Annotated in this window: 92 protein-coding genes, 4 tRNA genes, 1 pseudogene and 1 riboswitch (2 of these 98 only partly in view); of the genes and pseudogenes, 65 read left to right on the forward strand and 32 right to left on the reverse strand. The window is 72.2% G+C overall.

Going from position 1 to position 115,343, the window contains the following annotated elements; all coding sequences use genetic code 11:
• A protein-coding gene (locus HF995_RS09995) for a glycosyltransferase family 2 protein (RefSeq protein WP_168447674.1) crosses the window boundary here: on the reverse strand, positions 1 to 574 show its 5' end (the start). Its footprint begins 980 nt before the window's first position; only the first 574 of its 1,554 coding nucleotides appear in the window; the start codon lies at positions 572 to 574; its stop codon lies beyond the left edge, outside the window.
• A 125-nt stretch (positions 575 to 699) separates the two neighbouring features.
• On the opposite strand from HF995_RS09995, the gene HF995_RS10000 reads away from it, so the two are divergent.
• Entirely contained in the window at positions 700 to 2,472 is a 1,773-nt protein-coding gene (locus HF995_RS10000) for a glycosyltransferase family 2 protein (protein WP_168447675.1), read from the forward strand.
• A 45-nt stretch (positions 2,473 to 2,517) separates the two neighbouring features.
• Here HF995_RS10000 and serC read toward each other — a convergent pair whose 3' ends face one another.
• On the reverse strand, positions 2,518 to 3,636 hold the full coding sequence (gene serC, locus HF995_RS10005) for a phosphoserine transaminase (protein ID WP_350308835.1): 1,119 nt from the start codon (positions 3,634 to 3,636) through the stop codon (positions 2,518 to 2,520).
• Positions 3,637 to 3,720: 84 nt separating this feature from the next.
• Here serC and HF995_RS10010 point away from each other — a divergent pair, with 84 nt between their 5' ends.
• From HF995_RS10010 to HF995_RS10020, 3 genes are all read left to right on the forward strand, one after another.
• The gene (locus HF995_RS10010; RefSeq protein WP_168447676.1) at positions 3,721 to 4,422 is read left to right on the forward strand and encodes an iron-dependent transcriptional repressor DtxR; all 702 of its coding nucleotides are present in this window, start codon (positions 3,721 to 3,723) and stop codon (positions 4,420 to 4,422) included.
• A gap of 104 nt (positions 4,423 to 4,526) precedes the next feature.
• Positions 4,527 to 4,713: riboswitch (cyclic di-AMP (ydaO/yuaA leader) on the forward strand.
• Positions 4,701 to 5,513 carry a C40 family peptidase gene (locus HF995_RS10015; protein ID WP_168447677.1) on the forward strand — a complete coding sequence of 271 codons (813 nt, stop codon included), beginning with the start codon at positions 4,701 to 4,703 and terminating at the stop codon, positions 5,511 to 5,513. (Overlaps the previous riboswitch by 13 nt.)
• Before the next feature lie 212 nt (positions 5,514 to 5,725).
• A complete protein-coding gene (locus HF995_RS10020) occupies positions 5,726 to 6,715 on the forward strand; it encodes a universal stress protein (RefSeq protein ID WP_168447678.1) in 990 nt (329 codons plus the stop codon).
• A 10-nt stretch (positions 6,716 to 6,725) separates the two neighbouring features.
• Here the strand turns inward: HF995_RS10020 and ddaH are convergent, their stop codons facing one another.
• The 4 genes from ddaH to HF995_RS10040 form a co-directional block, all read right to left on the reverse strand.
• Positions 6,726 to 7,535, reverse strand: a complete 810-nt coding sequence (gene ddaH, locus HF995_RS10025) for a dimethylargininase (RefSeq protein ID WP_434060859.1) — start codon at positions 7,533 to 7,535, stop codon at positions 6,726 to 6,728.
• A 2-nt stretch (positions 7,536 to 7,537) separates the two neighbouring features.
• Positions 7,538 to 8,278 carry a hypothetical protein gene (locus HF995_RS10030; protein ID WP_168447679.1) on the reverse strand — a complete coding sequence of 247 codons (741 nt, stop codon included), beginning with the start codon at positions 8,276 to 8,278 and terminating at the stop codon, positions 7,538 to 7,540.
• Positions 8,279 to 8,280: 2 nt separating this feature from the next.
• Positions 8,281 to 8,790, reverse strand: coding sequence for an OsmC family protein (locus HF995_RS10035; RefSeq protein ID WP_168447680.1), 510 nt, complete (start codon positions 8,788 to 8,790; stop codon positions 8,281 to 8,283).
• A 78-nt stretch (positions 8,791 to 8,868) separates the two neighbouring features.
• Entirely contained in the window at positions 8,869 to 9,357 is a 489-nt protein-coding gene (locus tag HF995_RS10040) for a MarR family winged helix-turn-helix transcriptional regulator (protein ID WP_168447681.1), read from the reverse strand.
• A 38-nt stretch (positions 9,358 to 9,395) separates the two neighbouring features.
• Here HF995_RS10040 and HF995_RS10045 point away from each other — a divergent pair.
• Positions 9,396 to 10,211: pseudogene (locus HF995_RS10045) on the forward strand (EamA family transporter); the annotation flags it as partial.
• Between the two features lie 55 nt (positions 10,212 to 10,266).
• Here HF995_RS10045 and HF995_RS10050 read toward each other — a convergent pair.
• Positions 10,267 to 10,339, reverse strand: a tRNA-Arg gene (locus tag HF995_RS10050).
• Between the two features lie 422 nt (positions 10,340 to 10,761).
• Here HF995_RS10050 and HF995_RS10055 point away from each other — a divergent pair.
• Complete coding sequence (locus tag HF995_RS10055) at positions 10,762 to 15,651, forward strand: hypothetical protein (protein ID WP_210727390.1); 4,890 nt, start codon at positions 10,762 to 10,764, stop codon at positions 15,649 to 15,651.
• Positions 15,652 to 16,007: 356 nt separating this feature from the next.
• Here HF995_RS10055 and mscL read toward each other — a convergent pair whose 3' ends face one another.
• The 3 genes from mscL to HF995_RS10070 all read right to left on the reverse strand — a co-directional run bounded on the left by mscL (position 16,008) and on the right by HF995_RS10070 (position 17,548).
• Positions 16,008 to 16,445: a large conductance mechanosensitive channel protein MscL gene (gene mscL / locus HF995_RS10060; RefSeq protein ID WP_168447682.1), complete on the reverse strand. Its 438-nt coding sequence runs from the start codon at positions 16,443 to 16,445 to the stop codon at positions 16,008 to 16,010.
• 65 nt (positions 16,446 to 16,510) lie between these two features.
• Positions 16,511 to 17,200 carry a CpaB family protein gene (locus HF995_RS10065; RefSeq protein WP_168447683.1) on the reverse strand — a complete coding sequence of 230 codons (690 nt, stop codon included), beginning with the start codon at positions 17,198 to 17,200 and terminating at the stop codon, positions 16,511 to 16,513.
• Between the two features lie 96 nt (positions 17,201 to 17,296).
• Positions 17,297 to 17,548: an FmdB family zinc ribbon protein gene (locus tag HF995_RS10070; protein WP_168447684.1), complete on the reverse strand. Its 252-nt coding sequence runs from the start codon at positions 17,546 to 17,548 to the stop codon at positions 17,297 to 17,299.
• Between the two features lie 192 nt (positions 17,549 to 17,740).
• Between HF995_RS10070 and HF995_RS10075 the strand changes: the two genes are divergently transcribed.
• Positions 17,741 to 20,398: a penicillin acylase family protein gene (locus tag HF995_RS10075; protein WP_168447685.1), complete on the forward strand. Its 2,658-nt coding sequence runs from the start codon at positions 17,741 to 17,743 to the stop codon at positions 20,396 to 20,398.
• A 104-nt stretch (positions 20,399 to 20,502) separates the two neighbouring features.
• On the opposite strand, the gene HF995_RS10080 is transcribed toward HF995_RS10075, so the two are convergent.
• Positions 20,503 to 21,150, reverse strand: coding sequence for a 5-formyltetrahydrofolate cyclo-ligase (locus HF995_RS10080; protein ID WP_168447686.1), 648 nt, complete (start codon positions 21,148 to 21,150; stop codon positions 20,503 to 20,505).
• Positions 21,151 to 21,223: 73 nt separating this feature from the next.
• Between HF995_RS10080 and HF995_RS10085 the strand changes: the two genes are divergently transcribed.
• The 5 genes from HF995_RS10085 (at position 21,224) to HF995_RS10105 (ending at position 25,347) form a co-directional block, all read left to right on the forward strand.
• Complete coding sequence (locus HF995_RS10085) at positions 21,224 to 22,144, forward strand: UTP--glucose-1-phosphate uridylyltransferase (RefSeq protein ID WP_168447687.1); 921 nt, start codon at positions 21,224 to 21,226, stop codon at positions 22,142 to 22,144.
• Between the two features lie 7 nt (positions 22,145 to 22,151).
• Positions 22,152 to 23,378: a molybdopterin molybdotransferase MoeA gene (locus HF995_RS10090; protein WP_168447688.1), complete on the forward strand. Its 1,227-nt coding sequence runs from the start codon at positions 22,152 to 22,154 to the stop codon at positions 23,376 to 23,378.
• Entirely contained in the window at positions 23,375 to 23,989 is a 615-nt protein-coding gene (locus HF995_RS10095; RefSeq protein WP_168447689.1) for a GNAT family N-acetyltransferase, read from the forward strand. The genes HF995_RS10090 and HF995_RS10095 overlap by 4 nt, the downstream gene beginning before the upstream one ends.
• 69 nt (positions 23,990 to 24,058) lie before the next feature.
• On the forward strand, positions 24,059 to 25,186 hold the full coding sequence (locus HF995_RS10100) for a hypothetical protein (protein ID WP_168447690.1): 1,128 nt from the start codon (positions 24,059 to 24,061) through the stop codon (positions 25,184 to 25,186).
• Positions 25,187 to 25,274: 88 nt separating this feature from the next.
• A tRNA-Ala gene (locus tag HF995_RS10105) sits at positions 25,275 to 25,347 on the forward strand.
• A 77-nt stretch (positions 25,348 to 25,424) separates the two neighbouring features.
• On the opposite strand, the gene ald is transcribed toward HF995_RS10105, so the two are convergent.
• From ald to HF995_RS10125, 4 genes are all read right to left on the reverse strand, one after another.
• Positions 25,425 to 26,546: an alanine dehydrogenase gene (ald, locus tag HF995_RS10110; RefSeq protein ID WP_168447691.1), complete on the reverse strand. Its 1,122-nt coding sequence runs from the start codon at positions 26,544 to 26,546 to the stop codon at positions 25,425 to 25,427.
• A gap of 112 nt (positions 26,547 to 26,658) precedes the next feature.
• The gene (locus tag HF995_RS10115; RefSeq protein ID WP_286189520.1) at positions 26,659 to 28,653 is read right to left on the reverse strand and encodes an ABC transporter ATP-binding protein; all 1,995 of its coding nucleotides are present in this window, start codon (positions 28,651 to 28,653) and stop codon (positions 26,659 to 26,661) included.
• Positions 28,653 to 30,386, reverse strand: coding sequence for an ABC transporter ATP-binding protein (locus HF995_RS10120; RefSeq protein WP_168447692.1), 1,734 nt, complete (start codon positions 30,384 to 30,386; stop codon positions 28,653 to 28,655). The genes HF995_RS10115 and HF995_RS10120 overlap by 1 nt, the downstream gene beginning before the upstream one ends.
• Positions 30,387 to 30,548: 162 nt before the next feature.
• Positions 30,549 to 32,204 carry a dolichyl-phosphate-mannose--protein mannosyltransferase gene (locus tag HF995_RS10125; protein WP_286189544.1) on the reverse strand — a complete coding sequence of 552 codons (1,656 nt, stop codon included), beginning with the start codon at positions 32,202 to 32,204 and terminating at the stop codon, positions 30,549 to 30,551.
• 37 nt (positions 32,205 to 32,241) lie between these two features.
• Between HF995_RS10125 and rsmI the strand changes: the two genes are divergently transcribed.
• The 10 genes from rsmI (at position 32,242) to HF995_RS10175 (ending at position 43,420) form a co-directional block, all read left to right on the forward strand.
• Positions 32,242 to 33,081: a 16S rRNA (cytidine(1402)-2'-O)-methyltransferase gene (gene rsmI / locus HF995_RS10130; protein ID WP_168447694.1), complete on the forward strand. Its 840-nt coding sequence runs from the start codon at positions 32,242 to 32,244 to the stop codon at positions 33,079 to 33,081.
• Positions 33,082 to 33,178: 97 nt separating this feature from the next.
• On the forward strand, positions 33,179 to 33,664 hold the full coding sequence (locus HF995_RS10135; RefSeq protein ID WP_168447695.1) for a MarR family transcriptional regulator: 486 nt from the start codon (positions 33,179 to 33,181) through the stop codon (positions 33,662 to 33,664).
• Positions 33,661 to 34,914 (forward strand): PQQ-dependent sugar dehydrogenase, encoded by a 1,254-nt coding sequence (locus tag HF995_RS10140; protein WP_168447696.1) that lies wholly within the window; start codon positions 33,661 to 33,663, stop codon positions 34,912 to 34,914. The genes HF995_RS10135 and HF995_RS10140 overlap by 4 nt, the downstream gene beginning before the upstream one ends.
• A gap of 84 nt (positions 34,915 to 34,998) precedes the next feature.
• Positions 34,999 to 36,603, forward strand: coding sequence for a methionine--tRNA ligase (metG, locus tag HF995_RS10145; protein ID WP_168447697.1), 1,605 nt, complete (start codon positions 34,999 to 35,001; stop codon positions 36,601 to 36,603).
• Positions 36,604 to 37,518, forward strand: a complete 915-nt coding sequence (locus HF995_RS10150) for a TatD family hydrolase (RefSeq protein WP_168447698.1) — start codon at positions 36,604 to 36,606, stop codon at positions 37,516 to 37,518. It begins immediately after the preceding gene.
• Positions 37,519 to 37,685: 167 nt separating this feature from the next.
• Positions 37,686 to 38,651: a resuscitation-promoting factor gene (locus HF995_RS14145; RefSeq protein ID WP_168447699.1), complete on the forward strand. Its 966-nt coding sequence runs from the start codon at positions 37,686 to 37,688 to the stop codon at positions 38,649 to 38,651.
• A gap of 3 nt (positions 38,652 to 38,654) precedes the next feature.
• On the forward strand, positions 38,655 to 39,815 hold the full coding sequence (locus HF995_RS10160; RefSeq protein ID WP_168447700.1) for a resuscitation-promoting factor: 1,161 nt from the start codon (positions 38,655 to 38,657) through the stop codon (positions 39,813 to 39,815).
• Between the two features lie 382 nt (positions 39,816 to 40,197).
• On the forward strand, positions 40,198 to 41,457 hold the full coding sequence (locus HF995_RS10165) for a resuscitation-promoting factor (protein ID WP_168447701.1): 1,260 nt from the start codon (positions 40,198 to 40,200) through the stop codon (positions 41,455 to 41,457).
• A gap of 89 nt (positions 41,458 to 41,546) precedes the next feature.
• Positions 41,547 to 42,443, forward strand: a complete 897-nt coding sequence (rsmA, locus tag HF995_RS10170; protein ID WP_168447702.1) for a 16S rRNA (adenine(1518)-N(6)/adenine(1519)-N(6))-dimethyltransferase RsmA — start codon at positions 41,547 to 41,549, stop codon at positions 42,441 to 42,443.
• On the forward strand, positions 42,440 to 43,420 hold the full coding sequence (locus HF995_RS10175) for a 4-(cytidine 5'-diphospho)-2-C-methyl-D-erythritol kinase (RefSeq protein WP_434060854.1): 981 nt from the start codon (positions 42,440 to 42,442) through the stop codon (positions 43,418 to 43,420). Before rsmA ends, HF995_RS10175 begins: the two co-directional genes overlap by 4 nt.
• Here the strand turns inward: HF995_RS10175 and HF995_RS10180 are convergent, their stop codons facing one another.
• Positions 43,421 to 45,208: an ABC-F family ATP-binding cassette domain-containing protein gene (locus HF995_RS10180; RefSeq protein WP_168447703.1), complete on the reverse strand. Its 1,788-nt coding sequence runs from the start codon at positions 45,206 to 45,208 to the stop codon at positions 43,421 to 43,423.
• A 9-nt stretch (positions 45,209 to 45,217) separates the two neighbouring features.
• Entirely contained in the window at positions 45,218 to 45,805 is a 588-nt protein-coding gene (locus HF995_RS10185) for a MarR family winged helix-turn-helix transcriptional regulator (RefSeq protein WP_168447704.1), read from the reverse strand.
• Between the two features lie 231 nt (positions 45,806 to 46,036).
• Between HF995_RS10185 and HF995_RS10190 the strand changes: the two genes are divergently transcribed.
• Positions 46,037 to 47,941, forward strand: coding sequence for a DUF4914 family protein (locus tag HF995_RS10190; RefSeq protein WP_168447705.1), 1,905 nt, complete (start codon positions 46,037 to 46,039; stop codon positions 47,939 to 47,941).
• Positions 47,942 to 48,072: 131 nt separating this feature from the next.
• Here the strand turns inward: HF995_RS10190 and HF995_RS10195 are convergent, their stop codons facing one another.
• The gene (locus HF995_RS10195) at positions 48,073 to 48,678 is read right to left on the reverse strand and encodes a TetR/AcrR family transcriptional regulator (RefSeq protein WP_168447913.1); all 606 of its coding nucleotides are present in this window, start codon (positions 48,676 to 48,678) and stop codon (positions 48,073 to 48,075) included.
• Positions 48,679 to 48,796: 118 nt separating this feature from the next.
• Between HF995_RS10195 and HF995_RS10200 the strand changes: the two genes are divergently transcribed.
• The 9 genes from HF995_RS10200 to HF995_RS13635 all read left to right on the forward strand — a co-directional run bounded on the left by HF995_RS10200 (position 48,797) and on the right by HF995_RS13635 (position 58,756).
• A tRNA-Gln gene (locus HF995_RS10200) sits at positions 48,797 to 48,868 on the forward strand.
• A 113-nt stretch (positions 48,869 to 48,981) separates the two neighbouring features.
• On the forward strand, positions 48,982 to 50,592 hold the full coding sequence (glmU, locus tag HF995_RS10205; RefSeq protein ID WP_168447706.1) for a bifunctional UDP-N-acetylglucosamine diphosphorylase/glucosamine-1-phosphate N-acetyltransferase GlmU: 1,611 nt from the start codon (positions 48,982 to 48,984) through the stop codon (positions 50,590 to 50,592).
• Complete coding sequence (locus HF995_RS10210) at positions 50,589 to 51,572, forward strand: ribose-phosphate diphosphokinase (RefSeq protein WP_168447707.1); 984 nt, start codon at positions 50,589 to 50,591, stop codon at positions 51,570 to 51,572. Before glmU ends, HF995_RS10210 begins: the two co-directional genes overlap by 4 nt.
• A 284-nt stretch (positions 51,573 to 51,856) precedes the next feature.
• Entirely contained in the window at positions 51,857 to 52,423 is a 567-nt protein-coding gene (locus tag HF995_RS10215) for a 50S ribosomal protein L25/general stress protein Ctc (protein ID WP_168447708.1), read from the forward strand.
• 85 nt (positions 52,424 to 52,508) lie between these two features.
• Complete coding sequence (gene pth / locus HF995_RS10220; protein ID WP_168447709.1) at positions 52,509 to 53,108, forward strand: aminoacyl-tRNA hydrolase; 600 nt, start codon at positions 52,509 to 52,511, stop codon at positions 53,106 to 53,108.
• A 142-nt stretch (positions 53,109 to 53,250) separates the two neighbouring features.
• Positions 53,251 to 54,309 (forward strand): NAD-dependent epimerase/dehydratase family protein, encoded by a 1,059-nt coding sequence (locus HF995_RS10225; protein WP_168447710.1) that lies wholly within the window; start codon positions 53,251 to 53,253, stop codon positions 54,307 to 54,309.
• 100 nt (positions 54,310 to 54,409) lie between these two features.
• A complete protein-coding gene (locus HF995_RS10230; protein WP_168447711.1) occupies positions 54,410 to 55,633 on the forward strand; it encodes a DUF1972 domain-containing protein in 1,224 nt (407 codons plus the stop codon).
• Positions 55,630 to 56,376, forward strand: a complete 747-nt coding sequence (locus HF995_RS10235; protein ID WP_168447712.1) for a CDP-alcohol phosphatidyltransferase family protein — start codon at positions 55,630 to 55,632, stop codon at positions 56,374 to 56,376. Before HF995_RS10230 ends, HF995_RS10235 begins: the two co-directional genes overlap by 4 nt.
• 556 nt (positions 56,377 to 56,932) lie before the next feature.
• Entirely contained in the window at positions 56,933 to 58,756 is a 1,824-nt protein-coding gene (locus HF995_RS13635) for a right-handed parallel beta-helix repeat-containing protein (RefSeq protein ID WP_210727391.1), read from the forward strand.
• 83 nt (positions 58,757 to 58,839) lie between these two features.
• Here the strand turns inward: HF995_RS13635 and HF995_RS10245 are convergent, their stop codons facing one another.
• The gene (locus HF995_RS10245; RefSeq protein WP_168447713.1) at positions 58,840 to 61,008 is read right to left on the reverse strand and encodes a glycosyltransferase; all 2,169 of its coding nucleotides are present in this window, start codon (positions 61,006 to 61,008) and stop codon (positions 58,840 to 58,842) included.
• A gap of 258 nt (positions 61,009 to 61,266) precedes the next feature.
• Here HF995_RS10245 and HF995_RS10250 point away from each other — a divergent pair, with 258 nt between their 5' ends.
• On the forward strand, positions 61,267 to 62,721 hold the full coding sequence (locus HF995_RS10250; protein WP_168447714.1) for a lipopolysaccharide biosynthesis protein: 1,455 nt from the start codon (positions 61,267 to 61,269) through the stop codon (positions 62,719 to 62,721).
• 24 nt (positions 62,722 to 62,745) lie between these two features.
• Here the strand turns inward: HF995_RS10250 and HF995_RS10255 are convergent, their stop codons facing one another.
• Positions 62,746 to 64,194 carry a tyrosine-protein kinase domain-containing protein gene (locus HF995_RS10255; RefSeq protein WP_168447715.1) on the reverse strand — a complete coding sequence of 483 codons (1,449 nt, stop codon included), beginning with the start codon at positions 64,192 to 64,194 and terminating at the stop codon, positions 62,746 to 62,748.
• A gap of 160 nt (positions 64,195 to 64,354) precedes the next feature.
• Positions 64,355 to 65,290, reverse strand: a complete 936-nt coding sequence (locus HF995_RS10260; protein ID WP_168447716.1) for a glycosyltransferase family 2 protein — start codon at positions 65,288 to 65,290, stop codon at positions 64,355 to 64,357.
• Between the two features lie 206 nt (positions 65,291 to 65,496).
• Between HF995_RS10260 and HF995_RS10265 the strand changes: the two genes are divergently transcribed.
• The 20 genes from HF995_RS10265 to HF995_RS10360 all read left to right on the forward strand — a co-directional run bounded on the left by HF995_RS10265 (position 65,497) and on the right by HF995_RS10360 (position 93,104).
• The gene (locus HF995_RS10265; protein ID WP_168447717.1) at positions 65,497 to 66,165 is read left to right on the forward strand and encodes a hypothetical protein; all 669 of its coding nucleotides are present in this window, start codon (positions 65,497 to 65,499) and stop codon (positions 66,163 to 66,165) included.
• Between the two features lie 77 nt (positions 66,166 to 66,242).
• Entirely contained in the window at positions 66,243 to 71,399 is a 5,157-nt protein-coding gene (locus HF995_RS10270) for a PKD domain-containing protein (protein ID WP_168447718.1), read from the forward strand.
• 23 nt (positions 71,400 to 71,422) lie between these two features.
• Positions 71,423 to 72,328, forward strand: coding sequence for a glycosyltransferase family 2 protein (locus tag HF995_RS10275; RefSeq protein ID WP_350308837.1), 906 nt, complete (start codon positions 71,423 to 71,425; stop codon positions 72,326 to 72,328).
• Between the two features lie 46 nt (positions 72,329 to 72,374).
• Complete coding sequence (locus HF995_RS10280; RefSeq protein WP_168447720.1) at positions 72,375 to 73,715, forward strand: hypothetical protein; 1,341 nt, start codon at positions 72,375 to 72,377, stop codon at positions 73,713 to 73,715.
• A 42-nt stretch (positions 73,716 to 73,757) separates the two neighbouring features.
• Entirely contained in the window at positions 73,758 to 77,381 is a 3,624-nt protein-coding gene (mfd, locus tag HF995_RS10285; protein WP_168447721.1) for a transcription-repair coupling factor, read from the forward strand.
• Positions 77,382 to 77,484: 103 nt separating this feature from the next.
• Positions 77,485 to 77,988, forward strand: coding sequence for an FAD synthase family protein (locus tag HF995_RS10290; RefSeq protein ID WP_168447722.1), 504 nt, complete (start codon positions 77,485 to 77,487; stop codon positions 77,986 to 77,988).
• A 355-nt stretch (positions 77,989 to 78,343) separates the two neighbouring features.
• On the forward strand, positions 78,344 to 79,873 hold the full coding sequence (locus tag HF995_RS10295; protein ID WP_168447723.1) for a sugar transferase: 1,530 nt from the start codon (positions 78,344 to 78,346) through the stop codon (positions 79,871 to 79,873).
• 374 nt (positions 79,874 to 80,247) lie between these two features.
• Entirely contained in the window at positions 80,248 to 82,326 is a 2,079-nt protein-coding gene (locus HF995_RS10300) for a carbohydrate binding domain-containing protein (protein WP_168447724.1), read from the forward strand.
• Positions 82,327 to 82,490: 164 nt separating this feature from the next.
• Positions 82,491 to 83,771: a phosphopyruvate hydratase gene (gene eno / locus HF995_RS10305; protein WP_168447725.1), complete on the forward strand. Its 1,281-nt coding sequence runs from the start codon at positions 82,491 to 82,493 to the stop codon at positions 83,769 to 83,771.
• 261 nt (positions 83,772 to 84,032) lie between these two features.
• Positions 84,033 to 84,635 carry an FtsB family cell division protein gene (locus tag HF995_RS10310; protein WP_168447726.1) on the forward strand — a complete coding sequence of 201 codons (603 nt, stop codon included), beginning with the start codon at positions 84,033 to 84,035 and terminating at the stop codon, positions 84,633 to 84,635.
• Positions 84,636 to 84,657: 22 nt separating this feature from the next.
• A complete protein-coding gene (locus tag HF995_RS10315; RefSeq protein WP_168447727.1) occupies positions 84,658 to 85,239 on the forward strand; it encodes a DUF501 domain-containing protein in 582 nt (193 codons plus the stop codon).
• A 70-nt stretch (positions 85,240 to 85,309) separates the two neighbouring features.
• Positions 85,310 to 86,263 carry a Ppx/GppA phosphatase family protein gene (locus HF995_RS10320; RefSeq protein ID WP_350308838.1) on the forward strand — a complete coding sequence of 318 codons (954 nt, stop codon included), beginning with the start codon at positions 85,310 to 85,312 and terminating at the stop codon, positions 86,261 to 86,263.
• Between the two features lie 52 nt (positions 86,264 to 86,315).
• A complete protein-coding gene (locus HF995_RS10325) occupies positions 86,316 to 87,473 on the forward strand; it encodes an acyltransferase family protein (protein ID WP_168447729.1) in 1,158 nt (385 codons plus the stop codon).
• 75 nt (positions 87,474 to 87,548) lie between these two features.
• Positions 87,549 to 88,985: an NAD(P)/FAD-dependent oxidoreductase gene (locus tag HF995_RS10330; RefSeq protein ID WP_168447730.1), complete on the forward strand. Its 1,437-nt coding sequence runs from the start codon at positions 87,549 to 87,551 to the stop codon at positions 88,983 to 88,985.
• 77 nt (positions 88,986 to 89,062) lie between these two features.
• Positions 89,063 to 89,136, forward strand: a tRNA-Leu gene (locus HF995_RS10335).
• A 90-nt stretch (positions 89,137 to 89,226) separates the two neighbouring features.
• A complete protein-coding gene (locus tag HF995_RS10340; RefSeq protein ID WP_168447731.1) occupies positions 89,227 to 90,216 on the forward strand; it encodes an aldo/keto reductase in 990 nt (329 codons plus the stop codon).
• A 28-nt stretch (positions 90,217 to 90,244) separates the two neighbouring features.
• Positions 90,245 to 90,652: a MerR family transcriptional regulator gene (locus HF995_RS10345; protein ID WP_168447732.1), complete on the forward strand. Its 408-nt coding sequence runs from the start codon at positions 90,245 to 90,247 to the stop codon at positions 90,650 to 90,652.
• 131 nt (positions 90,653 to 90,783) lie between these two features.
• Positions 90,784 to 91,593 carry a Bax inhibitor-1/YccA family protein gene (locus HF995_RS10350; RefSeq protein ID WP_168447733.1) on the forward strand — a complete coding sequence of 270 codons (810 nt, stop codon included), beginning with the start codon at positions 90,784 to 90,786 and terminating at the stop codon, positions 91,591 to 91,593.
• 86 nt (positions 91,594 to 91,679) lie between these two features.
• A complete protein-coding gene (locus HF995_RS10355) occupies positions 91,680 to 92,081 on the forward strand; it encodes an FKBP-type peptidyl-prolyl cis-trans isomerase (protein WP_168447734.1) in 402 nt (133 codons plus the stop codon).
• 105 nt (positions 92,082 to 92,186) lie between these two features.
• Positions 92,187 to 93,104, forward strand: a complete 918-nt coding sequence (locus HF995_RS10360) for an LLM class flavin-dependent oxidoreductase (RefSeq protein ID WP_168447735.1) — start codon at positions 92,187 to 92,189, stop codon at positions 93,102 to 93,104.
• Between the two features lie 15 nt (positions 93,105 to 93,119).
• Here HF995_RS10360 and HF995_RS10365 read toward each other — a convergent pair whose 3' ends face one another.
• Complete coding sequence (locus HF995_RS10365) at positions 93,120 to 94,295, reverse strand: class I SAM-dependent methyltransferase (RefSeq protein ID WP_168447736.1); 1,176 nt, start codon at positions 94,293 to 94,295, stop codon at positions 93,120 to 93,122.
• Between the two features lie 76 nt (positions 94,296 to 94,371).
• Between HF995_RS10365 and HF995_RS10370 the strand changes: the two genes are divergently transcribed.
• The 4 genes from HF995_RS10370 to HF995_RS10385 all read left to right on the forward strand — a co-directional run bounded on the left by HF995_RS10370 (position 94,372) and on the right by HF995_RS10385 (position 97,884).
• On the forward strand, positions 94,372 to 95,778 hold the full coding sequence (locus HF995_RS10370; protein ID WP_168447737.1) for a cystathionine beta-synthase: 1,407 nt from the start codon (positions 94,372 to 94,374) through the stop codon (positions 95,776 to 95,778).
• Between the two features lie 77 nt (positions 95,779 to 95,855).
• Positions 95,856 to 97,052, forward strand: coding sequence for a cystathionine gamma-synthase (locus HF995_RS10375; RefSeq protein WP_168447738.1), 1,197 nt, complete (start codon positions 95,856 to 95,858; stop codon positions 97,050 to 97,052).
• Entirely contained in the window at positions 97,049 to 97,474 is a 426-nt protein-coding gene (locus tag HF995_RS14150; protein ID WP_350308839.1) for an Rdx family protein, read from the forward strand. Before HF995_RS10375 ends, HF995_RS14150 begins: the two co-directional genes overlap by 4 nt.
• Entirely contained in the window at positions 97,471 to 97,884 is a 414-nt protein-coding gene (locus HF995_RS10385) for a VOC family protein (RefSeq protein ID WP_168447739.1), read from the forward strand. Before HF995_RS14150 ends, HF995_RS10385 begins: the two co-directional genes overlap by 4 nt.
• Before the next feature lie 74 nt (positions 97,885 to 97,958).
• Here the strand turns inward: HF995_RS10385 and HF995_RS10390 are convergent, their stop codons facing one another.
• On the reverse strand, positions 97,959 to 98,369 hold the full coding sequence (locus HF995_RS10390) for a DUF5997 family protein (protein ID WP_168447740.1): 411 nt from the start codon (positions 98,367 to 98,369) through the stop codon (positions 97,959 to 97,961).
• Positions 98,370 to 98,436: 67 nt separating this feature from the next.
• On the opposite strand from HF995_RS10390, the gene HF995_RS10395 reads away from it, so the two are divergent.
• Positions 98,437 to 99,396: a LysR substrate-binding domain-containing protein gene (locus tag HF995_RS10395; protein ID WP_350308840.1), complete on the forward strand. Its 960-nt coding sequence runs from the start codon at positions 98,437 to 98,439 to the stop codon at positions 99,394 to 99,396.
• Positions 99,397 to 99,609: 213 nt separating this feature from the next.
• Here the strand turns inward: HF995_RS10395 and HF995_RS10400 are convergent, their stop codons facing one another.
• Together HF995_RS10400 and msrA are read right to left on the reverse strand one after the other, a co-directional pair.
• Entirely contained in the window at positions 99,610 to 100,827 is a 1,218-nt protein-coding gene (locus HF995_RS10400) for a pyridoxal phosphate-dependent aminotransferase (protein ID WP_168447741.1), read from the reverse strand.
• 71 nt (positions 100,828 to 100,898) lie between these two features.
• Positions 100,899 to 101,555, reverse strand: coding sequence for a peptide-methionine (S)-S-oxide reductase MsrA (msrA, locus tag HF995_RS10405; protein WP_286189523.1), 657 nt, complete (start codon positions 101,553 to 101,555; stop codon positions 100,899 to 100,901).
• Positions 101,556 to 101,707: 152 nt separating this feature from the next.
• On the opposite strand from msrA, the gene HF995_RS10410 reads away from it, so the two are divergent.
• Together HF995_RS10410 and ilvA are read left to right on the forward strand one after the other, a co-directional pair.
• Positions 101,708 to 103,030, forward strand: a complete 1,323-nt coding sequence (locus HF995_RS10410; protein ID WP_350308841.1) for an AI-2E family transporter — start codon at positions 101,708 to 101,710, stop codon at positions 103,028 to 103,030.
• A 47-nt stretch (positions 103,031 to 103,077) separates the two neighbouring features.
• The gene (ilvA, locus tag HF995_RS10415; protein ID WP_168447917.1) at positions 103,078 to 104,247 is read left to right on the forward strand and encodes a threonine ammonia-lyase; all 1,170 of its coding nucleotides are present in this window, start codon (positions 103,078 to 103,080) and stop codon (positions 104,245 to 104,247) included.
• A gap of 62 nt (positions 104,248 to 104,309) precedes the next feature.
• On the opposite strand, the gene greA is transcribed toward ilvA, so the two are convergent.
• Positions 104,310 to 104,795 (reverse strand): transcription elongation factor GreA, encoded by a 486-nt coding sequence (gene greA, locus HF995_RS10420; protein WP_168447742.1) that lies wholly within the window; start codon positions 104,793 to 104,795, stop codon positions 104,310 to 104,312.
• Positions 104,796 to 104,966: 171 nt separating this feature from the next.
• A complete protein-coding gene (locus HF995_RS10425; RefSeq protein WP_168447743.1) occupies positions 104,967 to 105,401 on the reverse strand; it encodes a DUF4307 domain-containing protein in 435 nt (144 codons plus the stop codon).
• A 36-nt stretch (positions 105,402 to 105,437) separates the two neighbouring features.
• Between HF995_RS10425 and mca the strand changes: the two genes are divergently transcribed.
• Genes mca through HF995_RS10440 form a run of 3 tightly spaced genes read left to right on the forward strand, consistent with a single transcriptional unit; the run spans position 105,438 to position 107,457 of the window.
• Positions 105,438 to 106,322, forward strand: a complete 885-nt coding sequence (gene mca, locus HF995_RS10430) for a mycothiol conjugate amidase Mca (protein ID WP_168447744.1) — start codon at positions 105,438 to 105,440, stop codon at positions 106,320 to 106,322.
• Entirely contained in the window at positions 106,319 to 106,651 is a 333-nt protein-coding gene (locus tag HF995_RS10435; RefSeq protein ID WP_168447745.1) for a hypothetical protein, read from the forward strand. The genes mca and HF995_RS10435 overlap by 4 nt, the downstream gene beginning before the upstream one ends.
• 2 nt (positions 106,652 to 106,653) lie before the next feature.
• Complete coding sequence (locus HF995_RS10440) at positions 106,654 to 107,457, forward strand: carbon-nitrogen hydrolase family protein (RefSeq protein ID WP_350308842.1); 804 nt, start codon at positions 106,654 to 106,656, stop codon at positions 107,455 to 107,457.
• 36 nt (positions 107,458 to 107,493) lie between these two features.
• Here HF995_RS10440 and trhA read toward each other — a convergent pair whose 3' ends face one another.
• Positions 107,494 to 108,204: a PAQR family membrane homeostasis protein TrhA gene (gene trhA / locus HF995_RS10445; protein WP_168447746.1), complete on the reverse strand. Its 711-nt coding sequence runs from the start codon at positions 108,202 to 108,204 to the stop codon at positions 107,494 to 107,496.
• A gap of 170 nt (positions 108,205 to 108,374) precedes the next feature.
• Here trhA and HF995_RS10450 point away from each other — a divergent pair, with 170 nt between their 5' ends.
• A complete protein-coding gene (locus tag HF995_RS10450) occupies positions 108,375 to 109,136 on the forward strand; it encodes an isoprenyl transferase (RefSeq protein ID WP_168447747.1) in 762 nt (253 codons plus the stop codon).
• A gap of 3 nt (positions 109,137 to 109,139) precedes the next feature.
• On the opposite strand, the gene HF995_RS10455 is transcribed toward HF995_RS10450, so the two are convergent.
• The 3 genes from HF995_RS10455 to HF995_RS10465 are packed head-to-tail and all read right to left on the reverse strand — an operon-like array spanning position 109,140 to position 113,805.
• A complete protein-coding gene (locus HF995_RS10455; RefSeq protein WP_168447748.1) occupies positions 109,140 to 111,794 on the reverse strand; it encodes a multicopper oxidase domain-containing protein in 2,655 nt (884 codons plus the stop codon).
• Positions 111,791 to 112,945 carry a DUF8744 domain-containing protein gene (locus HF995_RS10460; RefSeq protein ID WP_210727392.1) on the reverse strand — a complete coding sequence of 385 codons (1,155 nt, stop codon included), beginning with the start codon at positions 112,943 to 112,945 and terminating at the stop codon, positions 111,791 to 111,793. Before HF995_RS10460 ends, HF995_RS10455 begins: the two co-directional genes overlap by 4 nt.
• Positions 112,942 to 113,805: a helix-turn-helix transcriptional regulator gene (locus HF995_RS10465; protein ID WP_210727393.1), complete on the reverse strand. Its 864-nt coding sequence runs from the start codon at positions 113,803 to 113,805 to the stop codon at positions 112,942 to 112,944. Before HF995_RS10465 ends, HF995_RS10460 begins: the two co-directional genes overlap by 4 nt.
• Positions 113,806 to 113,885: 80 nt before the next feature.
• Here HF995_RS10465 and HF995_RS10470 point away from each other — a divergent pair, with 80 nt between their 5' ends.
• Complete coding sequence (locus HF995_RS10470; RefSeq protein ID WP_168447749.1) at positions 113,886 to 114,224, forward strand: DUF2249 domain-containing protein; 339 nt, start codon at positions 113,886 to 113,888, stop codon at positions 114,222 to 114,224.
• A 3-nt stretch (positions 114,225 to 114,227) separates the two neighbouring features.
• Here the strand turns inward: HF995_RS10470 and HF995_RS10475 are convergent, their stop codons facing one another.
• Positions 114,228 to 115,343, reverse strand: the 3' portion of a protein-coding gene (locus HF995_RS10475; protein WP_168447750.1) for a DNA glycosylase AlkZ-like family protein. The gene runs 51 nt beyond the window's last position; only the last 1,116 of its 1,167 coding nucleotides appear in the window; its start codon lies beyond the right edge, outside the window — the gene reads right to left on this strand; the stop codon is at positions 114,228 to 114,230.

Consider the following 115,343-nt stretch of genomic DNA (forward strand, 5'->3'; position numbering starts at 1 on the left):
AGACCGAGCCGGCCGCGCCGGTGAAGGTGGAGAAGACATACGGGCTGTCGGTGTTCAGGTCGTCGGTGCGGGCGTAGACGTCCTCGACCCACTGGCTCCTCGTGCCGTCCACCTCGAGCTGCCGGGCCAGGTCCTCGTCGCTCTGCGCCCCGGCGATGTCCGACGGCGCGACGTCCCACGAGTCGACAAAGCGGATGTCGCCCTTCGTCGCGACGTCCTTCAGCCGATCGTGCCATCGCAGGTGGGCAGTGAGGTGGTCCGCCGGGACGACGATGTCCGAGTCGAGCCAGACGAGGATCTCGCCTGTCGTCGCGAGCACGCCCTCGTGGCACGCATTTGCCCGGCCCCAGCCCTTCTCGGGGCGGACGATGCGCGTGTTCTTGTGGTGGACCTCGGGAAGCACGTAAGGCTCGGGAGAGCCGTCGTCCACCACGACTACCTCGACGAGGTCCTCTGGGTAGTCCTGACGGGCCAGCGAGGCCATCGTGAGGTCGAGCGTGTCGGCTGAGCCGAATGCGGGGACGATCACGGCCACCGTGCGGTGCGGGCGCCAGTCGTGCGGCAGGTCGATCATCGCGTCACGCCACCTGTTCCGGCGAGCGACGCCCGGAACTCCTGACGTGCGGACCCCAGTCTGTTCCCCTTGTGACACCGCTGTAGAGTAACAGCCGATTATCGGCGACCGAGGAGGGGTGGGGCGTGGCAGGTTCTGAGCCGATGGTCGCCGACAGCAGCGTCTCTCTCGGCGACCTGCTCGACGTGCTCGAGCGGCTTCCCTCTGGTGAGCCGGTGGAACTGACGCTCGCCGACCTCGACGACCTGCGCGCCCTGACCGTCCTCGCTATCGACCGGTTGCCGGCCACCACGGTGCGGATCACCGTCAAGCGCTACCGTCCCCCGCTCGCACGCTGGCGCGGGTCGCTGGGCTACCTCCCGGGCCTGGCGTCGTCTCGAGTCTCCTGGCCGGCGGCTCGGACCGGCCCGGTCGAGGTGGAGGTCGTGCTCCGCGAGCCGCTCGACCTCTCCACCGTTGCGGCGGCGGTCTGCGACATGCTTGTCCCTACCAACGTCGCGGCCTTCTGGGGCTCGCCCCAGCTCGCCGTCGCCCCGGGGACCGGCGCTGACGTCCTCGCGCTGCTGCCGCAGCCATGGGCGCTGCGACCGCAGGTCGAACCCGAGCCTGACGTGCTTCTCGCCACCGACATCCTCCTGGCTCCGCCAGGCTTTGACGCCTCCGGCATCCAGCATCGGAGCCGTGTCGACGTCGCGCCAGGGCCCGCGCTCGGCGGGACGGCCGGTCCGCTCATCGACCTCAGGAAGCACAATCCGATCGGGCGGCTCGGCAAGGTTGGCGGCGAGTGGCCGGCTCGCAGGGCGCAGATCTCCACCACGGGCGTCGACCGGTGGGGCCTGTCTGTCGAGGGCGAGCCGGTCGTGGTTCTTGACAGCCGGGCTGAGATTCCGTCGTCGGTCGTCGAGCTGCTCAGGCCGTGCTCGACGCTCGACCTCAGCGGCATCGACGAACCCATCGACCCCGCGACGGCGGGCGCCCTCGCCACGAGGCTCGCCGAACTCGCCGCTACCGGGGTCGTCCTGCACAGCGGAGCACACCTCGTCCAGCACGTCCCGACGCTCGCGTCGACGGTCCGCGACATCATGGGACGCGCAGCAGCGCCCGTGTCTGGTTTCGCCAACCTTGCGCTCTCGGTCGAGCAGCGTCGCGCGTCGATGCGCGAGCACGCGGGCGTTCTCGCGCTGGGGCGTGCGGCGGAAGGGCTCGGAGCGGCGCGCATGCTCCCGCACGTCACCGCGCTGCTCGTGACGAACAGGCCCGAGCTGGTCGAACACGCTGTCGGGTTGATGGTCGCGCAGACCTACCCGTACCTCGACGTCCTGGTCGTCACGCACGGGAGAAGTGCGCCGGACACGAACGCATGGTCTGACGAGGCGCGAGCGAAGCTCTCGGGGTGCATCGAGCTCCCGGCTTCGGTGCCGTTCGGCGATGCGCTCGCGCTGGCGACCGAGAGGGCGGCGGGGCCGCTCGTGCTGAAGATCGACGACGACGACCACTACGGGCCGGAGTTCGTGTGGGACCTCGTCCTCGCGAGGCTCTTCTCGGGAGCCCAGGTCGTCGGCAAGCAGGCGGAGTTCACGTACCTCGAGCCGTTCGACGTGACGGTCAGGCGCGGCTTCGGGGTGGAGACATACTCTGAGCAGGTGGCGGGCGGCACGATGCTCATGTCGGTCGCGGACATCGCGCAGGTCGGAGGATGGCGAGGTGTGCCGCGCGCGGTCGACCGTGCTCTGATGCAGCGGTTCGTCAAGGCCGGCGGGGTGACATATGTCGACCGAGGCATCGGTTTCGTCTACGTGCGGCACGGCCGTGGGCACACGTGGAGGGCTGACGCGGGGCACTTCCTGCGCAACGCCAGGGAACAGTGGTCCGGACTCTTCCTGCCCGCGCTCGGCTGACCTGAGAGGACCTGCGCCGCAGGCTTCCCCCGGGGAGCGGCTGGCTCAGCCGAGCCGTTCGACGACGTAGTCCACGGCCTGCGTGAGCCGTGAGACGTCGTCGGGATCGACGGCGGGGAACACGCCGACGCGCAGCTGGTTGCGTCCGAGCTTGCGGTAGGGGAAGACGTCGACGACGCCGTTGTCGCGCAGCGCCGCGACGACGGCGGTCGCGTCGATCGTGTCGTCGAGGTCGATCGTCGCGACGACGTTCGAGCGGGCGGCCGGGTCGGTGACGAACGGCGTCGCCCAGCCGCGGGCGTCTGCCCAGTCGTAGAGAGTCGCGGCGGACCGTGCGCACCGCTCGGCCGACCAGGCGAGACCGCCCTGGCTGTTCAGCCACTCGACCTGCTCGGCGAGCATGACGAGGGTCGCGACGGCGGGGGTGTTGAGGGTCTGGTCGAGGCGCGAGTTGTCGACCGCGATCTTGAGCGACAGGATCTCCGGGATCCATCGCTCGCTGGCGAGGCGCTCGGCGCGCGCGACGGCGTCGGGGGAAAGGACCGCGAGCCACAGCCCGCCGTCGGAGGCGAAGACCTTCTGCGGTGCGAAGTAGTAGACGTCGGTCTGCGACACGTCGACGGCGAGGCCACCGGCCCCCGACGTCGCGTCGATCGCGACGAGCGATCCTTCGGAGCCTGCGGGGCGCACGACGGGCGCCATCGCCCCTGTCGACGTCTCGTTGTGCGGCCAGGCGTACAGGTCGACGTCGTCGCGGAGCTCGGGCAGGACGACGGTGCCGGGCTCGGCTGTCCGGACGAGCGAGTCGGCGAGGAACGGGGCTGCCGACGTGGTCTTGGCGAACTTGGCGGAGAACTCGCCGAACGCGGCGTGCGAGGCGCGGTCCTCGACGAGGGAGAACGTCGCGACGTCCCAGAACGCTGTCGCGCCACCGTTGCCGAGCGCGATCTCGTACCCGTCGGGGAGGTCGAAGAGGTCGGCGAGCCCGGTGCGGACGCGGCGCACGACGTCGCGCACGGGTGCCTGACGGTGGGAGGTGCCGAGGAGGGAGCGGCCGGCCGCGGCGAGCGCTGCGACCTGAGCGTCGCGGACCTTCGAGGGGCCTGAGCCGAAGCGGCCGTCAGCGGGGAGGAGGTCGGTGGGGATCTGGATCGTCTCGGGCACTCTCAGAGGATAGCGGCGCCGCCCGTGCTGACACCGTGTTCGCCTAAACTGTCCCAGGACACCGACAACAGGAGGCTGGGTAGCGTGAGCGACCTCATCGACACCACCGAGATGTATCTCCGGACGATCTACGAGCTGGCCGAGGAGGGCATCGTCCCGCTCCGTGCCCGCATCGCCGAGAGGCTGGGGCACTCGGGGCCGACGGTCTCCCAGACGGTGGCCCGCATGGAGCGTGACGGCCTCGTGGTCGTGTCGGGGGACCGCCATCTCGAGCTGACGCCAGACGGTCACGCGAAGGCGATGCGGGTCATGCGCAAGCACCGCCTGGCGGAGCGTCTCCTGACCGATGTCATCGGTCTCGAGTGGGAGTACGTCCACGACGAGGCGTGCCGCTGGGAGCACGTCATGAGCGACCGCGTCGAGAAGCGGCTCCTCGATCTGCTGGACCGTCCTACGCACTCTCCGTACGGCAACCCGATCCCGGGACTCGGCGAGCTCGGGGACGAACGTCCCGAGCAAGGGTTCCTCGAGGGAGTGGTGTCCCTCTCGGTCGTCAGCGGCCTCTTGGCCGACGGCGAGAGCCGCACGGCGCAGGTGGCGCGGCTGGGTGAGCCGCTGCAGACCGATGTCGTGCTTCTCGCGCGGCTCGCGTCCGCCGGTGTCGTGCCTGGTGGCACCGTCGTGCTGACCGCGACCGGTCGGGACGTCGCGGTGACGGCGGAAGGCAAGGACACGGTTCTCGAGCTCCCGGCCGAGGTGTCGAGGCACATCTTCGTGGGCTCCTGAGCCCCGTCGAACCCCACGAGAAGTTGTCGTGACCGGAGCGTGACATTCGCGCATCTCATGGGGTACCTTCGATCTGGCCTCATCCGGAACCCCGGAGGAGGCGCACCTGCAGAACGCCGAGCTCTGCCACTGCAGGTGTCGCACCACAGACCGCTGGCAGAGGCGGGGGAACCACCAACGGCTCCGGTTCGCCGGAGACTTGGGGTGAAGTCGGCCGGTTCGCCGGTCGGCCGGGCAGCTCTCTAGCCCGAACCCGACAGCTAACTTCGTAGGCGTTCATGGAGAGGCTCAACTACGTGACGCTCAGCACGACTCGCGCCAAGCACCGCGCGGCCCGTCGTCCCATCAGCCAGGTCATCGTCGACGCGGCAGGGGACAACCTCAGCACCGCGGGGAAGCGCACCGTCGCTGTCGCCGCGACCTCCGGACTCCTCGTCTCGATGCTGGGCACCTCTGCCAGCGCGGCCACCGACACGAACGTGTCGATCGGCACGGCAGACGTCTCCGCACTCACCTCTCAGGCTCGCGCCCAGCTCCAGGCCGCCCCTGCGGTCACGGTCTCTGACGCGTCCTGGTCTGTCTCGGCTGGGACGGTCAAGCCCGTCAAGGTCAAGCCGGCCCCCGAGGCCCGCCAGATCGTGTCTGAGACCCCTCGTGCGAACGAGAGCGCGTCCCGCAGCCAGACCCGCACGCCCGCCGCCGACGAGACGCAGAGCGCTCCGAAGTCCGCCGAGAAGACGGCGCCTCCCGCCGCCGCGTCCGGCTCCGCGGTCATCGAGATCGCCTCCCGCTACGTGGGCGTCCCGTACGTCTACGGCGGTACGACGCCGAACGGCTTCGACTGCTCCGGCTTCACGAGCTATGTGTACGCCCAGCTCGGCATCGACCTCCCGCGCAGCTCGGGCGCCCAGCGCGGGATGGGCACCGTGATCCCGCGCAGCCAGGCCAAGCCCGGCGACCTCATCTGGACCCCGGGCCACGTGGCGATCTACGCCGGTGGCAACACTCAGATCGACGCCCCGCGTCCCGGCAAGTCGATCCAGTTCCGGAACATCTGGCAGTCGAACCCGACGTTCATCCGTCTCGGCTGAGCACAGCAGACTCCTCGACAAGGCCCGGACCGTCTCTGACGGTCCGGGCCTTCGTCATGCTCAGGAGACGGCGAGGCGCGAGGCACGCGAGCTCCCGCGATCGTGGGTGAGACCCGCACCGAGCAGGGCATAGGCAGGGTGTTGAGAGGGTAAAGTCGAAGCACGGAGGGCGCGACGAGCGTCTGCCGCGGAACTCAGAGAGGAGCTCGCAGATGACGCACCGCGACGTGGTCCTGGTGGGGGTGGACGGGTCCTCGCCGAGCCTGCACGCGCTCGACTGGGCTGCCGCCCAGGCGCTCCGGCTCGGTTGGCCGCTGCACGTGGTCTGCGCCTACTCCCTGCCGTCGTTCACGGCAGCGAGCCTCGACGGCGGCTATGCGGCCCTCGACGACACCGCGATCCTCGACGGCGCCAAGGCCGTCCTGGAGGAGGCGAAGGCCCGTGCCGAGGCCGCCGGCATCGAGGTGCGGGCATCGGTCACGACCGGGGACCCGGCGGGCGTCCTCGTGGACATGTCTCGTGAGCACCGCCTCGTCGTGGCGGGCACGCGCGGGCACGGCGGTTTCGCCGGGCGGCTCCTGGGAACCGTGTCGTCGGCGCTCCCCGCGCACAGCCACTGCCCGACGGTCGTCGTCCCGTACCTCGGTGAGGACGGCGAGCGCACCGCGATCTCCTCGGTGGCGTCGAACGCCGGCCTCGAGCCGGTCGACCAGCGGCCGCTGTTCCCGATCCGTCGCATCGTCGTCGGCATGGACGGGTCGCCGACGGCGGAGGGGGCGCTCCGGGCAGCGCTGCTGCAGCAGAAGGTCTGGGACTGCGAGCTGGTGGCGGTCGCCGGGGTCCCCGTCGGGGCCGGGGCCGGGTTGCTCGCGTGGCTCCCGGCTGCTGTCGACCACGAGGCCGTGCTCGCGGACGTCGCTGAGGGTCTCAACGTCATCGTGGACCGTGTCCTCGCGGACTTCCCGGGGCAGAAGGTGCGGCGGATCGTGCTCGACGGCACGGGTGCCGAGCTGCTCACCGAGTTCTCCACGGCTGCTGACCTGGTCGTCGTCGGGTCGCGCGGCCGGGGCGGGTTTGCGGGCCTGCTCCTCGGTTCGACGTCGCAGGCCGTCCTGCACCACGCAAAGTGCCCGGTCATGGTCGTGACCAAGAAGTCGAGCGACGCGGTCGCCTCGGCTGACGAGGCCGAGCAGGCCGGCTGACGGCGCTGCGTCAGCCGCGCAGGACGAGGGTGCAGCACTTGGCCCCGCCGCCGCCGAGCAGCAACTCGGGAAGGTCGACGGGGACCGGGGTGTAGCCGCGCTCCCGGAGCGCGTCCGCGAGGCGCCTCGCGCGCGCCGCCATGACGACGTGCTCGCCGTCGCTCACTGCGTTGAGCCCGAGCACGGCCGCGTCCTCGTCGGTGGCGAGCAGGGCGTCCGGGAAGAGGCTGCGCAGCCGTTCCTGCGAAGGGCCGCTGAAGGCGCTCGGCAGGTAAGCGACGTCGACGGCCTCGCCGCCGTCGCCGCCCTTGAGGACCATCAGCGCGGTGTCGAGGTGGTAGAAGCGCGGGTCGACGAGCTCGAGGGTGACGACCTCGCGGCCCAGGACGTCGCTCGCCTCGCCGTGCGCCTCGCGCGACGTGCGCAGCCCGGTGCCTGCGAGCAGGAGGTCGCCCACGAGCAGCAGGTCGCCTTCCCCCTCGTTCGTCTCGACAGCCTTGTGCGGGCGGAAGCCGAGCTCTGCGAGCCGCGCGAGATAGGCCGGACCCTCGGCGGCGCGCTCCGCGTGCGAGAACCTCGCGCCGTAGGCGACACCTCCCACGACGGTGGCGCCGTTGGCGGCATAGACCATGTCCGGCAGCCCGGGGAGCGGGTCGATGAGCTCGACCGTGTGCCCGAGGTCGACGTGGATGTCGCGCAGCCGCTGCCACTGGGTCATGGCGGCGGCCTGGTCGACGGGGACCGAGGAGTCCATCCACGGGTTGATCTCGTAGGAGACGGTGAAGTACGTGGGCGGGCACATGAGGTAGTGGGCCGGCACGGTCACGCCCCTTCGACCTGGAGGGGTGCGGCCGCGGGGTCGGCCTGCTCGACGATGCGTACCGGCTCGCCGATGCGGGGGGGAGGCGGGCCGAACGCTCCGGCAGCCTGCCGCACGACTCCGCGTGCGAGTGCCCGGCCGCCGATCGCGCCGACTGCGGCTCCGACGCCGAACGGGACGAGGCGCCCGAGCGCGAGGCCGGACTGCTTGGCGAGGTACCGCTTGAGGAACCTGCCCGTGAGGACCTTGTTGACGCGCTTGATCGTGGTGGACGGCGCGGCTGCGGCAAGGACGCGTCCCCACGCGACCGGGCTGATGCCGGCGGTCGCGAGAGCGGCGGTGCCGTCGTCGCCGAGGATGGCGGCGAGGACCAGCGCCCGGCGGCGCTCGACGTCGTCGACGGCGATGCCGTGCACGTCCGCGACGGCGAGGGTGTACGCGGCCGATGCCGCGAAGAACGTCGCGAGGTCGCTCACCGTGAGCGCGGTCGCGGTAGCGGTCCCGACCGCGGGGATCGCGGCTGCCGCTCCGACCGCGGCTCCGGTCGAGGTGACGACGCGCAGGAACTCCTTCTCGAGGAGCGCGAGGATCTGCTCGGGGCTCGCTTCGGGGTTGCGGGCTGCGACACGGTCGACGTGCGCACGGATCACGGGGGAGGGGATCCGCACCGCGTGGTCGAGCGCGGCCTCGAACGCGCTGCGGCGGTCGGAGCTCTTCCCGCTGATCTGCGCGGCGGCTGCCATCGTCAGATGCCGTCCTCGGAGGAGTGGGAGACCGTCTCGCCCGTGGCCTCGTCGATGACGCTCAGGGTGACGGTCGCGCCGGACTTGATCGTGCGGCCGACCGTGCAGCTCGCGTCGATCGCGCGGCTGACGACGGCGAGCAGGCGGTCGCGTGCGTCGGGCTCGAGGGCGGAGAGGTCGACCTCGAGCTTCTCGACGAGCTCCGTGTAGCGCTCTTCCTCGACGTTCTTCACGGTCGTCACGTCGATGCGCGCGGCGTAGTCCGGACCGAGGCGTCGGGCGAACGCGACGTCGGAGGACAGTCCGGTGCAGCCGACGAGCGCGAGCTTGAGGAGCTCGCCCGGGGTGAAGCGGCCGTCGTGCTCGGTCGAGCCGATCGCGACGCGGGCGCCGCGGCCGTTGAAGCCAGCGTACTGGCGGGGGCCGACCCGTTCGATCCAGACGGCGTCGGGGGCGACGGCAGGGACGGTCTCCTCGGCGAGGGCGGCGGCAAGAGCGGGGTCGAAGGTCATGGGGTCAGTTTTCCACGGGCCTGCGACGTGCGCGGATCGGCGGGCGCCGACATCCACCTGGAGAGACCCGCGCCCGAGCTACTCGTCGAGCGCGGCGAGCCACGTGGTGAGGATGCGCTCGAGCTGGACCGCGTCCTGCTCCGGCAGTGCTGCGAGCAGGCGTGCCTCGTTGGCGAGGTGCTCGGTGAACGCGTCGTCGATGAGGGCGCGACCTGCTGGGGTGAGCGCGACGACGCGGCTTCGACCGTCGTCGGCGGCGGGGCGGCGCGTGACGAGGCCGGCGGCGACGAGCCGGTCGACCCGCTTGGTCATCGCGCCTGTCGTGACCATGGTGTGGTTGCTCAGCTCGCCCGGGGTGCGCTCGAAGGGTGCGCCTGCGCGGCGGAGCGCCGCGAGGACGTCGAACTCTCCTTCTGTCAGGCCGTGGCGACGGTAGACGACCTCGAGCTGTTCGGTGAGGGCGTTCGCGAGGCGGTGGAGGCGGCCGAAGACTCCCTGGGGGCGGGGGTCGAGGTCGGGGCGCTCGCGGCGCCACTCGTCCTGGATCCGGGAGACGTGGTCAGGCATGTGGACAGAGTACCTTCCGAGGAAGCAAACTATCTTCCATGGAAGATAATCGTCGATGGATCGCCGTGACGGCGATCGCCCCCGTCCTCTGGGGGAGCACGTACTACCTCACCCACGCCGTCCTGCCCGACGGCGCACCGCTCTGGGGAGCGATCCTGCGCGCGCTCCCCGGGGGCCTCCTGCTCCTCGCCCTGCGCCGACGCCTGCCGCGCGGGTCCTGGTGGTGGCGCGCAACCGTGCTCGGCGTGCTGACGACAGGGCCGTTCTTCGTCCTCGTCTACGTCGCTGCGCAAGAGCTGCCGTCCGGCGTCGCATCGATGATCATGGCCCTCTCGCCCGTCGCGATGATGGCGCTCGGGTGGGCCCTGCTCGGCGAACGTCCGGGGCTCGCCGCAGCGCTCGGCGCGGCAGTCGGCATCGGAGGTGCCGTGCTCATCCTCGCGGGAGGTGCGGGGGAGGCCGCGCCGTGGGGCGTCGCCGCGTCGGCCGCGGGCCTCGTCATGTCGTCGGTCGGCTTCGTGCTCGCCCGCCGCTGGCGGGCCGGCGTCGACCCCGTCGCCCTCACCTCGTGGCAGCTCACGTCGAGCTCGCTGCTGCTCCTGCCTGTCGCGCTGCTCGTCGAAGGCGCGCCGCCCCGGCTCGACGGCGTACAGGTCGTCGCGTTCGCCTATATGAGCGTCGTCGCGACAGGGCTCGCGTACGTCGCGTGGAACCTCGGGCTCGCGCACCTGCCGGCGGGGACCGTCGGTGTCATCGGCCTGCTCAACCCGGTCACCGGGGTGCTGCTCGGCACGGTGGCGGGCGGGGAGTCGTTGACGATCGTCCAGGGCCTCGGCATCGTCGCCGTGCTCGGGGGTATCGCCCTCGCGCAGGTGCGCGGAGCAGGTCCGCGGGCCGAGGCCCGTGCGGTGCGCCTGGGCAGACTCGAACTGCCGACACCCGCTTTAGGAGAGCGGTGCTCTATCCACTGAGCTACAGACGCGCGCCCGGCCGTCGCGGTCGGGCGGGACGAGCCTACTCGGTCGAGGCTCGGGTCCCCGAATCCGCGCCCGATTCGGGCGGTGTTCACGACAGGATCGAAGGTCCCGTCGGAAACGACGACGCGTCACCTCGTCGTTCGAGCCGTGCCCGCGTGGCCGGGGTCTCTCAGGCTCCGCACAGACAAGATCTGGCGGCTCACGGCGCGTTGACACCGGGTGAAGGAGCGTGCAAGATCATCCATGACGGCGCGCATCGCCTGCCCCCTGCGCGGTGCGCGCTGTCCCTCATTCTTGGCCCTCGAGCCGGACCCCACCCCCTTTTTCTGGCCGTGGGTGTCCCATGTCTCGGGCCTCGGAACCCACCCTGCGGCGCGTCACCCCCACTCTCACCCCGCCGCCGGTTAGCGTTTCCAACGTGAACGTCATGGCCAGCAACCAGCGCCCCGAGGGGGAGCAGCACGCCGGCGCCCCGAACGCGCCCGTGATCGTCGCAGCGCCCACGACCTCTCAGATCGTCGCGCGGTCCGTCAGCGCCTGGCGCACCGCGCTCGCCGCCCGCGCCGGCGGCTCCTCGCTCGCGGACATCCGCCTGCTCGGCGACGCTGTGCTCGACCTCACCGCAGCGCACCCGTCAGGGATCGCACAGCTCTTCGCCGGTCGCCCGACCCAGCTCGCGAACATCTTCCGCGAGGGCATCTCCCTACCCACGGCGCGGCGTCGGGCACGGGCGGTCGCAGCACGCGCCAAGGAGCAGACCGAGCGCTACGGCATCGCCCCGACCTACCTCGCGATCGGCGTCGCCACGTGGACCGAAGAGGTCGGTGACGAGTCCGCGAACGACGTCGCGGCGCTCGCCCGCATCGCCGGCGCGGCGCCCGGCCCGTCCGGGGCGTCCGAGTCGGAGCCGCGCGAGTCGCGGCGCACCGTCCGCGCCCCCGTCCTGCTGCGCCCCCTGCGGCTCCAGGCCCGAGGCTCCGGGGAGTCCGACTACGAGCTCATGCTCGAGACGTCCGCCGAGCTCAACCCCGTCCTGTCGCGCGCGCTGCGCTCGCGCGGCGCGCTGCTCGACCCGGTCGCGCTCGCGCAGTCGGCCTTCGACTCGGGTGCGTTCGCGCCGAGCATCGTCACCGACCGTGTCCACGCGCTCGGCTCTGCCGTGCTCACCGACTTCACGCTCACCGAGAAGCTCGTCGTCGGCTCGTTCGTCCACCCGGGCCAGGCGCTCGTCGACGACCTCGACGAGCTCTCTGGCCTCGACCACCACGAGGTCGTCGCGGCGCTCGCGACCCTCGCCTACGAGGACGAGCACGTCCGGGCGCACCCGCCGACACGGACGTCGGTCCTGCCCGCCGAGGACGGCGACGACGCGGACGACAGCCAGGGCGCCGACCCCGAGCCCTTCGACGAGGTCCACGACGACGTCGCGTCCACGGTCGCGCGCGCGTTCGTCCCGCAGTCCTTGCCCGAGGTGCGCCAGGGCGACGAGGATCCGGCGGACGAGCGGGGCGTCGGCGACCTCGATCCTGCCCAGCGCCACCTGATCGACGCCGTGACGACGGGACGCCACGTCTTCGTCGACGCGCCCGCCGGCGCGGACGTCCCCGGGACCGTCGCGGCACTCGTCGCCGACGCCGCCGCCTCCGGCCGCTCCGTCCTCTACGTGCCCGGCCACCGGCGCGCCGCCGAGCAGGTCGTCGCACGCATGGACAGCCTCGGGCTGTCCGACCTCCTCATGGACATCGAGCCGTCGCCCACCTGGCGCGCGGGAGTGTCCCGCCGGCTCCTCGCCGCGATGACGCTCGAGCCTCCGTACATCGACCGGCACGCGCTCGGGCGCCTGCGCGCCGACCTGATCGACACCCGCCGCCGCCTCGCCGGGTACATCGAGTCGCTCCACCTCGTGCGACGCCCCTGGGGCGTCTCGGCGTACGACGTCCTGCAGGCGCTCGCCCGCCTGACCGCCGCACGACCGTCACCCTCGACGCACGTCCGCCTCTCCCCGGCGACCACGACCGCTCTGACGGGCGAGGTGCGCGAGAACGCGATCGACACGCTCATCCGCGTCTCAGAGCTCGGGGCCTTCACGATCCGGCCCACGTCGACCCCCTGGTACGGCGCAGACCTCATCGAGGACGACGCAGCCCGTGCCGCGCACACGCGCGCCGAACGGCTCGCGAACGACCTCCTTCCGCGCCTCGACGCGCAGATCGAGCAGGTGCGCGCGTCGTCGGGCCTGGTCGAGCCGACGTCGCTGCGCGCCTGGGGCGAGCAGCTCGCGATGATCGCCGGCCTGCGCACGACGCTCGACGTCTTCCAGCCGATCATCTTCGAGCGGACCGCCGCCGACCTCGTCGCGGCGACCGCGACGCCGAAGTGGCGCACGCTCAACGCCCCCGAGATGACGGGCCGTCAGCGCCGCCGCCTCGCCAAGCAGGCCAAGGACATGCTGCGCCCCGGCACCCGGGTCGACGACCTGCACGGCGCGCTCGTCAAGGTGCAGGCGCAGCGTGAGCAGTGGACGGCGATGTGCCCGGGGGGCGGCTGGCCGCGGCTCCCCGAAGGTCTCGCCGTGATCGAGGCGACCTACCGCGAGGTCCTCGCCGACGTCGAGGCGCTCGAGCCCGTGCTCGCGTCGACCCCGGCAGGCGGCGGGCTCCTCGACATGCCTCTCGCCGCGCTCATCGAGCGCACCGAACGCCTCGCGGCGGACCGCGCCGCGCTCGACACGCTCCCCGAGCGCACCGCGCTCCTGCGCGACCTGCGCGCCGCGGGCCTGTCCGCGCTCGTCGACGACCTGCACGACCGGCACGTCTCGAGCGGCCTCGTCGGCCCTGAGCTCGAGCTCGCCTGGTGGTCGTCGGTGTTCGAGGAGATCCTGCGCCAGGACGTCGCCCTCGCCGCGTACGACGGCGCAGCGCTCGAGGCACTCGCGGCCCGCTTCCGCGAGCTGGACCGCGCGCACGTCGCCGCGCTGCCCGGCCCTGTCCTGACCGCCGCGATCGGCGAGGCGACCCTCGCGATGCGCAAGCACCCGGAGGACACCGAAGAGCTCTTCGCCGAGCTGCTCGAGGGCCGCTTCACGGGCCTGCGCGACACGACTGCCCGATACGGCCACCTGCTGCGTTCCCTGCGTCCCGTCACGGTCGCGTCGCCGACGCTCGTGCCGCACGTCCTGCCCCCGACCCGGACGGTCGACCTCGTCGTCCTCGACGCGGTCCAGCACCTCCCGGCCGAGCTCCTCGTCCCCGCGCTCGCGCGCGGCCGGCAGGTCGTCGTCATCGGTGACGCCCGCTCGGCCTCGGGCGCGGCCGTGCGCGACCTCGCTCGCATCCTCCCGACGGTGCCGCTACGAGCGCAGGTGTCGTCGCGTGACCAGGAGCTCGTCGAGTTCCTCACGACGCACGGCTACGGCGACGTGCTCCGGCCCACGCCGCTGCCCGTCTCGCGCGACCTGGTCGACTTCCAGACCGTCGACGCGTCGGGCATGCCCGACGCCGCGACGGGCACGGTCCAGACGACGCAGGGCGAGGTGGACCGGGTCGTCGAGCTCGCGATCGAGCACGCGCTCGTCCGGCCCGAGGAGTCGCTCGCGATCATCACGCTGAGCGAGCTGCACGCGGACCGGGTCCGCGAGGCGCTGCTCGGTGAGGTCCGCCGCAACCCGGCGCTCTCGTCGTTCTTCGACCCGGCGACCCACGAGCCGGTCGTCATCGCGGACCTGTCCGCGGTCGCAGGTCTCTCGCGCGACGCCGTCGTCATGTCGGTCGGCTTCGGCCGCACCCCGCACGGTCGGGTCCTGCACCGCTTCGGTGCGGTGTCCGAGCCTTCGGGCGAGGCGATGCTCCTCGACGCGCTCGGCGTCTCGCGCGCCCGGCTGACCGTCGTCTCGTGCTTCGGGTACGAGGACCTCGACCCCGAGCGTCTGCGCAGCCCGGGCGCGCGTCTCCTCGGTGACCTCCTCGAGTTCGTCGAGCGGCGTGCGGCCGAGGGGCCGCGCTCGATGCTCGCCGGTGGCATCGAGACGGACCTCAACCCTGACCGCCTCGTCATCGACCTTGCCGAGCGCCTGTGGCGTGCTGGGCTCCTCGTCGAGACGGACTTCGGCATGCGTGGCGGAGAGCGGATCCCGCTCGTCGTCGGCCACCCGGACCTCCCGGACCGGATGCTCGTGGCCGTCCTGACCGACGACGCCGCGTACGTCGCGGAACCGTCCGTCCGCGTGCGCGACCGTCAGCGCGCCGAGCGTCTCGAGGCGCTCGGGTGGACGGTCGTCCAGGTGTGGTCGGCTGCCGCGTTCCTCGACCCGGTCAAGGAGGCGAGCCGTATCCGGCAGGTCGTGCTCGACGTGGCCGCGAGCTTGTTCGAGCAGCCGATGTTCGGTGGCCGTGATGCTGCGAACGTCCCGGTGACGCTCCCGGCGATCGTGGACCCGATCGAGCTCGAGACGCCCGTGGCGGCTGCGCCGGCCGCGGCCGTAGCACCGGGCGCCCTCGACCCTGTCGAGCCCGGGACCCTGGAGCCGGAGCGCGCCGAGGCTGAGCCGGTCGAGCCGGTGGAGCTGGGAGCCGAGGGAGCGCCCGAGGCGCCCTCCGCCCGGCACGTGGACGATGCCGCCGGAGCGGCACCCGTGTCCGGACCCGCCGACGGGATCGTCACGCCGTCGTTCGCCGCCGCGGTCTCCGGAGAGACGCCGCGCGCGAACCCGTACGCGCCCGGCTGGGCCACCCCGGCGTGGGCGCCCGTCTCGGGAGAGACAGCTGCCGACGCGTCGAGTGCGGCCTCCGCGCACGACGTGCCCGGCGGCGTCGCGGGCCCGGCTGGGTCGGTGCTGTCGGCGGGTTCCGTCCGTTCGAGCGTGTCGGGGCGTAGCGCCGTGTCCGCGCTCTCGGCTGCGTCGACCGTCGCCGACGAGACGCCCGACGCAGAGGCGCCAGCGCCCGTCGAGGCCGACGCCGCGTCGCCAGGCTCGGCGTCCGAGGTCGTCGAAGGGGCTCGGCACACCGGTCCGGACGCAGTGATGCAGGGCGGTTTCGCGATGGTCGGCGGGGTCCAGGTGGACCTCGTGACGGCGGCGTCAGACACGGCTGTCGAGTCCGTGCGCACCCCGCGCCCCGACGTGCAGCCTGGCCTGCCGATCAACGCGTACGGCGACAACGAGATCGACGAGCTCGCCGCATGGATCAGGTCGGACGGTATCGAGCGCGACGCCGAGCAGCTCGCGGGCGCCCTGCGCGCCGAGCTCGGGGTCGTGCGCCGGTCGAACCGTGTGGACGCGGCCGTGAACGCCGCTGTTCGTCGCGCGCTCGGCTCCTGACCCGCGAGGGCTGGGATGATGGGGGCGTGAGCCCGCACGATCCTCGACCTGACCAGCCTGCGCCCGTCCCACCTCCGGGGGGCGAGGGTGCCCCTCGCAAGCCCCGCCGCGTCGTGCGGCGGGGGACCGAGACGGCAGAGGTCTCAGGGATCAGCGCCGACGAGCGCGGCGAGGGATGGTCCGAGGGCGCCGGGCGCGAGAGCGACGACGCCCATCTGTTGAGAGACCTGCCTCCCCACTGGGGTGGCGCCGGCTACCGCGACTGAAGGTCGTGCGACGCGCAGCCCCGAGACATGACGAAGGAGCGAGCCGACCCCGCGCGGGGTCGGCTCGCTCCTTCGTTCGTGCTGTGTCCCTCAGAGGGAGGGCAAGGTCCCCGGCGTGGTGCTGGTCCCGCCACCGTTCTGCTGCTTGAGCAGGTCGCGGATCTCCTGGAGCAGCAGGATGTCCTCGGACGGAGCGGCCGGCTCCGCGACCTCGCCGCGCTTGCGGGCTGCCGCCAGCTTGTTGATGGGCAGGATGATCACGAAGTAGATGACGGCCGCGACGATGAGGAAGTTGATGATCGCGTTCAGCACGAGGCCGGGCATGAACACCGAGTCGTTGATCGTGAAGGAGCCGACCGACGACAGGTCAGGAGCCGCGAAGAACGCCGCGATGAGCGGGTTGATCACGCCTTCCTGGATCTTCGCGACGATGCCCGAGAACGCGGTGCCGATGATCACGGCGACGGCCAGCTCGATCACGTTGCCGCGGAGGATGAACTCCTTGAAACCGTTCAAGGTCTCCTTCATGCGTCGTCTCCCTCTGGGGTTCGTCAAGCCTTGGTGCGTCCTCGTGGACGTCCCTCTCGTCAGCATCATTGCACGATCACCGCGCCGACGTAGCCCGAGACGGAGGCGTCCACGAGGGCGAGGCCCTCGTCGGGTCGGACGGCGACGAGCACGGTCGTCGTCGCCGAGCCCGTCCCGGTCGCGGGCCCCAGGAGCCCGCTCCCGGACGAGGTCTCCCGGCCCGCGCGAGAGGGCAGCACGAGGGCGCTGCGGGCCACGATGCGCGTCTGCCCGTCGCCGTCGGCCGTGCGACCGCGCACGAGGTTCACCCGGTCGCCGGGCTTGAGCGCGGCTGCCACCGCGGGGTCGGTCAGGGTGACCGGGACGACGACGTCCCCGTCACGTGCGAGCCCGTGCGCTGGCGAGCTCGCGAGCATCGACGGGCACAGGAGCGTCCCCGCGGGCAGGGCGACGACGAGGGTCTCGTCCTCGATCTCGCCGGGCGTGGTCACGGCGCAGGCCGGGCCGAGGTGCGTCGGCAGGCGGGCGATGGTCAGGGCGAGGCGCTCGCCGGGCGCGGTGTCCCGGGCGAGGGCGACGGCGGGACGCGTCGGTGCGTCGGGGACGCGCAGGGCGCCGACGACCGCGGCGGTCGTCGCGCCGAGCGCGAGGCACGTCGCGGCGACGCGCCACCGCCACAGACGGGTGCGCAGGAGCTGCCGGCGGCGGGCGCTCTGTGCTGTTCGGTCAGGTCGGGGCGTGGCGTGCGGAGGCATGCGGCGACGCTAGGGCGGCGATGGTGTGCCGTGTCCGCCAGGCCACGGACGTGGGGACGACGGTCCCCGTGGGTCACCCTGTGGGCGACCGCGGGCTCAGGACGCTGCGGGCGTCGAGGACGAGCCGCCGGAAGGCTTCGACGGTGCCGCAGGCACCGAGCTCTTCGAGCCCGACCGCGAGTCGGTGCGGTAGAAGCCCGATCCCTTGAACGTCACGCCGACGGTGCTGAAGATCTTGCGCAGCCTGCCCGAGCACTCCGGGCACACGGTCAGGGCGTCGTCGCTGAACGACTGCTGGATGTCGAAGCTGTGACCGCACGCGGTGCAGGTGTACGCGTAGGTGGGCACTGGCGGAACTCCTCAAGGACGGCGACGTGTCGTGCTCCGAGCGGGATGCCGGCGGGGACCTCGGCGGCGCGCCGACCGGTCGGCCGCCTCTGGCACTCCAACTCTCCGAGTGCTGATTCTAACGTGCCAGGCCCACGCCCGTCCTGACGGCTTCCTCACACCTCGATCGAGGCCACGGGCTAGGCTCGGCCTGTGCCCAGTCGTGCCCGCGTCCTTCGTCGTTCGCTCATCGCCCTCTCGGCGCTCGTCCTGATCGCCCTGGTCACCGCGAGCGTCGTCGTCGTCGGCGCCGTGCGCCGACCGTTCCCCGCCACGTCGGGAGACGTGCCGATCGCCGGGCTCCAGGCCGAGGTCACCGTCGAGCGGGGCCAGCAGGGCGTCCCGCAGATCACCGCGACGTCGAGCGCCGACCTCTTCCGCGCCCAGGGCTACGTCCACGCGCAGGACCGCTTCTTCGAGATGGACTACCGGCGGCACGTCACCTCGGGCCGGCTCGCGGAGCTCGTCGGGGACAACCCCGACGCGATCGCCGCCGACCGCGTCATCCGCACCTTCGGCTGGCGGCACGTCGCCGAGCAGGAGTGGGCGCTCCTCGACGAGACGACGCGTGCCAACCTCACCGCCTACGCGGCGGGCGTCAACGACTACCTCGCCGGGCGCGGTACGTCGTCGATCGCGCTCGAGTACACGGTCCTCGGTATGCAGGTCGACGTCTCGGCACCTGAGCCCTGGGACCCGATCGACTCGGTCGCGTGGCTCAAGGCGATGGCCTGGGACCTGCGCGGCAACTACGACGAGGAGCTCGACCGGGCGGCCACCTTCGGCATCGTCGGTGACGTCGATCAGGTCGAGCAGCTCTTCCCCCGCTACGCGAGCACCGGCAACGCCCCGATCCTCGACCGTGACGAGCTGACGGCGCAGCACGCGGCCCGCACCGCGGGCCAGGGCCAGGCGCAGGGCAGCACGGGAGCCCGCACCGCTGCGGAGGGCGCCGCTGCGCACGACGACGTGCCGTGGGGCGACGCGTCGCTCCAGGATGCGGTCGCGTCGGCCGCAGCCGCGCTCGCGGCCGTCCCGCAGACCGTCGCGCGCGGCGAGGGGACCGGCTCCAACTCGTGGGTCGTCTCGGGCGACCTCACCGCGACGGGCAAGCCGCTGCTCGCGAACGACCCGCACCTCGGGCTCGCGGCGCCCAGCATCTGGCACCAGGTCGGCCTGCGGTGCGCACCCGTGTCCGACGCGTGCCCGTACGACGTTTCCGGGTTCTCCTTCGCGGGCTTCCCAGGCGTCATCATCGGCCACAACGCCTCGCTCGCGTGGGGCCTGACCAACCTCGGCGCGGACGTCACCGACTTCTTCATCGAGGCGATCAAGGACGACACGTACCTGCGCGACGGCGACTGGCAGCCGCTCACCCTGCGCGAGGAGACGATCAAGGTCAACGGCGGGGACGACGTCGTCATCACCGTGCGCGGCACCGCGCACGGACCCGTCGTCTCCGGCGAGCTCGGTGACGTCGTCGCCGCGCTGCGCACCCCGACCGGCACCGCACACGGCTCGGGCCAGACGTACGGCGTCGCTCTCGCCTGGACCGCCCTGTCGCCCGGCCGGACCGCAGACGCGGTCTTCGCGCTCAACCGCGCCCAGGACGCGGCCGACGTCGCCGCAGCCGCAGCACTGTTCGCCGTGCCCTCCCAGAACATCGTGTTCGCGACGGTCGACGGGCACATCGGCTACCAGGCGCCGGGGCAGATTCCCGTGCGCGCCACCGTCCCCGGGTCTGCCGCCTCCGACGGCACGTGGCCGCGACCTGGCTGGGACTCGCGCTACGACTGGACGGGATTCGTCGCCCCGGAGGACATGCCGGCCGTGCTCGACCCGGCCGAGGGGTTCATCGTCGCGGCCAACCAGGCTGTCGCCGAGCGCGGCGTCGGGCCGTTCCTCACCTCCGACTGGGACTACGGCTACCGCTCCGAGCGGATCCGCGCCCTCATCAAGGGACAGGTCGAGTCGGGCTCGCCTGTCACGGTCGAGGCGATGGCTGCGCTGCAGTCCGACGTGTGGAGCCCGTACGCCCACCTGCTGGTGCCGGCGCTCCTCGACGTCGATCTCGCGCCGGGCTTCCTCTCCGAGGGCCAGGACCTGCTGCGCGGCTGGGACCACGAGATGGACGCCGACTCGGCCGGCGCCGCGTACTTCGCGGCGGTGTGGTCGCACCTCCTCGAGCGGACGTTCGGCGACGACCTCCCCTCCTCGATGCAGTCGGCGGGCGGGAGCAGGTGGCTCGCGGTCGTCGACAGCCTCATGGCCGACCCGACGTCGCCGTGGTGGGACGACCGGCGGACGGTCAACGTCGTCGAGACCCGCGACGAGATCCTCAAGGACGCGCTCGAGGGCGCACGCCTGGAGCTCACCACGACGCTCGGCAAGAACCCTGCCGAGTGGCAGTGGGGCAGGCTGCACCAGCTTCGCCTCGCCCACCCCGTGCTCGGCGGCGACAGCGTCCCTGCGCCCGTGCGCATGCTCGTCAACCCCGGCGCTGAGCAGCTTGCAGGAGGCTCGTCGATCGTCAACGCGACCGCGTGGGACGCCTCGGCGCGCCACACGGTCACCGGCGCGCGCGACTTCTCCGTGACGGCGGGCCCGTCCATGCGCATGGTCGTCGACCTCGCCGACCTCGACGCGTCACGGTGGGTGGTCGTCACGGGCGTCTCGGGTCATCCCGGGCACACCCACTACGCCGACCAGCTGGGCGCGTGGGTGCGCGGGGAGACGTTCGCGTGGCCGTTCAGCCCGGCTGCAGTCACAGGTGCGGCAGAATCGACCCTGGTGCTCGAGCCCGTCGAGTAGCCGCGGCAGGCGCCCAGGGGCACGGCTCGGGCCCGGGCGGGCTCCGCGGCCGTCGGCGACGGGAGCAGACCGCTCCCGCGACCCACGAGGGTGCGAGCCTCCCGCTAGACCTGCGACGTCGCGGCGATCGCCGTCCAGCCCGACGGCGTCGCGATCGCGTCGACAGGGACGTCGTGCGGCTCGTGGGGGATCGGCCGCTCGGCGGCGTCGTAGATCTCCTCCGGGAACACCATCGCGACGACGAGCGCGTCCGGACGCTTGTGGCTCAGGGCGCGGTCGTACCACCCGCCGCCCTGGCCGAGCCGCATCCCCGTCGTGTCGACGGCGAGCGCGGGCGCGATCACGACGTCGGCCTCCTGGAGGGCCTCCGGGCCGTGCGACTCGGTTCCCGGCTCCGGCGGGCGGCCGGGCGCCCGCTCCTGGAGGTCGTCGGCCCCCGCGTACGGTGCCCAGCCTCGCTCGAGCCCAGCGCCCAGCACGGGAAGCAGGATGCGCACCCCACGCTCGGCAAGACGCTCGATCAGCGGCAGCGTGCCGGGCTCGTGCGGGCGCGCGACGTATGCCGCGACGCACCTCACGTCGGCGAGCTCGTCGGCGGACGCGAGGACGTCGGCGAACGACTCTGCGGCCTCCTGCCGCAACCGCGGGGACCGCTGCTGACGGTTCGAACGGATGGCAGCCCGCAGCGCGTTCTTCGCGTCCTCGATCTCGAGGGCCGCGTGGATCGGGTAGGGCTGTGTCGCTCCGTTCATGCCTCCAGTGTCTCAAAGTTCTGTGTGCATCCGGTCAACTGCGGATCCCGAGGACCGCGGCTAGGCTCTCGGCATGGCGATCACCAAGGCAGTCATCCCTGCAGCAGGACTCGGCACCCGGTTCCTCCCCGCGACCAAGAGCACCCCCAAGGAGATGCTCCCGATCGTGGACAAGCCGGCCATCCAGTACGTCGTCGAGGAAGCCGTCGCAGCAGGTCTCGACGACGTCCTGTTCATCACCGGGCGGTCCAAGCGCAGCCTCGAGGACCACTTCGACGGGGTCCCCGAGCTCGAGGCCAACCTCGAGGCCAAGGGGGACGACACGCGGCTCGAGGCGGTCCAGGAGTCGACGCGGCTCGCGGACATCCACTTCGTGCGCCAGGGCGAGCCGCTCGGCCTCGGGCACGCCGTGCTGCGAGCCAAGCACCACGTGGGCCGCCAGCCGTTCGCAGTCCTCCTCGGCGACGACCTCATCGACGCGCGCGACCCGATCCTCCCCGTGATGACGGCGATCGCCGAGCGCACCGGCGGGTCCGTCGTCGCGCTGCTCGAGGTCGACCCGGCGCAGATCTCCATGTACGGGTGCGCGGCCGTCTCGCCTGTCGCCGAGGTGGGCGACGGCCTCGACGTGCCCGCAGCCGACGTCGTCCGTATCGACGCGCTCGTCGAGAAGCCCGCGCCCGAGGACGCGCCGAGCAACCTCGCGATCATCGGGCGCTACGTCCTGAGCCCCGCCGTGTTCGAGGTCCTCGAGCACACGAAGCCTGGCCGCGGCGGCGAGATCCAGCTGACCGACGCGCTCGCCGAGCTCGCCCGCATGCCTGCTGACCAGGGCGGCGGCGTGTACGGCGTCGTGTTCCGGGGGCGGCGCTACGATACGGGCGACCGCCTGGACTACCTCAAGGCCGTGGTGCAGCTCGCGTGCGACCGTGAGGACCTGGGCGGCGACTTCCGTGACTGGCTCGAGGGCTACGTGAGGACGCTGCAGCCGTGATGCGATCGTGAGACCGGTCCAGACCCACCTCTCGGAGGCGCTCGCCGCGCTGCGCCCCGTGCCACCGCTCGACGTCGTGCTCGCGGACGCGGCGGGGTGCATCCTCGCCGAGGACGTCCTGGCGCCCGCGGACGTGCCCGCGCGCGACGTCGCGCTCCACGACGGATACGCCGTCCGGCACGACGATGTCTACGGCGCTGCCGACGGCGGCGCGGTGTCGCTGCCCGTCGTCCAGGACGTGTGGTCGGGTGCGGTCGAGCCCGTGCGGCTCGTGCCGGGGCAGGCGATCCGGGTGAGCACGGGCGTGCCCGTGCCGCTCGGCGCGGACACGGTCCTCCCGCTCGAGGTGACGGACCGCGGCACGGCGACCGTGCGCGTCCTGCGCCCCTCGCCGGCAGGCGCAGGGGTGCGCCACGCCGCGGCCGACGTCGTCGCGGGCCAGGTCGCGATCGCGGCAGGGGTGCGCCTGGGCGCCCGGCAGATCTCCCTCGCCGCGGCGCTCGGCCGCCAGCGGCTGCGGGTGCACCCGCGTCCGCGCGTCGTCATCCTCCCCGTCGGGTCCGAGCTCATCGAGCCCGGCCGCCGCGGCGACGGCGTCTACAACGCGAACGGGCAGGCGCTCGCGATCGCGGTGCAGGATGCGGGCGCGGTCGCGATCCCCGTCGCTGCGGTCTCCGACGACCGCGCGACGCTACGAGAGATGATCGAGGACCAGCTCGTGCGCGCCGACCTGCTCATCACGACGGGCGGCCTGTCCGAAGGGACGCACGACACGCTCAAGGACGTGCTGGGGCCGCTCGGCACGGTGCGGTTCGACCACGTGGCCGTGAGCCCCGGCCGCCACCAGGGCTTCGGGATGCTCGGCGAGGGCGAGGGGCAGGTCCCGATCTTCGCGCTGCCCGGCCAGCCCGTCGCCGCACAGATCTCGTACGAGGTGTTCGTGCGGCCCGCGCTGCGCGCGATGGCAGGCAAGGCCGACCTGTTCCGGCCGTCGGTCGCCGCATACGCCGACGTCGCGTGGAGCAGCCCGGCCGACGTGCGGCAGTTCGTCCCCGCGCACCTCGTGGGGAGCCCCGACGAGGGATACCGCGTGACGCCGGTCGGCGACCCGGCGACGCTCGACCAGCTCTCGCTGTCGGCGCTCTCCGACGCGAACGCGCTCGCGGTCGTGCCCGAGCACCAGACGTTCGTCCAGCTCGGCGAGCGCGTCAACTGCCTGGTGCTCGAGGGATGACCCGCGGCTGGCCCGTGGTCCTGCGGGACGACGGTCCTGCGGGCAGCGTCGTCCTGCGTCCCCTGCGTCGGTCGGACGCCGCGGCCTGGACGGACATCCGCCTGCGCAACACGGCGTGGCTGACCCCGTGGGACGCGACCACACCCGAGGGCCACTCGACCCCGCCCGGCACGTTCGCGTCCTACGTCGCCGCGCTGCGCCGGCTCGCGCGGTCGGGCACGACCCTGCCCTTCGGCCTCGAGGTCGACGGTGAGCTCGTCGGCCAGCTCACCGTCTCGAGCATCACGTACGGCTCCTTGTGCTCGGCGAGCATCGGGTACTGGATCGCGCGCGAGGCTGCAGGTCGCGGCGCCGTGCCGACCGCCGTCGCGCTCGCCGTCGACCACTGCTTCTCCGTGCTGCAGCTGCACCGGATCGAGGTCAACATCCGGCCCGAGAACGGACCGAGTCTTCGCGTCGTCGAGAAGCTCGGCCTGCGGGACGAGGGCCTGCGCGAGAGGTACCTCCACATCCAGGGGCGGTGGTGCGACCACCGCACGTTCGCCCTCACCGCGGAAGAGGTCCCGGGCGGCCTGCTGGCGCGCTGGCAGGCCGCGCGCGAAGAGCGTTAATGACAACGGTGTAAGACACGCCGCGTCGCGTGCACGGCCAGCCGAGCGCCCTCGCATACCGTCTCAATGGTGGAACCAATTCCAGGCGGGGCCGGGATCCTGGCCCTTGTCGGGTTGTGGGTCGCCTACCTGCTGCCGCAACGGACGCGTCACCGCGACCTGCTCCTCGAGGCGAGGTCGGACGACCGCTTCTCGGGTGCGATGCGGATCCTCGCGGTCGCACGACCGGCTCGGACCTTCGTGACCGAGACCCGGGACTGCGGACCGGGACAGCTCAAGCACGATCAGCTGCTCACGGGCTCGATGCCCGCGGTCAGCGCAGCACAGATCGCCGGACGCGCGAAGGGAGCGCAGGACATGGATCGACCCACCACGGGTGCTCAGCGCACGGTGTCGCCGGCCGGGCGTACCCGACCTGTGTCCGCACGTCCCGTCACGACCTCGCGCAGCAGCGACGCCGCCCGCGAGGCCGCGGCGATGCGCGCACGGCGCGCGGCCGTCGCCGAGCAGCGTGCTGCCGCCGCGAAGCGCCGTCTCGCCCTCACGCTCACGCTCCTGTCCGCCTCCGCGATCGCCTGGACCGCGGTCTCGGCGTTCTCGATCCACGTCGCGATCCCGTCGGTGCTGACGGCGATGCTCGGCGGCGTGCTCGTGCTCGGCCGCCGCGCGGTCGTCGCCGGGCGCCGAGCCGACGCGACCGTGGCGGTGAAGGCGCGCTCGGCGTCCTCCCCGGCGCCGGTGCGACCGTCGGTCACGGGGCGCGCCGTCCACGCGAGCGACGTCAGCACCCAGATGATCTCCTCGGACGCGGTCCGCGCGGTCGTCGCGCGCAGCGCCGAGGCTGCTGCGACGGCGTCAGCGACCGAGGTTGTCGCTGCCCCTGTGTCCGCAGAGGACGCTGCGACGACCACGGCGGTCGAGGTCGACGCTGCTCCCGCGCCCGAGAACGTCGTCGCGGAGGGCGGCGAGCTCGCAGGGTTCTCGCTGCCGCGCCCGACCTACACGATGAAGGCCGCGGCTCCGCGCCGCGAGCCGGCACCGCTCCACGAGGACGACGTGACGACGCCGAGCAACGCGTCTGAGCGGGCGAGCAGCGCGAGCGTCGCGAGCGCGGAGGAGTCCGAGACTGTCTCGACCGAGGGCCTCGGGCTCGACCTCGACGCGATCCTCGCTCGTCGTCGTGCGTCGGGCGAGTGAGTCGGAGCCACCCGGACGGGCGGCTCCTTCAGCCCGACGCGGATGTGCAATCCACGTGGTGCAGGTGCTAACCTAGGTAACGCTTCACGGGGCTATGGCGCAGTTGGTAGCGCGCTTCGTTCGCATCGAAGAGGTCAGGAGTTCGAATCTCCTTAGCTCCACCGGAAGCCCAGAGGGACCGTCTCACCGAGACGGTCCCTCTGGCGTTCTCCGGCCAGGTGGCCCCGGGGCGGCGCCGTCAGAGGCGGTGGGCGCGGGCGACCACCTCGTTGCGCACCTCGCCGGCGTGCGTCGTCAGCCCGGCCCTGAGGCCCGCGAGGAGCGCGGCCCGCCGCGGGTGCAGGCCGTGCGCAGGATCGCGGCCCTCGACGATCGTGTCGCCCACGTTCGCGAGCTCGTGGAGGTACGGGAGGGTCGCGTTCGTGAGCGCACGTGTCGACGTGACCGGGACGGCGCCGGGCATGTTCGTCACCGCGTAGACGGTCGTCCCGTGGACGCGGTACGTGGGTGACTCGTGCGTCGTCGGGCGGGAGACCTCGGAGCAGCCGCCCTGATCGATCGCGACGTCGACGAGCACCGACCCGGGGCGCATGCGTGCGACGAGCCCCTCGGAGACGAGGTGCGGCGCGCGAGCGCCCGGCACGAGCACGGCGCCGATCACGAGGTCCGCCTCGAGGAGCAGCGGCTCGATCTCCCACGGGTTCGACATCGCGGTGCGCACGTGGCCCGACAGCTCGGCGTCGATCGCGCGCAGCGCCGCCGCGGAGACGTCGACGACGCACACGTCGGCGCGCATGCCTGCGGCGACCTGCGCGGCGTTGCGGCCCACCGTCCCGCCGCCGAGCACGACGACCTTGGCAGGCGGCGTCCCCGGCACGCCGCCCATGAGCGTGCCGCGTCCGTGCGGCCGCATGAGCTCGACCGCGCCGACCTGCGCGGCGATGCGACCCGCGACCTCGCTCATGGGGGCGAGCAGGGGCAGCGAGCCGTCGGGCGCGGTCACCGTCTCGTACGCGACGGCGGTGACCTTGTGGTCGATCAGGGCGCGCGTCCCCGCGAGGTCAGCGGCTGAGTGCAGGTAGGTGAACAGGAGGAGCCCGTCGCGCATGAGGGGGTACTCCTGGGGCAGCGGTTCCTTGACCTTGCAGATCAGGTCGGCGCGGGCCCACACCTCGGCCGCGTCCGCGACGACGGTTGCGCCGGCCGCACGGTACTCGTCGTCGGAGAGCGCCGAGCCGACGCCAGCGCCCGACTGCACGACGACCTGATGGCCTGCGCTCGTCAGCGAGTGGACGCCGGCGGGCGTCACGGCGACGCGGTACTCGTGGACCTTGATCTCGGTCGGAACTCCGATGCGCACGCCAGTCCTCCGCTCACACGAACCGCTCTTGCTCACACGGTAGACCTGCGCGGACGGACGCGGACAGCACGGAGGGCGGAACGCCGCAGCGCACCGCCCTCCGTACCTGTGCTCAGGCCGACACTCCCTCGGGGGCGTTCGGGTCGCCGGACGTCGACCCCTTGAACTGGCTCTCGTACAGCGCGTGGTAGACCCCGCGCCGCTCGAGCAGCTCGGTGTGCGAGCCCTGCTCGACGATCGCGCCGTGCTCCATGACGAGGATCGTGTGAGCGTCCCGGATCGTCGAGAGCCGGTGCGCGATCACGAACGACGTGCGGTCTGAGCGCAGCGCCGCCATGGCGTGCTGGACGAGCAGCTCGGTGCGCGTGTCGACCGAGGACGTCGCCTCGTCGAGGATGAGCAGCGACGGCTGCGCGATGAAGGCCCGGGCGATCGTGATGAGCTGGCGCTCGCCCGCCGACACGCTGCCGCCGTCGGCGTCGATGACCGTGTCGTACCCGTCCGGGAGCTGCCGGACGAAGCGGTCGACCATCGTCGCCCTCGCCGCCTCGACGACCTCCTCGTCGGTCGCGTCGAGCCGGCCGTACCGGATGTTCTCCCGGATGGTGCCCTCGAAGAGCCACGCGTCCTGGAGGACCATGCCCGTGCGTCCGCGCAGCTCGTCGCGCGAGAGGTCCCGGATGTCGACGCCGTCGACCAGGATGCGGCCGCCACCGAGCTCGTAGAAGCGCATGACGAGGTTGACGAGCGTCGTCTTGCCCGCGCCGGTGTGCCCGACGATCGCGACCGTCTGTCCCGGCTCGACCGTGAAGGACAGGCCCTCGATGAGGGGCTCCTCGGGGTCGTAGCTGAAGGACACGTCCTCGAAGACGACCCGGCCGTGCGCGGCCTCGGGGAGCGTGGCGCGCACGTCCTCCGGCTCCTGCTCGTCGGCGTCGAGCAGCTCGAACGTCCGCTCCGCCGACGCGACGCCGGACTGGAGCATGTTGGCGATCGAGGCCATCTCGCTCACGGGCTGCGTGAACTCGCGCGAGTACTGGATGAACGCCGTCGCGTCGCCGAGCGTGATGCTCCCCGATGCGACCCGGAGCCCACCTGCGACCGCGACGAGTACGTAGGACAGGTACGAGATGAAGGTCATCGCGGGCATGATCATGCCCGACACGAACTGCGCCCCGAACGACGCGGAGAACAGCTTGTCGTTGCGCGAGTCGAACTCCTCGAGCATCTCCTCGCCGCGGCCGTACGCCCGGATGAGCTCGAGGCCCGAGTAGGACTCCTCGACGTGCCCGTTGAGGGCGCCGGTGTGCTTCCACTGCGCTGCGAAGAGCTTCTGCGACCGCACACCGATCACGCCTGCGACGATCCCCGAGAGGGGCAGCGCGACGAGCGCGATGAGCGCGAGCTGCCAGGAGACGACGAACATCATCACGGTGATGCCCAGGACCGTCATGAGCGACGACACGAGCTGGGAGAACGCTTGCTGCAGCGCGGCCTGGATGTTGTCGACGTCGTTCGTCACGCGGGACATGAGGTCGCCGCGCTGGCGGGTGTCGAAGTAGCTCAGCGGGAGCCGGTTGAGCTTGCGCTCGATGTCCTCGCGGAGCCGGAAGACGACCCGCATGACGAGCCGGTTGAGCAGGAACCCGTTCGCCCACATGAGGAAGGACGCCACGACGTACATCGCGAGGACCAGGAGGATCAGCTCGGCGAGCCGGCTGAAGTCGATGCCCTGTCCCGGGATCACGTCGGTCGCGGCGAGCATGTCCGCCTGGCGGGTCTCCCCGGCGGCGCGGAGCTGCTCGACGAGGACGTCCTTGGGGACGCCGGCAGGCAGCGACTTGCCGAGGAAGCCGTTGAAGATGACGTCCATCGCGCGGCCGAGGATGCGCGGGGCGACCACCGTGAGCACGACCGACCCGACGACGAGCACCATGACGATGCTCATGAGGACCTTCTCGGGAGCGAGCAGGCCGACGAGCCGCTTCGCGGAGGGCCAGAAGTGCTTCGCCTTCTTGGCAGGCGGCCCGTCGCCGAACATCCCGCCGTCGGCCTCGCCCGGCTGGAACTCCGTCTCGTCCTGGACTGCGACGTTCTCCTCAGCCATCAGGCCACCTCCTCCGCACTCATCTGGGACTCGACGATCTCGCGGTACGTGTCGTTGCTCTCGAGGAGCTGCTCGTGGCTGCCTGTGCCGACGACCCTGCCGCCGTCGAGCACGACGATCTGGTCGGCGGAGCGGATCGTGGCGATGCGCTGCGCGACGATGATGACCGTCGTGTCCGCCGTCGCGTCCGCGAGCGAGGCCCGCAGGCGGGCATCGGTCGTGACGTCGAGCGCGGAGAACGAGTCGTCGAACAGGAGCACGCGAGGCTGCCCCACGAGCGCCCGGGCGATGCAGAGGCGCTGGCGCTGGCCGCCGGAGACGTTCGTCCCGCCCTGGGCGACGTTCTCCTCGAGCACGTCAGACTTCTCGCGGACGAAGTCCGCGGCCTGGGCGACGCGCAGCGCCTCCCAGAGCTCGTCCTCGGTGGCGTCGGGCTTGCCGAACCGAAGGTTCGAGGCGATCGTCCCGGAGAACAGGTAGGGCTTCTGCGGGACGTAGCCGACGAGCGTCGCGATCTGCTCGCGGGACAGGTCCTGGACCCGCGTGCCGCCGATCGACACGGTGCCCGACTGCGCGTCGAACAGGCGCGGGATCAGGGAGAGCAGGGTCGACTTGCCGGAGCCGGTCGACCCGACGATCGCCGTCGTGCGGCCCTGCGGGGCCACGAAGGACACGCGGTCGAGGACCGGCAGCTCGGCGCCGGGGTAGCCGAACGTCACGTCGTGCAGCTCGACGTCGCCGCGCGAGGGCGTGGGCGCGTTCCCGGTCGCGACGAGCATCGTCGGCGCGGTGACGAGGAGCTCCTGGACACGCTCGGCGGAGACTGCGGCACGCGGGATCATCATGACCATGAAGACGCCCATCATGACGGCGACCAGGATCTGCAGGAGGTACTGGAGGAACGCGGTGAGCGCACCGACCTCGATCAGACCCGCGTCGACGCGGTGGCCGCCGAACCACAGGACCGCCGCGGTCGCGAGGTGCAGGATCATCATGATCACGGGGAACATCAGGACGAACAGGTTGCCGACCCGCACCGAGACGTCGGTCAGCCGGAGGTTCGCCTCGCGGTAGCGCTCGGACTCGAAGGTCTCGCGGACGAACGCGCGGATGACGCGGATGCCGACGATCTGCTCGCGCAGCACGCCGTTGATCCCGTCGATGCGCTCCTGCATGACGCGGAACAGCGGGAGCAGCTTGACGACGAGGAACGTCACGACGACGAACAGGAGGGGCACGGAGACCCACACGAGCCACGAGAGCCCGGGGTCCTCACGGAGCGCCATGACGATCCCACCGACGCACATGATGGGCGTCGAGACCATGAAGTTGAGCGTCATCAGCACGAGCATCTGCACCTGCTGCACGTCGTTCGTGTTGCGGGTGATGAGGGTCGCGGTGCCGAACCGGCTCACGTCGAGCGTGCCGAGCGAGTCGACCTTGCGGAAGACGTCGCGGCGAAGGTCGCGGCCCACAGCCATCGCTGCGCGCGCACCGAAGTAGATGCCGGCGATCGCAGCGGCGACCTGGACCAGGCACACGAGGAGCATGCGCACGCCGGTCGACCAGATGAAGTCGGTGTCGCCCTGGGCGACGCCCTGGTCGATGATCCGAGCGTTGAGGCTCGGCAGGTAGAGCGACGCGATCGTCGCGACGGACTGGAGCACGACGACGGCCGCGACCCAGGCGTAGTAGGGGCGCAGGTACGCCAGCGCGAGGCGGAGCAAGGACACGAGGGCCTCCGGCAGGTGGCGGGGGTGGGGCTTTCGAGCGGCCCGGAAAGGCTACCTTCGAGCCTCCCACGAGCACCCGACATTTATCCCCGACCCAGGTATGGACCTAGGTTGTTCGTCCCGTGTCGCGTCCGGACGCAGGCGAGGTGGCCACCGAGCGCGTCAGACCCAGGTGGGGAGCCACATGTGCGCACGCCAGAACCACGTCGGCACGTTCGCTGCGGTCCAGATCGGGTAGAAGAACAGGGAGACGACGCCGATGGCGATCGCGAGCCCCACGGCCGTGCGCCGGACGACCACCCGGCGCGAGGGTTGCCCCTGGGACCATTCCCACGCGACGACGAAGACGTAGGTGAGCGCGAGGTACACGAACGGCGCGAACGCGATCGAGTAGAACGTGAAGATCGTGCGGTGCGCGTAGCCGAGCCACGGCACCCATCCTGCGACGAGCCCGACGAGGACGGCGGTCGCGCGCCAGTCCTTGCACCGTAGGAGGATGACGACGGTCGCGGCCACGGCCAGCGCGCCGAGCCACCAGATCAGCGGGTTGCCGATCGACGTGATGGCCTGGGTGCAGTGCTCCCAGCCGCACGTGCCGCCCGTCGGTACAGCCTCGCCGTACGCCTGGTCCTCGTAGTAGAAGGACGTGGGCCGCCACTGGATGATCCAGCCGAGCGGGTGCGCCTGGTAGGGGTGCGGTGACGTGAGCCCGTTGTGGAAGTCCCACATCCTCGAGTGGTACTCGAGCAGGGACCGCCACGATTCAGGCAACCAGCCGACACCCTGACCGGGGTTGTCCTGCGCCCAGTGGCGCATGTAGGACGACGGGTTGCGGAACCAGCCGGCCCAGGACGCGAGGTAGGTCACGATCGCGATCGGCACCATCGTCACGGCGGCGGGGATCGCGTCGCGCAGGAGGGTCCCGATCGGCCAGCCGGTCACACCGACCGCGCGTCGCGCCGAGGCGTCCCACAGCACGACGAGGACGCAGTACGCGGCGAGGAAGTACATGCCGGACCACTTGGTCCCGATGCACAGGCCGAGGGCGACCGCGGCCGCGAGCCGGTACCAGCGCACGCCGAGCCACGGCCCGCGCCGGCCGAGCGGGCGTCGTGCGTCGAGCAGCGCGGCTGCTCGCGCGGCGAGCCGCCGCCTCGAGTCGAACCGGTCGGCGACGATCAGCGCGAACGCGACGACCGCCCAGAACATGACGAAGCTGTCGAGCAGGCCCGTGCGCGCGTGCACGATCCCCACGCCGTCGACGGCGAAGAGCCCGCCCGCGACGACACCCGCGAGGGTCGAGGAGAACAGGCGGCGCGCGGCGCGCGCGAGCAGGAACACCGCGATCACGCCGACGACGGCGGTCGCGAGCCGCCACGCCCACGGGTTCTGCGAGCCGCCGACGCGCAGCCCGAGCGCGATCATCCACTTGCCGATCGGCGGGTGGACGACGTAGTCGGCCTTGTCGAGCCAGACGTCCTGGTTCCCCTGCTCGAAGAACGCATTCGGGTCCTCGGGCCACTCGGCGTCGAACCCGGCGACGAGCAGGGTGTACCCCTGCTTGACGTAGTACGTCTCGTCGAAGACGAGCGTGCCCGGCCGGCCGAGGTGCCAGAAGCGCAGCACCCCTGCGACGACCGCGACGAGGAGCGGGCCCAGCCAGCCCCAGAGGCGGTCCGACGCCGTCGTCCCGAGGCGCAGCGCGCGCTCGCCCAGCAGGACCGCCAGCAGCCGGTCGTGCGTCGACCGGGTCTCCTCCGGCGCGTCGGGGACGGGGTCCCACGTGGGGGGAGGGGCGGCTGCGCTCACGGACGCCATCGTAGGGGAGCGGCTGACGCCGTGGCAGGCTTGGCGCATGACCGGATCCCTCGTCCTCGCGGCCACCCCGATCGGCGACGTCGAGGACGCCTCCCCGCGCCTGCGCCGCCTCCTCGTCCAGGCAGAGGTCGTCGCGGCGGAGGACACGCGCAGGCTCCTCGCGCTCGCGGCGCGCCTCGAGCTCAGGGTCGCCGGCCGGATCGTCAGCTATCACGAGCACAACGAGACGGCGCGCGCCGACGAGCTGCTCGACGTCGTCGAGGGCGGCGGCACGGTCCTTGTCGTGACGGACGCCGGCATGCCGACGGTCTCGGACCCGGGCTACCGCGTCGTGACCCGCGCGGTCGAGCGCGGGTTGCGCGTCACGGCCGCACCCGGGCCGTCCGCGGTGCTCACCGCGCTCGCGGTCTCCGGGCTCGCGACGGACCGTTTCTGCTTCGAGGGCTTCGCGCCCCGCAAGGCGGGCGACCGCGCCCGGACGTTCGGTGCGCTCGCGGACGAGCGGCGCACGATGGTGTTCTTCGAGTCGCCGCACCGGGTGCACGACACGCTCGCCGCGATGGCGGAGACGTTCGGCGCCGACCGCCCGGCCGCCGTCTGCCGCGAGCTGACGAAGACGTACGAGGAGGTGCTGCGCGGCAGCCTCGCCGAGCTTGCCGCGCGCGCGGGCGAGGAGCAGCTGCGCGGGGAGATCTCGATCGTCGTGGCAGGGGCGCAGGAGCAGGCGCCGCCCTCGGTCGAGGAGCTCGTCCCGGCCGTGGTGACGCAGGTCGACGCCGGCACACGGCTCAAGGAGGCGGTCGCGGCGGTCGCGCAGCGCGCCGGGGTGCCCAAGCGAGACCTCTACGAGGCCGTGCTCGCCGCCCGCGCCCGCTGACCTGCGCGTCCCGGGGCGCGTGCGGGGCGCCGGTCGCGCCCGCCGCACTGCTGGACCAGACTGGGAGGACCGGAGTCTCGGCGGGAGGAGCGGGGTCATGCCGTTGTCAGGTTCGATCGCGGGCGGCACCGGTCGCCCGCTCGGGTTCTGGGTCAAGCTCGTCGACTCGCTGCTCGAGGAGTCGCTCGATGCGGACGCCGAGGAGTGGGGCGGGCTCTCGCGGAGGCACTGGCAGGTGCTCTCCGTGATCCGTGACGGTGCGAGCAGCACGGTCCAGGTCGATGCGGTGCTCGCACCGTTCGTGCACGCACCTGGCGGCACGGGCACGACGTCGTTGCTCGTCGACGACCTGCGGCACCGTGGCTGGGTCTCGGGTCAGGAGCACCTCGAGGGAGCGCCTGACGACGTCGGCTCGCTCGGCGTCACCGTCGCGGGTGAGGCGGCCTACGCGGAGCTGCAGGCGGTCATCGCGCACCGCCGAGACCTCGTGAGCAAGGGCATCGCTGCCCGCGACTACGAGGTGACGGTCGCGACGCTCGAGCGCGTCGCCCGCAACCTCGGGTGGCAGGGAGAGTCCCGGTGACGGACCGGGCAGCTCGGCGCGCCGTCCCGACGCGCGTGCGCGTCGGAGTCGCGGTGGTCGCTGGCCTGCTCGCGGTAGGCCTGCTCGTGGCTGCGCTCGCGGGCGCGTTCGGCAAGGACGCGGCCCCGCGCAGGCCGGTGGCTCCGGTGACCGGTGCGGCGTCGTCGCCGCCCGTCGACGAGACGGGCACGCCGGCCGACCCGGAGACCACGCCCGAGCCGAGCCCGTCGCGGTCGACCGCGACGGCCGCCGACGTGCAGGTGGTCGCGACCGGGCTCGACGTCCCGTGGGGCGTCGCCGTCCTCCCGGACGGAGACCTCCTGGTGTCGTTGCGCGACTCGGCGAGGCTCGTGAGGGTCGCGCCCGACGGGGAGCGCGCACGGGTCGACGGTCCGGGCGCCGACGAGCTGCGCGAGACGACGGTGCCTGGCGGCGAGGGCGGCCTCCTCGGCGTCGCCGTCGCGAAGACCTTCCCCGCGGACGGATACGTGTACGTCTACCGGACCGGGGAGGAGGACAACGCGATCCTGCGCGGTGTCCTCGACGGCACGACCCTCGGCCCGCTCGAGATGCTCGTCGACGGCATCCCTCGGGCGGGCAACCACGACGGAGGTGCGCTCGCGTTCGGCCCCGACGGGCGCCTGTACGCCGGCACCGGGGACGCGGGCAACCCTGAGCACGCGCAGGACCTCGACAGCCTCGGCGGCAAGATCCTCCGGCTCGAGCCCGACGGCGCGGTGCCCGGCGACAACCCGCTGCCCGGCTCGCTCGTGTGGACGTCCGGGCACCGCAACGTCCAGGGCCTCGGGTGGGACGCGGACGGGCGCATGTACGCGTCCGAGCTGGGGCAGGACGCGTTCGACGAGCTCAACGAGATCGTCGCGGGCGCGAGCTACGGCTGGCCCGACGTCGAGGGCACCGGCGGCGAGGCTGCGGGCTTTGCTGACCCGCTCGTGACGTGGTCCACCGACGAGGCGTCGCCGAGCGGTATCGCGGTGACGGCCGACGGCGTCTACGTCGCCGCGCTGCGCGGCCAGCGCGTGTGGCGCGTCGACCTCGGCACACTGGTGCGCGGCGAGCCTGCGACGCCGACCGTCCTGCTCGACGGCGTCGGCCGGGTCCGCAACGTCGTCGCGCTCCCCGGCGGGGACCTCCTCGTCGTCACGGGCAGCACCGACGGCCGCGGGGACCCGGGCGACGACGACGACCGGCTGCTGCGCGTCCGCCTCCAGGTCACCGAGGTCCCCTGACCTGTCCCTGCGCGGTCCGTGCCGCGCGCTCCGGTGCGCGGGACGCGGTCCCGCCCCGCGCCCGCCGGGTTCTAGGATGACGCCATGGCGCAGACCAAGTCCTTCTACCTGACCACGCCGATCTACTACGTCAACGACGCCCCCCACATCGGGCACGCGTACACGACGGTCGCGGCGGACGTCCTCACCCGCTGGCACCGTCAGCGGCAGGAGAGCGTCTGGTTCCTCACGGGCACCGACGAGCACGGGCAGAAGGTCATGAACACCGCCGAGGCGAACGGCGTCACTCCGCAGGAGTGGGCAGACCGCCTCGTCGAGTCCGCCTGGAAGCCGGTGCTCGAGACGCTCGACGCGCGCAACGACGACTTCATCCGGACGACGCAGGAGCGGCACGTCGACCGCGTGCAGGCGTTCATCCAGCGTCTCTTCGACGCGGGCGAGATCTACGAGGGCAAGTACGAGGGCTACTACTGCGTCGGCTGCGAAGAGTTCAAGCTCGAGGGTGAGGTCCTCGCGGGCGAGGGCGAGTACGCGGGCCACAAGGTGTGCCCGATCCACTCGCGTCCCGTGGAGTGGCTCGAGGAGGACAACTACTTCTTCCGGATGAGCGCCTACACCGACCGGCTGCTCGCTCTCTACGAGGAGCACCCGGAGTTCGTGCAGCCCGCGTCCGCGCGCAACGAGGTCGTCTCGTTCGTCAAGAGCGGCATGAAGGACCTCTCGATCTCCCGCAACACGTTCGACTGGGGCATCCCGATCCCGTGGGACTCGTCGCACGTGCTCTACGTGTGGTTCGACGCGCTGCTCAACTACGCGACCGCCGTCGGCCTCGGCGACACCGAGGGGGAGGGCGCCGAGCGCTTCGCGCAGGTGTGGCCGCCGGACGTGCACCTCGTGGGCAAGGACATCCTGCGCTTCCACGCGGTCATCTGGCCCGCGATGCTCATGGCGGCAGGCCTGCCGCTGCCTACGACCGTGTTCGCGCACGGATGGCTGCTCGTCGGTGGCGAGAAGATGAGCAAGTCCAAGCTCACGGGCATCGCGCCGAGCCAGATCATCGACCACTTCGGCTCGGACGCGTTCCGCTACTACTTCATGCGCGCGATCTCGTTCGGCTCCGACGGCTCGTTCTCGTGGGAGGACATGTCCGCGCGGTACGCGGGCGACCTCGCCAACGGGCTCGGCAACCTCGCGTCGCGCGTCGCCGCGATGGTCGGCAAGTACTTCGGCGGCGTGCTGCCGGCGGCGGGCGAGCCGACCCAGCTCGAGCTCGACCTCGCTGCGGTCGCCGCGAAGGCAGCCGCGGACGCGGACGCCGCGATCGACCGCATCGCACCGCACGAGGCGATCAGCGCCGTCTGGACGCTCGTCGACGCCGCGAACCACTACATCACCGACACCGAGCCGTGGAAGGTCGCGAAGGACGAGACGCAGACCGGCCAGGGCGGCCGCCTCGCGACGATCCTCGTGACCGCGGCCGAGGCGCTGCGCTCGCTCGCCGTCCTGCTGCACCCGGTCATCCCGCAGGCGACCGAGCGGCTGTGGGAGTCCCTCGGCGCTGCGGAGAGCCTCGGCGCGCTCGACGCGCAGCCGGTGAACGGTGCGGGCACGTTCGGCACCCTCGTGGCGGGCACCACGATCACCAAGGGGGCTGTGCTCTTCCCGCGCCTCGACGAGCCTGAGGTCTGAGTGGGACGTCGCCGGGAGCGGGACCGGAGCTGGCCGCCGGACCCTGAGCCGCTCGGCGTCGAGGTCGTCGACAACCACACGCACCTCGAGTCGATCCATCACGTCCTCGACGGCTCTCAGCACGTGCCGACCGTCGCGGAGCACGTCGCCCGCGCGGCCGCGGCCGGGGTGACGCGCATGGTCCAGGTGGGCTGCGACCTGCCTGCGGCGCGCGAGACCGTCGCGATGCTCGACGAGCACCGCGAGCTGCTCGGCGCCGTCGCGCTGCACCCCAACGAGGCGCCGCTCCATGCTGGGATCCGCGAGGTCGCTCCCGACGGCCTCGACCCGCTGGCGCGTGAGCACCACGCGGTGCCGCTCGACGACGCGCTCGCGCAGATCGCGGACCTCGCCCGCCACGAGCGTGTCCGCGCGATCGGCGAGACGGGTCTCGACTTCTTCCGGGGTGGGGAGCAGGCGCGCGAGGTGCAGCGCGCGTCGTTCCGTGCGCACGTCGCGCTCGCGAAGGAGCTCGGCCTCGCGCTGCAGATCCACGACCGCGACGCGCACCGCGAGGTGATCGAGCTGCTCGAGGCTGACGGCGCGCCCGAGCGCACGGTGTTCCACTGCTTCTCGGGTGATGCCGAGATGGCGCGGGTGTGCGCCTCGCACGGGTGGTTCCTGTCGTTCGCCGGGCCGGTGACGTACCCGGCGAACGAGCACCTGCGCGCGGCGCTGCGTGCCGTACCTCTCTCGCTCGTCATGGTCGAGACGGACGCGCCCTACCTGACCCCGCACCCCGTGCGGGGGCGCCCGAACGCGCCCTACCTGCTCCCGCACACGGTGCGCGGGATGGCGGCGGCGCTCGACAGCCCGGCTCACGACGTCGCGCGCGCGACGGCAGAGACGGCTGTGCGTGTCTACGGCGACTGGTGACACGTCGCGCCCGTGCTCAAGTTGTCCACGTTTGTGCCGATAGGACTCACGTCACGTGCGGGACGTGTGTTGCCCTGACCCCGGCTGCCGGGGTTCAATCGTCGGAACGTCCCCGCCCGCACGCGGGACCGACTGCCGCGCGAGGAACGAGAAGGAGAGCGACGACCGTGCCACTTGCCCCTCGACGTGCCCGGCGCGCGCGCCGCGCCAGCAGGAGCGGAGCGGGCCTCAAGGTCGTCGCGCAGGCGGGCGTCCTCACGTTCGTCGTCACCGGGACCGTCGCGTTCGCGCAGGCCTCCGGCAGCGCTCCGGAGCCGTCCGACGCCGAGACGATCGCGGCTGTCACCGACCTGACCGAGCGCTCCCGCGAGGTCGCCTCGCGTTCGTCAGCGCGTGCGCAGACCTTCACGGTGGTCGTGCGGGGCGAGAAGACCGTGGCCACCACGTCCGCGGCGACGGTGGGCGCGGCACTCTCCGAGCTCGGTGTCGTCCTCTCCGACGACGAGGGAGTGTCGGTCGACCCGACGACTCCTGTCTCTGCGGGGATGGAGGTCGTCGTCGACAAGGTCGTGCGCTCGACCGTCACCGAGGTCGAGGTCGTCGAGCACGACTCCGAGGAGCAGCCGGACGACGCGCTCGTCGAGGGCACGAAGATCGTCGAGACGACGGGGCGCGACGGTCGCTCGTCCGTCACGTACATCGTCGAGGAGGTCGCGGGGACCGTCGTGTCCCGCACCGCGGTGACGAGCGTCGTCGAGGCCGAGGTGCGCGACGAGGTGGTGCGTGTCGGCACCCTTGAGATCCCCGATGCCGGCGCGAAGGTCCTCAGCCCGTCGCAGGCTCGTGCGCTCGCCAAGTCGATGGTCGCCGACCGCGGCTGGGACGGTGAGCAGTTCGCGTGCCTCGACAAGCTCTGGAAGAAGGAGAGCGGCTGGCGCGTCACCGCGGCCAACTCGAGCTCGGGCGCGTACGGGATCCCGCAGGCCTACCCCGGCACGAAGATGGGGTCTGTCGCGGCGGACTGGCGGACGAACGCGAAGACGCAGATCACCTGGGGCCTGAACTACATCTCAGGACGGTTCGGTACGCCGTGCGGCGCCTGGAACCACTCGCAGGCACGCGGCTGGTACTGATCCTTGACCCGTGCGACCCGTCCGCTCGTCTCGGGCGCCATCGTCCTGGGCGTCTGCGCCCTGACGGTCGGCAGCCTCCAGCTTCTGGCCCCCCTCGGGGACCTGGCCTGGGGTGATCCTCCGCCCGCCGTGGTCGCGTCCGACGACGCCCTCGTGGGTGAGGGCGCCGGGCTCGGACGCTCCGACGGTGCGGTTTCCCGCGCCGAGGTGCGCGGCGCCGCGCCGGTCGACGTGACCGTCTCTCTCGACGGTGCCGAGCTCCCGGTCTCGACGACGGCGACGACCGTCACCGACCTCCTCGTCTCGCAGGGCATCGTGCTCGACGGCTACGCGACGTCGCACGACCTCGACGCGCCTGTCGAGGCAGGCATGCGCGTCGTCGTCGCCAAGGTCGAGTGGGGCGACGAGACCCTGGAGACGGAGGTCCCGTTCGAGACGGTCGAGGTGAACGACTCCGGGCTTGCGGAGGGTGAGCGGGTCGTGCGCACCGCAGGTCGCCCGGGCACCGCCGTGACGACGTTCCTCGTCTCGCGGATCGACGGCGTGGAGGTGTCTCGCAGCGAGGTCGTCTCGCTCGTCACGTCGGCCCCGGTCGACGAGGTCGTCCGCGTCGGGACGGCCACGGAGCCCGGTTCGAGCCCGTCGCCGACGCGCACGCCGGCTGCGACGCGTGAGCCGACGCCGACCGAGGGTCCTGCGCCGTCGGCCGCGCCGCCGTCGGACCCGGAGCCCGCCGAGGACCCGGCGTCTGAGCCGAGCGCGAAGCCCACCTCGAAGCCGAGCGCGAAGCCGGCTCCGACGCCACCCTCGTCCGACGCACCCTCAGGCACGCCCGGCACCACCGCGGCGAGCGCCAAGGAGCTCGCGCGCGGCATGGCCGCCGACCGTGGCTGGACCGGCGACGAGTACGCGTGCCTCGTGAGCCTCTGGCAGAAGGAGAGCCGCTGGAGCTACAAGGCCGCAAACCCGAGCAGCACGGCGCGAGGTATCCCGCAGGCGATCATGAGCCTGCACTTCGGCGCGGGTTGGCGCGAGAGCGCCGCTGCAGCACGCTACCTGTCGACCCCGAGCGTGCAGATCGCGTGGGGCTTGAGCTACATCGCGAACCGCTACGACGGCCCGTGCGGCGCCTGGAAGCACTCGCAGGCGAAGAACTGGTACTGAGACTCTCGTCACCTCGGTCCTGACCTGCGCGGACGTCGTGCGTTGCGCTTACGGCGGATCTTCGGGGGTTGGCGCATGATCACGAATCGGTTACGTTAGATCGTCCGCACGTCGTGGACGGGGCCCCGCAACAGCGCGCAGGCCACGTAGACGACCTGACGCCGAGACGGCGCCAGGAGCGACAGCGGACCCGGGACGACGCCCACGGGCTACCCGGAACGGCCGGATCAGCAGCCGACCGTCGAGACAGCGTGCGCGTGGCGCACCGGACGTCGCCCCCCACACAGAAGCCCCCAGCAGGGGACGCCTGTGCTGCGGCGTCCGCCTCCGGGGCATCGACGGCCGCGCTCCTGTGCCCGGGGAGCTCGACGTCTGGAACCTGATGCACAACCCCTACCTCCGGTCCGCTGACGCGGCCGACGCCACGACCGCCCCCCTGCAGGTCGTCGACAGCACTCGTACCGCCCGCGCGCGACGACGCCACCGACGCCGCGGAGCCGCGCTCGTCGCAGGCGTCGCGACGCTCGCGGTCATGGGGGCGGGAGCCGCGGTCGCGAGCGACGCCCACAAGAGCGTCACGCTCGACATCGACGGCGACGTCACGAAGGTCTCCACCTGGAGCGGTTCGGTCGCCGGCGTCCTCGCCGAGCGCGGCCTGACGCTCGGTGAGCACGACATCGTCGCCCCCACGCCGGAGGCGGCCCTCAACGACGGGACCGAGGTCACTGTGCGTCTCGCACGCCAGGTCACGATCTCCGACGGTGACACCGAGAGCACCGTCTGGGCGACCGGCACGGACGCGGGCGAGGTCCTCGACACGCTCGCCGCGCGTGGCGAGGACGTCCACCTCGTCGCCTCGCGCTCGTCCGACCGCACCGCGCTCCCCGTCGAGCTTCCCTCGGACGAGGCCGTCAACGTGGTCGCAGACGGCAAGGTCGTCGCGCTCGCCGCAGGTCCGTCGAACGTCGACGAGGCGCTCGCCGCTGCGGGCATCACCCTCGGTGACCTCGACACCGTCGCGGTCGACGAGCGCGAGGACGACGGCAGCGAGCTCGAGCCGGGCGTCGTCGGGACGGTGTCGGTCGTCGTGACGCGGCATGCCGTCGAGGAGCGCACCAAGGTCTCCACGATCGAGCACGAGACCAAGACCGTCGAGGACTCCGCGCGCTACGAGGACCTCCCGGTCGTCGTCCGCACGAAGGGCAAGGACGGCGAGCGCACGCGGACCTACACGGTCACGCTCGTCGACGGCGAGGTCGTCGACCGCGTCAAGACGGGCGACGAGGTCACGCGGAAGCCGGTGACCGAGGTCCGCGTCAAGGGCACGAAGGACCGCCCGGCCGAGGAGTCGACGAGCTCTGGCGACGGGAAGTCCACGAAGTCGCAGGGCAAGGCGCCGACCTCGGGCGTGTGGGCCAAGCTCGCCGCGTGCGAGTCGGGCGGCCGCCCGAACGCCGTCTCGGCGAGCGGGGCGTACCACGGCCTCTACCAGTTCTCCGTCGCCACGTGGCGCTCGGTCGGCGGCTCTGGCCTGCCGTCCCAGGCGACCGCCGCGGAGCAGACGAAGCGCGCCAAGATCCTCCAGGCCCGCTCGGGCTGGGGCCAGTGGCCGCACTGCTCGTCGAAGCTCGGCCTGCGCTGAGCGAGCACGACCTCGGCCGGGGCCGCACGGGACACCGTGCGGCCCCGGCCCTTTTTTCTGCCGTCGCCGTACCGCGTAGGCTCGTGCCCATGACCGAGACCCCTGCCGCGCTGCTCGGCCCCGCACAGATCAGGGCCCTCGCGGAGCGTCTCGGCGTCCGCCCGACCAAGACCCTCGGGCAGAACTTCGTGCACGACGGCGGCACGGTCCGCAAGATCGTGCGTGCGGCCGGGGTGCAGGCGGGGGAGCGTGTCGTCGAGATCGGTCCCGGTCTGGGCTCCCTGACGCTCGGGCTGCTCGAGACGGGCGCGTCGGTCGTCGCGGTCGAGATCGACCCCGTGCTCGCGGCCGAGCTGCCCGCGACGGTCGCGGCCCACCAGCCTGACGCCGTCGAGCGGTTCGACCTCGTGCTCCAGGACGCGATGACCGTCACGGAGCTGCCGGGGCCCCCTCCCGTCGCGCTCGTCGCCAACCTCCCGTACAACGTCTCTGTCCCGGTGCTGCTGACGTTCCTCGAGCGGTTCGACTCGCTCGAGCGGATCCTCGTCATGGTCCAGGCGGAGGTCGCGGACCGTCTCGCGGCGCCGCCTGGCTCGCGGACCTACGGGGTCCCGTCGGTCAAGGCGGCCTGGTACTGCAGCGCGCACCGCGCCGCGACGGTCGGCCGCACGGTGTTCTGGCCCGTGCCGAACGTCGACTCGGCGCTCGTGTCGATGACGCGACGCGAGCCCCCGACGACGCGTGCCTCGCGTGCGGAGGTGTTCGCCGTGGTCGACGCCGCGTTCGCGCAGCGCCGCAAGACGCTCCGCTCGGCGCTCGGCGCCGTGACGGGCGACGCGGCTCGCACGGAGGAGGCGATCCGCGCGGCCGGGGTCGACCCGACGGCGCGCGGTGAGCGTCTCGACGTGACGGACTTCGCTCGGGTGACGGAGCAGCTGATCGACCACGGTCTGACCGTGTCCGGTCCGCGCGAGAGGCAGCGGTGACCTGGCGGGGTGGCCTGCGTGCGGCCGACGAGCCGGGCGGCACCGTCTCCCGCCCGGAGGGTCGCCCGGTCGTGGTGCGGGCCCCGGGCAAGGTGAACCTGGCGCTGCAGGTGAGCCCGCTCGGTGACGACGGCTACCACCGCGTCCTGTCCGTGTTCCAGGCGGTGTCCCTCGTCGAGGAGGTCGAGGCGAGCCTTGCGGAGGGACTGTCGCTGACCGTGACGGGACCGCAGGCGGACCTCGTCCCGACGGACGACACCAACATCGCGTGGCGGGCCGCACGGCTCGTGGCAGAGCGTGCCGGGGTGGACCCGGACGTGCACCTGCACCTGCGCAAGGGAGTCCCGGTCGCGGGTGGCATGGCGGGCGGTTCGGCTGACGGGGCGGCCGCCCTCGTGGCGTGCGACGCCCTGTGGGGCACGGGCCTGAGCCGGGACGAGCTTCACGAGCTCGCGGGCGAGCTCGGCTCGGACGTGCCGTTCGCACTCCTCGGGCACACGGCGGTCGGTACGGGGCGCGGCCACCTCGTGACCCCGGCGATGACGCGCGGCGAGTTCTGCTGGGCGTTCGGGCTGCGGCACGCGGGAATGTCGACGGGTGCGGTCTACTCGACGTTCGACGATCTCCAGCGCGCGGGCACGATCACCGACTCGTTCGACGAGGAGCCTGCGACGGCGATGATGCACGCCCTGCGTGCGGGCGACGCGCACGCGCTCGGCGCGTGCCTGCGCAACGACCTCGAGCCGGCGTCTCTCGAGATCGCGCCCGAGCTCGGCGAGACGATGGAGGTCGCGCGCGCTGCTGGTGCGCTCGGCGTCGTCGTCTCTGGGTCGGGGCCGACGGTCGCGGCGCTCGCTCGGTCGCGTCAGCACGCGCTCGCGATCGCGGCGGCGATGACGGCGGCCGACGTCGTGGACGACGTCGCGACGGCGGTCGGGAACGTGCCCGGGGCGCGGGTCGTGGCCGCGGGCGTCTGATCAGTCGACGAGCTCGGAGAGCTCGAGCCAGCGCGCCTCGAGCTCCTCGATCTCTGCCTCGAGCGCACGCAGCTTCTCGGTGTGGACCGCGAGACCGGTGAAGTCGCTCTGGTCGTGCTTCGCCATCGTCGCGTGGACCTGCTGGACCTGGCTCGCGAGTTTGGTCAGGCGGCGGTCGATCGCGCCGATCTCCTTCGTCACGGCGCGCAGGTCTGCGCCCGAGAGCCCACCGCCGGATCCCTCGGACGGCGCGGCCGTCGTGGCGGTGCGGGTCCGGGCCGCATCCTGGGCCTTGCGCAGCTCGAGGTACTCGTCGACGCCGCCGGGCAGGTGGCGCAGGCCGCCGTCGATCACCGCGTACTGCTGGTCCGTGACGCGCTCGAGCAGGTAGCGGTCGTGCGAGACGACGAGGAGGCAGCCGGGCCAGGAGTCGAGGAGGTCCTCGATCGCGGCGAGCATGTCGGTGTCCATGTCGTTCGTCGGCTCGTCGAGCACGAGGACGTTCGGCTCGTCGAGCAGGATGAGCAGGAGCTGGAGGCGGCGCCGCTGCCCGCCGGAGAGGTCCTTGACGGGCGTCGAGAGCTGGGCGTTCGTGAAGCCGAGGCGCTCGAGCAACTGGCCTGGCGTCATCTCCTTGCCGCCGGCGAGGTAGGTCGTGCGCTTGGTCGCGACGACGTCGCTCACGCGGTCCTCCCACACGTCGGCCAGCTCGGCGAGCTCCTGCGTGAGGGTCGCGAACTTGACCGTCTTGCCGTGCTTGACGCGCCCCGAGGTCGGCGTCAGCTCGCCCGTGACGAGCTTGAGGAGCGTCGACTTGCCCGCGCCGTTGACGCCGAGCAGCCCCGTGCGCTCGCCGGGCGCGATGCGCCATTCGACGCCCTTGATGACCGGGGTGTCGCCGTAGGCGAAGCCAGCGTCGACCAGGTCGACGACGTCCTTGCCGAGGCGTGACGTCGCCATCCGTGCGAGCTCGACCGAGTCGCGCACGGGCGGTTCGTTCGCGATGAGCTGGTTGGCGGCCTCGATGCGGAACTTGGGCTTGGAGGTGCGCGCGGGCGCGCCGCGGCGCAGCCAGGCGAGCTCCTTGCGCATGAGGTTCTGGCGCTTGGACTCGGTCGCGGCGGCCATGCGGTCCCGCTCGACGCGCTGCAGGACGTACGCCGCGTAGCCGCCCTCGAAAGGCTCGACGATCCCGTCGTGGACCTCCCACGTCGCCGTGCACACCTCGTCGAGGAACCAGCGGTCGTGGGTGACGACGAGCAGCCCGCCCGCGTTCGCGCTCCAGCGGCGGCGCAGGTGTGCGGCCAGCCACGTGATGCCCTCGACGTCGAGGTGGTTGGTCGGCTCGTCGAGGAACAGGACGTCGTCGTCGCCGGTCAGGAGCGCGGCGAGCGCGACGCGGCGGCGCTGACCGCCCGAGAGGTCGCCGACGCGGCCGTCCCAGGGGAGGTCGCCGAGGAGCCCGGAGATGACGTCGCGCACCTTCGCGTCGCCGGCCCACTCATGCTCGGGGGTGTCGCCGACGACGGCGTGCGCGACCGTGAGGTCGGGGTCGAGGGTGTCGGACTGGTCGAGCATGCCGATCGTCACGCCGCCGCGGACGGTGACACGTCCTGAGTCCGGGGTGGCGATGCCGGCGAGGAGCCGCATGAGGGTCGACTTCCCGTCGCCGTTGCGCCCCACGACGCCGATGCGGTCGCCCTCGTCGATGCCGAGGCTGACCGACTCGAGGACTGTGCGGTGGGGGAAGGCGATGCGCAGGTTCTCTGCGCCCAGGAGATGAGCCACCCCGGTAGCCTACGTGGCTCGCGCGGGCCCCTCGGTGTCCTCGAACTGGGCCAGGACGACGCGCAGGAGGCCGGCGAGACGCGCGCGTCCGGCGGGGTCGAGGTCGCTCAGGAGCTCGTTCTCCTCGGCGAGGAGGGCGGCGAACGCGGAGTCGACGAGCGTGAGGCCGTCCGTGGTGAGCCGCACGATCACCCCGCGGCGGTCCTCGGCGGAGCGGTGCCGCTCGACGAGGCCGCGTGCCTCGAGCCGGTCGATCCGGTTCGTCATGGTGCCGCTCGTCACGAGCGTCTGCGTGATGAGGGCGCCGGGGGAGAGCTGGTAGGGCGCGCCTGCCCGGCGGAGGGCGACGAGGACGTCGAACTCCCAGTGCTCGAGGCGGTGAGCAGCGAAGACGGCGCGGCGGGCGCGGTCGAGGTGCCGGGTGAGGCGGGCGACGCGCGAGAGGACCTCGAGCGGGCCGACGTCGAGGTCAGGCCGCTCGCGGTTCCATGCGGCGACGATGCGGTCGACCTCGTCGGGGCGGTTCGTGCTCGAGGCGTTGCCGGGCACCTCGGCACGGTCGAGCTCGCGTGCGCGGGTCTCGCGGGAGGTGTCCATCCCGACAGATTACCTTGACGTCGAGATATCTCGGAGGGCGCCGGGACAGCTCGCGAGAAGCGTGTGTCCATCAGGCGGGATTCCTGTCCTAGCCCTTAGTCCCAGGGAATGTGACGTACTCCTCAGTAACGTCTTGGTCAACGGCAAGTCAGGCCCCTGGGTCGGGCTGGAGCCGGACAACCGAGCGCGCACGCCTCCTAGGCCCCGCTCGGCGCGACCAAGGAGGACGTAGTGAAGGACTTTCTGGACCAGCTGACCCTGCCGCCCGCGGTGGAGGCAGCCCTGAGGGCGTGCAAGAACATCACGGTGCCGGCGACGCGTGCCGACCTGTTCGCGATGTCCATGGGCCCCCACGAGGGTGTCGACACGTTCGACGTCGTGTTCCAGGTCCCCGGGAACGGTGTGGTCAAGGAGGCGGACGTCGTCCGCTGCACCAACGGCATCGCCGTGAACTACCCCGAGGACTACATGCGGCGTCGTGACCCCGACTGCATGCGCATCGCGGACGACCGCCCCACGGACAAGCCGCGCTTCCGCGACGTCTACGGGCACGACTTCGCGACGACGAAGCAGGAGACGCTCGACTGGCTGTCCCAGCAGGACCTCATCGTCGTCCCGTTCAAGGCTGGCGGACTGACCTACGGCTCACCCTCCCTCGCGATCGTCCCCGCGAACTGTGCGTTCTTCGCGACCGCGCTCGTCGACCTCCAGGGCTTCGTGACGCTCGAAGAACTCGGCGCGTTCACGCCGCGCTCGATCATGTACGCGGCACCGCCCTTCCGACACACGCACTTCGCGGGCCGCCAGGTCGTCGTCCACGACCGCACGGAGACGCTCCACGAGATCTTCGCGTACAACCTCTACCCGGGCCCGTCCGCCAAGAAGGGCGTGTTCTCGGCGCTCCTCGACATCGGCGAGCAGGAGGGCTGGATCACCGCCCACGCCTCGTCGGTCCGCGTGACCACGCCGTACGAGAACGAGACCGTCATCATGCACGAGGGTGCCTCGGGCGGCGGCAAGTCCGAGATGTGCCAGGACATCCGTCGTCAGCCCGACGGCCGCATCCTCCTCGGCACGAACGTCGTGACGAACGAGCCGTACTACATCACCCTCAACGAGTCCTCCCACCTCGCACCCGTCACGGACGACATGACGCTGTGCCACAAGGACCTCCAGAAGGGCGACGGCAAGCTCGTCGTCGCTGACGCCGAGGACGGCTGGTTCGTCCGCGTCGACAACCTGCAGGCGTACGGCGAGGACCCGCACTTCGAGAAGGCGTGCATCCAGCCGGACACCCCCCTCGTGTTCTTCAACATCCACGGCGTGCCCAACGCGACGTGCCTCCCCTGGGAGCACGAGCTCGACTCGAACGGCAAGCGCTGCCCCAACCCGCGCGTCGTCATCCCGCGTCGCATGATCAAGGACGTCATCAACAAGCCGATGGCGATCGACGTGCGCACGTTCGGCGTGCGCATGCCGGCCGCGACCCGGTTCGACGCGACCTACGGGATCATGGGCATGATGCACATCGTCCCGCCGGCGCTCGCCTGGCTGTGGCGCCTCATCGCGCCGCGCGGCGACAAGAACCCGTCGATCGGCGAGTCGAAGACGCAGACGGACAAGCTCAAGCACGGAGGCATGGTCTCCGAGGGTGTCGGCTCGTACTGGCCCTTCTCGACCGGCACGAAGGTCGCTGCCGCGAACCTCCTCCTCCGCCAGCTCGTCGACGCGGACCGCACCCGCTACGTGCTGACCCCGAACCAGCACATCGGCGCCTACAAGGTCGACTTCGGCGCCGAGTGGCTCACCCGCGAGTACCTCGCGCGTCGTGGTGGCGGCCGCATCAACCCGGACAACCTCACCCCCGCGCGCTGCCCGCTCTTCGGCTACGCGCTCAAGGAGGTCAAGATCGACGGCCAGCTCATCCGGCCGACGTTCCTCCAGCCGGAGTTCCAGTCGCAGGTCGGCACCGACGCGTACGACGCCGGCGCGAAGATCCTCACGGACTTCTTCAAGAGCGAGCTCGTGCAGTTCATGACCGACGACCTCGACCCGCTGGGTCGCCAGATCATCGAGGTGTGCCTGCGCGACGGGTCCCTCGACGAGTACCTGGCGCTCACTCCGCTGTACGTCTGATCGCCCTGGTCGCGCGCGCCTGCTGGGCGCGCGCGACCAGGCCTACCTGTCCCGTCGCAGGGCCCCGCGCGAGCGGGTCGGCGGGCTTCGCAGGCCGGGAGGGTCGCATGACCCGCCCGGCCTGTCGTACGTCAGACCAGGTGGTCCTCGACGAGGGCGGGATCCTTCTCCATGCCGGCGAGGCCGTTCCAGGCCAGGTTGACGAGGTGCGCGGCGACCTCGTCCTTGCGCAGGTTGCGCGAGTCGAGCCAGTGCTGCCCCGTCAGGGCGACCATGCCGACGAGCATCTGCGCGTACACGGGCGACGACCTCGGGTCGAGGCCCCGCTTCTTGAACTGGGCGCCGAGCAGGTGCTCGACCTGCATCGCGACGTCGCCGATGAGGCTCGAGAACGTGCCCGTCGCCTGGGCGACGGGCGAGTCGCGCACGAGCACGCGGAAGCCGTCCTCGTTCTTCTCGATGTAGTCGAGCAGGGCGAGCGCTGTCCGTTCGACGAGGAGCTTCGGGTGCCCGCCCGCCTCGAGGGCGCTCGTGAGCGCGCCCGTGAGCGACTCGACCTCCCGGTCGACGACGACCGCGTACACGCCTTCCTTGCCGCCGAAGTGCTCGTACACGACCGGCTTCGAGACGTTCGCGCGCGTCGCGATCTCCTCGATGCTCGTGCCGTCGAAGCCCTTCTCGGCGAAGAGCTGCCGGCTCACGGCGAGGAGCTGCTCGCGACGCTCCTTGGCGGTCATGCGGGCCCGAGGCGGCTTCTTGTCGATGGACACGCCCCCATCATGCCGGGAACGAGGGCCGCGCGGGAGAACCAGCGGAACCTGGCAGACTAGACGGGTAGGTGGCCCTGGTCACCGGTCCGCCCTGGTGTAACGGCAGCACGCCGGCCTTTGGAGCCGTGCAGTTCAGGTTCGAATCCTGAGGGCGGAGCCCTTCGTCCGCGCGGGTAGACGCGGGGCAGCGGTAGAGTGGCGAGGCACGGGCCCGTCGCGGCGCGTGCGCCACCCTGACCCCACGCGACCGGAGTCCATGTGACCACCGCTGTGAGCACCGCACGCCCCGCCGCCGTCGTCGTCCTGGCTGCAGGCCAGGGCACGCGGATGCGCTCCGCAACACCCAAGGTCCTCCACGCCCTCGCCGGGCGCACCATCCTCGGCCACGCCCTCGCAGCGGCGACCTCGCTCGACCCGGAGCGGGTCGCCGTCGTCGTGCGGCACGAGCGCGAGGCCGTCGCGGCCGAGGCTCTCAGCCGCGTCCCCGGTGCGCTCGTCGTCGACCAGGACGAGATCCCCGGGACGGGTCGCGCCGTGCAGTGCGCCCTCGCCTCGCTCGACGCCGCCGTCCAGGCGGCCGCGGCCGCGACGGGCACGCTCGAGCCCGGTGCCGCCGGCCCGCTCGGCGTCGACGGCCCGGTCGTGGTGCTCGCGGGTGACGCCCCGCTGATCGACGCCGAGACGCTCGCCGACCTGCTCGCGCAGCACACGTCGGGCGGGCACGCGGTGACGGTCCTCACGGCGGTCGTGGACGACGCGACCGGCTACGGCCGGATCCTGCGGGACGACGACGGAGGTGTCGCCGGGATCGTCGAGCACAAGGACGCGACCGACGAGCAGCGTGCCGTCCGCGAGATCAACTCCTCGATGTACGTGTTCGACGCGGCCGTCCTGCGCTCGGCGCTCAGCCAGCTGGGACAGGACAACGCGCAGGGCGAGGTCTACCTGACCGACGTGCTCGCGATCGCGCGGGCCGACGGCGGCCGCGTGCGCGCCGTCCAGGCCGCGTCCGCGATGACCGTCGAGGGCGTCAACGACCGCGCCCAGCTCGCGGTCCTGCGCGCCGAGCTCAACCGCCGCGTGCTCGAGCAGCACATGCTCGCCGGCGTGACGGTCGTCGACCCGCGCACGACGTGGATCGACGTCGACGTCGAGATCGGCCAGGACGCGACGATCCTTCCCGGCACGCAGCTCCTCGGTGCGACGACGATCGGGGCGGGGTCGACGATCGGCCCCGACACGACCCTCCAGGACGTCGAGGTCGGCGAGCACGCGACGATCATCCGCACGCACGGCTCGCTGTCGCAGATCGCCGACGGCGCGTCGGTCGGCCCCTTCGCCTACCTCCGCCCGGGTACCCGCCTGGGCACCGACGGCAAGATCGGCACGTTCGTCGAGACGAAGAACGCCTCGATCGGCGAGGGATCCAAGATCCCGCACCTCACGTACGTCGGGGACGCGACGATCGGCGAGCACACCAACATCGGTGCCGGCTCGATCTTCGTGAACTACGACGGCGTCAACAAGCACCGCACGACCGTCGGCGCCTACGCGCGCACCGGCGCGAACAACAAGTTCGTCGCCCCGGTCACCATCGGTGACGGCGCCTACACGGGCGCCGGTGCGGTCATCCTCCAGGACGTCCCGCCCGGCGCGCTCGCCGTCTCCAACGCCCCGCAGCGCACGATCGACGGGTGGGTCGCGCGCCGTCGTCCAGGGACGTCCTCCGCGCAGGCAGCCGAGCTCGCGCTCGCCGCCCAGGACGAGACCACGGCGCTCGCGCCCCAGGCGCGCCACGAACGCCTCCAGGCCGCCTCGCCCGAGGCCCCACCGACTCCACGCAGCGACCACAACCCCCACGAAGGAGACAGCGCACGATGACCGGGATCATCTCCCACGCCGACGAGAAGAGGCTCGTGCTCGTCTCCGGTCGGGCCCACCCCGACCTCGCTCGCGACGTCGCCGCAGAGCTCGACATCGACCTCGTGCACACGACGGCCTACGACTTCGCGAACGGCGAGATCTACGTGCGCTACGCCGACAGCGTCCGCGGCGCCGACGTGTTCGTGCTGCAGAGCCACACCGCTCCGATCAACCAGTGGATCATGGAGCAGCTCATCATGGTCGACGCGCTCAAGCGCGCGTCCGCGAAGACGATCACGGTCGTCCAGCCGTTCTACGGGTATGCCCGTCAGGACAAGAAGCACAAGGGTCGCGAGCCCATCTCGGCGCGCCTCATGGCCGACCTGTTCAAGACTGCCGGGGCTCACCGTCTGATGAGCGTCGACCTGCACACGTCGCAGACCCAGGGCTTCTTCGACGGCCCTGTCGACCACCTGTGGGCGATGCCGCTCCTCATCGACTACGTCCGCACGCGCGTCGACATCTCGAACGTCACGGTCGTCTCGCCCGATGCCGGTCGCATCCGCGTCGCCGAGCACTGGGCCTCGAAGCTGGGCGGCGGCCCGCTCGCGTTCGTGCACAAGACGCGCGACACGAGCCGTCCCAACCAGGCGGTCGCGAACCGGGTCGTCGGCGACGTCGTCGGCCGCACGTGCGTGCTCGTCGACGACCTGATCGACACCGGCGGCACGATCGCCGGCGCCGTCCGCGTGGTCCTCGAGGCGGGTGCGAAGGATGTCATCGTCGCCGCGACGCACGGCGTGCTCTCCGACCCGGCCGCGCAGCGGCTCTCGGAGTCCGGCGCCCGCGAGGTCGTCGTCACCGACACCCTGCCGATCATCCCCGAGAAGCGTTTCCCACAGCTCACGATCCTCTCGATCGCCCCGCTCATCGCTCGGGCGATCCGCGAGGTGTTCGACGACGGATCCGTGACGAGCCTCTTCGACGGCAACGCCTGACCCGTCCCGTGCACCGCGCCGCGCCGGGATGGTTGCGGCGCGGTGTACGATGGACAGGTTGCCTCGGCGAGGGACGCAGGACGGGCTCCGCAGGAGCCTCCCGACGAACCGCCACGCTGTGAAGCGTGGGTGCAGGACGGGACCGGTCTGACCGGTGTGGCTGTCGCTCCGTGATCGACTGGGCGGTCGCACCCACGCGCGTCCGTCATGTGCCCCGCGCCGATGCACCGCCTGCCGGGCGTCTCCCACTGCGTCCGGTCCGCACTCTTCCCAGGAGCAGTTCCGTGTCTGACATCAAGCTCACCGCAACCCTGCGCACCGACTTCGGCAAGGGCGCCGCCCGCCGCACGCGCCGCGAGGGCCTCATCCCCGCCGTCCTCTACGGGCACGGCACCGACCCGCTGCACGTGTCCCTCCCGGGCCACGAGACGTTCCTCGCGCTCAAGCACTCGAACGCGCTCTTCTCGATCGACGTCGAGGGCGACGAGAAGCTCGCGATCGTCCGCGACGTCCAGCGCGACCCGGTCCGCCAGGTCATCGAGCACGTCGACCTGCTCCTCGTGAACAAGGGCGAGAAGGTCAGCGTCGAGGTCAACATCGTCGTCATCGGCGAGCCGGCCCCCGCGACGATGCACGTCGTCGAGCGCCAGACGCTCGAGATCGCCGCCGACGCGACCGACCTGCCCGAGTCGCTCGAGGTCGACATCACCGGTCTCGAGGCCGGCGCCGTGGTCCGCGCGCAGGACGTGACGCTCCCGGCCGGTGCCGAGCTCCTCACCGACCCGGAGTCGGACATCGTCCTCGTCTCCGAGGTTCGCACCGAGGCCGCCGCGGAGACCACCGAGGACTGATCCTCCTTCGACGCAGCGCCCGGTACCGTCAGGTGCCGGGCGCTTCGTCATGACAGTCCACCCACGATCGCGAACGGAGAACTCGATGAGCGCCGACCTGTGGTGCGTCGTCGGCCTGGGCAACCCCGGGCCGCAGTACGCGGGCAACAGGCACAACCTCGGGCAGATGGTGCTCGACGAGCTCGCACGTCGCACCGGTGCGACCTTCTCCACGCACCGGACGCGCAACGTCGTCGGTGAGGCACGTCTGGGCGTCCTGCCCGGCGGGGCGCCCGGGCCACGCGTCGTGCTCGCCAAGCCCACGAGCTACATGAACACGTCCGGCGGGCCGGTCAGCGCGCTCGCCCTGTACTTCGGCGTCCCGCCGGAGCGCGTCGTCGTCGTGCACGACGAGCTCGACATCCCGTTCGGCGACGTCCGGCTCAAGCTCGGCGGGGGCGAGGGCGGGCACAACGGGCTGCGAGACATCACCAAGGCGCTCGGCACGAAGGACTACGTGCGGGTGCGCGCGGGCGTCGGCCGCCCGCCAGGCCGCATGGACACGGCGGACTTCGTGCTCAAGGACTTCTCGGCGACCGAGCGCAAGGAGCTGCCGTTCCTGCTCGACACGGCCGCCGACGCGGTCGAGGCCGTCGTCACCGAGGGCATCGTCGCGGCGCAGAACCGGATCCACGCGCGTCCCTGACGCACGGCGATACTTCACCCGCCCCGCCCCCCGGTGTCACCCTGCGGTCATACCGCTGCCCCGTTCGCGCGCGCGGCGCGTCCCGGTACGTTCGATGTTGCGAGGGGTCCGCCCTCGTTCCGAACGTCGAGGAGGACTGGGCATGAAGGTGCTGGTCACAGGTGACCGTGGCTATCTCGGCTCAGTCCTCGTCCCCATGCTCAGGCGTGCCGGGCACGACGTCGTCGGCGTCGACAACGGATGGCGTGACGTCCCGCCGACCAAGCGCTCTCCCTACCCGTACGAGCAGCGCGACGGCGACGTCCGCGACCTGGACGCAGCGGACCTCGCCGGGGTCGGCGCGGTCGTCCACCTTGCCGGGACGGCGTCGACGCCGCAGGACGACTGGTCGGCGGGCGTCGTCCAGACCCAGCTCGTCGACATGGCGCGAGCCGTGTCGAGCGCTGCCGCCAGGGCGGGCGTGGAGCGCATCGTCATGGTGTCGAGCCGCGACGTCTACCACGGCAGGCCCGCGACGACGACGACGGGAGCGCCGCTCCTCGACCGCTCGTCGCCGCCGGCGAGCGCGAGGATCTCTGCCGAGGACGCCTTCCGGCTCTCGGCGTCGCCCGCCGCGTCCGTCGCTGTGCTGCGGCTCGCCACGCTCTACGGTGCGTCTCCGCGACTGCGGCTCGACGACGAGCTCAACCGTGCGGTCGTCGCCGCGATCGTCGACGGCGCCGTCGCGGTCGATCACGATGGGAGCAGGCAACGTGCCTTCCTCCACGTCAAGGACGCATGCCGCACGATCGTGCACGCGCTCGTGCGTCTCGGACAGACCACGACAGCGGGGAGCGACACGATCGACGTCGGGCGCCCCGAGGACGTCCTGACCCTGCGCGACGCGCTCGAGCTCGTCAGCGTGATCACCGGCGCGCCCGCGACCTTCGGCACCGCGCCCGACAGCGGGGAGGTGCTCCCCGCCGACCTGGGCCGCCTCACGCGGGTCTGGCCGGGGCTCGCGCTGCGGTGGACGCTCGCCCACGGCATCCGCGACCTGTGCCGGGATCTCACGACGAGCCACGTCGACGCGGAGTGGGTGCGCCGGACCGCGGCGGCCCGTGCCGTCCACGAGGAGGACGTCGGCGCCGCCGGCGCCGCGAGAGCGGCGGATCCCCGGAAGCCTCGAGCCGCCACCGGGCTGCGCCACCACCGCGGGTGAGAAAAGGGCGGGTACGGGTGGCAACAGGGTGACACCCGCTGCACAGGCGCCCCCGCCTCGGCACAGTGGACGGAGACGTCACACACGCCGGGGGAGAACCATGACGACGACCGACAGCTCGACCGCGCAGCCCGCGACGCTCGACCCGGACGGCGGGCGTCGCCTGTCGATCGCGATGATCGGCACGCGCGGTGTTCCCGCCCGCTACGGCGGCTTCGAGACTGCGGTCGAGGAGGTCGGCGCGAGGCTCGCGGCACGCGGGCACGAGGTGCGGGTCTACTGCCGCAACGGCAACTCCGAGGTACGACGCGAGCACGCAGGCATGACGCTCGTGACGCTCCCTGCGGTGCGCCACCGAGCGCTCGAGACGCTCAGCCACACCGGCCTGTCGGTCATGCACCTCCTGACCCGCCGCACGGACGTCGCGTTCGTCTTCAACGCCGCCAACGCGCCCTTCCTGCCGGCGGTGCGCGCAGCACGTATCCCCGTCGCGACGCACGTCGACGGGCTCGAGTGGAAGCGCACCAAGTGGAGCGCACGCGGCCGCGGCTACTACCGCTGGGCCGAGGGTGCCGCGGTGCGCCGGTCGGACGCGCTCATCGCCGACGCGCAGGGGATCGCGGACTACTACACCGAGGAGTTCTCGGCCGAGACGCGACTGATCGCGTACGGCGCGCCGATCGTCGACGCTGGCTCGGACCGCCTCGCCGAGCTCGGGCTCGAGCCCGGACGGTTCCACGTCGCCGTGGCTCGTTTCGAGCCGGAGAACCACGTCCACCTCATCGTCGAGGGCTACGTCCGGTCCGCTGCGCGCCACCCGCTCGTCGTCGTCGGCTCCGCCCCGTACACGGACGCGTACACGCAGCAGGTGCACGCTGCCGCGGGCGGCGATCCTCGGGTGCGCTTCCTCGGTGGGGTGTGGGACCAGGAGCTGCTCGACCAGCTCTACGCGAACGCCGCGACCTACCTGCACGGCCACTCGGTCGGCGGGACCAACCCGTCCCTGCTGCGCGCTATCGGTGCGGGGACCGCGACGATCGCGTACGACGTGAGCTTCAACCGTGAGGTGCTCGGGGACGCGGGCTGGTACTTCGACGCCCCGGCCGGGGTCGCCCGTACGGTCGAGGCTGCCGAGGCCTCCCCGGACGACGTCGAGCGACGCGCAGCCGCCGCACGCCGGCGCGCCCGGGACTACAGCTGGGACGACGTCGCGGACCGGTACGAGCGACTCGCGCTCGACCTTGCCGACGGCCGTGTCCCAGGAAAGCAGGACGGACGGCGTGCCTCGGCGTCGTCCTCGAGCCGGCAGAGGGTGTCGCGATGAGTGCTCAGGTCCAGGGGGCGACGTTCCGGGAGACGTACGGACGCCTCGCGCAGGCGCAGAAGGGTGTCGCGCGGTCCGCGCCCGCGTACTCGCGGTACGTCAACCGTCGGCTCGGGCGTGTCCTCGCTGCGTGGGCGTACGGTCGTGGGCTCACCCCCAACCAGGTGACCGGCATCAGCGCTCTGTTCACCGTCACGGGCCTCGGCGTCCTCGCGGCGACGACCCCGAGCTGGTGGGTGGGGGTGGTCGTGTCCGCATGCCTCGTCCTGGGCTACGCCTTCGACTCGGCGGACGGCCAGGTGGCCCGTCTCAGCGGGACCGGGAGCAGCGCGGGGGAGTGGCTCGACCACATGGTCGACGCGACCAAGGTCGCCGCGCTGCCGCTCGTGCTCGCAGTCAGCCTCTACCGCGCCGAGGTGGTGCCGACCGTCTGGCTGCTCGTGCCGCTGCTCAACGCGGTCGTGAGCTCGGTGCTGTTCTTCGGGATGATCCTCACGGAGCAGATGCGCAAGGCGCACGGTGTGCGTTCTGCCGCGCCGACAGGCGGGACCGGCCCGGACCTGAGGGCTCTCCTGATGACGCCTACCGACTACGGCGTCCTGTGCCTCGTGTTCCTGCTGCTGGGTGCGGTCCCCGTGTTCGCAGCCGTGTACACCGTGATCGTCGCGCTCACCGCGGCGTTCCTCGTCGCCGCGGGGCGCAAGTGGTTCCGTGAGATCGCGGCGCTCGGTCGCATGGGGTAGGACACGTCGGCGCCCGGCAGAGCCGGGGCGACGAGGACGCGGGCCAGCCAGCCGAGCGCCCGCACGACGAAGCCTCCGGGGGAGTGGACCCCCCGGAGGCTTCGTCGCGTCTGGGGAGCGCCGCACGTCGTGCGGTCGCTCGGCGGCGGTGCATGGCCTCGGAGGGCCGCAGCTCGCCTGTGATCTGCGCCACATCTGGTCCCGGTCGCCGCGGTCGGTCCGGCGGGGCGGCACGGCGGCCGGGGAGTGCGCAGCGCTGTGTCGCTCGGGAGGGTGATGTGCGTCGCTGCAGGTACCAGCCGGGTGCGCCCCTCGAGCAAGGCTTCGCGCCGCTTTCGACCGCGCGCGGGACAGGCTGTCCGTGGGCGCAGGCCCGCATCTCGTGCAGGCGCTCGGAAGCGCCAGCCGGACTCACTTGTCCGATTTGCCCTCAACGTACCGCGGGGGTCGCCGATCGGAAGGGTGGAAACACCCACCTGGGTTGAGGCAACCCCCGCCTGCACCCCTGACAGGTCGGCCACGTCCCCCTGCCGTGCCGACAGATTGCGAAACATCAGTGCGCAACCCCATCCCCTCAAGGTCTGCGGCAGCACGCGCCGTCCTCACCGGCTCGGTCGTGCTCGCTCTCGTCACGCCCTTCGCCGCGACCTCCGTCCCGGCCTTCGGCGCCACCACGAGCTCGGTGTCGACCGCGTTCTCCGCCCCCGCGCCGCGCCTCGACAACGTCCGCCTCGAGACCCCCATGACCGTCCTCGACTCGGTCGCCGTCGCATCCAACGGCACCGCGCGCGTCGACCTCTCGGCGCTCCCCGACAACGTCGTCGCTGTCGACCTCGTCGTCGAGGGTCGCTGGGCGTGGAAGGCCACGAACATCTCGGTCGCCGCAGGCGACATGACCGCCGCGGCCAAGGCCTCGCCCGTTCTCACCACCCCCGTCCAGAACCTCGGTTCCGCCCAGGCGTCGATCACGCTCGACGGCAAGCGCTATCTCACGGTGCACAGCTCCGTCGCCTCGGTCCGTGCGACCGTCAGGGTCGTGGGCTACACGGTCGAGACGCAGCCCACCGAGCAGACCACGACGCTCGCCACGCCGCTCACGGTGCTCAACGCCGGGACCGTCGCCTCGAACGGCACGGCCCGCGTGGATCTCTCCGCCCTCCCTGACAACGTCCTCTCGGCACGCCTCGTCGTCGAGGGCCGCTGGGCCTGGAAGGCCACCAAGATCTCGGTCGCCGCCGGTGACATGACGGCCGCCGCCAAGGCGTCGCCGGTGCTGACCACCCCCGTCCAGGACCTCGGCTCCGCCGAGACCTCGATCGCGCTCGACGGCAAGGACTACCTCACGGTGCACAGCTCGGACGCCTCGGTCCGCGTGACCGTCAAGGTCCTCGGCTACACCTACCTCGGCTTCCCGGCCGACAGCGCCGTCCAGGCTCCTGCGCCGGAGCCCACTCCCGCGCCTGCGCCGGAGCCCACTCCCGCGCCTGCGCCGGAGCCCACCCCCGCGCCTGCGCCTGAGCCGACGCCCACGCCTGCGCCTGAGCCGACGCCCACACCCACGCCGACGCCCACCCCCACGCCTGAGCCGGCGCCCGCCGAGCCGCAGCTCCCGACCGAGTCGACCGTCGGCCTCCCCGCCGGAACCCCGCTCACGGTCTACAAGGGCAACATGACGATCTGGGAGCCGAACACCGTCATCGACGGCATGGACATCCAGGGCATCGTGAAGGTCCGCGCCGACAACGTGACGATCAAGAACTCGATCATCCGCGGTGCCGCGACCCCGGCGACGGCCATCACCCACTTCGTCTGGAACACCGAGGGCAACAAGAACCTCGTCATCAAGGACACGACGATCGCCTCCCAGGCGCCGTCGCCCTACGACAGCGCGGTCCTCGGCTACAACTTCACGCTCGAGCGCGTGAACATCCACACCGTCGTCGACCAGGTGACGATCATCGGCGACAACGTGACCATCAAGGACACGATGCTGCACGGCAACAAGTGGTACGCGAACGACCCCAACCACAACGGTGGCCCGTCGCACGACGACAACATCCAGATCCAGGCCGGCAAGAACATCAAGATCGTCAACTCGGTCCTCAAGGGCACCTACAACGCCGCGATCCAGATCACCCAGGCGCGCGGCAAGGTCGGCAACCTCACCGTCGAGGACAGCTTCCTCGACAACGGTGGCTGCACCGTGAACATCGCCCAGATGAACAACGGCCCGCTCGAGGGCGTCGTCTTCCGTGACAACGTCTTCGGCAACGGCCAGCGGATCGACGGCTGCGGCATCATCCGCCCGGTGACGACGACCATCGTCTCGGACAACAACGTGTTCGCTGACGGTCGCGCCTTCGTGCTCAAGCGCGGCTGACCCAGCACGACCGACGACAGGAGCCCTGGTCCAGGCGGACCAGGGCTCCTGTCGTCACCGCGCCCCTGACCGGGGGGAAGCAGTCAGGAGCGGCGGTAGGCCTCGTGCCGCACACCGAGGGAACCCGCGACGAGCCCGGGCCCCCGCGCGAGGTCTCGCCAGGCCGCAGCATCCGTCGCGACGTCGCGGGTCACCCTGCCGGCGACCCACCGGGCGGCCCCTCGCCCGGTGACGACGACGCCGCGCGCCGCGGCAGCGACCCGCACCCTCGCCCTCGCTGCGGCGCCGTGCGTGAACGCGAGGTCGACGTCGACCGAGCGGTTCGCGTGCCCGTAGACGCGGGCGACGACCCAGCGGCGCGTGTCCCGCTCGGGCGGTACCAGGTCGACGACGACGGACTCGCCGCACGCGACGACCCGCCCGCCCGCCTGCGTGATCCCGCGGGTGAAGAGCGTGTCCTCGCCGCCGCGCATCCCGACCTCCGGGTCGAACGCCACCCCGAGCGCCGCGACTCCTGCGACGTCGACGAGGAGGTTGCCGGACGGCGCGCTGCGGCGCGGCGTGCCGGTCGCGAGGTTGCTCCGCTCGAAGAACCTGCCCGCGACGCTCCACGCCGACGGCTCGGCGACGAACCCGGGGACGATCCGCCCGGCGACCGCCTCGGCTCCCGTGCGCTCCCAGGTGGCGACGAGGGGACCGATCCAGCTCTCGCCCGGCACGCCGTCGTCGTCGATGAACACGACGAGGCCGTCGGCCGACGCCTCCGCGATCGCGCGAGCGCGGACTGCCGCGATCCCGGGCCGCGGCTCGTGGACGTAGCGGACAGGGAGCGCGGCGCTCGCGGCGACGGCGGCGACCACGTCGTGCGCCCCGCCGTCCGGGTCGTTGTCGATGATGAGGATCTCGGTGCGGTCCGCGAGCGACGGCGAGCCGAGCACGTGCGGGGCGATCATCTCGAGGAGGGGCTCGAGCAGCTCGTTGCGACGGAACGTCGGGACGGCGACGTGGATCCTCGGCCGTTCCCCGGTACGGGTGGGCGTGCTGCCGTGCGGCGGGGCGCTCAGCGGCTCGACCGGCTGCGACCCGGCCGCTCGCGTCGCCCGGCGCCCAGGGGCCGCGCCGCGCGCCGTGCCGAGCACTGCGAGGATCTGCGCGCCGTACCGGTGCGTCGAGAACCGGTCGAGCGCGTCTGCACGGCCTGCCCGCGCCATCCTTGTCGCCTGCTCTGGGTCGTCGAGCAGCTTGGCGACCGCCCGCGCGAGCCCCGGGGCGTCGCCCGCAGGCACGAGCATGCCCGTGCGACCGTCGTCGACCACCTCGACGAGGCCCTGCGTCGCCGCGGCGACGAGCGGGCGGCACGCGAGCAGCGTCTCGACCGCAGCGTTGCCGAAGGACTCGCGCCACGACGGGGCGACGACGACGTCGGCCCGGTCGATTACCGTGCGCGCCGGGCTCACGTACCCGTGGAAGGTGACCGCGCCACGCAGGTCAGGCTCGTCCGCGCGCTGCTCGAGCTCGGCGACGTACCACTCGTAGCCGCGGAACGCCGAGCCAGCGACCTCGAGGCGCACGTCGCGGCCCTCGCGGCGCAGGTGCGCGACAGCCTCGAGCGCGACGTCGATGCCCTTGTGCGGCGAGAGCCGGCCGACGATCGCGACGACTGCCGGGTCCTGCGGGCGGCGGATGCGCGGGTCGGTGGGCTCGGGACCGCGATCAGGCACGCCGTTGTGCACCACCGCGATACGGCGCTCGAGCGCCGGGATGACGTCCGTCAGGGTGCGCGCCGTCGCGCGCGAGTTCGCGATCACCCGGTCCGCGGCCAGGAGAGGCGACGCGAGCAGACGCCGCACCGTGCGCCCCGAGGACTCCTCCGCCTCGTGGACGTGCGACACGACGGGGACGCGCGCGAGGCGCGCGCTCACGAGCCACGTCGGCACGACGACCGTGTTGACGAGCAGCACGTCAGGTCGGGCGCGACGCAACGAGCGGCGCCCGGCGACGATCGCGCGCAGGCCGGCGAGCGCGTAGCCGACCAGCCCGCGAAGGCTCATCGTCGACCTGCGCAGCACCGGGCACGGCTGCACGACGACGCGCGCGCCCGCCTCGACGAGCATCGGCACGAGCGGACCGTCCTCCGGGACGGTGACGAGTACCGACCAGCCCGCCTCGACCACCGCGACGACGGTCTCGAGCAGCTGCAGGTCGCTGCCGTACTGGTCGGCGGACGGGTGCGCGATCATCAGGCGGGGCACGGTGAGACCTCGGACGCAGGGGACGGTGGATGCCCGCGAGTCTAGGGAAGCCCCGCACCGCGTGACGGGGGCGCCGGCCGATCTCACCCCCACCCTCACGCCGTCGTCGCCCGCGCACGGCGGCTGCGCGGGTTCCCGTCGCGCCGTCGCCCCCGGGCGCAGGCGGGGTCGCCCCCGGTTCACCCGTCGACCGGGAGGCTGGCACGGACCGCGGAACTAGACTTCCAGCGGCCAGGAAACGCAGGGGACGGGGAGCACGTGGACGAGCTCGGACGGTCGGCCGCGCGCGGCGCAGGCATCACCTTCGCCGCACAGATCGCGCGGGTCGGCATGCAGATGGCGTCCGTCGTCGTGCTCGCGAGGCTCCTCACGCCGACCGAGTACGGCGTGATGACGATGGTCCTCGTGTTCGTCGGGGTCGGCGAGATCTTCCGCGACCTCGGCCTGTCGACCGCAGCGATGCGAGCCCCGACGATCACGCACGCGCAACGCTCCAACCTGTTCTGGGTCAACACCGCCATCGGTGCGGGGCTCGGGATCCTCATGGTCGTCGCAGCCCCGCTCGTCGGCGCGATCTTCGACGAGGACGCCGTCGTCCCCGTCGCGCGCGCCGTCGGCGTCGTGTTCCTCCTCAACGGGATGGCGAGCCAGCTCCGCGCCGACCTCGTCCGCACCATGCGCTTCGGTGCGCTCGCGGTGGTCGACGTCGTGTCGCAGGCGGCGGCGATCGTCGTCGCGGTCGTCCTCGGCCTCGCCGGGGCGGGGGTGTGGGCGCTCGTGGGCCAGCAGGTCCTGCAGTCGCTCGTGCTGCTCGTCATGCTCGCCACGACCTGCCGGTGGGTGCCGAGCCGGCCGCAGCGCGGCGTGCCGATGGGCGAGTTCTGGCACTTCGGCTGGAACCTCGCCGCGTCCCAGGTCGCCGTGTACATCGGCAACAACATCGACAACTTCGTGATCGGCTCGCAGCTCGGCACCGCCCAGCTCGGCACGTACGACCGGGCCTTCAAGCTCGTGATGACCCCTGTCGCGCAGGTTCGTGCGCCCACGACGACGATCGCGCTGCCCGTGCTGTCACGGCTCCAGGGCGACCCGCCCCGCTTCGCGCGGTTCCTCGCGCGCGGGCAGATCGCGATCGCGTACCCCGTGATGATCGGCGCTGCGCTCCTGGTGGGGACCGCCGACCCGGCGACGCAGATCCTGCTCGGCAGCGGCTGGGTCGGGGTCGAGCCGCTCGTCCGGCTCCTCGCGACGACCGCCGTGATGCAGACGCTCGCGTACGTCGGGTACTGGGTCTACCTCTCGCACGGCCTGTCGGACCTCCTGCTGCGGTTCACGGTCGTCACGATCGCGGTCAAGGTCGTGCTCGTCGTCGTCGCGAGCCACTGGGGTCTCGTCGGGGTCGCGGTCGGGTACACGCTCGCGCACACGGTCGAGTGGCCCCTGTCGATCCTGTGGCTCTCGCGCCGTGCCCCGATCCCGACGCGCACGCTCATGCTCGGTGCCGTCCGGGTGCTGCTCGTCGGCGGGACGCTCGCAGGGACCGCCCACGTCGTCTCGGGACTGTTCGTGCGCGTGTGGCCGGCGACGCTCGCAGGCGTCGGGGCGGGCCTCCTGTCGCTCGCGCTCCTCGCCCTCGTGGTGCCTCGGGTGCGCAAGGACGTCGTCGAGGTCGCGGCGATCGTGCGCACCGCGCTCGCTCGGCGCCGCCGGTAGCGGATCGTGCGGCCGTGGGCCGCGTCAGCTCGCGCTCGCCTTGCGGGGCCCGCCGCGTCGGCTCTCGGTCGCCGCGTCGTCGGGCGTCGGCACCGAGCGCCGCGAGCGCTGCCGCCGGGCCGCGACGCTCAGGCTCGACGGCTCGCTCGCGACATACCCGCGCGGGGTGTCGGCGTGGCTCGGGTCGGCGAAGTTGACGACGACGCCGAGGCAGCGCGCCCCGACCGTGTCGAGCGCGGTGAGCGCGGTGCTCACCTGGGTGCGACGGACGCGGCCCGAGCCGACGACCATGACGGCGCCGTCGGTCCGCCGGGCGAGGACGACACCGTCGGCCACCGGCAGGATGGGCGGGGCGTCGAGCACGACATGGTCGTAGCGCTTGCCCGCCTCGTCGATGAGCGCCTGCATGCCGGAGGAGTCGATCAGCTGTGCGGGGTTGGGCGGGATGTCGCCCGAGACGAGGACGTCGAGCCCGGGGTGGCCCCACGGCTGCGTGAGGTCCTCGAGCGAGGCCGAGCCCACGAGGATCGTCGTGAGGCCGACCGACGGCTCAAGACCTGTGACGCTCGCGATCGTGGGGCGGCGCAGGTCGGCGTCGACGAGCAGCACGCGACCGCCCTTCTCGGCGAGCGCGATCGCCACGTTGAGCGCGACCGTGGACTTGCCCTCGCCCGAGACGGACGACGACACGACGAGCGTGCGGAGCTGGCTCGCCGCACCGATGAACTGCAGGTTGGTCTGGATGCGCCGGAAGGACTCGGCGCCTGCGCCGTGCGGCTCGCCGAGGATCGTGACCTGGTCCCGGCGGGAGCGCTCGCGCGGCACGATCCCGAGCAGGACGCGGTCCTGGTGGGACGGGACGTCCTTGATGCCGCGCACGCGAGTGTCGAGCACCGTCAGCAGCAGCGCGAGCGCGACGCCGACCGCGAGCCCGCCCGCGCCGCCGAGCGCGACGTTCATCTTGGTGTTCGGCGTGAACGGCACGGTCGGCACGACGGCGTCGGCGACGACGGTCATCGTCACGGACGGGGTGTTCTCGGCGCCCGACGGTGCGATCGACTCGACCGTGCGGGCGAGGTTCGCCGTGACGGCGTCTGCGATCTTCGCGGCGGTCTCGGGCTCCCTCGACGTCGCGCTGATCTCGACGAACATCGTGTCGAGCGGGGTGGTCGCGGTGATCGTGCGCGCGAGGGTCCGTGCGCTCATGCCCAGGTCGAGCTCCTCGATGACCGGGTCGAGCACCGCGGGCATCGTCGCGAGCCGCGCGAAGGACTCGACGAGGTTCTGGGTGTACATCGTGCCCTGCACGAGCTCGCTGACGGTCTCGCCGCGGGCGAGGGAGACGAACGTCGTGGTCGACGAGCGGTACGTGGGGACCGTGGACTTGGCGAGCCCGAAGCCCGCCCCCGCGCCGAGGACGGCGAGGAGAGCGATGACCAGCCAACGCTTGCGCAAGGCCGAGACGTATTCCATCAGATCCACATGCACCCCAAGCTCATCACCCGGCGCGGCGCTCTTCTGGCGAGTGCGGGAGCCGGGACGGGACCGCCTGTCCGGGCCCTGGGTCGATCGAACCACGCCCGCGGGACGCGCGGCCACACGACGGGCCTCAACCACCCCCTGAACCACCCGGTCAGCCCCCGGACGGCGCGCCTACCTGCGGCGTCGCGGGTCGCGGTGCGGCGGCAGGGCCGCCCACCAGCAGCGTGCGCAGGCCGCTGAGCGTCCCCCGCACGGCGGGCAGGACGCACGTCCAGGGGCGCAGGAGCTGGCGCCTGCCCCCGCGCAGCACGACCTGCTGCGCGTAGCGCGGGGAGTGCAGCGCCCACCGGAGACGGTCGCGTCCGGTGAGGTTGCGTGCCGCGAAGACGAGCCGGTTGCGGCAGTTGAAGTAGTAGTACAGCGACGACTTGGTCGGGGTCCCCGCACCCGTCTGCGTGCCACCGGCGTCGTGGACGCAGCGCAGGTCGCGCGCGACCCCGACGCGGCCGCCGGCCGCGTGCCAGCGCCACGCGAGGTCGACGTCCTCCCAGTACAGGAAGAAGTCGCTCGCAAAGCCGCCCAGACGGACCCAAGCGCTGTGCGCCATCGCGACGCACGCCCCCGTGAGCCACTCGACGCTCGACGCCGCCGCGGCGACCGCCGGCATCCCCGTGCGACGGTCCACGTAGCCTGTCGTGAACGCGGGCCGGCCGTCGCCGCGGAACATCTGCGGGACGAGGAGCAGGTCGTCGTCCGCCTCGACCCGGCTCGCGAGCTCGTCTGCGTGCTCGACCGACAGGCGCGCGTCCGGGTTGAGCAGCACGACCGCCGACGGCTCGGCGACCGTGCGGGCTGCGGCGACCCCCGCAGCGCAGCCGTCCCCGAAGCCCAGGTTGCGGTCCGGCTCGATGAGGACCCAACCGCGCTCGTGCGCGAGAGCCCGCACGCGGGCGCGCTCAGCGGACGTGGTCGGGTTGTCCACCACGACGACGGTCCAGCCCGGCGTGCTCGCGCGGTCCCACGCGTCGAGGTTCTCCGCGAGCAGCTCGGACGACCCGTAGCTCACGACGACAAGTGCTCGGCTCATGCCCCCTCCAGGTCCCGAGATCCGTTTTCTGAGCACCGATCACGCTAGCCGCGCGCGTCCGCGGCGGACGGGCTCGCCCTGGGTGAAGGTCGGGTGACGCACGGGTGAGGTTGGGCGAGACCTGTGCGTCGTGCCCGCGAGCGGGGCGCACGATTCAGTCACCCGCCAGCCGCGTGCCGGCGGGGTCGCTCGGGGGAGGACACAGGATGGATCAGCACAAGATCGACGCACCGCGGGGGCGGACGACGGTCACGGCAGGCGTCGCGATCGTCGCGATGGCCTTCGCGCTCGGTGCGTGCACCGGGCAGTCGCAGGACGCACCGACCAGCGCGACCAGCACCGTGACGTCGTCGACCGCGCCCGCAGGGTCAGGGGCCACGTCCGGCTCGGCGCAGGCCGAGGTGCCTGCGCCCCCTGCTGACCTGCCGACCGAGCCGTCGGACCCGAAAGACGCTCCCGAGCCGCTCGGCCCGGTCGAGCGCAAGAAGGCGAAGCCCGTCCCGCTCGACACGGAGGCCACGGTCGCGAAGGGGGTCGTCGCCCGGGTCACGAAGGTCGAGGAGGTCCAGGGCGAGGCGACGCTCCCCGGCGAGGTCGCGGGGGACGCCCTGCGCGTGACCGTCACGATCGCCAACGACACCGACGAGACGCTCGACCTCTCGAGCGCGATCGTCAACCTCTTCCACGGCCCGGACGACACGCCCGCCACCACCCTGTCAGGGCCGGGCGCTGAGCCCTTCCCCGTGACCGTCGCGGCGGGAGCCAAGGGCTCCGGGACGTTCGTCTTCCGCGTCGCCGCGCGCGGCGTACCCATCCACGTCGAGGTCGACGTCGCCGCCGACCTCACGATCGTGGCCTTCGAGGGAGACGCGTGATGCGCCCCTCAGGCCCCACCTCCGCTCAGACTCCACGACCCGCGCACGACCGCGACGCACAGAAGCTCGAGGCCATCATGATCCGTCACCACCGTCCCCGGAGCGCCGCCCTCGCGGCCTTCGTGGCGCTCGCGTTCCTGCTGTTCGGGGCGCTCGTGCCGAGCACAGCCCAGGCGACGCCCACCTACGACACCGGGACCGGCGTCGTCGGGCCGCCGCGCACCTCGAAGCCTGAGGTGGCCGGCTCCGCGAGCCTGCCGACCGCTCAGATCAACGGTGTCGCGTGGTCGCAGGTCGTCGTCGGGAACACCGTCTACGTGGGTGGCGAGTTCACGTCGGCCCGCCCGCCGGGCGCAGCTGCGGGGACGAGCGAGCAGGCTCGCGGCAACCTCATGGCGTTCGACGTCCGCACCGGTGCCCTCCTGCCCTGGGCGCCGAAGGCCAACGCCCAGGTTCGCTCCCTCGCGCTCTCGCCCGACGGCTCGACCCTCTACGCAGGCGGCAGCTTCACGTCGATCGACGGTCAGACCCGCTACCGCGTCGCGGCGTTCAGCACCGCGACCGGTGCGCTCCTCGGCTTCCGCCCCGTCGTCAACACCACGGTCCTGAGCGTCTCCGTGTCGCAGGACGCAGTCTTCCTCGGCGGCTCGTTCACCAACGTCAACGGCCTCGCGCGGTACAAGGCGGCGTCCGTCGCTCTGGGCACCGGCCTGACGACGCTCCCGTTCAACCCCGCGATCGACAACCGCGGCGTGCAGGCGGTCGAGGTGTCGCCCGACGGCGCCGCCGTCGTCGTCGCCGGCAACTTCACGTCCGTCGGTGGGTCCTCCAACCCGGGTTACGGCCTCGCCCGGTTCGACGCCGTGACGGGCGAGCTCCTGTCGCTGCCCGCCAACGCCCAGATCCGCAACGCCGGTGACGAGTCGGCGTTCCTCTCGCTGTCCAAGGACGACAAGAACTTCTACGGCACCGGGTACCACTTCGGTGACGGCGGCAACGTCGAGGGCGTCTACGCGGTCTCGTGGGCGGACGGCACGCTCCAGTGGGTCGAGGACTGCCACGGCGACTCGTACGGCGTCACGCCGTTCGAGGACGCGGTCTACGTCGCGTCCCACAAGCACTACTGCGGCAACAGCGGCGGGTTCCCGCAGACGAACCCGTGGCGGGTCAACCGCGGCTCGGCCCTGACCAAGTCCGCGACGGGCACGAACATCCCCGACATCTACGGGTACAAGGACACCCAGGGCCAGCCGCACCCCGAGATCCTCGACTGGTTCCCCGACCTCAACACGGGCAGCTACACGGGTCAGGGTCAGGGCGCCTGGTCGATCGCGGCCGGCAGCGGCTACGTGATCATGGGCGGCGAGTTCACGCGCGTGAACAACACCGCGCAGCAGGGCCTCGCCCGTTTTGCCTCACGGAAGACCACCCCGGACACGGACGCGCCCCGCTACGGCGGCGCGCAGTCGGCGCTGCGCGCGGTCTCGCCCGCATCAGGGACGGTCGTCGTCTCCTGGCCCGCGAACTTCGACCGCGGCGACGAGGAGCTGACGTACCGGCTCGTGCGGAACGACACGAGCACCGTCCTGCAGGAGCGGACCGTGACCGCGTCGTTCTGGAAGCGGCCCACGATGTCGTTCGTCGACACCGGCCTCACACCCGGCTCGACGACGCGCTACCGCGTCCGCGCGACGGACGCCACGGGCAACAGCGTCTGGTCGGAGTGGGTGACCGTGACGGTCGCCTCGAGCGGCTCGCTGTCCACGTACGCCCGCACGGTCGCCGAGGACGGACCGTCCAGCTACTGGCGCCTGTCCGAGGCGAGCGGCACGACCGCCGCCGACCTCACCGGGACGCGCGCCCTGACGACGCACGCCGGGGTCACGATGGGCACCGCTGGGGCGCTCACGGGGGACAGCGACACGGCGATGACCTTCTCCGGGTCGAGCAACGGTGACGCCATCCACTCGACGAACGAGCCCGCACCGGTCGAGTTCTCGGCTGAGGCATGGATCAAGACGTCGACGAACCGTGGTGGCCGCATCATCGGCTTCGGGTCGGCCACGTCGGGCACGTCGGGCACGTCCGACCGTCACGTCTACATGGACAATGCTGGGCGCCTGCACTTCGGTGTCCAGGCGAACGGGCGCAACGTCGTCTCGTCGCGCTCGTCCTACAACGACAACGCCTGGCACCACGTCGTCGCGACGATGAGCCAGGCCGACGGGCTGGCCCTCTACGTCGACGGCGTCCGGGTCGCCAGCCGCGACGACGTGCGCATCGCCGACGCCTACAACGGGTACTGGCGCCTCGGCGGCGGCAGCCTCTCCAGCTGGACGAACGTGCCGTCGAGCGTGTGGTTCGCCGGCGCGATCGACGAGGCCGCCGTCTACGACGGCCGCGTGCTGACGCCCCAGCAGGTGCGCGACCACTTCGAGGCTGCCGGCCGCACGGTGCCTGCCTACACCGCTCCGACCGACGCCTACGGCGCGGCGGTCGCGTCGGCGGACCCGCTGCTCTTCTGGCGCTTCGCGGAGACCTCGGGCTCGGCCGTCGCCGACTCCGGGCGCCTCGGCAGGTCCGGCACGTTGTCCGGGAGCGCCGTGCGCGGCGAGGACGGCGCCATCAAGGACCTGGCGAACCCGTCGATCCGGTTCACGACCCGCGCGCACGTGTTTGACGCGCAGGCGCAGGCCAACCCGACCCGGTTCTCGACCGAGGCGTGGTTCAAGACCGCGACGACCCAGGGCGGGCGCATCGTCGGGTTCGGCAACTCGACGGGCACCACGTCCTCGAGCTACGACCGTCACACGTACATGCAGGACGACGGACGACTCGTCTTCGGCATCTACCGCGGCGCCGAGTACCGCGTGACGTCGACCCAGGCGTACAACGACGGGCAGTGGCACCACGTCGTCTCGACGCTCGGCGACGCGGGCATGCAGATGTATGTCGACGGCGTGCTCGTCGGCACCAACCCGCAGCGTCTCCCGGAGAGCTACACCGGGTACTGGCGCGTCGGCGGCGACAACACGTGGGGCTCGACCTCGCAGACCCTCGTCGGCTCGGTCGACGACGTCGCGGTCTACGGTCGACAGCTCGACGCGGAGACGGTCGCGCTGCACCACGCGCTCGGCGCGACCGGCGAGGAGCCGAACGCGGTACCGACCGCGTCGTTCACGACCGACGCGACCGACCTGGCGGTCGCGGTCGACGCGTCGGCGTCTGCGGACACCGACGGGACGATCGAGGCGTACGCGTGGACGTTCGGCGACGGGGCGACCGGCACCGGCCGCACGGCGACGCACACGTACACCGAGGCTGGCACGTACACGATCACCCTGACGGTGACGGACGACCGCGGGGCGACCGCGGAGGCCACCCACGACGTGACGGTCGCGGCCCCGGTCCCGAACGTGGCGCCGGTGGCGGTGTTCTCGTCGGAGGTGGACGGGTTGTCGGTGGATGTCGATGGTTCGGGTTCGTCGGACTCGGACGGGTCGGTGGCGTCGTATGCGTGGGACTTCGGTGATGGCGGTTCGGGTTCGGGTGCGACGGCGTCGCACACGTTCGCGGAGGCTGGTTCGTACACGGTGAGGTTGACGGTGACGGACGACGACGGTGCGACGGGCACGGTGACGCACGAGGTCGTGGTCGAGGCTCCGCCGGTGACGGAGGACCTGGCGGTCGATGCGTTCGGTCGGTCGGTGTCGTCGGGCTGGGGTTCGGCGACGACGGGTGGTGAGTGGTCGGTGACGGGCACGGCGTCGACGTTGTCGCGGTACTCGGTCGCTGGTGGTGAGGGTCGGATGTCGTTGACTGCGGGTGCGACGCGGTCGGCGTATCTGCGGTCGGTGTCGGCGACGACGGCGGAGGTTCAGACGACGGTGTCGATGGATCGTCTGCCGGCGGGCAACTCGTTCTTGACGGTTGCTGGTCGTGCGGTCGGCACGAGCGGGTATGTCGCTCGGGTGCGGGTGGCGACCGATGGTGCGGTGCAGCTGCACGTGGGTCGTGGGATCTCGTCGGTCACGGCGCTGGCCGGTGGTGTGGTCGACGGGTTGACGCTGGTGCCTGGGGAGAAGCTGCGGGTGCGGTTGCAGGTGACGGGGACGTCGCCGACGACGGTGCGGGCCAAGGTGTGGCGTGAGGGTGACGCGGAGCCGGCGGCGTGGCGGGCGAGCGTGACGGACTCGACCGCTGACCTGCAGGTCGCCGGTGGGGTGGCGTTGCAGGCGTACGTCGGTGGGGCTGCTGGTAGCCCGGACGTCCTCGTGGCCTGGGACGACCTCTGGGCCGGTGCCCCGGACGGCTTCGAGCCGCAGGAGCCCGCGCCGAACGTGGCGCCGGTGGCGGTGTTCTCGTCGGAGGTGGACGGGTTGTCGGTGGATGTCGATGGTTCGGGTTCGTCGGACTCGGACGGGTCGGTGGCGTCGTATGCGTGGGACTTCGGTGATGGCGGTTCGGGTTCGGGTGCGACGGCGTCGCACACGTTCGCGGAGGCTGGTTCGTACACGGTGAGGTTGACGGTGACGGATGACGACGGTGCGACGGGCACGGTGACGCACGAGGTCGTGGTCGAGGCTCCGCCGGTGACGGAGGACCTGGCGGTCGATGCGTTCGGTCGGTCGGTGTCGTCGGGCTGGGGTTCGGCGTCGACGGGTGGTGAGTGGTCGGTGACGGGCACGGCGTCGACGTTGTCGCGGTACTCGGTCGCTGGTGGTGAGGGTCGGATGTCGTTGACTGCGGGTGCGACGCGGTCGGCGTATCTGCGGTCGGTGTCGGCGACGACGGCGGAGGTTCAGACGACGGTGTCGATGGATCGTCTGCCGGCGGGCAACTCGTTCTTGACGGTTGCTGGTCGTGCGGTCGGCACGAGCGGGTATGTCGCTCGGGTGCGGGTGGCGACCGATGGTGCGGTGCAGCTGCACGTGGGTCGTGGGATCTCGTCGGTCACGGCGCTGGCCGGTGGTGTGGTCGACGGGTTGACGCTGGTGCCTGGGGAGAAGCTGCGGGTGCGGTTGCAGGTGACGGGGACGTCGCCGACGACGGTGCGGGCCAAGGTGTGGCGTGAGGGTGACGCGGAGCCGGCGGCGTGGCGGGCGAGCGTGACGGACTCGACCGCTGACCTGCAGGTCGCCGGTGGGGTGGCGTTGCAGGCGTACGTCGGTGGGGCTGCTGGTAGCCCGGACGTCCTCGTGGCCTGGGACGACCTCTGGGCGGGCCAGCCGTGACCGCGAGGGCAGCAGGCGATGTGGTGACGGTCGGGATCCTCACGTTCCGTCGCCCGGAGGGGCTCCGTGAGTCGCTGCCGAGACTCCTCGAGCAGGTGCGGCAGGTGCCGGGTGCCGAGCTCCTCGTCATCGACAACGACGACCTGCCGAGCGCCCAGGGCATCGTCGCCGAGCGCGCGGCAGCCGGCGACCCTGTCCGGTACGTCCACGAGCCCGACCCGGGGATCGTCTCGGCACGCAACCGCGCGCTCGACGAGGCGCGCGGTGACGTCCTCGTCTTCATCGACGACGACGAGCTGCCGTCGCCCGCGTGGCTGACGACGATGCTCGCGACGCACGAGAGGTACGGGTGCGCAGCGGTGGCGGGTGCCGTCGTCGCGCAGTTCGAGTCCGAGCCGGACCGGTGGATCACCGCGGGAAAGTTCTTCGAGCGCAAGCGCTACCCGACCGGGACACGTGTGCCCGCGGCGGGCACCGGCAACCTCCTGCTCGACCTGCGCGCGGTGCGCGCCTGGGGCCTGCGGTTCGACCAGGCCTTCCGGTTCACGGGAGGGTCGGACACCGCGTTCACGAGCGAGCTGGTCGCGCGCGGCGGCGAGATCGTGTTCTGCGACGAGGCGAGCGTCGTCGACGTCGTCCCGGTCGAGCGCGCCACGCGCTCGTGGGTGCTGCAGCGGGCGTTCCGCAACGGCAACGCTCGCGCGCGCGTCCACCTGGTCGGCGTCCGCTCGCGCGGTGCCGCGCTGCAGGGGAGGGTGACGCTCGCCGCGCAGGGTGCGGCGCGCGTCGCGGGCGGTGCGGTGCGCTCGCTCGGGGGGATCGCCACCCTCGACACGGGTCTGCGGGCGCAAGGTGCGCGGACCGCTGTCCGCGGTGCGGGCATGGTCGCGGGTGCTGTGGGCGGCGTCTACCAGGAGTACCGTCGGTGACGGTCGCGCGCCGGTGAGCGCGCGCGTGCACGCCGGGGGAGGCGAGATGACGGCAGGGCAGGTGACGGGGGTGACCCCGGCGTCCTCCCTGGCGCGTCGTGGCGTGCCGGTGCACAGCGACGTCGACGAGGTGGCCGTGCGCCACGGGCTGCGGCTCACGCAGGGCACGTCCGCGCTGCTCGTCCTCGTCGTCGGGTCCTGGTACCCGGTCCTCGGCGGGCTCACCGCAGGTACCGTGCTCGCGCTCGCGCTCCTCCCCGTCGTCGTGCCGGCGGCCCTGCGCTTCCGCGGCGCCGGCCTGCTCCTGACGGTCGGCGCGCTCGCCCTCGCCAACGGGCTCGCGCTCGCGTCGCTCGCGCAGGTCGACCACGCGGTCATCCGCAGCGTGACCCGGGACGCGGCGCTGCACGTCGTCGGCATCGTCGTGGGCGTGGCAGCGGTCCTGTGGGCACGGACCGTGTGGCGCGACGCGTGGGTCGCGCTGTTCTTCGGCGTCGGGATGCTCGTCGACGCTGCGCTGGGACCGACCGGGACGAACGCGTGGAAGTTCGCGTACAGCCTGCCCGTGACGGTCGTCGTGCTCGCGGTCGCCTGGCTCACCCGGAGGTGGGTCGTCGAGCTGGGAGCGCTCGTCGTGCTCGCAGGCGTCTGCGCGGTCCAGGACAGCCGGTCGATGTTCGGCCTGCTGCTCATGGCCGCGACCCTCGTCCTGTGGCAGGCGTTGCGGCGGCGCTCACGGCGCCGCGTGTCCGCGCGCAGCCTGGTCGTGATGCTGGCGGTTCTCGGCGCCGGCGTCTACCAGCTCGGCAAGGCGCTCGCGCTCGAGGGAGCGCTCGGAGCTGCGGCCGCGGAGCGTTCGGCGCTGCAGATCGAGCAGTCCGGGTCCCTCCTCGTGGGCTCGCGCCCCGAGATGGGCGCGTCGTTCGCGCTCGTGGAGGCGCGGCCCTGGGGTTTCGGGTTCGGCGTCGTCCCGAACGGGCTCGACCTGCGGGCGGCCAAGGGGGGCATGGCGCAGCTCGGGTACGACCCGGACAACGGGTACGTCCACCGCTACATGTTCGGTCGGGGCATCGAGCTGCACTCCGTGCTCGGCGACCTGTGGGCGTGGATGGGACTCGCGGGGGCGGTGCTCGCCATCGTCATGACGGTGCTGCTCGTGCGAGGTCTTGTCACCGGCCTCGCGGGCGGGGTCGCGAGCGGTCTCGTCGTCGCGCTGACGCTGCGCTGCCTGTGGGACATGTTCTTCGCGCCCGTCTACAGCTCGATGTCGATCTTCACGCTCGCGCTCGGGCTCGCGCTGCCGCTCCTGGCGGCGCGCGTCCGCCGCGTGCCTGCGAAGCCGCGCAGGGCCGCGGTCTCAGGGAGCAGGGTCGCGCCGCGCACGTAGACTTGGACGTCGCCCGCCCGCTCCCCATGCTCGAGGAAACCCATGTCGCTCACCGGTGTCCTTTCCCTGCTGCGACAGGATCCCGCGGTCGCGGCGGCTCTCGAGCACGTGCACGCGCGCGGAGAGCTCGACATCGTCACGCCGTCGGGGGCGCGCCCCCCGCTCCTCGCGCTCCTCTCCGGTGCGCACGGCCAGGACGACGCACCCGCGCCCGGCGCACGGCCGCTCGTCGTCGTCACGGCCACGGGCCGCGAGGCTGACGACCTGGTCGCAGCGCTCGCCTGCTACCTCCCGCACGACGACGTCGCGGTGCTGCCTGCGTGGGAGACGCTCCCGCACGAGCGGCTCTCGCCGCGCAGCGACACGGTCGCGCGCCGTCTGGCTGTCCTGCGCCGGCTCGCGCACCCGACGGTCGAGCGTGGCCCCGCGGGTCCCGTCCGGGTGCTCGTCGTGCCTGTCCGTGCGCTCATGCAGCCGGTCGTCGAGGGCCTGGGCGACCTCGAACCCGTCCAGCTCGCCGCGGGCCAGCAGGCCGACCTGACCGACGTCGCCGAGCAGCTCGTCGCGGCGGCGTACACGCGTGTCGACATGGTCGAGCGGCGCGGGGAGTTCGCCGTGCGCGGCGGCATCCTCGACGTGTTCCCGCCGACCGAGGACCACCCGCTGCGCATCGAGTTCTGGGGTGAGGAGGTCGAGGAGATCCGCTGGTTCGCGGTCGCCGACCAGCGCAGCCTGGAGATCGCGGAGCACGGCCTGTGGGCGCCGCCGTGCCGCGAGCTGCTGCTGACCCCCGAGGTGCGTGAGCGCGCGGCCGCGCTCATCCCGCAGCTTCCCGGTGCGACCGAGATGCTCGACCGCATGTCGCAGGGCATCGCGGTCGAGGGCATGGAGTCGCTCAGCCCGGCGCTCGTCGACCGCATGGTCCCCGTCCTCGATCTCGTGGCGGACGAGTCGCTCGTCGTTCTCTCGGACCCTGAGCGTGTGCGGCGCCGCGCGCACGACCTCGTGTCGACGACCGAGGAGTTCCTCGCCGCGGCGTGGACGTCGGCGGCCGCGGGCGGGTCCGTGCCGATCGACCTGTCGGCGGCGTCGTTCATGTCGCTCGCGGACCTCCGGGGGATCAGCGCGCGCCGCGCGCTCGGCTGGTGGACGCTCAGCCCGTTCGGGCAGGGCCCCGAGGAGGCGGACCTCGACACGGACGGCGAGACGCTGCGCATGCGTGCGCGCGACGTCGTCGCGTACCACGGTGACGTCGAGCGCGCGCTCGACGACGTACGCGGGCTGCAGCACGCGGGCTGGCGGCTCGTGCTCGCGACCGAGGGTGCGGGGCCGGCGAAGCGCATGGCTGAGCAGCTCGGCGCTGCGGAGACGGCGGCTCGTCTGGTCGCGGACGTCCCGACGGCGCCCGAGGGCGGCGTCGTCCACGTCGTGACCGCGTCCGTCGGCGCGGGCTTCGTCGACGAGGAGCTGCGCCTCGCGGTGTTCTCGGAGCAGGACATCACGGGTCGTGCGGGCGCGACGACGAAGGACATGCGACGCATGCCGTCGCGGCGTCGCAACGTCGTCGACCCCCTGTCGCTGCGCGCAGGCGACTACGTGGTGCACGAGCAGCACGGTGTCGGGCGGTTCGTCGAGCTCGTGCAGCGCACCCTCGGTTCGGGCGCGAACGCCGCGACCCGCGAGTACCTCGTCGTCGAGTACGCGTCGTCGAAGCGCGGGCACCCGGGCGACCGGCTGTTCGTGCCGACGGACCAGCTCGACCTGGTGACGAAGTACACGGGCGGGGAGGCACCGACGCTCAACAAGATGGGCGGCTCCGACTGGTCACGGACCAAGGCGAAGGCGCGCAAGCACGTCAAGGAGATCGCGGGCGAGCTCGTGCGCCTGTACTCGGCGCGCATGGCGACGCAGGGGCACGCGTTCGGCCCGGACACGCCGTGGCAGCGCGAGCTGGAGGACGCGTTCGCGTACGTCGAGACGCCGGACCAGCTCGCGACGATCGACGAGGTCAAGGCGGACATGGAGAAGGCCGTGCCGATGGACCGCCTCGTGTGCGGCGACGTGGGCTACGGCAAGACGGAGATCGCGGTGCGCGCCGCGTTCAAGGCGGTCCAGGACGGCAAGCAGGTCGCTGTGCTCGTGCCGACGACGCTGCTCGTGCAGCAGCACTTCGACACGTTCAGCGAGCGGTACTCGGCGTTCCCCGTCACGGTGCGCGCGCTCTCACGCTTCCAGACGGACGCAGAGGCGAAGACCGTGCTCGACGGGCTCAAGGACGGGTCGGTCGACGTCGTGATCGGCACGCACCGTCTCCTGTCCGGCTCGGTGCACTTCAAGGACCTCGGCCTCGTGATCGTCGACGAGGAGCAGCGCTTCGGCGTCGAGCACAAGGAGACCCTCAAGCAGCTGCGCACGAACGTGGACGTGCTCGCGATGTCGGCGACGCCGATCCCGCGCACGCTCGAGATGGCGGTCACGGGCATCCGTGAGATGTCGACGCTCCAGACCCCGCCCGAGGAGCGGCACCCGGTGCTGACGTACGTCGGCGCGTACGACGACAAGCAGATCACCGCGGCGATCCGCCGCGAGCTGCTGCGCGAGGGTCAGGTCTTCTACGTCCACAACAAGGTCGACACGATCTCCAAGACAGCGGCGCGTCTCCAGGAGCTCGTCCCGGAGGCACGCATCGCGACGGCGCACGGGAAGATGAACGAGGCGCAGCTCGAGCAGGTCATCATGGACTTCTGGGACCGGAAGTTCGACGTGCTCGTGTCGACGACGATCATCGAGACGGGCCTCGACATCTCGAACGCGAACACGCTCATCCTCGAGCGCGCCGACGTCCTCGGCCTGTCGCAGCTCCACCAGCTGCGCGGCCGCGTGGGCCGTGGCCGCGACCGCGCGTACGCGTACTTCCTGTACCCGCCGGAGAAGCCGCTCACGGAGACGGCGCACGACCGGCTCGCGACGATGGCTGCTCACACGGACCTCGGCGCGGGCATGCAGATCGCGATGAAGGACCTCGAGATCCGTGGCGCGGGCAACCTGCTCGGCGGCGAGCAGTCCGGGCACATCCAGGGCGTCGGGTTCGACCTGTACGTGCGCATGGTCGGTGAGGCGGTCGCCGCCTACCGCGGGGACGCGGAGGAGGAGGCTCCCGAGGTCACGATCGAGCTCCCGGTCGATGCGCACGTCCCGCACGACTACATCGCGCACGAGCGCCTGCGTCTCGAGGCGTACCAGAAGATCGCGGCCGCGCAGACCTCGGCGGCGCTCGACGAGGTGCGTGCGGAGCTCGTCGACCGGTACGGCGCTCTCCCGGAGGTCGTCTCGGCGCTGTTCGACGTCGCGGCGTTCCGCAACCATGCGCGCGCGGCGGGGTTGAGCGACGTCACGGCGCAGGGCAAGTTCGTGCGGTTCGCGCCGGTGGACCTGCCGGAGTCGGCGCAGCTGCGCCTCAAGCGCCTGTACCCGGGGACGGTGCTCAAGCCGGCGATCCGGGCGGTCCTCGTGCCGTTCCCGACGACGGCGCGCATCGGAGGCCGTCCGTTGCGCGGTGCTGAGGTGCTCGCGTGGGCGACGGAGCTGATCGACGCCGTGATCGGCGGGTCTGTCTCTGCCGCGGCGGGGGTGGGGACGTCGGGCGCGGCGGGCTCGTCTCGCTGAGCGAATCACCCGGGGGGCCACCCCGCCAGGGGTGTCTGCTGCTCCGTCCCCGCTCCTAGCGTTGAGGTGCCGCGATCGCAGCGGCGCGACACGACGGGGGAGCATGGTGACAGGGACGGCAGGAGGGCGCGGTGCGCGCCCTGCGAGGGGCGCGGGTGTGGTCGGCTACGCCCCGGGGGCGTGGGACCTGTTCCACGTCGGGCATCTCAACGTCCTGCGGCAGGCTGCAGCGCACTGCGACTACCTGATCGCCGGCGTCGTCGATGACGACATGCTCGAGCGCGCCAAGGGGCGCAGGCCGGTCGTGCCGGTGCACGAGCGTGCGGAGATCGTCAGCCACATCGGTTACGTCGACGAGGTCTTCATCGAGACGCAGCCGGACAAGCTCGAGACGTGGCGCCGGTGCTCGTTCGACGTCTTCTTCAAGGGCGACGACTGGCGTGGCACGCCGAAGGGCGACGAGCTCGAGCGGCGTTTCGCCGCGGTGGGCGTCCAGGTCGTCTACTTCCCGTACACGGTGCACACGTCGAGCACGAAGCTGCGTCGTGCGCTGACGCTCCTGGAGCCGCCGAGCGAGGACCTGGAGACGCTCGCTCTCGAGAGCTGAGCCAGGTACCGCGCATGCGGGCCTGCAGCCTGGAGATACACGATCTGGCGAAGGTCACCTCGGGCCACCCTGAGCATCGCCCGCCGCGCGCCGACGATCACCCTCGCGTCGCCTCTCCGAGACCTGTCTCGCCGCTGGTCACCTCGGTAGTTTTCAAAGCAGGAACGAGCCAGGGCTGAAGGTCCTGGGGTCGTCCGGAGAGATTCTCCTCACGTCGCGGGGGCGACAAGGAGACGGACGGGGCACCGAGCCCGCCCGACGCGGCGGAAGACTCCGCCGCCACCGAGGAGAGACAGATCTGAGCAGTGGGGGAGCTGTGACCGCAGAGGCGACATTCAGGGGCAGGACAGGGACGGTGGCGCAGCCCGCGCCCGCGCCAGCCCCGGTGCCCGCACCGGGGCCGGCTCGACCGGAGCCGGTCGCCACGTCCGAGCAGCCGACGCGCACGGCCACGAGCAGCGCCCCGGTCCGCCGGGTGTTCCCGTCGATCAGCTGGCCGACGCGCTACTCGTCGCTCGTGCTGGTGACCGACCTCGCTGCGATCCTCCTCGCCACGGCGACCGCGCTCCTGCTGTCGCTCCCGTCTGCGGACCAGGCCCGGCCCCGGGCCTACGTCGTCGGCCTCGTCCTCGTGACGCTCTGGCTCGCCAGCCTCGCGGCCGAACGGTCGCGAGACCGGCGGATCGTCGGGATCGGGGTCGAGGAGTACGGTCGCGTGTGGCGCGCGACGTGGCACGTGTTCGCAGCGGTCGCGCTCGCGGCCTACGTCGCCGAGGTGGACCTGCCGCGCGAGTACGTCGCGGTCGCGATCCCGCTCGGCACGGCCCTCCTGCTCGTCGGCAGGTACGGGGCGCGCGTCTACCTCAAGCGGCTGCGGCGACGCGGCCGGGCGCTGTCCCGCATCGTCCTGACCGGCTCGCGGTCGGGTGTGGCGGAGCTCGCGCGCGAGATCGCCGCGCGCCCGCTCGCCGGGTACGTCGTCGTCGGGGCGTGCGTGCCCGACGGGGACCCGCTCGAGGGGGAGTGGCTGGGTGACGTCCCGGTCCTCGGGGACGTCCTCGACGTGCCGCACACCGTCACCCGGGTCCGGGCGGACGCCGTCGCGGTCGTCGGCGCCGACCACATCAACTCGAGCGTCGTGCGGGACATCGGCTACCGGCTGGAGTCGACCGGCACCGACCTGATCGTGGCGCCGGGTCTCGTCGACGTCGCCGGGCCGCGCATGGTGCTGAGCCCGGCCGAGGGACTGTCGCTCGTGCACGTCGACGCGCCGCAGTTCACGGGTGTGCGCTACGTCGTCAAGGCTGTCCTCGACTGGGTCGTGTCGCTCGCCATCGTGCTCCTGCTCTCGGTGCCGATGCTCGTGATCGCGCTCGTGATCCGCCTGACGAGCGCGGGCCCGGCGCTCTACCGGCAGGAGCGCGTCGGTCGGGACGGCAAGACGTTCCGGATGATCAAGTTCCGTTCGATGCGTGTGGGTGCCGATGCGGAGCGTGCCGTCCTCGAGGGGGAGAACGAGGGCAACGGCGTGCTGTTCAAGCTCAAGGACGACCCTCGTGTGACCCCGTTCGGTCGCGTGCTGCGGCGTTACTCGCTCGACGAGCTCCCGCAGCTCTTCAACGTGCTGCGGGGCGAGATGAGCCTCGTGGGGCCGCGTCCGCCGCTGCCGTCCGAGGTGGCGCTCTACGACGGGTACGCGCCGAGGCGGATGCTCGTCAAGCCTGGCCTGACCGGGCTCTGGCAGGTCAGCGGCCGGTCCGACCTGTCGTGGGACGAGGGCTTGCGCAAGGACCTCTACTACGTCGAGAACTGGACCATCGCTGGTGACCTGCTCATCCTCCTGCGCACGGCGAGAGCTGTGTTCGCGCACGAGGGAGCCTACTGAGCCGCCCCCCGATCGGCTCGACAAGAGCCCGGCCGCGCTCCCTCGTGAGGGGGCGCGGCCGGGCTCTCGCCCACCGGGAGGATGTGGGACGTCGGTGGGAGGGCATGCGCGAGCACGGCGCGTTGCTGCAACGTTGCCGACGTTCGAGCCGCACGATCTCGCCATCGCCCTCGATGGGGTTGTGTCACCCAGGCTAGTGGAACGCTTCTGGTCTGCAAACGGTCGGAACTGTTGCAGAGGCGTTGCGGGCATGCCACGGTGGACGGGCCTGCCCACGCAGGCTGTCGCCTGGGAGGAGCGGCATCGCACGGGTCGCTCAAGGACGAACGATTCGCCCCCGAGAGCGCGCCCTTTTCCCCGTGAGAGGCAGCTTGATGCTCAGCAGAAGTAGCACCACCACGACAACGCCGTCGTCCGTGCGGTCCAAGGTGCTCGCGATCGCCGCGAGCGCCGCCCTGCTCGCCGGAGCCGGTGTCGCGAGCAGCGCCGTCGCCGCTCCCGCACCTGCGACGGTCCCCGCCGCACCCGTCGCGCTCGCCGCCCCCGAGGTCCCTGGACGCGGCAGCACCGCCCTCAACCTGTTCCAGTGGACGTGGAGCTCGGTGGCCGCCGAGTGCACGTCGACGATCGGTCCAGCCGGCTTCGCGTACGTCCAGGTCTCGCCGCCCCAGGAACACATCCAGGGCACGAGCTGGTGGACGTCGTACCAGCCGGTCAGCTACCGCCTCGAGAGCAAGCTCGGGACGCGCGCCGAGTTCAAGAACATGGTCGACACGTGCCGGGCGGCCGGGGTCGGCATCATCGCCGACGCGGTCATCAACCACATGACGGGCGCCGACGCCGGCTCGGGCACGGGAACCGGCGGCAGCGCCTTCGGCGTCGACTACTTCCCCGGGCTCTACGACGGGAGCAGCTTCAACGACTGCCGCTCGAACATCTCCAACTATGGCGACCGCTACCAGGTCCAGAACTGCCGGCTCGTCTCCCTCCAGGACCTGCGCACCGGCTCGAACGCCGTGCGGGACCGCATCGCCGGCTATCTCAACGATCTCCTGAGCCTCGGCGTCGCCGGCTTCCGGATGGACGCCTCCAAGCACATCCCCGCCGCCGACCTCGAGGCGATCAAGTCGAGGCTCACGAACCCGAACGTCTTTTGGGTCCATGAGGTGATCGGCTCGGCCGGCGAGCCGATCCAGCCGTCGGAGTACCTCGGCTCGGGCGACTCGCACGAGTTCCAGTACGCGCGGAACCTCAAGGGCTACATGGACGGCTCGATCGCCGGGATCCGCGGGATCACCAACGGGCTGCTGCCCTCTGACCGCGCGGGCGTCTTCGTCGACAACCACGACACCGAGCGTGACGGCCACGGCACCATGAACTACCAGTGGGGGCAGAAGTACCTCCTCGGCAACGTGTTCATGCTCGCCTACCCCTACGGGTGGCCGACCGTCTACTCCGGCTACAAGTTCACGGACCGCGACGCGGGCGTCCCCGGTTCGACCGCGACGCGCGTCCCGGACGCGAGCTGCTCGAACACCGCGGTGTGGACGTGCATGCAGCGCAAGCCCGAGATCAAGGGCATGGTCAAGTTCCGCAACGCCGTGACCGGCACCGCGGTCACGAACTGGTGGGACGACGGCTCCAACCACATCGCGTTCGGCCGCGGCGCCAAGGGCTACGTCACCATCAACAACAGCGCCAGCGCCGTGACGCGCACCTACCAGACGTCGCTCCCGGCCGGGGAGTATACGGACCTCGTCTCCGCGACGGGCACCCGGTACACGGTCGACTCGTCGGGCCGGTTCAGTGCGACGGTCCCGCAGTACGGGGCCCTCGCCCTCGCCGTCGGCTCGTCGACGCCCGTCGATCCGGGGGAGCCGGGCACGAACCGGACGACCGTGTTCTACCGCACGTCGTGGAGCACGACGAACATCCACTACCGGGTCGGGTCGGGCGCGTGGACGACAGCCCCGGGCCGGGCCATGACACCCGCGTGCACGGGCTACGTCAAGCTCGACCTTGACCTCGGCTCGGCCACGACCGCCACGGCCGCGTTCAACAACGGGTCCGGGACGTGGGACAACAACGGCTCGCGCGACTACACCCTGAGCGGGGCGTCGGTGATCGTCGAGAACGGCGCGGTGCGTGCGGGCGACCCGTGCCAGGCCTCCGCGTCGTCGACGACCGTCTACTACCCGGCGCGCTGGGCCACGACGAAGATCCACTACAAGGTCGGGTCCGGATCGTGGACGGTCGCACCTGGCGTCACGATGGCGCCCGCGTGCTCGGGCTGGGTCCGCCACACCGTCGCGTCCGGCGGGCAGCCCGTCGTCGCAGCCTTCAACGACGGCGGCGGGACGTGGGACAACAACGGCTCGCGCGACTACATGCTGACCGGCGCGGTCGCCCGCGTCGACAGCGGACAGGTCTCCGCGACGAGTCCCTGCCCGTGAGCTGAGCGGCGCAGGACGACGGCTGCGGGCCCGGGGCGACGACCGCCCCGGGCCCGCGGCCCTGCGCCGGAGCGGCCGGTCATAGGACGAAAGACGGTCTACGGGAACGCCGGGGAGGTCCTAGGATTGAGACGACAACCACCAAGTCTTCTCAAGGAGTTTCTGTGGCCATCATCGAAGCCGTGCACGCCCGCGAGATCCTCGACTCCCGTGGCAACCCGACCGTCGAGGTCGAGGTCGTCCTCGAGGACGGCACGTTCGCGCGTGCTGGCGTCCCGTCCGGTGCCTCCACCGGCGCCTTCGAAGCAGTCGAGCGCCGTGACGGCGACAAGGGCCGCTACCTCGGCAAGGGCGTCCAGGACGCCGTCGACGCCGTCAACGACATCATCGAGGACGAGCTCATCGGCTTCGACGCGGGCGACCAGCGCGCGATCGACGCTCGCCTGCTCGAGCTCGACGGCACCCCCAACAAGGGCAAGCTCGGCGCCAACGCGATCCTCGGCGTCTCGCTCGCCGTCGCGAAGGCCGCTGCCGAGTCGGCCGGCCTCGAGCTCTTCCAGTACGTCGGCGGCCCGAACGCCCACGTCCTGCCCGTCCCGATGATGAACATCCTCAACGGTGGCTCGCACGCTGACTCGAACGTCGACATCCAGGAGTTCATGGTCGCCCCGATCGGCGCCTCGAGCTTCAAGGAGGCCCTGCGCATGGGCGCAGAGGTCTACCACTCCCTCAAGTCCGTCCTCAAGAGCGAGGGCCTGGCCACCGGCCTCGGCGACGAGGGTGGCTTCGCGCCGAACCTGCCGTCGAACCGCGCCGCGCTCGACCTGATCCTCGTCGCGATCGAGAAGGCCGGCTACAAGCCGGGCGTCGACGTCGCCCTCGCGCTCGACGTCGCGTCGACCGAGTTCTTCAAGGACGGCGTGTACCACTTCGAGGGTGGCACGAAGACCGGCGCCGAGATGATCGAGTACTACGCGCAGCTCGTCGCGGACTACCCGCTCGTCTCCATCGAGGACCCGCTGTCCGAGGACGAGTGGTCCGACTGGTCCGCCCTCGTCGAGGCTGTGGGCGACAAGGTCCAGATCGTCGGCGACGACCTGTTCGTCACCAACCCGGAGCGTCTCGCCAAGGGCATCGAGCTCAAGTCGGCCAACTCGCTCCTGGTCAAGCTCAACCAGATCGGCTCGCTCACGGAGACCCTCGAGGCCGTCCAGCTCGCGCAGCGTGCCGGCTTCACCGCGATGGTGTCGCACCGCTCGGGCGAGACCGAGGACGTGACGATCGCGGACCTGTCCGTCGCGGTCAACGCGGGCCAGATCAAGACCGGTGCCCCCGCCCGTGGCGAGCGCATCAACAAGTACAACCAGCTGCTGCGCATCGAGGACAACCTCGGCGCTGCTGCCACCTACGCGGGCGCCTCGGCGTTCCCGCGCTGGAAGGCGTGACGCTCGCCTAGAGCGACAGCTCGACCGGAGGCCGGTTCCCGCGAGGGAGCCGGCCTCCGGCGTTCCGGGCCGACGTCGGCCAGTGCGCTGCTCGCGGGTCCGCGGGTCCGCGGGTCCGCGCGTCGACGCGACGCACGGCGGCGCGCCCGCGCACCCCGGGCGGGCCGCCCCCGTGAGGGCTCGGTGAAGGAAGCACCTCTGCAGCGGGGGCGTCGAGAGTCGCTGACCCGTTTCACGCCGTCGACGGGCGAGGATGGAGACATGTCTGCTCGGCGCCCCGTGACGCCCGTCAGCCCGGTGCGGGCTGGCGGCGCGAAGCCGCGCGCCCAGCGGAACGACGGGGGCCGTCCTGCGTCATCGCGGCCCGCAGGACGCGAGGCCCGGTCCGCACGGACGCCCTCAGCAGCCTCGGAGCGCCCGCGGTCGTCGTGGCCGCGCGTCCTGACGATGCGGTCCGCGGCGCTCGCGATCGTCGTCATGCTCGCGTTCGTCATGCTCTTCCCGACCGTGCGCGCGTACTTCTCCCAGGCGGCCCACCTTCAGGCGTTGCGCGACCAGGTCGCGGCCGCGACCGACCGGAACTCCGAGCTCGAGTATCAGCGCCGCCGCTGGGCGGACGACGCGTACGTCGCGTCGCAGGCGCGCGAGCGCCTCGCCTTCGTCTACCCGGGAGAGACGGCGTACCGCGTCCTGGACCCCGAGACGGTGGAGGCCGCGGTCAACCCGGGGACCGGCAAGCCCGAGAACGACGGGCCCGTCGACGTCGGGTTTGCCGACACCCCCTGGTACTCGACGATCTGGAACTCGTTCGAGGTCGCCGGAGACGTCGTCGTCGACCCCGAGGACCAGCCCGGCGCACCCTGAGCCGCGCGTGCGCGACAATGGGATGCCCCATCCTTCTCCCGACCGACGGAGTCCCGTGAACGACCAGCCTGCGGCGAGCCCTGCCGCCGACGACCCGACCGCCCTCCTCGGGCACGACGAGACAGCGACCGAGGGCGACCTCGCGGTCGTGGCCGAGCAGCTCGGTCGGCCTGCGCGCGGCGTCGTCGGGATCGCGGCGCGCTGCCGCTGCGGCCGCCCGCTCGTCGTGAGGACCGCACCTCGGCTCGACGACGGCACGCCGTTCCCGACGACGTACTACCTCACGCACCCGGTGCTCGTCGCGGCTGCCAGCACGCTCGAGGCGAACGGCGTGATGAAGGAGATGTCCGAGCGGCTCGTCCAGGACGAGGAGCTCGCCGCGGCCTACCGCCGCGCGCACGAGCACTACCTCGCGCAGCGCGAGGCGCTCGGCCACGTCGACGAGATCGACGGCATCTCGGCGGGTGGCATGCCGACGCGCGTGAAGTGCCTGCACGTCCTCATCGGGCACGCCCTCGCCGCGGGGCCTGGCGTGCAGCCGCTCGGTGACGAGGCGCTCGAGATGATCCGCGACACCTGGAACCGCGACCGCTGCTTCTGCTGACCCGCTGGACCGGCGCCGGGGACGGACCGTCCTGCACGCAGCGTCGGCGACAGGTGCGAGGATGTTCCGCGTGACTCGCGTAGCTGCCATCGACTGTGGGACCAACTCCATCCGCCTCCTCGTCGCCGACGTGGCGCCGGACGGCTCGCTGACCGACCTCGTGCGCCGCATGGAGGTCGTCCGGCTCGGGCAGGGGGTGGACCGCACGGGCGAGCTCGCCCCTGAGGCGCTGGCTCGCACCCTCGAGATGACGCGCGAGTACGCCGCGACGATCGCCGAGCTGGGCGCTGAGCGCGTCCGCTTCGTCGCGACGTCGGCGACGCGTGACGCGCGCAACCGCCAGGAGTTCGTCGACGGCGTCCGCGAGATCCTCGGCGTCGAGCCCGAGGTCGTCGCGGGCGACGAGGAGGCCGAGCTCTCCTTCGCGGGTGCGACGAGCGTGCTCGGGTCCGCGTACGACGGCCCGTTCGTCGTCGTCGACCTCGGCGGCGGCTCGACGGAGATCGTGCTGGGCACGTCGACGCCGGACGCCGCGCACTCGATGGACGTCGGCTGCGTCCGCATGACCGAGCGTCACCTGAACGACGACCCGCCCAGCCGCGAGCAGGAGGACGGCGCCCGCGCCGACGTCCGCGCTGCTCTCGACAAGGCGAAGCAGGCCGTCGACCTGGGGCAGGCCGTCACCCTCGTCGGCCTCGCCGGCTCGGTCACGACGGTGACCGCGCACGCGCTCGGGCTTCCCGCCTACGACCGCGACAAGATCAACGGTGCGGTCCTCCCCGTCGAGACGGTCCTCGCCGCGTGCGACAGCCTCGTGCACATGACGCGCGACGAGCGCGCCGCGCTCGGCTTCATGCACCCCGGCCGTGTCGACGTCATCGCGGCCGGTGCTCTCGTCTGGTCGGAGGTCGTCGCGCGCGTGCGCGACGAGGTCGCGGAGCGCGGTGGCGCCCTCACGTCGGTCGTCACGAGCGAGCACGACATCCTCGACGGCATCGCTCTCAGCGCCGCAGGTCGTGGCTGACGGGGGAGGACTCCGCACGACGGGCGCCCCTGCCGGGGTGCCCGTCCGGCCCGTGAGCCGTCCGGCTCGTCTCGACGCGCTCACCGGCCTGCGTTGGTGGGCTGCGTTCGCGGTCTTCGTGCACCACGTCGGTCAGCTCGTCGTCCTGCCGCCGACGCTCGCTCGCACGTTGACCCTCGGCACGCACGGTGTGACGTTCTTCTTCGTCCTCTCGGGTTTCGTGCTGACGTGGTCGTCGGGACGGGCGGTCTCCGGCTTTGAGCCACCTGACGCCGGGACGTTCTGGTGGCGCCGCGTCGCACGGGTCTACCCGGCGCACCTGGTCGCCCTGCTGCTCGCGCTCCCGGTCTTCACGTCGCTCCTCCTTGCCGAGGGCAGCCACAGCGGGGTGCGGCCGTTCGACGTCGGGATCGTGGTGCTCTCGGTGCTCCTCCTGCAGGGGTGGTCGCGGGACGCGAACGTGCTCTTCTCGGGCAACCCCGCGTCGTGGACGTTGTCCTGCGAGGCGTTCTTCTACGCGCTGCACCCGGCCGCCGACCGCGCTCTCGCACGCACCACGCGGCGCGGGGCGCTGTGGGCAGCCGGAGGCGTCGTCGGCGTCGCCGTCCTGCTCCGCGTGCTCGTCATGAGCGGGGGCGAGGTCGGCATGACGATCGGCGCCCTGCCGTGGCCCGTCCTGCGTCTGACGGAGTTCCTGCTCGGGATGGCGCTCGCGCGCGCTGTCGCGCTCGGGTGGCGCCCGCGGGTGCGGGTCGGGCTCGTCGCGACGGCCGTCGGCGCTGTCGGTGCGTGGCTCGTGACCGGTGGCACGCTCCTCGCAGCGTCGGGCCTCGAGGGCGGCGCCGTCGCGCAGGCGCACGCGCGGCTCGCGGTCGGGCTCCAGGAGGTCATGACGGTCGGGCTCGCCGCGCTCGTCGTCGCGGTCGCGGTCGGCGAGCTCGAGGGGCGCCCGAGCGCCCTGAGCCGGCCCCGGCTCGTCAGGCTCGGCGAGTGGTCCTTCGCCTTCTACCTCGTGCACGCGACCGTGATCTATCTCATGGTGGCAGTGCTGGGTCCGCATCGCGGCCTCGCCGGAGTCCTCGTCGGGGTGCTCGCCCTGGTGCTCTCGCTGGCTGCGGCGTGGGCGCTGCACGCAGCGGTCGAGCGCCCCGCGGAGAGGCGCTTGCGCAGGGCGTGGGACCGGCGGCGCGCCGTCCGGGTGGCTGGCTGACCTTGCCGCGCCGTGGTGATCCCGTGTGACGGACGTGACGGATGCGCGGCCCTGAGCCCGTATTAGCATGACCTCATGCCCCAGAATGATCTGTCCTCGGTGGACGCTGCCCAGAACCAGGCAACGGCCCAGCCGAAGCCCCGCAAGGTCCCGCGCATCGTCGTCCTCGGCGGTGGCTCGGTCGGCCTGTACTCCGCCCGTCGTCTTCGCAAGCGTCTGGGGAAGCGCGAGGCGGCGATCGTCGTCGTCGACCCGCGTCCGTACATGACCTACGCGCCGTTCCTCCCGGAGGCCGCCGCCGGTTCGATCGACGGCCGTCACGTCGTCGCGCCACTGCGCCGCGCCCTGCGGAACGTCGACCTGCTCCAGGGCATGGTCACGGGCATCGCGCACGCCGACCGCAAGGTCACGATCCAGCCCGAGGGTGGCGAGGCGTACTCGATCACCTACGACCACCTCATCGTCGGTCTCGGCTCGGTCGCCCGCACGCTCCCCATCCCGGGGCTCGCAGAGCAGGCGATCGGCTTCAAGACGGTCGAGGAGGCCATCGCCGTCCGCAACCAGGTGCTCAACCGGATCGACGTCGCGTCGTCCACCTGGGACCCTGAGGCCCGCAAGCGCATGCTCACGTTCGTCTTCGTCGGTGGCGGCTTCGCTGGCATCGAGGCGCTCGGCGAGGTCGAGGACATGGCTCGCGCCGCGGTCAAGTACTACCCCGAGCTCGACGCCGCCGACCTGCGCTTCGTGCTCGTCGAGGGCTCGCCCCGCATCCTCCCGGAGGTCTCCGAAGAGCTCGGCGGCTACACGCTCGAGGTGCTGCGCAAGCGCAACATCGAGATCCACCTGTCGACGTTCCTGAGCTCGTGCGACGACGGGCACGTCGTGCTGTCCAACAAGGTCGAGTTCGACGCCGACACGATCGTGTGGACCGCGGGCGTCAAGGCCAACCCGGTCCTCCAGGACTCCGACCTGCCGCTCGACAAGCTCGGTCGCGTGACCTGCCTGCCGACGCTCCAGATCGTCGACGCCGAGGGCACGGTCGTGCCCGACGCGTGGGCCGCCGGCGACTGCGCCGCCGTCCCGGACCTGCTCAACCCGGGCATGTTCTGCCCGCCGAACGCCCAGCACGCGATCCGCCAGGCGAACCACCTCGGTGACAACCTCGCCAAGGTGCTGCGCAGCGCGGAGCCGACCGAGTACAGCCACAAGAACGTCGGCGCCGTCGCGTCGCTCGGCATGTACAAGGGCGTCGCACAGATGTTCGGGCGCATCAAGGTCCGCGGCCCGCTCGCGTGGGTGCTGCACCGCACCTACCACGTCATGGCGATGCCGACGTGGAACCGCAAGATCCGCATCATGGCCGGCTGGACAGGCGCGTTGTTCCTGCGCCGCGAGGTCATCTCGCTCGGTTCGATCCACGACCCGCGCGCGTCCTTCCGCGCCGCGTCGGCAGCACCGAAGCCCAAGCCCGACGCCGCGCCGGACTCCGCGGTGACGTCGCACGGCAAGTAGTCACGCACAGCGAGAGGGGACGGCCCGGCGGGCCGTCCCCTCTCGCTATGCTCGGGCGGTGCCGCCAGGGGTGGCACGCCCCCGTAGCCCAACCGGCAGAGGCAGTCGGCTTAAACCCGACCGAGTGTGGGTTCGAGTCCCACCGGGGGCACACCACTTCGTGCACCGGTGTCTGCACAGCTGGATCGTCCGTCCGACGCCCCTTGACCTGGAGCGCGCTCCAGGTCTGACGATGGCTCGTATGGAGAAGACGAGAACCGACCAGCAGACCACGCCAGCCGCCACGGCAGCGCTCCGGGAGACCGAGGGAGGCGTCGTCCTCGGGACGATGTACTACGGCACCCTCGTCGAGCCCGCACGCGCCTTCGCACTCCTCGACCAGTTCGTCGAGGCGGGCGGTGTCTGGCTCGACACCGCGAACTGCTACTCGTTCTGGACCGACCCGGCAGGCGTCGGCGGCGCGAGCGAGCGTGTGCTCGGTCAGTGGCTGCGCGCCAACCCGGGAGTGCGCGACGTCATCCGTATCGCGACGAAGGTGCGCCAGGACCCGCTCGTCCCGCACGTGTGGCCGGAGTCCGCCGAGGGCTTGTCCGCCGCCGCGATCGAACGCGGCGTCGCCGGCAGCCTCGAGCGTCTCGGCGTCGACCACGTCGACCTGCTGTGGGCGCACGCCGAGGACCGTGCCGTGCCGCTCGACGAGACGGTCGAGGCGTTCGGTGAGCTCGTCGAACGAGGTATCGCGAGGCGCGTCGGCGCCGCGAACCATGCGTCGTGGCGGGTCGAGCGAGCCCGCACGATCGCCACGAGCCGAGGGCTCGAACCATGGTCAGCGCTCCAGCTGCGGCACTCGCTCGCGCAGCCACGTCCAGGTGCGTGCCTGCCCGACCAGGGCCACCGCCTCCTCACTCCCGACGACCTCGACCTCGCGCGCGCCGCCGAGATGAACGTCTGGGCGTACACGCCGCTCGTCCAGGGCGCGTACACCCGTGCCGACAAGCCCTTCCCGGACGCCTACGACCACCCTGGCACGGCCCGCATCCTCGAGGCGCTCGACGTCGTGTCCCACGACGTCGGCGCGACACCCCACCAGGTCGTGCTCGCATGGCTGCTCCACCAAGGGATCGCGCCCATCGTCGGTGTCTCGCAGCCCGAACAGCTTACCGAGGCGCTCGATGCCCGCAGCCTCGTCCTCGACGACGCCCACATGGCATCGTTCGAGGAAGCCCGCTGACCGGGACGGCAAGCAGGGGAGGACCACCATGACGACGACGATCACGCCCGCCGAGGCGGCCGAACGTACCGGGCTCACGCTCGACACCCTCCGCTACTACGAGCGCGAAGGTCTCGTCGGTCCCGTCGGCCGCTCGCCGGGTGGTCACCGCGCGTACTCGGAGGACGACCTGTTCTGGGTCGGGCTCGTCACGTGCTTGCGCGACGCCGGGCTCGGCATCGCAGAGCTGCGCGAGTTCACGGCACTCCTGCGCAGCAGCGGACCGAGCGTGGACCGGGTCGAGTTCCTCGTCCGCCACCGCGCCGAGCTCGAGCGCCGCGCGAGGAGCATCGCCGCGGCGATGACGGTCCTCGACGAGAAGATCGCCTACTACTCGGCCTCAGCCGCCGCCCCGCAGGCCGGGAACACTCAGGCGACGTCCAGCGCTGGCACATAGGATCGGCAGACGCGGCGCGCAGGCGCGGACGTTCCCGGCAGGTGCCGGGAACGGATCGCCACCCTCGTGCGTTCAGCGTGCAGGGGCGTCATCCAGACGCTTCGTGAACACACCCGGCCCCTGGAGGACCAGTGTCCAACCCCGCCTTCGGATCCAACCCCGTCTTCGCCGACCCGGTGAAGCGCCGCGGCGAGGCTTCCGTCAGCCCTGCGACCCTCGACGCGATGTACGGAGCGCCGTCCGCCACGCCGGTGCAGACGAACCGCATGACGTACGACGACGTCATCGTGAAGACCGGCGGCCTGCTCGCGCTGCTCGCGATCGTCGCCGCCATCACCTGGCAGCTCACCGACACGATGCCCGGCCTGTACCTCGTCGGCCTCGGTGTCGGGTTCGTGCTGGCCCTCGTCAACATCTTCAAGAAGACCCCGAGCCCCGCGCTCATCACCGCGTACGCCGTCGCCGAGGGCGTGTTCCTCGGTGGCCTGAGCGCCATCCTCGACAGCGTGTACCCGGGCATCGCCATGCAGGCGCTCATCGCGACGGTCGTCACCGCAGGCGTGACCCTCGCCCTGTTCACGTCGGGCAAGGTGCGCGTGACACCCAAGGCCACGAAGATCTTCCTCGTCGCGATGATCGGCTACGCGGTGTTCAGCCTCGTCAACCTGGGCATGATGCTGTTCGGTGCGACCGATTCCGCGTGGGGCATGCGCTCCGACATCACGATCGGCGGCATGCCGCTCGGCGTCGTCATCGGCGCGCTCGCCGTCGTGCTCGCCGCGTACTCGCTCGTCATGGACTTCGACTCCATCAAGCGCGGCGTCGAGTCCGGTGCTCCGCGCATCTTCTCGTGGAGCGCAGCGTTCGGTCTGATCGTCACGCTCGTGTGGCTCTACACCGAGTTCCTCCGCATCTTCGCGCTCCTGTCCGGGCGCGACTGACCGACCCGTCTGCGACGCTCCTGCGGGCGTCCTAGGCTTGACCACGGTCGCGCTCCTGCGCGCCCGTCCGACGACGAGAGGCAGTCATGGCTTCACTTCCCCAGGCGTCCGGTGGCTTCGGCGACAAGCCGGTCCTGACCTTCCCCGACGCAGCAGCTCCTGAAGAGCTCGAGATCCAGGTGCTCGTCCAGGGCTCCGGCGACACCGTCGAGGCTGGCAACACCATCGTCGTGAACTACCTGGGTCAGACCTGGGGCGGTCACGTCTTCGACAACTCCTACGACCGCGGCGCGTCGATCGACTTCCCGATCGGTGTCGGCGCCGTCATCGGCGGCTGGGACCAGGGCCTCGTCGGCCAGCAGGTCGGCTCCCGCGTCCTGCTGTCGATCCCGCCGCACCACGGCTACGGCTCGCGCGGAGTGCCGCAGGCCGGCATCGGTGGCGACGACGTGCTCGTCTTCGTCGTCGACATCCTCGGCGTCGGCTGACATACCCGCTGCACGCGCAGGGCCGGACCTCGACAGAGGTCCGGCCCTGCGCGCGTCCGAGCTCGCTGCGAGCCCCGACGGTCAGCGGCCCACTATCGTGGCCGCATGCGAGTTGGCGTCTGCATCCTTCCCCAGTACCGGTGGCCCGAGGCCGCACCCATGTGGCGTGAGGTCGAGGACCTCGGCTTCGATCACGCATGGACGTACGACCACCTCGCATGGCGCACCCTCGCCGGCGAACCCTGGTTCGCGACCGTCCCGACCCTGACCGCGGCCGCGCTCGCGACCGAGCACATCCCGCTCGGCACGTTCGTCGCCTCACCCAACTACCGGCACCCCGTGACGTGCGCGAAGGACGTCATGACGCTCGACGACATGTCCGGCGGACGCCTCCTGCTCGGCATCGGCGCAGGAGGCCGCGGCTTCGACGCCGCCGTCCTCGGCCAGGACGAGCTCACCCCTGGGCAGCGCGTGCGCCGCCTCGACGAGTTCTGCGGCCTGCTCACGACGATGCTGACCCAGCCCGTCACTGACCACGTCGGCGAGTTCTACACCGCCGTCGACGCCCGCACGTTCCCCGGCCCGCTCGACGGCCCGCCGCCCCTGCTCGTCGCTGCCAACGGCCCGCGCGCGCTCGACGTCGCCGTGCGCCACGGCAGCGGCTGGGTCACGACCGGCCTCGAGGACATGGAGTCCGAAGAAGCGTGGTGGGAGGGCCTCGCGATGCTCACCGGTCGTCTCGACGAGGCGCTCGTGCGTGGTGGCCGTGAGGACGCGGTCGAGAACCACGAGCTGTTCCCGCGGTACCTCTCGCTCGACTCCTTCACCTTCTCGCTCGGCCCTGCAGGCGACGGCGGCCGCCTCGCGGGCGTCGCCCGGCTCGAGCACATGGTCGGCCGTGCGGCCGAGCTCGGCTTCACCGACGTCGTCGTGCACCGGCCGCGTCCCGACGGGCTGTACGCGGGAGACCCGGCGATCCTCGCCGAGGTCGCCGACGCTCTGCCGCGGCTGCGCGCGCTCTGACGCCCGGAACGCCCGCTACCGGCGCACAGACCTCGTCACGGTGAACTTGGGGTTCTGCCCCGCGTGCGTCGTCGGGCCGACGACACGACCCAGCTCGCCGCGGTACCGCAGGGGACTGTTGAAGACCGTCCAGAGGACGCCGCCCGGGCGCAGGACGCGCGCGGCCGCGCGGAACATCGCCGACGCGATGTCCGTGCTGAGCGCGGCCCCGGCGTGGAACGGCGGGTTGCACACGACCACGTCGACGCTCGCGTCCGGAACCGACGCCGCGACGTCGTCGCGCAGCACCACGACCCGGTCGCCGACGCCGTTCGCGCGCGCCGTGAGACCCGCCGAGGCGACCGCGGCGGCAGACCGGTCGGTCGCCGTCACGCGAGCCGACGGCACCGCGCGCGCGACGGCCGCCGCGAGCAGCCCCGTGCCGCAGCCGAGGTCGAGCGCCGTACCGCCCTCGGGCAGGTCCGCCGCGACGTCGTCGAGGAACGTCAGCAGGAAGCGCGTGCCGATGTCGAGGCTCGTCCCCGCGAACGCGGCGCCGTGCGCGACGACGGTGAGCCCGACGTCACCGTGGTGCACCGACCTCGGGAACGGGACGGTGCCTGCGTCAGCCGGGCGGGGGGAGCGCGCGACGAGCGCGCGCGACTTGCCGTGCGCGAGCGTCGCGCGCACGTCGTCGAACCGGGCTGCGAGCACGTCGTTCATGCTGCGGCTCATGTGCTTGAGGCGACCCGTCGCGAGGAACGTGACGTCCGGCGCCGCGTGGTCGGCGACGAGCGCCGCCGTCTCGGCGAGCGCGTCGAGCGCGCGAGGGAGCCGGGCGAGCACGAGGCGCGCGCCCGTGACGACCGACGGCGTGAGCACGGGCTCGACCCGAAGGTCGGGCGCGAGGCGGGGCAGGTCCGCGCCGTCGACCCGCGCGGCGTTCGCGAGGATCGCGCGCTCGCTCGTGACCGCGTCCGTGTGCACGCGCACGCCCCGCGCGCCGAGCGCGATCGCGCCGAGCGCGATCGCTCCGTACGCGTCGTCGAGCACGACGACCTCGCCCGGCCGGGATGCCGCGATCAGCGGGGCGGCCTCCGCGAGGAGGAGACGGTCGGCGGCGTCGACCGCGACCAGGTCGCCCTCGACGTCGGGCCAGCGGCTCAGGCCGTCCAGGACGGCGTCGACGGCGGGCGGCAGGACGAGCGGCATGGTCTCGATTCTCCCGCACTCCGGACGGCCCGGACGCGGGGCCGCGGGGCAGTGGCCGAGCCGCTAGCGTGGGCGCATGAAGTTTGCCGAGCACGTCAGCGAGCTGGTCGGGAACACCCCTCTCGTCCGGCTGAACACCGTCACCGCGGGCCTGTCCGCGACCATCCTCGCCAAGGTCGAGTACCTCAACCCCGGCGGCTCCATCAAGGACCGCATCGCGCTGCGCATCATCGAGGCTGCGGAGGCGTCAGGAGAGCTGCAGCCGGGCGGCACGATCGTCGAGCCGACGAGCGGCAACACGGGCGTCGGCCTCGCGATGGTCGCGCAGCGCAAGGGCTACCGCTGCGTGTTCGTGTGCCCGGACAAGGTGAGCCAGGACAAGCGCGACGTGCTCGCCGCGTACGGTGCCGAGGTCGTCGTCACCCCGACGTCCGTCGCGCCCGACGACCCGAGCTCGTACTACTCGGTCTCCGACCGGATCGTCCGCGAGACGCCTGGTGCGTGGAAGCCTGACCAGTACTCCAACCTCAACGGACCGGCCTCGCACTACGCGACGACCGGGCCCGAGATCTGGGCGGACACGGACGGGCGGATCACCCACCTCGTCGCCGGTGTCGGCACGGGCGGGACGATTACCGGCACGGGCCGCTTCCTGCGCGAGGCGTCCGCCAGCCGCGCTCCCGAGGCCGGCGGCGAGGTCCAGATCGTCGGCGCGGACCCCGAGGGTTCCGTGTACTCGGGCGGGACTGGCCGGCCGTACCTCGTCGAGGGCGTCGGCGAGGACTTCTGGCCGAAGGCCTACGACCCGGCCGTCCCGCACGAGATCATCGCCGTCTCCGACGCCGACTCGTTCGCGATGACCCGGCGCCTCGCGCTCGAGGAGGCGCTCCTCGTCGGGGGCTCGTGCGGGATGGCCGTCGAGGCCGCGCTGCGCCTCGCCCGCCGCCTCGAGGACGAGGACCCGCAGGCCGCGGAGCGGGCCGTGATCGTCGTGCTGCTGCCCGACTCGGGACGCGGGTACATGTCGAAGATCTTCTCCGACACGTGGATGCGCTCGTACGGGTTCCTCGACGCGGGAGACGGCGTGACCGCCGGCGACGTGCTGCGCGGCAAGGCGGGCGACCTGCCCGCGCTCGTGCACACGCACCCGACCGAGACGGTGCGCGACGCGATCGAGATCCTGCGCGAGTTCGGCGTCTCGCAGATGCCGGTCGTGCTCGCGGAGCCGCCCGTCGTCATCGGTGAGGTCGCAGGCTCGGTGAGCGAGCGCGACCTGCTCGACGCGGTGTTCTCCGGGCGGGCGCAGCTGACCGACACCGTCGGTGCGCACATGGCCCCGGCCCTGCCGAAGATCGGCTCGGGCGAGCCGCTCGAGGCGGTCCGGGCGGCGCTCCACGACGCGGACGCGCTCATGGTGGTCGACGACGGGCACCCCGTGGGCGTGCTCACGCGGCACGACCTGCTGGGATATCTCGCAGGCTGAGCCGCGCGTCGTCTCACGTGCTGGCGCGACACGCCCTTCCTGGGCCCGTGTCAGTGCGTCCGCGTAGCCTCGGATACGTGAACGCACACTGGGACGACGCAGGTTTCTCCACCAAGGCCATCCACGCCGGCCAGGACCCGGACGCGACGACGGGTGCCGTCGTCCCTCCGATCTACCAGGTCTCGACGTACAAGCAGGACGGGGTCGGCGGCCTGCGCGGGGGATATGAGTACTCCCGTTCCGGGAACCCGACGCGCACCGCGCTCGAGACCGCGCTCGCTGCAGTCGAGGGTGGGGAGCGCGCGTTCGCGTTCTCGTCCGGCCTCGCCGGCGAGGACGTCCTCCTGCGCGCGCTCACGCGGCCGGGAGGTCACGTCGTCATGCCCGACGACGCGTACGGCGGCACCTACCGCCTCGTCGCCCGCGTGCACGGCGCGTGGGACGTCAGCCACACCCCGGTCAACACGTCCGACCCGCAGGCCGTCGCCGCGGCGATCCGCCCCGGGCAGACGACCGTCGTGTGGGTCGAGACGCCGTCCAACCCGCTCCTCGGCGTCACCGACATCGCCGCAGTCGCCAAGGTCGCTCACGATGCCGGCGCCGTGCTCGTCGTCGACAACACCTTTGCGTCGCCCGCGCTGCAGCAGCCGCTCGCGCTCGGCGCCGACGCGGTCGTGCACTCGACGACAAAGTACGTCGGCGGCCACTCTGACGTCGTCGGTGGCGCCGTGGTCGTCGGGGCGGGCGTCGAGCTCCCGGGTGGTGTCGCCGGCCCGACGGGCACGACCAGCCTCGCGGACGCCGTCGGCTTCCTGCAGAACGCGGCGGGCGCCGTAGCAGGCCCGTTCGACGCGTGGCTCACGCTGCGCGGCCTCAAGACGCTCGCGGTGCGCATGGAGCGCCACAGCTCGAACGCTCTCGCCGTCGCACGGTTCCTCGAGACGCACAGCGCGGTCACGGAGGTCCTGTACCCGGGCCTCGAGTCCCACCCGGGGCACGAGGTCGCCGCGCGTCAGATGCGCGCGTTCGGCGGGATGGTGTCCTTCCGCACGGGCTCCCTCGACTCGGCGCTCGCGCTCGTCGACCGCACGCGCGTGTTCACGCTCGCGGAGTCGCTCGGGGGGGTCGAGTCGCTCATCGAGCACCCCGGCCGCATGACGCACGCGTCGGTCGTCGGGTCGGCGCTCGAGGTCCCGGAGGACCTCGTGCGGCTGTCCGTCGGCATCGAGGACCTCGACGACCTGATCGCTGACCTGACCGAGGCACTCGGGTGACGGCCCAGGAGAGCTGCCCCGTCGACGTCCCGACCGTCCCTGCAGCCGGCGGTGGGACGCACGTCGAGCCGGGCACCACCGAGACGGGTGCGACCGCGGCGGGAGCGACCGCCGACGCCCCCGCGCGTGGCGCGCACCGCGTGGCGCTGACCTACTGCACGCAGTGCCGGTGGCTCGCGCGGGCAGCATGGATGGCGCAAGAGCTCCTGACGACGTTCCCCGAGGGCACCGAGGTCGCGCTCGTCCCCGGCCGCGGCGGTGTCTTCCAGGTGCGCGTCGACGACGCCCTCGTCTGGGACCGGCGCACCGACGGCGGCTTCCCCGAGATCACGACGCTCAAGCGGCTCGTCCGCGACGTCGTGGCCCCAGGCCAGCCCCTCGGGCACAGCGAGCGGTCGCGCGAGACGGTGGGGCAGGCATGAAGCCCCGCGTGACGGTCGTGACGCTCGGCGTCGCGGACGTGCAGCGCGCCCGGCGCTTCTACGTCGCCGGTCTCGGCTGGCCGGTGCGCTTCGAGGCCGAGGCCATCGTCATGCTCGACGTCGAGCCAGGGCTCGTGCTCTCGCTGTGGGACCTCGACGCGATGCGTGAGGAGATCGGCGAGGTCGGCGAGCCAGGGCTCGCCCCGATGACGCTCGCGCACAACCTCAAGGAACCGGCTGACGTCGACGCGGCGATCACGGGGGCGGTCGCCGCGGGCGGGCGTCTCGTCTCGGCGGGAGTGCGCCGCGAGTGGGGCGGATACTCCGGCTACGTCGCGGACCCTGACGGATACCGCTGGGAGATCGCGGTCAACCCTGAGTGGCCCGAGCTCGTGCCCGACAACGGCTGAGCCGGGCGCGCGTCGCAGGCGCGCCCGGCTCAGGGCATCCAGGGGTGGGGCGTCGTGCGCGCAGGCGCGAGGCCTCAGGAACGAGGCGCCTTGCGTGCCGCCTTCTTCGCGGCCTCAGCGTCACGCGCCTTGATCCGCTCCTCCTCGCGGCGCACCTCCGCCTGCGTCTCGCGCTCACGCTGGAGCCACGTCGGGTTCGACTCGCGCAGGTCGGTGATCTGCTCGGTCGTGAGCGGTTCGGTCACGCCGCCACGGGCGAGGCCCGCGATCGAGACGCCGAGGCGCGCGGCGACGACGGGGCGCGGGTGCGGCCCTTCGCGGCGCAGGTCGGCGAGCCACTGCGGCGGGTCCGCCTGGAGCGCGTCGAGCTCTTCGCGGGTGATGAGGCGCTGCTGGAAGTCCTCCGGGGTCGCGGGGAGGTACACGCCCAGCTTCTTCGCCGCGGTGGCGGCCTTCATCGACTGCGGGCTCTTGCGTGAGGTCATGGCGACCATCCTATCGGCGTGCGCAGCGGCCGCGTGGTGCCGCAGGCCCGACCGGTAGCCTTGGCAGGTGAACGAGACCCCCCATGAGACCGCGCCGACTGAGCCCGAGGCGTCCGCCGCCCCGCAGGCGTTCCGGCTCGGCTTCGCGCCGGGCGTCACCCCCGCGAAGTGGGTGCGCACGTGGCGCGACCGGCTCACGGTCCCGCTCGAGCTCGTGCCGATCGGCACGCTCGACGCCGGCGCGAGCGTGCGCGACGGCGTGGTCCACGCTGCTCTCGTGCGCCGTCCCGTCGTGCGGACCGGCCGCCCGGGCACCGCCGAGGCCCGCACGAAGGTCCTGCACGCGATCCCGCTGTACGACGAGGTCCCAGTTGTCGTCGTCGGCAAGGAGCACCTCCTGTCGCTCGCGGACGAGGTGACGATCGTCGACCTCGCCGACGAGCTCGTGCTGCACCCGCTCGACGACGTGCTCGACTGGGCAGGTGTCGGTGACGACGCCGCGCCCGCCGACCGTGGGACGCCGCCCGGGCTGCCCGCGCTCGAGCGTCCCGACGACGCCGCGGCCGCGATCGCGCTCGTCGCCGCCGGGGTGGGCGTCGTCGTCGTACCGATGTCCGTCGCGCGGCTGCACCATCGCAAGGACGTCGTGCACGTGCCCTACGCGGGCGGTCCGGCGTCGGGCGTGAGCCTCGTGTGGCCCGTCGACGGTGCCCACGAGCTCGCCGAAGAGCTCGTCGGGATCGTGCGCGGCCGCTCGGTCAACAGCTCGCGCGGCGCCGCAGCGACCGACACGCAGCAGGCGGCGCCCGGGAGCGACCGCCAGGCCGCGCCGCTCACGCGCGCCGAGAAGGAGCGCCGCGCCAAGGCCGCGGCGACCCGCAAGGCCGAGGACCACAAGGCCGCGCGCATCCGCAAGGTGGTCGAGCGCAACGAGGCTGCGCGCGCGAAGGCCATGGGCAAGAAGGCCGCCAAGGCCAAGAAGCCCGGCAAGCTCAGCAAGGGCGGCGGCAAGGGCCGCAAGCGCTGACCCGCGTCCCGTCCCGGCGGCGCGAGGCAGGTGGTGCCGCGCGAGGCAGCGCCGCCAGGACGGCGCGAGGTACTCGCGCCCGGACGGCGGTGAGGTAGTGGCTACCACGTGAGGTAGGGGTTCCCGCGCGAGGTAGGGGCTTGCAGGGCCCTACCTCGCGTGCAGCCCGCTACCTCGCGGGCGGCGCCGTGGGTCCGTGCCTGCAGGTGGCGGCTATCGGCGGATCTCCTCGAGGTACTCCGCGATGCGGCCGATCGCTTCCTCGAGCATCTTGACGTCCGGGAGCGCGACGAGGCGGAAGTGGTCCGGCTCGAACCAGTTGAACCCGGTACCGTGCGTCACGAGGATGTGCTTCGACTGCAGCAGGTCGAGCGCGAACGCCTCGTCGTCCTTGATGTCGTACGCCTCCGGCTCGAGCTTCGGGAAGCAGTACAGCGCGCCGCGAGGCTTCACCGACGTGACGCCGGGGATCTCGTTGAGCAGCTTGTCCGCGAGCATCGCCTGGTCGTAGAAGCGCCCGCCCGGGACGATGAGCTCGTTGATCGACTGGTAGCCGCCGAGCGCGGTCTGGATGGCGTGCTGCGCCGGCACGTTCGCGCACATGCGCATGTTCGCCATGAGGGTCAGGCCCTCGATGAAGTCCGTCGCGAGGTGCTTGGGCCCCGAGATCATGAGCCAGCCGGAGCGGTAGCCGCACACCCGGTACGCCTTCGACAGGCCGGAGAACGTCAGGCACAGCACGTCGTCGCCCGCGTACTTGGCGGTGTGGTGGTGCTGCGCACCGTCGTACAGGATCTTCTCGTAGATCTCGTCGGAGAAGATCACGAGGTCGTGGCGCCGCGCGATGTCGACGATGCCCTTGACCGTCTCCTCCGAGTAGACCGCGCCGGTCGGGTTGTTCGGGTTGATCAGCACGAGCCCGTAGGTGTTCTCGGTGATCTTGGACTCGATGTCCTCGAGGTCCGGGTTCCAGCCGTTCGACTCGTCGCACCGGTAGTGCACCGGCGTGCCGCCCGTGAGCGTCACCGCGCCGGTCCACAAGGGGTAGTCGGGGGCGGGCACGAGGATCTCGTTGCCGTCGTCGACGAACGCCTGGAGCGTCATCGTGATGAGCTCGGAGACGCCGTTGCCGATGAACACGTCCTCGACGTGGGTGTCCGTCAGGCCCTCGGCCTGGTAGTACTGCGCGACGGCGGTGCGCGCCGAGTAGATGCCGCGCGAGTCCGAGTAGCCCTGCGCCTCAGGAAGATGATGGATGACGTCCGCTGCGATGGTCGCGGGTGCCTCGAAGCCGAACGGCGCGGGGTTGCCGATGTTCAGCTTGAGGATCTTGTGGCCGAGCGCCTCGAGGCGCTGCGCCTCGACGAGGATCGGGCCTCGGACGTCGTACCGGACGTTCTTGAGCTTCCTGCTCTGTGTGATGGAGCGCATGTTCCATTCTGGCACTTCCGAGCAAGGCCATTCCCGGGGCGTCCGTGCTGGCCGCCCCGGGAGCGTGCAGGTCAGCCGCAGCGCACACCCGTCGCGTGGACCGGGCAGTACCCGTTCGGCACCTTGTGCAGGTACTGCTGGTGGTGCTCTTCGGCGTAGTAGAACGGCCCCGCCTCGGAGGCGGGGCGCAGCTCCGTGGTGATGTCAGAGAAGCCGCGCTCGCGCAGCCGCTCCTGGAAGACGGCGTGGGTGCGGCGCACGACCTCCTCCTGCTCCGGCGTCGTCCAGTAGACCGCGGAGCGGTACTGCGTGCCGACGTCGTTGCCCTGGCGGTAGCCCTGCGTCGGGTCATGGTTCTCCCAGAACGTCCGCAGGACGTCCTCGTCGCTCACGACGGCCGGGTCGTACGCGACGAGCACGGTCTCGGTGTGGCCGGTGAGAGACGTGCACGTCTCCTCGTACGTGGGGAACCTCGTGTAGCCGCCCTGGTAGCCCGCGGCCGTCGTCACGACGCCGGGCAGCTCCCAGAACAGCTTCTCCGCGCCCCAGAAGCACCCGAGGGCGAGATAGAGGACGCGCGTGCCGTCGGGCCACGGGCCCTGCAGCGCGGTCCCGAGCACGGCGTGCGTCTCGGGGACCGGGTAGGCGGACGCGTCCCGCCCGGCGAGCGCGCGCTCGCGGCTGACCATCGTGGATCTCGCTGACGAACCGAACAGACCTTCGAGCATGACGACCTCCCTCGCTCGCTGCGCACGCGCGGCGGTGGCAGCACCGGTCAGAACGCGGCGACGCGCGCAGATGTTCCCGCCTGTCAGGAGGCGGTGCGGCCCGTAGGCTGGTCGGGTGCTCCCGAGCGGCGGAGCACCCGGCGGGAGGTCAAGTGAGCGCGAACGGCAGCGGGACGAGGGACGAGGTCACGGACGGCGGCGCGACGGTCGATGCGGCCGTGGTCGAGCGGCGCGACGCGCCGACGGCGGCAGGGGCTGAGTTCCGGGCCGCCGACACCATCCCTCCGGTGATCCAGAGCGCCGCCGCGTGGACGTGGCGCCTGCTCGTCGTCGGGCTCGGCGTCGCGGCCGCGATCTGGCTCGTGAAGACGTTCAGCCCGCTGTTGATCCCGATCGCGGTCGCCCTCTTGTTCACGGTGCTGCTCGCCCCGCTCGTCAAGACGCTCCAGGTCCACCTGAGGTTCCCGCGCGCCCTGGCCGCGGCGGTCGGTGTGATCGGCCTGATCGCCGTGATCTTCGGTCTCGTGTTCATCGCCGGACGGTCGATCGTCACGGGCTTCGCGAACCTGTCGACCCAGGCGTCCGAAGGGCTCAACCAGGCGATCGACTGGCTGTCGACGGGACCGCTCGAGCTGGACGTGCAGCGCCTCGACGAGGCGATCGAGACCGCGACGACGACGATCGAGGACAACCTCGGGACGATCCTCGCGGGCGCGGCGAGCGTCACCGCGACGGTCACGGGTGTCCTGACGGGCACCGTCATCGCGCTGTTCTGCACGTTCTTCTTCCTGCTCGACGGCCGCGCGATCTGGACGTGGGTGGTGGGCCTCCTGCCGCGCCAGGCGCGGCAGCAGGTGCACCAGGCGGGCCGTCGCGGTCTGGTCACGCTCGCGGCCTACACGCGGACCCAGATACTCGTGGCTGCGGTCGATGCGACGGGCATCGGCGTCGGCGCCGCGATCCTCGGGCTGCCGCTCGCGCTCCCGCTCGGCATCCTCGTGTTCGTCGGTTCGTTCATCCCGTTCGTCGGGGCGCTCGTCACGGGGGCGATGGCGGTCCTCGTCGCGCTCGTCGTCAAGGGGTGGGTGACGGCGGTGATCATGCTCGTGATCGTGCTCGCGGTCCAGCAGATCGAGGGCAACGTGCTCCAGCCGTTCCTCATGGGCCATGCGGTCGCGCTGCACCCGGTGGCCGTCCTGCTCGTCGTGACGGGCGGGACCATGTACGCGGGGATCGTCGGCGCGCTGTTCGCCGTGCCGGTCGCGGCGGTGCTCAACACGGTGCTGCTGTTCTTCCACGGGCACGACAAGTTCCCCGACCTCGGCATCGACGACCGCCTGACCGTGAGACCGACGGCCGAGGCGGAGCTTCGCGCGCGTGCCCGCGCCCTGCGCCGCGGCGCGGACGACGGCCCGAACTACTCTGCGGCGGACGAGGACGACGCCGAGGCGGCGTCGCGCAAGGGCGAGCTGTGACGGGCGCGCCCGTGGTGACGCGCGAGTCGATCCTCGACGCCGCGCGGATGCTCGAGGGCGTCGTGGTGCGCACGCCCGTCGAGTCGAGCCGCGTCCTGAGCGAGCTCACGGGGCAGCGCGTCTTGCTCAAGTGCGAGAACCTCCAGCGTGCCGGGTCGTTCAAGGTGCGCGGCGCGTACGTGCGGATGGCGCGGCTGAGCGAGGAGGAGCGCCGCCACGGCGTCGTCGCGGCGAGCGCCGGCAACCACGCGCAGGGCGTCGCGGTCGCAGCACGGACCCTCGGCATCCACGCGGTCGTCTACATGCCGACCGACGCCTCCCTGCCGAAGGTCGCGGCGACGCGCGAGTACGGCGCGGAGGTGCGGCTCGTGGGTTCGAGCGTCGACGACGCTCTCGCTGCTGCGCACCAGCACGCCCGCGCCACGGGCGCGGTGCTCATCCACCCGTTCGACCATCCGGACATCGTCGCGGGACAGGCGACGATCGCGTGCGAGATCCTCGAGCAGGTGCCTGACGTCGCGACAGTCCTCGTGCCCGTCGGCGGGGGAGGGCTCGCGGCCGGTCTCGTCGCCGCGTTCGGCTACCTGGCTCCGCACGTGCGAGTGGTCGGCGTGCAGGCCGAGCGCATGGCGTCGTACCCCGGCTCGCTGCGCGACGGCACGCCTTCTGCAGTCGAGCCGCGCTCGACGATGGCGGACGGCATCGCGGTCGGCATGCCCGGGCAGGTCCCGTTCGACGTGATCGCGCACGGCAACGCGGAGATCCGCACCGTCTCCGAGGAGCATCTCTCGCGCGGGCTGCTGCTCGTTGCGGAGCGCGCGAAGCTGCTGGTCGAGCCGGCGGGGGCGGCGGGCGTCGCTGCACTGATCGCGGAGCCAGGCTCGGTCGAGGGCCCGGTCGTCTGCGTGCTCTCCGGGGGGAACATCGACCCGGTCGTCCTGCTGCGGGTCGTCCGGCACGGTCTCGCGTCGGCGGGCCGCTACCTCCAGGTGCGCGTGCTGCTGACCGACCGTCCGGGTGCGCTCGCGAACCTCATGCTCGACCTCGCCGAGGTTGGCGGGAACGTGATGCACGTCGAGCACGTCCGCACGGGACCGCACCTCGCGATCGACGAGGTCGAGGTGGTCGCGCAGGTCGAGACGAAGGGGCACGAGCACTGCGCCGAGCTGCTGGACCACCTGCGTCGTCAGGGCTACGTGCTGCCCGACGAACGCTGAACCTCGAACGACGAGGGCCCCGGTCACCTTGCGGTGACCGGGGCCCTCGTCGTTCGTCTGCGTCAGCCCTGGAACGGCTTGGCGCTCTTGATGACGACCGTGATCTCGGCGCCGTTGGGCGCGTTGTACGAGACCGTGTCACCGACGGCGCGGCCGTTGATCGCGGCGCCGAGCGGGGACTTGTCCGAGTACACGGCGATGTCGGTCGTGCCGGCGATCTCGCGCGAGCCGAGGAGGAACTCGATGTCGTCACCCGCGACCTCGGCGAGGACGAGCATGCCCGGCTCGACGACGCCGTCGTCCGGCGGGGTGCCGATCTGGGCGTTCTCGAGCTTCGCCTTGAGCTCGCGGATGCGTGCCTCCTGCTTCGCCTGCTCCTCGCGGGCGGCGTGGTAGCCGGAGTTCTCCTTCAGGTCGCCCTCGTCGCGCGCCTGGGCGATCCTCGTCGCGATCTCGGTGCGGCCAGGCCCGGTGAGGTGCTCGTACTCGGCCTTCAGCCGGTCGTAGGCCTCCTGGGTCAGCCACGTGGCGGCGGTGGTCTCGGCCACGATCGCTCCTTCCGTCAGTAAAGAAGTAGGCGCACGGTCAGTCACCGTGCGCCAGATGTGCTGTGCCCGGATCTCATTCGCGCAGGCGCGCGAGGTCGAGGACAGCGGTCGAAACACTCAGCATAGCCGGTGCTTCGTGCCTGGCGCGAGACTCCCGCCCGCGCGAGGGTGCTAGCGCGCGGTGCAGCTCTCGACCATGCCGGTCGTCGCGAGCTCGGACGTGCGTACCTCGACGGTGAACGTCTCGCGCTCGGAGGTGCCCGGGCCGATCGTCACGTCACGGAAGCCGACCTGGCCGTATGCCGTGTTGAGCGCGACGAGACGGCAGTCGAGCGTCAGATCGGCGTCCTTGGTGACGTTGAAGGTCACGGTCACGGCCTCGGGGCCCTGGACGGCGAAGCCGACGTCCTGCGTCGTGAACTTCTCGCTCGCGACCATGCTCCAGCCGCTCCATGCGGCGGCGACCGTGCCGACGATGCCGACCGTCCACAGGGCGGCGACGCGCAGGCGGCGCGCACGCGCGTCGGGAGCGACGGTGCCGTACCGCTCGGCGAGCGGGTCGGGAGCCGGATCTGTCGACGGGCCGCTGGGCGAGGTCTCGGACATAGAATCATTGTCTCTCACCTCGAAGGGAAGTGGCTTATGTCCTCGACTCCGTTGCGCCTGCTGGCGGTGCACGCGCACCCCGACGACGAGTCGAGCAAGGGCGCGGCGACGATGGCCCGCTACGCGGCCGAGGGGGTCGAGGTCCTCGTCGTCTCGTGCACCGGAGGCGAGCGTGGCTCGATCCTCAACCCGAGCTGCACGCTCGCGCCGTCGACGATCGAGGAGATGGCTGCGATCCGGCGCGTCGAGATGGCGGCGGCCGCCGAGGCGCTCGGTGTCCAGCACCGTTGGCTCGGATTCGTCGACTCGGGCCTGCCCGAGGGTGACCCGCTCCCGCCGCTCCCCGAGGGGTGTTTCGCGCTCGTCCCGCTCGAGGAGGCGTCGGCGCCGCTCGTCGAGATCGTCCGCGACTTCCGTCCGCACGTCATGACGACGTACGACCCGTCCGGCGGCTACCCCCACCCTGACCACGTCATGTGCCACCGCGTCGCTTTCGAGGCGTACCACGCGGCAGGTGACGCCGAGCGCTACCGCGGCCACGGTGAGCCGTGGGCCCCGTCGAAGCTGTACTACAACCACGACTTCTCGATGAAGCGGATCCGCACGGTCCACGAGGCCATGGCCGACGCGGGCCTCGAGTCGCCGTTCGGCGAGTGGGTCGAGACGCGGGCAGCGCGCGAGATCGTCGAGCGTCAGGCGACGACCGCGGTGCACTGCGCCGACTACTTCGACCGCCGGGATCGCGCGCTCATCGCGCACGAGACCCAGATCGACCCGGACGGGTTCTTCTTCGGCACGCCACGCGACCTCGAGGCCGAGGTCTGGCCTGTCGAGGAGTTCGAGCTCGCCCACTCGCGCGTGCCCACCACGCTCCCCGAGGACGACCTGTTCGCCGGGATCCGTCACGAGGAGATCGCATGACCGTCCAGCTCGTCCCGCACACGTCGGCGCTCACGTTCGAGACCGTCAGCCCGAGCCCGTCGCCGACCGACGTGCTGCGCGGTGACCTCAACGAGTACGACGTGACGCCAGGCCTGATCGGCTTCCTCGCGATCTTCTTCATCGCGGTCGTGTGCATCCTCGGCTGGTTCTCGATGAACCGGCGCGTGCGTCGGCTGCGCTTCGAGGAGCGTGCCGAGGCGGCGCGCGAGCCGCGCGACGTCACGGTCGAGGAGGCAGCGGCCGAGGGCCCCGGGGTCGCTGAGCCGGCCGGTGACCACGGCCCGACGCCGGGCCGCGCCGACGGCTGATCGTGCGCGTCTCGCTCGCGCAGGTCGCCGCGGTCGCTGACGCGGACGCGTGCCGTGCGCTCGCGCGCGAGGCGGTCGGGCGTGGGGCCGACGACGGCGCGGACCTCGTCGTCCTGCCCGAGTACGCGTCGTACTTCGATCCGCGCGGCGTGGACGCGGGGGCGGCCGAGCCCGTGGACGGGCCGTTCGTCATCGAGATGCGTGAGGCCGCGCGACGCCACGACGTCGCCGTCGCGGCAGGCGTCACCCTGGAGGGTGACGGACGAGGGCGCGCGAGCAACGGCGTCGTGCTCGTCGACGCTCAGGGCGAGCTGCGAGGCGTGTACCGCAAGGTCCACCTGTACGACGCGTACGGCGAGCGCGAGTCCGAGCGGTTCGCCCCCGGGCCGTTCGACATGCCCCCGACGATGACCGTCGGTGACGGGACCGTCGGCGTCATGACCTGCTACGACCTGAGGTTCCCCGAGTCGGCGCGGCGCGCGCTCGACGCCGGTGCTGACGTCCTGCTGTGCCCGGCGGCGTGGGCTGCGGGGCCGGGCAAGATCGAGCAGTGGACCGTGCTCGCGCAGGCGCGTGCGATCGAGAGCACGGCGTTCGTCGTCGCGGTCGGGATGGCGGGGCGCGGCGTGTGCGGGAGCAGCACCGCGGTGGGCCCGGACGGGACTGTCCGTGCACGGCTGGGTCTCGAGCCCGGTCAGGTGACGGTCGACCTCGACCACGCGGACGTCGTGCGCACGCGTGAGCGCAACCCGTCGCTCGCGAACCGCCGGTTCGCCGTCGTGCCGCGTGAGGGTGCGGGAGGCTGAGCGCAGCCCAGGAGGCTCGGGGGTGGGGCAGGCAGGTCAGAGCGTGTTGAGCGCGACGACGACTGCCGCGAAGTGGCACCAGAACCCGACCACGGTGCCCGCGTGGAACAGCTCGTGGAACCCGAACCAGCGCGGCACCGGGTTGGGCCGCTTGGTCGCGTACATGACCGCACCCACCGTGTAGGCGAGCCCGCCGAGCGCGACGAGCCACACGACGTCCTGGAAGCCGAGCCCCCAGAAGGTCGGCATGTAGCCGACCGCGACCCAACCGAGCGCGATGTACACCGGCGTGTAGATCCACCGGGGTGCGCCGAGCCAGATCATCCGCGCGGTGATGCCGAGCGCTGCGCCGCTCCACACGATCGCGAGGAGGATCGTGGCCGCGCGCGTGTCGAGCATGAGCACGGCGAGCGGGGTGTAGCTGCCCGCGATGATCAGGAAGATGTTCGCGTGGTCCGCCCGGCGCAGCGCGGCCTTGACGGAGGGCCGCCAGTTCCCGAGGTGGTAGACGGCGCTCGTGCCGAACAGCAGCGCCGCGGTGATCGCGAAGACGAGGGACGCGACGCGCGGGGCGGTCGGCGGCGCGGCGACGGTCAGGAGGACGCCCGCGACGACCACGAGCGGGAAGTTGATCGCGTGGATCCAGCCGCGCAGGCGCGGCTTGACCACGTCGACGGGACCGGGGAGGTCGTCTGCGGGGCCTACGGGGTGTGCGGTCGCGTCGGTCGGGCTCGTGTCCTGCGCCATGGCGTCAGACTAACCTACGGTCCCGTAGGTTACGTGTCGGGTGTTGTGAGAGTTTGGCGGACGGGCCTGTGGAGTCCGGTCTGAGGCGCACCGCCGTCCGGTACCGTGATCCTCGTCGCGCCGCGGGCCCCTGCGGGCGGCACCACCTCCAGCACCATGAGCGAGGACCAGTGCGGTTACCCCAGCAGCTCTACGGGCTCTACGAGCGTCAGCTCATGCGGTCGTTGCCGCACGAGGCGCTGCCCCGCCACATCGGCGTCATCCTCGACGGCAACCGCCGCTGGGCGCGCACCTTCGGCGAGTCCACCGCGACCGGTCACCAGCGCGGCGCCGAGAAGATCACCGAGTTCCTCGGCTGGAGCGAGGAGATCGGCACCGAGGTCGTCACGCTCTGGATGCTCTCGACGGACAACCTCACGCGGGACCCTGAGGAGCTCGAGGCGCTCCTCGGGATCATCGTCTCCGCGGTCGAGGGCCTTGCGGCGTGCGGCCGCTGGCGGCTGCGCATCATGGGCCGGCTCGACCTGCTTCCCGACGACGTCGCCGCGACGCTGCGCGAGGCTGAGGCCAGCACGGAGGGCAACACGGGGCTGCACGTCAACGTCGCGATCGGCTATGGCGGCCGCCACGAGATCGCCGACGCCGTACGCGACTACCTGCGCGACCGCGCGCAGGCGGGGCTCACGATCGCCGAGGTCGCGGACGTCGTCGACGTCGAGGACATCGCCGCGCACCTCTACACGCGCGGACAGCCCGACCCTGACCTCGTGATCCGCACCTCCGGGGAGCAGCGGCTCTCCGGGTTCCTCCTGTGGCAGTCCGCGCACTCGGAGTACTACTTCTGCGAGGCGTACTGGCCGAGCTTCCGCCGCGTCGACTTCCTGCGGGCCCTGCGCTCCTACGTCACGCGCGACCGCCGGCTCGGCCGCTGAACCTCACGGCGCCACGACGAACGCCCCGCGCGCGCCGCGCTCGGCGTCCGACATGACGTGCGTGACGAACGGGTAGGTCCCGGCCTCGGGAAGCTCGAGCTCGACGAACCCACCCTGCGCGACGGTGAGGCCGAGTGCCTGCGCGCCGCCCTGCTCGGCGCCGCCAGGACGCAGGCGGTACGCGCCCTCGTGGAACACCGTGTCGAACTGCCCGCCCACGACGTGGAACGACGAGCCCACGTTCGGCCCCGCCGCGAGGACCCACACGCGCACACGGTCGCCAGCACGGACCTCGACCGGGTCGTGCAGATAGCCGTCGGCGTACCCGTTGAAGACGACCAGGTCGGGGTGGCCTGAACCGACCCGCTCGGCGTCGACCTCGCCACCCTGCGGGCCGAGGTACATCTCCGACTGCACGAGCACGAGCTCGTGGTCGACGGGCGCGAGGTCGGGCGGGTCGATGACGACCGCGCCCATCATCCCGTTCGCGATGTGCGCGCTCATCGGCGCCGTCGAGCAGTGGTACATCCAGATGCCCGAGCGGGTCGCCGTGAAGCGGTAGGTGAGCGTCTCGCCCGGGGCGATCGTCCGCATCGGCTCGTCCGGGGCGAGCGCGCCCGCGTGGAAGTCGATCGAGTGACCGATGCTGCCGTCGTTGACGAGCGTGATCTCGAACCGGTCCCCCACCTTCCCGCGGATGACAGGCCCGGGCGCCGACCCGCCGAAGGTCCACAGGGTCTGCGTGACCCCGGGAGCGACCTCCGTGAGCTGGTCCGTGACCTCGAGCGTGATCCGGTGCACCTTCTCGTCCGTCGCGGGCGCGACGCGCGGGTCGCGGGCCTCGAACCCCGGCGCGGGAGCGCGGGACAGGTCGATGTCGGCGGCGGCGCTCGCGGTCGGCTGCCCGGTCCCGGCGGTCGCGTGGCCCGGGTGGCCACCGACCGTCGCGGTGGGCACGCCCGTCGGGACGATCGTCAGCCGCATGCCCGACTGCTTGTGCCCGACGATCGTGCACCAGCCCTCGATGGTCCGGTCGACGACGCCCACGTCGAGCGTGACCGTCTCGCCGACCCCGATGCGTCCCGAGTGGTGGCCGGTGTCGAGCGCGAGGTCGTGGACCGTCGTCGTGTCCGTGTTGGTGATCGTCAGGACGAGGCGGTCACCCGCGGGCACGGTGATCTGCGAAGGGATGAACGTCATGTCGCGCGTCTCGATCGCGACCGTCGTCGTCCGTCCTGTCGGCGTCACGCCGGCTGGCTCCGCCCCGGTGGCGGCGGCCGACGTCGCCGGACGCACCGGCGGGTCGAGCGCCGTCGCGCCGGCGACGACGAGGAGCAGGACGCTCACACCGGCGACGAGGGCGCCCGTCGGGCGACGGGGGGGAGCGGGCTCCGCTGCGCGCGGCAGGTCGCCGCCTGCTGCGACGGTCCGGCGGGCGCGCCGGTGGTCGCGCAGCGCGAGCCCGAGCACGGGCAGGAACGACGCGAGGGCGACGAGCGCCGCGATGCTCGCGAGCGCGGCGAGCGTGCTGCTGCCCGGCAGGACGAACAGCAGCAGCCCACCGTTCGCCACGACCACCCGCACGACGGCGCCGCTCTCGAGGCGCGCCCCCGTCGCCCGGACGGTCGCCGGGCCGCCGCCGAGCACGACCGGCACGAGATAGGTGAGCGCGCCGAGGACGAGCTGTGCGGCGAAGCCGCCGACGAGCGGCGCGACGAGCGCCCCGACACGCGTCGCGACGACCTCCCACGTGGGGCTCACGAGCAGCAGCACGACGAGCGTGGCGAGCGAGCCGACGAGCCACGTCGTCGCCGCGGCGGTGGACCACGTCGCGAACGACGACGGCGGTCGCCGGCGCGCGCTCGTGACCATCGGCACGAGCGACACGACGACCCCGCCCACGTAGACGAGAACCCCCGCCGCGGCCACGGCTCGCACGCCGACGAGCGCGCCACCGGCTCCGAAGGCGAGCCCCGCGAGCATGAGAGCGAGCGTGCGGCCGGCGGCGCGGGGCGCCGTGGCGTCCATCGCGGTGCGCAGCATCGTCGGCCACAGCGTGACGAGAGTGCCGAGGACCGTGAGCCCCACGAACCCGAGCAGGTTCAGTCCGGCGTGCGCGAGGACGAGGCGCACGTGCCAGCCCGTCGCGGCGCCGCCGCGCGCGAGCAGCACGCCGAGCGCCGCGCCGAGCGGCAGGAGCGTGCCAGCGGCGACGTAGAAGCGCACGCACACCAGGAACCGGGGCGCGAGCGCGCTGCGGGACTGGAGCCACAGCGTCACGGCGTGCGCCGCGACGGCGAGGCCCACGAGGACGGCGCCGACGAGGGTCGCGGTCCAGCGGCTCGTCACCATCCCGGTCACGGTCGTGACGACGCCGACGTTGAGCACCACGAGGCGGGCAGCCTGCCAGCGCCGCGACGCGGGCGTGACGCGGCGTCGCAGGAGGGCGTCGGCGAAGTGCGCGCTCCACACGCAGACGGCGTTCGTGACGGCGCCGAGCAGCGTCATGTGCACGAGGAGCCACGTGGAGGCCGGGATCTCGCGGTGCGCGACCGCGACGACGACGGTCGCGGCGAGCCAGGCGACGACGGGCGCGTTCGCCCCGAGGTGCCACGTCGACCGGGCCGAGAGCGGGCGGGGGGACGGGGTCGCGGTCATCTCAGGGCGTCCTCGGTGGCCGTGGAGGCGGGCGCGGGTGACGCGGCGCCCTCGGTCGGTCCGGCGGGTGGCGGGGGCACCGCGGGGGCGCGGGTGCGTCCGCGCACGCCCGCAGCGACCATGGTGACGACGAGCAGGAGCACGGCGACGACGTTGCCGACGCCGCCGACCTGCACGATCGTCGCCAGGCCGCGGGCGTCACCGACCGCGACGCGCACGAGGAGCGTCACGTGCAGCACGACGACGGGGACGTACATCGCCGGGTGGTAGGGGAGCCGGACGCGCAGCACGGCCGGCAGGATGACGGGTGCGTGCGCCATGATCATCGAGATCGTGAACCCGAGGAAGACGCTGTGCAGCACGGCGTCGTACCCGGGCCCGCTCGACTGCCGGCCGCCGAGGAGCCACACGAGACCGGCCGTCGCGAGCCACGCGTACGCGGCGAGCAGGCTCCAGGCCATGTACCGCGGGAGCCCGGTGCTGCGGACGGTCCGGCGGGCGACGTCGTGCACCGCTAGCCAGCCGCACAGCGCGAGGAGCGCCGCGCCGAGGAGTGGGTAGCCGGCTGTCGGCCAGAGCGTCGTCGCGACGCACGCGCCCGCGATCGCCAGGCACAGCGTGAGCACGCTGCCCTCGGCGCGCGCGCCGAGCATCGCGACGCGCGCGAGCTCGAGCCGCTCGCCTGCGATCGTCGTGACGACGAACGCCGCGAGCCAGGGCACGACGTCGGGCATCGCGGCACCGCCCCACCACTGCAGCGCCGCGCCGAGAGCGAGGACGGCGCCGAGCAGCTGGACGACGACGGAGTCGTCGCGCGTGCGGCGCCACAGCGGTACGTAGAGCGCGACGAGCGCGCCTGTGCCGGCGACGAGCAGACCTTGCCCGGCAGCGAGCGGGAGCGGGCTCAGCAGCGCGACGCCGCCGAGGCCGAGGAGGACCGGAGCGAGGAAGCCCCAGGCGCGACGCAGCGCGACCGCGCGCTCGAGCGCGATCACCGTGCCGACGAAGCCGAGCGTCATGAGCATGCCGTGCACGAGAGGCAGCCGGACGGTCGTGACCGGGGCGGGGAGGCCGAGGAGGAGCAGCCCTGCGTCGAGCCCGGCGAGGAGGGCGAGCGCTGCGGGGAGCAGGAAGACGGCGCGGCGGGTCATGTGGGCGTGCCGTCCTCGGTCGGCGTGCTGGCGGCGAGGGCCCTCTCGGCGTCGAGGAACGGGTCGCCTGCGAGCAGGAGCCGGCACGCGCCCTTCTCCGCGAAAGGGACGAGCGTGGTGCCCGCGGTCGGGGCTCCGAGCGCCTCGAGCGCGCCGCGGGCGAGCCCGAGATGGACGGCGCACACGACGTCCGGGTGGCGGTACGCGGCCTCGAGGAGCGGGCAGCGCCGCAGTGCGACGTCGCTCGCGTCCTCGTCGGTCGACGGCGCGAAGCCCAGGTCGTCGAGGAGGCGCACGACGGCGCGGCGGGCGTGGGTGGCGTCGTCGATCGCGTCGGGGCCTTGGGGCTCGGGCGGCCGTGCAGCGTCGCGTGGGCCGGGAGCGTCGGGGGTGAGGCCTGCGTCGCTGGCCTCCTGGGGGCGGCGGGTGCGGACGAGCTCGGCGCCCCAGCGGCGCCCTGCCGTGATCGCGTCGCCCGACGGGTCCGTGCTCGTGCGTGCGATCGTGTCGGCGAGCACGGCTGCGAGCGATGCGTACTCGACCGCGCCGTCGCTGAGACCGGGCTGCGGGACGGCGGTCGCGTAGAGCCAGGCGGGTCGGCCGCGGCCCTGGACGGGCGCGCGGCGGCGCTCGGCGAGCCGTGCGTCGACGAGGGTGTCGAGGTGCTCACGGACGGTGTTCGTGTGCTGGCCGAGGACTGCCGCGATCGCGGCGACGGTGCACGGCTCGGGCTGGGCGGACAGGACGTCGAGCACCTGCATCCGGGCCTTGGAGAGCCGGGCGGTGGGCGGGAGCTGGGGGGTCGGCGACGGTCCGTAGCCGGGGCGCGGCGACGCGGGGAAGCCCTGTCTATTTTCCACGGATAAAACTGTACTAATATTGCGAGCCCGAGGGAAGCGCGGCGAGCGCGCCCACCCCGCCCCACGACGGAAGGCCCGCCATGACCACCGAACCGATCGCCCTGACCACCGCCGCCGAGGTGGCCGCCGCAGTGCAGCCGGACCCCGCGACCGCACCCGTCCCGGGCACGTGCGGCTGCGGAGGGCACGACGACGCGAGCCTCCCCGTCCTCGACGCCCGCGTCATCCCGCACGCCATCCGGCACGCGACGATCTTCGGAGCGCTCGACAGCGTCCGCCCGGGCTCCGGCCTCGTCCTCCTCGCACCGCACGACCCCGTCCCGCTCCTCGCTCAGGTCGAGCAGCGGTGGCCCGGACGGTTCACCCTCGAGTACCTCGAGCGCGGACCGGTCGACTGGCGGCTCGCCTTCCTCGGCTGACGCTCACACCGCGACGGCGGCGCGCTCGCCCTCGACGGTGAGCCGCACGTCAGCGACGCCCCGGTATCTCGCGAGCAGGGCGGCCTGCTCCTCGACGAGGTGCCCCAGCGACGCGCGCCAGCGCCGCCACGGGCGCACCGTCACGTCGAGGTGACGCCCCGAGACCTCGCTCCGCCACGACCCCACGAGCTCGCCGTCCGCGAGCACCGCGCCCGGGCGCCCGACAGGCCGCCACAGGTCCTTGCGGTCGTGCGCGTCCGGCACGAGCAGCTCGCGGTCGCGCGCGACGAGGAACGGGTCGCCCGGCCCGAGGAGACGCACGCCCGACGGCGCGCCCGCCCGCCGTGCCCGGCCCACCGCAGCCTCGTCCTCGGCAAGGATCTCGACGCCGTCCTCGTCGTGGTCCTGGACCGTGACGGGGATCGTGTCCCGCGGCCACGCCGCACGCACGTCGCGCACGGGCGCCTCGAGGAACGCCGCCACCTGCGCGGGCGAGGAAGGACCGAAGAAGCGCAGGTAGCCGCGGACGACGTCGAACCGCGGCGCGGCGTCCCCGGCACGGTGCCCGAACATCGCCGGCTCGAGCCCCGGCACGCGCCGCAGCACCGGCGGCGCCGTGTCCGGGCACAGCTCGAGGCCAGCCTGGAAGGCGGCCAGCCGGAACGGCAGCTCGAACAGGTGGCGCGTGCCGCAGCCGGGGCAGTCGCGCAGGTACGGGTCGCCGACCGTCGCCGACAGCGCCGTCGACGCCTCACCCTTGGGCACCGGGTCTCGTGCGATCTCACGCAGGTGCCGCGCGACGATCGTCAGCGCGTCGAGCACCGGGATGCCCGCCTCCCGTAGCGGTCGCGCGGCCGTCAGCACCCGCTTGGCGGCGTCCGCCTCCGAGAACGGTGCCGTCGCGACCGCCACCCGCGCGAGGTCCGAGCGCCGGTACAGGTGCGGCGCGCCGCGCAGCGTCCACACCCGCGCGAGCTCGTCCGGGCCGGCAGGCGGCGCCCCACGGTTCGCGAGCGCCCACGCGCCCGCGGGCGATCCGGTGTCGGGCACGCCGAGGTCAAGGATGTCCACGTCACGCGGGTTCTGCGCGACGCCGGGAGCCCGGTCCAGCTGGTGACG

The sequence above is a fragment of the Sanguibacter hominis ATCC BAA-789 genome, assembly GCF_012396185.1.
In the GTDB taxonomy this organism is placed as follows: Bacteria; Actinomycetota; Actinomycetes; order Actinomycetales; family Cellulomonadaceae; genus Flavimobilis; species Flavimobilis hominis.

Coding starts and splice junctions, on each gene's coding strand:
- HF995_RS10165 (WP_168447701.1), top strand. CDS start 40,198: ATGCACAACCCCTACCTCCGGTCCGCTGACGCGGCCGACGCCACGACC.
- HF995_RS10230 (WP_168447711.1), top strand. CDS start 54,410: ATGACGACGACCGACAGCTCGACCGCGCAGCCCGCGACGCTCGACCCG.
- HF995_RS10055 (WP_210727390.1), top strand. CDS start 10,762: ATGGCCAGCAACCAGCGCCCCGAGGGGGAGCAGCACGCCGGCGCCCCG.
- HF995_RS10020 (WP_168447678.1), top strand. CDS start 5,726: ATGACGCACCGCGACGTGGTCCTGGTGGGGGTGGACGGGTCCTCGCCG.
- HF995_RS10345 (WP_168447732.1), top strand. CDS start 90,245: ATGACGACGACGATCACGCCCGCCGAGGCGGCCGAACGTACCGGGCTC.
- trhA (WP_168447746.1), bottom strand. CDS start 108,204: ATGGCGCAGGACACGAGCCCGACCGACGCGACCGCACACCCCGTAGGC.
- msrA (WP_286189523.1), bottom strand. CDS start 101,555: ATGCTCGAAGGTCTGTTCGGTTCGTCAGCGAGATCCACGATGGTCAGC.
- HF995_RS10125 (WP_286189544.1), bottom strand. CDS start 32,204: ATGGCGTCCGTGAGCGCAGCCGCCCCTCCCCCCACGTGGGACCCCGTC.
- HF995_RS10085 (WP_168447687.1), top strand. CDS start 21,224: ATGGCGATCACCAAGGCAGTCATCCCTGCAGCAGGACTCGGCACCCGG.
- HF995_RS10080 (WP_168447686.1), bottom strand. CDS start 21,150: ATGAACGGAGCGACACAGCCCTACCCGATCCACGCGGCCCTCGAGATC.
- HF995_RS10095 (WP_168447689.1), top strand. CDS start 23,375: ATGACCCGCGGCTGGCCCGTGGTCCTGCGGGACGACGGTCCTGCGGGC.
- HF995_RS10235 (WP_168447712.1), top strand. CDS start 55,630: ATGAGTGCTCAGGTCCAGGGGGCGACGTTCCGGGAGACGTACGGACGC.
- HF995_RS10210 (WP_168447707.1), top strand. CDS start 50,589: ATGACCGGGATCATCTCCCACGCCGACGAGAAGAGGCTCGTGCTCGTC.
- HF995_RS10470 (WP_168447749.1), top strand. CDS start 113,886: ATGACCACCGAACCGATCGCCCTGACCACCGCCGCCGAGGTGGCCGCC.
- HF995_RS10040 (WP_168447681.1), bottom strand. CDS start 9,357: ATGCCTGACCACGTCTCCCGGATCCAGGACGAGTGGCGCCGCGAGCGC.
- HF995_RS10300 (WP_168447724.1), top strand. CDS start 80,248: ATGCTCAGCAGAAGTAGCACCACCACGACAACGCCGTCGTCCGTGCGG.
- HF995_RS10390 (WP_168447740.1), bottom strand. CDS start 98,369: ATGACCTCACGCAAGAGCCCGCAGTCGATGAAGGCCGCCACCGCGGCG.
- HF995_RS10185 (WP_168447704.1), bottom strand. CDS start 45,805: ATGGACACCTCCCGCGAGACCCGCGCACGCGAGCTCGACCGTGCCGAG.
- HF995_RS10400 (WP_168447741.1), bottom strand. CDS start 100,827: ATGCGCTCCATCACACAGAGCAGGAAGCTCAAGAACGTCCGGTACGAC.
- HF995_RS10280 (WP_168447720.1), top strand. CDS start 72,375: ATGACGGCAGGGCAGGTGACGGGGGTGACCCCGGCGTCCTCCCTGGCG.
- HF995_RS10460 (WP_210727392.1), bottom strand. CDS start 112,945: ATGACCCGCCGCGCCGTCTTCCTGCTCCCCGCAGCGCTCGCCCTCCTC.
- HF995_RS10355 (WP_168447734.1), top strand. CDS start 91,680: ATGGCTTCACTTCCCCAGGCGTCCGGTGGCTTCGGCGACAAGCCGGTC.
- HF995_RS10135 (WP_168447695.1), top strand. CDS start 33,179: ATGCCGTTGTCAGGTTCGATCGCGGGCGGCACCGGTCGCCCGCTCGGG.
- HF995_RS10065 (WP_168447683.1), bottom strand. CDS start 17,200: ATGCCTCCGCACGCCACGCCCCGACCTGACCGAACAGCACAGAGCGCC.
- HF995_RS10115 (WP_286189520.1), bottom strand. CDS start 28,653: ATGGCTGAGGAGAACGTCGCAGTCCAGGACGAGACGGAGTTCCAGCCG.
- HF995_RS10260 (WP_168447716.1), bottom strand. CDS start 65,290: ATGAGCCGAGCACTTGTCGTCGTGAGCTACGGGTCGTCCGAGCTGCTC.
- ilvA (WP_168447917.1), top strand. CDS start 103,078: ATGCTCGAGGGCGTCGTGGTGCGCACGCCCGTCGAGTCGAGCCGCGTC.
- HF995_RS10225 (WP_168447710.1), top strand. CDS start 53,251: ATGAAGGTGCTGGTCACAGGTGACCGTGGCTATCTCGGCTCAGTCCTC.
- HF995_RS10365 (WP_168447736.1), bottom strand. CDS start 94,295: ATGCCGCTCGTCCTGCCGCCCGCCGTCGACGCCGTCCTGGACGGCCTG.
- mfd (WP_168447721.1), top strand. CDS start 73,758: ATGTCGCTCACCGGTGTCCTTTCCCTGCTGCGACAGGATCCCGCGGTC.
- HF995_RS10330 (WP_168447730.1), top strand. CDS start 87,549: ATGCCCCAGAATGATCTGTCCTCGGTGGACGCTGCCCAGAACCAGGCA.
- HF995_RS10340 (WP_168447731.1), top strand. CDS start 89,227: ATGGAGAAGACGAGAACCGACCAGCAGACCACGCCAGCCGCCACGGCA.
- HF995_RS10315 (WP_168447727.1), top strand. CDS start 84,658: ATGCCCCATCCTTCTCCCGACCGACGGAGTCCCGTGAACGACCAGCCT.
- rsmA (WP_168447702.1), top strand. CDS start 41,547: ATGACCGAGACCCCTGCCGCGCTGCTCGGCCCCGCACAGATCAGGGCC.
- HF995_RS10385 (WP_168447739.1), top strand. CDS start 97,471: ATGAAGCCCCGCGTGACGGTCGTGACGCTCGGCGTCGCGGACGTGCAG.
- HF995_RS10370 (WP_168447737.1), top strand. CDS start 94,372: ATGAAGTTTGCCGAGCACGTCAGCGAGCTGGTCGGGAACACCCCTCTC.
- HF995_RS10360 (WP_168447735.1), top strand. CDS start 92,187: ATGCGAGTTGGCGTCTGCATCCTTCCCCAGTACCGGTGGCCCGAGGCC.
- HF995_RS10035 (WP_168447680.1), bottom strand. CDS start 8,790: ATGACCTTCGACCCCGCTCTTGCCGCCGCCCTCGCCGAGGAGACCGTC.
- HF995_RS10455 (WP_168447748.1), bottom strand. CDS start 111,794: ATGACCGCGACCCCGTCCCCCCGCCCGCTCTCGGCCCGGTCGACGTGG.
- rsmI (WP_168447694.1), top strand. CDS start 32,242: ATGACCGGATCCCTCGTCCTCGCGGCCACCCCGATCGGCGACGTCGAG.
- HF995_RS10270 (WP_168447718.1), top strand. CDS start 66,243: ATGATCCGTCACCACCGTCCCCGGAGCGCCGCCCTCGCGGCCTTCGTG.
- HF995_RS10425 (WP_168447743.1), bottom strand. CDS start 105,401: ATGTCCGAGACCTCGCCCAGCGGCCCGTCGACAGATCCGGCTCCCGAC.
- pth (WP_168447709.1), top strand. CDS start 52,509: ATGAGCGCCGACCTGTGGTGCGTCGTCGGCCTGGGCAACCCCGGGCCG.
- metG (WP_168447697.1), top strand. CDS start 34,999: ATGGCGCAGACCAAGTCCTTCTACCTGACCACGCCGATCTACTACGTC.
- HF995_RS10290 (WP_168447722.1), top strand. CDS start 77,485: ATGGTGACAGGGACGGCAGGAGGGCGCGGTGCGCGCCCTGCGAGGGGC.
- HF995_RS10435 (WP_168447745.1), top strand. CDS start 106,319: ATGACCGTCCAGCTCGTCCCGCACACGTCGGCGCTCACGTTCGAGACC.
- mscL (WP_168447682.1), bottom strand. CDS start 16,445: ATGAAGGAGACCTTGAACGGTTTCAAGGAGTTCATCCTCCGCGGCAAC.
- HF995_RS10015 (WP_168447677.1), top strand. CDS start 4,701: ATGGAGAGGCTCAACTACGTGACGCTCAGCACGACTCGCGCCAAGCAC.
- HF995_RS10195 (WP_168447913.1), bottom strand. CDS start 48,678: ATGACCGCCAAGGAGCGTCGCGAGCAGCTCCTCGCCGTGAGCCGGCAG.
- HF995_RS10310 (WP_168447726.1), top strand. CDS start 84,033: ATGTCTGCTCGGCGCCCCGTGACGCCCGTCAGCCCGGTGCGGGCTGGC.
- HF995_RS10030 (WP_168447679.1), bottom strand. CDS start 8,278: ATGGCAGCCGCCGCGCAGATCAGCGGGAAGAGCTCCGACCGCCGCAGC.
- HF995_RS10255 (WP_168447715.1), bottom strand. CDS start 64,194: ATGGAATACGTCTCGGCCTTGCGCAAGCGTTGGCTGGTCATCGCTCTC.
- mca (WP_168447744.1), top strand. CDS start 105,438: ATGTCCTCGACTCCGTTGCGCCTGCTGGCGGTGCACGCGCACCCCGAC.
- HF995_RS10265 (WP_168447717.1), top strand. CDS start 65,497: ATGGATCAGCACAAGATCGACGCACCGCGGGGGCGGACGACGGTCACG.